The sequence below is a fragment of the Sphingomonas sp. BAUL-RG-20F-R05-02 genome (assembly GCF_022662305.1).
Lineage (GTDB): Bacteria > Pseudomonadota > Alphaproteobacteria > Sphingomonadales > Sphingomonadaceae > Sphingomonas.
In genome coordinates this window covers 115344-229066 of the sequence record NZ_JAKNQH010000002.1, presented here as the reverse complement: position 1 = coordinate 229066, position 113723 = coordinate 115344, and the positions used below count along the sequence as shown (strand labels likewise).

General features: G+C 67.0%; 108 protein-coding genes, 1 tRNA gene and 1 other RNA gene (2 of these 110 cut by a window edge). 75 read left to right on the top strand and 35 right to left on the bottom strand.

The window, feature by feature from the left end; translation table 11 throughout:
* Nucleotides 1–365 carry the 5' end (the start) of a carbohydrate porin gene (locus tag L8F97_RS06025; RefSeq protein ID WP_242147545.1) on the bottom strand. The gene continues 1189 nt to the left of window position 1, outside the view, so the window shows 365 of its 1554 coding nt (coding positions 1–365); its start codon is at nucleotides 363–365; its stop codon lies off the left edge, out of view.
* A 183-nt stretch (nucleotides 366–548) separates the two neighbouring features.
* Here L8F97_RS06025 and uvrA point away from each other — a divergent pair, with 183 nt between their 5' ends.
* From uvrA to L8F97_RS06010, 3 genes are all read left to right on the top strand, one after another.
* The gene (gene uvrA, locus L8F97_RS06020) at nucleotides 549–3494 is read left to right on the top strand and encodes an excinuclease ABC subunit UvrA (protein WP_242147544.1); all 2946 of its coding nucleotides are present in this window, start codon (nucleotides 549–551) and stop codon (nucleotides 3492–3494) included.
* Between the two features lie 430 nt (nucleotides 3495–3924).
* Nucleotides 3925–4974 carry a hypothetical protein gene (locus L8F97_RS06015; protein ID WP_242147542.1) on the top strand — a complete coding sequence of 350 codons (1050 nt, stop codon included), beginning with the start codon at nucleotides 3925–3927 and terminating at the stop codon, nucleotides 4972–4974.
* Nucleotides 4975–5090: 116 nt separating this feature from the next.
* Nucleotides 5091–5309 (top strand): hypothetical protein, encoded by a 219-nt coding sequence (locus L8F97_RS06010; protein ID WP_242147540.1) that lies wholly within the window; start codon nucleotides 5091–5093, stop codon nucleotides 5307–5309.
* 224 nt (nucleotides 5310–5533) lie between these two features.
* Here the strand turns inward: L8F97_RS06010 and L8F97_RS06005 are convergent, their stop codons facing one another.
* Nucleotides 5534–5974, bottom strand: coding sequence for a UrcA family protein (locus L8F97_RS06005; RefSeq protein WP_242147538.1), 441 nt, complete (start codon nucleotides 5972–5974; stop codon nucleotides 5534–5536).
* A gap of 170 nt (nucleotides 5975–6144) precedes the next feature.
* On the opposite strand from L8F97_RS06005, the gene L8F97_RS06000 reads away from it, so the two are divergent.
* The 4 genes from L8F97_RS06000 to L8F97_RS05985 all read left to right on the top strand — a co-directional run bounded on the left by L8F97_RS06000 (nucleotide 6145) and on the right by L8F97_RS05985 (nucleotide 9040).
* Nucleotides 6145–6513, top strand: coding sequence for a hypothetical protein (locus tag L8F97_RS06000; RefSeq protein ID WP_242147536.1), 369 nt, complete (start codon nucleotides 6145–6147; stop codon nucleotides 6511–6513).
* A gap of 58 nt (nucleotides 6514–6571) precedes the next feature.
* Nucleotides 6572–7144, top strand: a complete 573-nt coding sequence (gene hslV / locus L8F97_RS05995) for an ATP-dependent protease subunit HslV (RefSeq protein ID WP_242147535.1) — start codon at nucleotides 6572–6574, stop codon at nucleotides 7142–7144.
* Between the two features lie 14 nt (nucleotides 7145–7158).
* Nucleotides 7159–8454, top strand: a complete 1296-nt coding sequence (gene hslU, locus L8F97_RS05990; protein WP_242147533.1) for an ATP-dependent protease ATPase subunit HslU — start codon at nucleotides 7159–7161, stop codon at nucleotides 8452–8454.
* 91 nt (nucleotides 8455–8545) lie between these two features.
* Nucleotides 8546–9040: a TlpA family protein disulfide reductase gene (locus tag L8F97_RS05985; RefSeq protein WP_242147531.1), complete on the top strand. Its 495-nt coding sequence runs from the start codon at nucleotides 8546–8548 to the stop codon at nucleotides 9038–9040.
* A 1-nt stretch (nucleotide 9041) separates the two neighbouring features.
* On the opposite strand, the gene L8F97_RS05980 is transcribed toward L8F97_RS05985, so the two are convergent.
* The 5 genes from L8F97_RS05980 to L8F97_RS05960 are packed head-to-tail and all read right to left on the bottom strand — an operon-like array spanning nucleotide 9042 to nucleotide 12173.
* Nucleotides 9042–9446, bottom strand: a complete 405-nt coding sequence (locus L8F97_RS05980; RefSeq protein ID WP_242147530.1) for a hypothetical protein — start codon at nucleotides 9444–9446, stop codon at nucleotides 9042–9044.
* A gap of 39 nt (nucleotides 9447–9485) precedes the next feature.
* Nucleotides 9486–10220, bottom strand: a complete 735-nt coding sequence (gene gloB / locus L8F97_RS05975; protein ID WP_242147528.1) for a hydroxyacylglutathione hydrolase — start codon at nucleotides 10218–10220, stop codon at nucleotides 9486–9488.
* 4 nt (nucleotides 10221–10224) lie between these two features.
* Nucleotides 10225–10641 carry a VOC family protein gene (locus L8F97_RS05970; protein WP_242147526.1) on the bottom strand — a complete coding sequence of 139 codons (417 nt, stop codon included), beginning with the start codon at nucleotides 10639–10641 and terminating at the stop codon, nucleotides 10225–10227.
* A gap of 60 nt (nucleotides 10642–10701) precedes the next feature.
* A complete protein-coding gene (locus tag L8F97_RS05965) occupies nucleotides 10702–11457 on the bottom strand; it encodes a hypothetical protein (protein WP_242147524.1) in 756 nt (251 codons plus the stop codon).
* Complete coding sequence (locus tag L8F97_RS05960; RefSeq protein WP_242147522.1) at nucleotides 11454–12173, bottom strand: alpha/beta fold hydrolase; 720 nt, start codon at nucleotides 12171–12173, stop codon at nucleotides 11454–11456. The genes L8F97_RS05965 and L8F97_RS05960 overlap by 4 nt, the downstream gene beginning before the upstream one ends.
* A 107-nt stretch (nucleotides 12174–12280) precedes the next feature.
* On the opposite strand from L8F97_RS05960, the gene L8F97_RS05955 reads away from it, so the two are divergent.
* From L8F97_RS05955 to L8F97_RS05920, 8 genes are all read left to right on the top strand, one after another.
* The gene (locus tag L8F97_RS05955; protein ID WP_242147521.1) at nucleotides 12281–13549 is read left to right on the top strand and encodes a S1 family peptidase; all 1269 of its coding nucleotides are present in this window, start codon (nucleotides 12281–12283) and stop codon (nucleotides 13547–13549) included.
* A gap of 190 nt (nucleotides 13550–13739) precedes the next feature.
* Entirely contained in the window at nucleotides 13740–14621 is an 882-nt protein-coding gene (rfbA, locus tag L8F97_RS05950; RefSeq protein ID WP_242147518.1) for a glucose-1-phosphate thymidylyltransferase RfbA, read from the top strand.
* Nucleotides 14618–15163, top strand: coding sequence for a dTDP-4-dehydrorhamnose 3,5-epimerase (rfbC, locus tag L8F97_RS05945; protein WP_242147516.1), 546 nt, complete (start codon nucleotides 14618–14620; stop codon nucleotides 15161–15163). The genes rfbA and rfbC overlap by 4 nt, the downstream gene beginning before the upstream one ends.
* On the top strand, nucleotides 15160–16017 hold the full coding sequence (gene rfbD, locus L8F97_RS05940; protein ID WP_242147514.1) for a dTDP-4-dehydrorhamnose reductase: 858 nt from the start codon (nucleotides 15160–15162) through the stop codon (nucleotides 16015–16017). The genes rfbC and rfbD overlap by 4 nt, the downstream gene beginning before the upstream one ends.
* Nucleotides 16010–18139, top strand: coding sequence for an acyltransferase family protein (locus L8F97_RS05935; RefSeq protein ID WP_242147512.1), 2130 nt, complete (start codon nucleotides 16010–16012; stop codon nucleotides 18137–18139). Before rfbD ends, L8F97_RS05935 begins: the two co-directional genes overlap by 8 nt.
* A 52-nt stretch (nucleotides 18140–18191) precedes the next feature.
* The gene (gene rfbB, locus L8F97_RS05930) at nucleotides 18192–19256 is read left to right on the top strand and encodes a dTDP-glucose 4,6-dehydratase (protein WP_242147510.1); all 1065 of its coding nucleotides are present in this window, start codon (nucleotides 18192–18194) and stop codon (nucleotides 19254–19256) included.
* 14 nt (nucleotides 19257–19270) lie between these two features.
* The gene (locus L8F97_RS05925; RefSeq protein ID WP_242147508.1) at nucleotides 19271–20431 is read left to right on the top strand and encodes a glycosyltransferase family 4 protein; all 1161 of its coding nucleotides are present in this window, start codon (nucleotides 19271–19273) and stop codon (nucleotides 20429–20431) included.
* 1 nt (nucleotide 20432) lies between these two features.
* Nucleotides 20433–21650 carry a glycosyltransferase gene (locus tag L8F97_RS05920; protein WP_242147507.1) on the top strand — a complete coding sequence of 406 codons (1218 nt, stop codon included), beginning with the start codon at nucleotides 20433–20435 and terminating at the stop codon, nucleotides 21648–21650.
* 27 nt (nucleotides 21651–21677) lie between these two features.
* Here the strand turns inward: L8F97_RS05920 and L8F97_RS05915 are convergent, their stop codons facing one another.
* Nucleotides 21678–21929 carry a glycosyltransferase gene (locus L8F97_RS05915; RefSeq protein ID WP_277924812.1) on the bottom strand — a complete coding sequence of 84 codons (252 nt, stop codon included), beginning with the start codon at nucleotides 21927–21929 and terminating at the stop codon, nucleotides 21678–21680.
* A gap of 21 nt (nucleotides 21930–21950) precedes the next feature.
* Complete coding sequence (locus L8F97_RS05910) at nucleotides 21951–22778, bottom strand: DUF1972 domain-containing protein (protein WP_242147505.1); 828 nt, start codon at nucleotides 22776–22778, stop codon at nucleotides 21951–21953.
* A 513-nt stretch (nucleotides 22779–23291) separates the two neighbouring features.
* On the opposite strand from L8F97_RS05910, the gene L8F97_RS05905 reads away from it, so the two are divergent.
* From L8F97_RS05905 to L8F97_RS05895, 3 genes are read left to right on the top strand one after another with little or no spacing between them, the layout of a single operon-like run.
* Nucleotides 23292–23846, top strand: a complete 555-nt coding sequence (locus L8F97_RS05905) for a polysaccharide biosynthesis/export family protein (protein ID WP_242148251.1) — start codon at nucleotides 23292–23294, stop codon at nucleotides 23844–23846.
* A gap of 35 nt (nucleotides 23847–23881) precedes the next feature.
* Entirely contained in the window at nucleotides 23882–25219 is a 1338-nt protein-coding gene (locus tag L8F97_RS05900; RefSeq protein WP_242147503.1) for an outer membrane beta-barrel protein, read from the top strand.
* A 46-nt stretch (nucleotides 25220–25265) separates the two neighbouring features.
* Complete coding sequence (locus L8F97_RS05895; protein ID WP_242147501.1) at nucleotides 25266–27398, top strand: GumC family protein; 2133 nt, start codon at nucleotides 25266–25268, stop codon at nucleotides 27396–27398.
* A 72-nt stretch (nucleotides 27399–27470) separates the two neighbouring features.
* Here the strand turns inward: L8F97_RS05895 and L8F97_RS05890 are convergent, their stop codons facing one another.
* On the bottom strand, nucleotides 27471–28127 hold the full coding sequence (locus L8F97_RS05890) for a hypothetical protein (RefSeq protein ID WP_242147499.1): 657 nt from the start codon (nucleotides 28125–28127) through the stop codon (nucleotides 27471–27473).
* A 139-nt stretch (nucleotides 28128–28266) separates the two neighbouring features.
* Here L8F97_RS05890 and L8F97_RS05885 point away from each other — a divergent pair, with 139 nt between their 5' ends.
* The 29 genes from L8F97_RS05885 to L8F97_RS05745 all read left to right on the top strand — a co-directional run bounded on the left by L8F97_RS05885 (nucleotide 28267) and on the right by L8F97_RS05745 (nucleotide 56108).
* Nucleotides 28267–28902: a response regulator transcription factor gene (locus L8F97_RS05885; RefSeq protein WP_242147498.1), complete on the top strand. Its 636-nt coding sequence runs from the start codon at nucleotides 28267–28269 to the stop codon at nucleotides 28900–28902.
* Nucleotides 28899–30638, top strand: a complete 1740-nt coding sequence (locus L8F97_RS05880) for a CHASE3 domain-containing protein (protein WP_242147496.1) — start codon at nucleotides 28899–28901, stop codon at nucleotides 30636–30638. The genes L8F97_RS05885 and L8F97_RS05880 overlap by 4 nt, the downstream gene beginning before the upstream one ends.
* The gene (locus L8F97_RS05875; protein ID WP_242147493.1) at nucleotides 30635–31015 is read left to right on the top strand and encodes a response regulator; all 381 of its coding nucleotides are present in this window, start codon (nucleotides 30635–30637) and stop codon (nucleotides 31013–31015) included. Before L8F97_RS05880 ends, L8F97_RS05875 begins: the two co-directional genes overlap by 4 nt.
* 498 nt (nucleotides 31016–31513) lie before the next feature.
* The gene (locus L8F97_RS05870) at nucleotides 31514–32236 is read left to right on the top strand and encodes a hypothetical protein (RefSeq protein ID WP_242147492.1); all 723 of its coding nucleotides are present in this window, start codon (nucleotides 31514–31516) and stop codon (nucleotides 32234–32236) included.
* A gap of 11 nt (nucleotides 32237–32247) precedes the next feature.
* Nucleotides 32248–32736: a hypothetical protein gene (locus L8F97_RS05865; protein WP_242147490.1), complete on the top strand. Its 489-nt coding sequence runs from the start codon at nucleotides 32248–32250 to the stop codon at nucleotides 32734–32736.
* A 56-nt stretch (nucleotides 32737–32792) separates the two neighbouring features.
* Nucleotides 32793–33884 (top strand): hypothetical protein, encoded by a 1092-nt coding sequence (locus L8F97_RS05860; protein ID WP_242147489.1) that lies wholly within the window; start codon nucleotides 32793–32795, stop codon nucleotides 33882–33884.
* Between the two features lie 80 nt (nucleotides 33885–33964).
* Entirely contained in the window at nucleotides 33965–38962 is a 4998-nt protein-coding gene (locus L8F97_RS05855) for a hypothetical protein (RefSeq protein WP_242147487.1), read from the top strand.
* Nucleotides 38959–39486 (top strand): hypothetical protein, encoded by a 528-nt coding sequence (locus L8F97_RS05850; protein WP_242147485.1) that lies wholly within the window; start codon nucleotides 38959–38961, stop codon nucleotides 39484–39486. Before L8F97_RS05855 ends, L8F97_RS05850 begins: the two co-directional genes overlap by 4 nt.
* A 10-nt stretch (nucleotides 39487–39496) precedes the next feature.
* The gene (locus tag L8F97_RS05845) at nucleotides 39497–40330 is read left to right on the top strand and encodes a PilZ domain-containing protein (protein ID WP_242147483.1); all 834 of its coding nucleotides are present in this window, start codon (nucleotides 39497–39499) and stop codon (nucleotides 40328–40330) included.
* 92 nt (nucleotides 40331–40422) lie between these two features.
* The gene (locus L8F97_RS05840; protein WP_242147481.1) at nucleotides 40423–40857 is read left to right on the top strand and encodes a hypothetical protein; all 435 of its coding nucleotides are present in this window, start codon (nucleotides 40423–40425) and stop codon (nucleotides 40855–40857) included.
* A complete protein-coding gene (locus L8F97_RS05835) occupies nucleotides 40854–42176 on the top strand; it encodes a DNA-packaging protein (protein ID WP_242147479.1) in 1323 nt (440 codons plus the stop codon). Before L8F97_RS05840 ends, L8F97_RS05835 begins: the two co-directional genes overlap by 4 nt.
* A gap of 46 nt (nucleotides 42177–42222) precedes the next feature.
* On the top strand, nucleotides 42223–42891 hold the full coding sequence (locus L8F97_RS05830) for a spermidine synthase (protein ID WP_242147477.1): 669 nt from the start codon (nucleotides 42223–42225) through the stop codon (nucleotides 42889–42891).
* Nucleotides 42892–43069: 178 nt separating this feature from the next.
* Complete coding sequence (locus L8F97_RS05825) at nucleotides 43070–44197, top strand: phage portal protein (RefSeq protein WP_242147474.1); 1128 nt, start codon at nucleotides 43070–43072, stop codon at nucleotides 44195–44197.
* On the top strand, nucleotides 44194–44502 hold the full coding sequence (locus tag L8F97_RS05820) for a DUF6127 family protein (RefSeq protein WP_242147473.1): 309 nt from the start codon (nucleotides 44194–44196) through the stop codon (nucleotides 44500–44502). Before L8F97_RS05825 ends, L8F97_RS05820 begins: the two co-directional genes overlap by 4 nt.
* Nucleotides 44499–44864, top strand: coding sequence for an HK97 family phage prohead protease (locus L8F97_RS05815; RefSeq protein ID WP_242147471.1), 366 nt, complete (start codon nucleotides 44499–44501; stop codon nucleotides 44862–44864). Before L8F97_RS05820 ends, L8F97_RS05815 begins: the two co-directional genes overlap by 4 nt.
* 71 nt (nucleotides 44865–44935) lie before the next feature.
* A complete protein-coding gene (locus tag L8F97_RS05810; RefSeq protein ID WP_242147469.1) occupies nucleotides 44936–45985 on the top strand; it encodes a phage major capsid protein in 1050 nt (349 codons plus the stop codon).
* A 58-nt stretch (nucleotides 45986–46043) separates the two neighbouring features.
* The gene (locus tag L8F97_RS05805) at nucleotides 46044–46586 is read left to right on the top strand and encodes a hypothetical protein (protein ID WP_242147467.1); all 543 of its coding nucleotides are present in this window, start codon (nucleotides 46044–46046) and stop codon (nucleotides 46584–46586) included.
* Entirely contained in the window at nucleotides 46580–46777 is a 198-nt protein-coding gene (locus L8F97_RS05800; RefSeq protein ID WP_242147465.1) for a hypothetical protein, read from the top strand. Before L8F97_RS05805 ends, L8F97_RS05800 begins: the two co-directional genes overlap by 7 nt.
* Nucleotides 46774–47160: a DUF3168 domain-containing protein gene (locus L8F97_RS05795; protein ID WP_242147463.1), complete on the top strand. Its 387-nt coding sequence runs from the start codon at nucleotides 46774–46776 to the stop codon at nucleotides 47158–47160. The genes L8F97_RS05800 and L8F97_RS05795 overlap by 4 nt, the downstream gene beginning before the upstream one ends.
* A gap of 34 nt (nucleotides 47161–47194) precedes the next feature.
* Nucleotides 47195–47602: a phage major tail protein, TP901-1 family gene (locus L8F97_RS05790; RefSeq protein WP_242147461.1), complete on the top strand. Its 408-nt coding sequence runs from the start codon at nucleotides 47195–47197 to the stop codon at nucleotides 47600–47602.
* A complete protein-coding gene (locus tag L8F97_RS05785) occupies nucleotides 47599–47910 on the top strand; it encodes a GTA-gp10 family protein (protein WP_242147459.1) in 312 nt (103 codons plus the stop codon). The genes L8F97_RS05790 and L8F97_RS05785 overlap by 4 nt, the downstream gene beginning before the upstream one ends.
* Nucleotides 47907–48104: a phage tail assembly chaperone gene (locus L8F97_RS05780; protein WP_242147457.1), complete on the top strand. Its 198-nt coding sequence runs from the start codon at nucleotides 47907–47909 to the stop codon at nucleotides 48102–48104. Before L8F97_RS05785 ends, L8F97_RS05780 begins: the two co-directional genes overlap by 4 nt.
* On the top strand, nucleotides 48097–48681 hold the full coding sequence (locus tag L8F97_RS05775) for a tail tape measure protein (protein WP_242147455.1): 585 nt from the start codon (nucleotides 48097–48099) through the stop codon (nucleotides 48679–48681). The genes L8F97_RS05780 and L8F97_RS05775 overlap by 8 nt, the downstream gene beginning before the upstream one ends.
* 4 nt (nucleotides 48682–48685) lie before the next feature.
* Nucleotides 48686–50971: a DUF2460 domain-containing protein gene (locus L8F97_RS05770; protein ID WP_242147453.1), complete on the top strand. Its 2286-nt coding sequence runs from the start codon at nucleotides 48686–48688 to the stop codon at nucleotides 50969–50971.
* Nucleotides 50968–51777 carry a DUF2163 domain-containing protein gene (locus L8F97_RS05765; protein WP_242147451.1) on the top strand — a complete coding sequence of 270 codons (810 nt, stop codon included), beginning with the start codon at nucleotides 50968–50970 and terminating at the stop codon, nucleotides 51775–51777. The genes L8F97_RS05770 and L8F97_RS05765 overlap by 4 nt, the downstream gene beginning before the upstream one ends.
* On the top strand, nucleotides 51774–52169 hold the full coding sequence (locus tag L8F97_RS05760) for a peptidoglycan endopeptidase (RefSeq protein ID WP_242147449.1): 396 nt from the start codon (nucleotides 51774–51776) through the stop codon (nucleotides 52167–52169). The genes L8F97_RS05765 and L8F97_RS05760 overlap by 4 nt, the downstream gene beginning before the upstream one ends.
* Before the next feature lies 1 nt (nucleotide 52170).
* Nucleotides 52171–54348, top strand: a complete 2178-nt coding sequence (locus L8F97_RS05755; RefSeq protein WP_242147447.1) for a phage tail protein — start codon at nucleotides 52171–52173, stop codon at nucleotides 54346–54348.
* Nucleotides 54345–54848, top strand: coding sequence for a DUF2793 domain-containing protein (locus tag L8F97_RS05750; protein ID WP_242147446.1), 504 nt, complete (start codon nucleotides 54345–54347; stop codon nucleotides 54846–54848). Before L8F97_RS05755 ends, L8F97_RS05750 begins: the two co-directional genes overlap by 4 nt.
* 135 nt (nucleotides 54849–54983) lie before the next feature.
* Complete coding sequence (locus L8F97_RS05745; protein ID WP_242147444.1) at nucleotides 54984–56108, top strand: OmpA family protein; 1125 nt, start codon at nucleotides 54984–54986, stop codon at nucleotides 56106–56108.
* Between the two features lie 181 nt (nucleotides 56109–56289).
* Here L8F97_RS05745 and L8F97_RS05740 read toward each other — a convergent pair whose 3' ends face one another.
* The gene (locus L8F97_RS05740) at nucleotides 56290–57021 is read right to left on the bottom strand and encodes a YgfZ/GcvT domain-containing protein (RefSeq protein WP_242147442.1); all 732 of its coding nucleotides are present in this window, start codon (nucleotides 57019–57021) and stop codon (nucleotides 56290–56292) included.
* Nucleotides 57022–57065: 44 nt separating this feature from the next.
* Here L8F97_RS05740 and L8F97_RS05735 point away from each other — a divergent pair, with 44 nt between their 5' ends.
* Nucleotides 57066–58391 carry a dihydroorotase gene (locus L8F97_RS05735; RefSeq protein ID WP_242147440.1) on the top strand — a complete coding sequence of 442 codons (1326 nt, stop codon included), beginning with the start codon at nucleotides 57066–57068 and terminating at the stop codon, nucleotides 58389–58391.
* A gap of 30 nt (nucleotides 58392–58421) precedes the next feature.
* On the opposite strand, the gene L8F97_RS05730 is transcribed toward L8F97_RS05735, so the two are convergent.
* The 3 genes from L8F97_RS05730 to L8F97_RS05720 form a co-directional block, all read right to left on the bottom strand.
* Entirely contained in the window at nucleotides 58422–59525 is a 1104-nt protein-coding gene (locus L8F97_RS05730; protein WP_242147438.1) for an ATP phosphoribosyltransferase regulatory subunit, read from the bottom strand.
* Between the two features lie 149 nt (nucleotides 59526–59674).
* Entirely contained in the window at nucleotides 59675–61252 is a 1578-nt protein-coding gene (gene serA / locus L8F97_RS05725) for a phosphoglycerate dehydrogenase (protein WP_242147437.1), read from the bottom strand.
* A gap of 96 nt (nucleotides 61253–61348) precedes the next feature.
* On the bottom strand, nucleotides 61349–62491 hold the full coding sequence (locus tag L8F97_RS05720) for a phosphoserine transaminase (RefSeq protein ID WP_242147435.1): 1143 nt from the start codon (nucleotides 62489–62491) through the stop codon (nucleotides 61349–61351).
* Between the two features lie 144 nt (nucleotides 62492–62635).
* Here L8F97_RS05720 and L8F97_RS05715 point away from each other — a divergent pair, with 144 nt between their 5' ends.
* Together L8F97_RS05715 and L8F97_RS05710 are read left to right on the top strand one after the other, a co-directional pair.
* Nucleotides 62636–63295 (top strand): extensin family protein, encoded by a 660-nt coding sequence (locus L8F97_RS05715; RefSeq protein WP_242147433.1) that lies wholly within the window; start codon nucleotides 62636–62638, stop codon nucleotides 63293–63295.
* A gap of 45 nt (nucleotides 63296–63340) precedes the next feature.
* Nucleotides 63341–64225 carry an LOG family protein gene (locus tag L8F97_RS05710; RefSeq protein WP_242147431.1) on the top strand — a complete coding sequence of 295 codons (885 nt, stop codon included), beginning with the start codon at nucleotides 63341–63343 and terminating at the stop codon, nucleotides 64223–64225.
* A 52-nt stretch (nucleotides 64226–64277) separates the two neighbouring features.
* On the opposite strand, the gene L8F97_RS05705 is transcribed toward L8F97_RS05710, so the two are convergent.
* The gene (locus L8F97_RS05705) at nucleotides 64278–64946 is read right to left on the bottom strand and encodes a c-type cytochrome (protein WP_242147430.1); all 669 of its coding nucleotides are present in this window, start codon (nucleotides 64944–64946) and stop codon (nucleotides 64278–64280) included.
* 107 nt (nucleotides 64947–65053) lie between these two features.
* Here L8F97_RS05705 and L8F97_RS05700 point away from each other — a divergent pair, with 107 nt between their 5' ends.
* A complete protein-coding gene (locus L8F97_RS05700) occupies nucleotides 65054–65944 on the top strand; it encodes a prephenate dehydratase (protein ID WP_242147428.1) in 891 nt (296 codons plus the stop codon).
* A gap of 17 nt (nucleotides 65945–65961) precedes the next feature.
* Here L8F97_RS05700 and nudC read toward each other — a convergent pair whose 3' ends face one another.
* Genes nudC through L8F97_RS05685 form a run of 3 tightly spaced genes read right to left on the bottom strand, consistent with a single transcriptional unit; the run spans nucleotide 65962 to nucleotide 69181 of the window.
* Nucleotides 65962–66831 (bottom strand): NAD(+) diphosphatase, encoded by an 870-nt coding sequence (gene nudC, locus L8F97_RS05695; protein WP_242147426.1) that lies wholly within the window; start codon nucleotides 66829–66831, stop codon nucleotides 65962–65964.
* Entirely contained in the window at nucleotides 66828–68147 is a 1320-nt protein-coding gene (locus tag L8F97_RS05690; protein WP_242147424.1) for a serine hydrolase domain-containing protein, read from the bottom strand. The genes nudC and L8F97_RS05690 overlap by 4 nt, the downstream gene beginning before the upstream one ends.
* Nucleotides 68144–69181: an A/G-specific adenine glycosylase gene (locus tag L8F97_RS05685; protein WP_242147422.1), complete on the bottom strand. Its 1038-nt coding sequence runs from the start codon at nucleotides 69179–69181 to the stop codon at nucleotides 68144–68146. Before L8F97_RS05685 ends, L8F97_RS05690 begins: the two co-directional genes overlap by 4 nt.
* A gap of 14 nt (nucleotides 69182–69195) precedes the next feature.
* On the opposite strand from L8F97_RS05685, the gene L8F97_RS05680 reads away from it, so the two are divergent.
* From L8F97_RS05680 to L8F97_RS05660, 5 genes are read left to right on the top strand one after another with little or no spacing between them, the layout of a single operon-like run.
* Nucleotides 69196–69738, top strand: coding sequence for a DUF721 domain-containing protein (locus L8F97_RS05680; protein ID WP_242148249.1), 543 nt, complete (start codon nucleotides 69196–69198; stop codon nucleotides 69736–69738).
* On the top strand, nucleotides 69735–70412 hold the full coding sequence (locus tag L8F97_RS05675; protein WP_242147420.1) for a thioredoxin domain-containing protein: 678 nt from the start codon (nucleotides 69735–69737) through the stop codon (nucleotides 70410–70412). Before L8F97_RS05680 ends, L8F97_RS05675 begins: the two co-directional genes overlap by 4 nt.
* A 30-nt stretch (nucleotides 70413–70442) precedes the next feature.
* The gene (locus tag L8F97_RS05670) at nucleotides 70443–71192 is read left to right on the top strand and encodes a DsbA family protein (RefSeq protein WP_242147418.1); all 750 of its coding nucleotides are present in this window, start codon (nucleotides 70443–70445) and stop codon (nucleotides 71190–71192) included.
* A 23-nt stretch (nucleotides 71193–71215) separates the two neighbouring features.
* Nucleotides 71216–74629 carry a chromosome segregation SMC family protein gene (locus tag L8F97_RS05665; protein WP_242147416.1) on the top strand — a complete coding sequence of 1138 codons (3414 nt, stop codon included), beginning with the start codon at nucleotides 71216–71218 and terminating at the stop codon, nucleotides 74627–74629.
* 60 nt (nucleotides 74630–74689) lie between these two features.
* Nucleotides 74690–75175, top strand: a complete 486-nt coding sequence (locus L8F97_RS05660; protein ID WP_242147414.1) for a hemerythrin domain-containing protein — start codon at nucleotides 74690–74692, stop codon at nucleotides 75173–75175.
* Between the two features lie 272 nt (nucleotides 75176–75447).
* On the opposite strand, the gene ssrA is transcribed toward L8F97_RS05660, so the two are convergent.
* Nucleotides 75448–75797: a transfer-messenger RNA gene (gene ssrA / locus L8F97_RS05655) on the bottom strand.
* 42 nt (nucleotides 75798–75839) lie between these two features.
* Between ssrA and L8F97_RS05650 the strand changes: the two genes are divergently transcribed.
* A complete protein-coding gene (locus tag L8F97_RS05650) occupies nucleotides 75840–76274 on the top strand; it encodes an RrF2 family transcriptional regulator (RefSeq protein ID WP_242147412.1) in 435 nt (144 codons plus the stop codon).
* A gap of 7 nt (nucleotides 76275–76281) precedes the next feature.
* Here L8F97_RS05650 and mscL read toward each other — a convergent pair whose 3' ends face one another.
* On the bottom strand, nucleotides 76282–76722 hold the full coding sequence (gene mscL, locus L8F97_RS05645) for a large conductance mechanosensitive channel protein MscL (RefSeq protein ID WP_242147410.1): 441 nt from the start codon (nucleotides 76720–76722) through the stop codon (nucleotides 76282–76284).
* A gap of 85 nt (nucleotides 76723–76807) precedes the next feature.
* Here mscL and L8F97_RS05640 point away from each other — a divergent pair, with 85 nt between their 5' ends.
* The 4 genes from L8F97_RS05640 to L8F97_RS05625 are packed head-to-tail and all read left to right on the top strand — an operon-like array spanning nucleotide 76808 to nucleotide 79462.
* Nucleotides 76808–77392: a LemA family protein gene (locus tag L8F97_RS05640; protein ID WP_242147408.1), complete on the top strand. Its 585-nt coding sequence runs from the start codon at nucleotides 76808–76810 to the stop codon at nucleotides 77390–77392.
* A gap of 14 nt (nucleotides 77393–77406) precedes the next feature.
* A complete protein-coding gene (locus L8F97_RS05635) occupies nucleotides 77407–78285 on the top strand; it encodes a TPM domain-containing protein (protein WP_242147407.1) in 879 nt (292 codons plus the stop codon).
* Nucleotides 78285–78950, top strand: coding sequence for a TPM domain-containing protein (locus L8F97_RS05630; protein WP_242147405.1), 666 nt, complete (start codon nucleotides 78285–78287; stop codon nucleotides 78948–78950). Before L8F97_RS05635 ends, L8F97_RS05630 begins: the two co-directional genes overlap by 1 nt.
* Nucleotides 78947–79462, top strand: coding sequence for an NUDIX hydrolase (locus L8F97_RS05625; RefSeq protein ID WP_242147403.1), 516 nt, complete (start codon nucleotides 78947–78949; stop codon nucleotides 79460–79462). Before L8F97_RS05630 ends, L8F97_RS05625 begins: the two co-directional genes overlap by 4 nt.
* Before the next feature lie 118 nt (nucleotides 79463–79580).
* On the opposite strand, the gene L8F97_RS05620 is transcribed toward L8F97_RS05625, so the two are convergent.
* The 3 genes from L8F97_RS05620 to hrpB form a co-directional block, all read right to left on the bottom strand.
* A complete protein-coding gene (locus tag L8F97_RS05620) occupies nucleotides 79581–80849 on the bottom strand; it encodes a M1 family aminopeptidase (RefSeq protein WP_242147401.1) in 1269 nt (422 codons plus the stop codon).
* Nucleotides 80850–81316: 467 nt separating this feature from the next.
* Entirely contained in the window at nucleotides 81317–81598 is a 282-nt protein-coding gene (locus tag L8F97_RS05615) for an ETC complex I subunit (protein ID WP_242147399.1), read from the bottom strand.
* Between the two features lie 32 nt (nucleotides 81599–81630).
* A complete protein-coding gene (gene hrpB / locus L8F97_RS05610; RefSeq protein ID WP_409929009.1) occupies nucleotides 81631–84111 on the bottom strand; it encodes an ATP-dependent helicase HrpB in 2481 nt (826 codons plus the stop codon).
* A 130-nt stretch (nucleotides 84112–84241) separates the two neighbouring features.
* Between hrpB and L8F97_RS05605 the strand changes: the two genes are divergently transcribed.
* Nucleotides 84242–85183, top strand: a complete 942-nt coding sequence (locus L8F97_RS05605; RefSeq protein WP_242147395.1) for a cation diffusion facilitator family transporter — start codon at nucleotides 84242–84244, stop codon at nucleotides 85181–85183.
* Here L8F97_RS05605 and L8F97_RS05600 read toward each other — a convergent pair.
* Nucleotides 85180–85965 carry an alpha/beta fold hydrolase gene (locus tag L8F97_RS05600; protein WP_242147393.1) on the bottom strand — a complete coding sequence of 262 codons (786 nt, stop codon included), beginning with the start codon at nucleotides 85963–85965 and terminating at the stop codon, nucleotides 85180–85182. The two genes, L8F97_RS05605 and L8F97_RS05600, sit on opposite strands and share 4 nt — an antisense overlap.
* A 91-nt stretch (nucleotides 85966–86056) precedes the next feature.
* Between L8F97_RS05600 and L8F97_RS05595 the strand changes: the two genes are divergently transcribed.
* Entirely contained in the window at nucleotides 86057–86953 is an 897-nt protein-coding gene (locus L8F97_RS05595) for a LysR family transcriptional regulator (protein ID WP_242147391.1), read from the top strand.
* Between the two features lie 120 nt (nucleotides 86954–87073).
* Nucleotides 87074–88435 (top strand): cation:proton antiporter, encoded by a 1362-nt coding sequence (locus L8F97_RS05590; RefSeq protein ID WP_242147389.1) that lies wholly within the window; start codon nucleotides 87074–87076, stop codon nucleotides 88433–88435.
* Between the two features lie 28 nt (nucleotides 88436–88463).
* Here the strand turns inward: L8F97_RS05590 and L8F97_RS05585 are convergent.
* A tRNA-Gln gene (locus L8F97_RS05585) sits at nucleotides 88464–88538 on the bottom strand.
* A gap of 69 nt (nucleotides 88539–88607) precedes the next feature.
* A complete protein-coding gene (locus L8F97_RS05580; RefSeq protein WP_242147387.1) occupies nucleotides 88608–89732 on the bottom strand; it encodes a branched-chain amino acid aminotransferase in 1125 nt (374 codons plus the stop codon).
* 71 nt (nucleotides 89733–89803) lie between these two features.
* Between L8F97_RS05580 and L8F97_RS05575 the strand changes: the two genes are divergently transcribed.
* Entirely contained in the window at nucleotides 89804–90292 is a 489-nt protein-coding gene (locus tag L8F97_RS05575) for a MarR family transcriptional regulator (RefSeq protein WP_242147386.1), read from the top strand.
* A 10-nt stretch (nucleotides 90293–90302) separates the two neighbouring features.
* Here L8F97_RS05575 and L8F97_RS05570 read toward each other — a convergent pair whose 3' ends face one another.
* Together L8F97_RS05570 and putA are read right to left on the bottom strand one after the other, a co-directional pair.
* The gene (locus tag L8F97_RS05570) at nucleotides 90303–91853 is read right to left on the bottom strand and encodes an MFS transporter (RefSeq protein WP_242147384.1); all 1551 of its coding nucleotides are present in this window, start codon (nucleotides 91851–91853) and stop codon (nucleotides 90303–90305) included.
* Between the two features lie 179 nt (nucleotides 91854–92032).
* Nucleotides 92033–95629 (bottom strand): trifunctional transcriptional regulator/proline dehydrogenase/L-glutamate gamma-semialdehyde dehydrogenase, encoded by a 3597-nt coding sequence (gene putA, locus L8F97_RS05565; protein WP_242147382.1) that lies wholly within the window; start codon nucleotides 95627–95629, stop codon nucleotides 92033–92035.
* Nucleotides 95630–95727: 98 nt separating this feature from the next.
* Between putA and L8F97_RS05560 the strand changes: the two genes are divergently transcribed.
* Together L8F97_RS05560 and L8F97_RS05555 are read left to right on the top strand one after the other, a co-directional pair.
* The gene (locus L8F97_RS05560) at nucleotides 95728–96198 is read left to right on the top strand and encodes an Lrp/AsnC family transcriptional regulator (RefSeq protein WP_242147380.1); all 471 of its coding nucleotides are present in this window, start codon (nucleotides 95728–95730) and stop codon (nucleotides 96196–96198) included.
* Nucleotides 96199–96264: 66 nt separating this feature from the next.
* The gene (locus tag L8F97_RS05555; protein WP_242147378.1) at nucleotides 96265–96783 is read left to right on the top strand and encodes a phosphoribosyltransferase; all 519 of its coding nucleotides are present in this window, start codon (nucleotides 96265–96267) and stop codon (nucleotides 96781–96783) included.
* 7 nt (nucleotides 96784–96790) lie between these two features.
* Here L8F97_RS05555 and L8F97_RS05550 read toward each other — a convergent pair whose 3' ends face one another.
* A complete protein-coding gene (locus tag L8F97_RS05550; RefSeq protein WP_242147376.1) occupies nucleotides 96791–97774 on the bottom strand; it encodes an alpha/beta hydrolase in 984 nt (327 codons plus the stop codon).
* Nucleotides 97775–97943: 169 nt separating this feature from the next.
* Here L8F97_RS05550 and L8F97_RS05545 point away from each other — a divergent pair, with 169 nt between their 5' ends.
* Nucleotides 97944–98606 carry a DUF6250 domain-containing protein gene (locus tag L8F97_RS05545; protein ID WP_242147375.1) on the top strand — a complete coding sequence of 221 codons (663 nt, stop codon included), beginning with the start codon at nucleotides 97944–97946 and terminating at the stop codon, nucleotides 98604–98606.
* A 22-nt stretch (nucleotides 98607–98628) separates the two neighbouring features.
* Here L8F97_RS05545 and L8F97_RS05540 read toward each other — a convergent pair whose 3' ends face one another.
* Complete coding sequence (locus L8F97_RS05540; RefSeq protein ID WP_242147373.1) at nucleotides 98629–98934, bottom strand: hypothetical protein; 306 nt, start codon at nucleotides 98932–98934, stop codon at nucleotides 98629–98631.
* A 38-nt stretch (nucleotides 98935–98972) separates the two neighbouring features.
* The gene (gene kdsA / locus L8F97_RS05535; RefSeq protein ID WP_242147372.1) at nucleotides 98973–99830 is read right to left on the bottom strand and encodes a 3-deoxy-8-phosphooctulonate synthase; all 858 of its coding nucleotides are present in this window, start codon (nucleotides 99828–99830) and stop codon (nucleotides 98973–98975) included.
* A 154-nt stretch (nucleotides 99831–99984) separates the two neighbouring features.
* Between kdsA and L8F97_RS05530 the strand changes: the two genes are divergently transcribed.
* The 5 genes from L8F97_RS05530 to L8F97_RS05510 all read left to right on the top strand — a co-directional run bounded on the left by L8F97_RS05530 (nucleotide 99985) and on the right by L8F97_RS05510 (nucleotide 105325).
* The gene (locus L8F97_RS05530; protein ID WP_409929008.1) at nucleotides 99985–100980 is read left to right on the top strand and encodes an SIS domain-containing protein; all 996 of its coding nucleotides are present in this window, start codon (nucleotides 99985–99987) and stop codon (nucleotides 100978–100980) included.
* A complete protein-coding gene (locus L8F97_RS05525) occupies nucleotides 100973–101842 on the top strand; it encodes a 3-deoxy-manno-octulosonate cytidylyltransferase (protein ID WP_409929007.1) in 870 nt (289 codons plus the stop codon). Before L8F97_RS05530 ends, L8F97_RS05525 begins: the two co-directional genes overlap by 8 nt.
* Nucleotides 101842–102450, top strand: a complete 609-nt coding sequence (locus tag L8F97_RS05520; RefSeq protein ID WP_242147368.1) for a histidine phosphatase family protein — start codon at nucleotides 101842–101844, stop codon at nucleotides 102448–102450. Before L8F97_RS05525 ends, L8F97_RS05520 begins: the two co-directional genes overlap by 1 nt.
* Nucleotides 102451–102533: 83 nt before the next feature.
* Entirely contained in the window at nucleotides 102534–104135 is a 1602-nt protein-coding gene (locus tag L8F97_RS05515) for a beta-3-deoxy-D-manno-oct-2-ulosonic acid transferase (RefSeq protein WP_242147366.1), read from the top strand.
* Nucleotides 104132–105325 carry a glycosyltransferase family 4 protein gene (locus L8F97_RS05510; protein WP_242147364.1) on the top strand — a complete coding sequence of 398 codons (1194 nt, stop codon included), beginning with the start codon at nucleotides 104132–104134 and terminating at the stop codon, nucleotides 105323–105325. The genes L8F97_RS05515 and L8F97_RS05510 overlap by 4 nt, the downstream gene beginning before the upstream one ends.
* On the opposite strand, the gene L8F97_RS05505 is transcribed toward L8F97_RS05510, so the two are convergent.
* Nucleotides 105322–105933: a sterol desaturase family protein gene (locus L8F97_RS05505; RefSeq protein ID WP_242147362.1), complete on the bottom strand. Its 612-nt coding sequence runs from the start codon at nucleotides 105931–105933 to the stop codon at nucleotides 105322–105324. The genes L8F97_RS05510 and L8F97_RS05505 overlap by 4 nt on opposite strands.
* Nucleotides 105934–106108: 175 nt before the next feature.
* Here L8F97_RS05505 and L8F97_RS05500 point away from each other — a divergent pair, with 175 nt between their 5' ends.
* A complete protein-coding gene (locus L8F97_RS05500; RefSeq protein WP_242147360.1) occupies nucleotides 106109–106870 on the top strand; it encodes an SDR family NAD(P)-dependent oxidoreductase in 762 nt (253 codons plus the stop codon).
* Here the strand turns inward: L8F97_RS05500 and L8F97_RS05495 are convergent.
* The gene (locus tag L8F97_RS05495; RefSeq protein WP_242147358.1) at nucleotides 106851–108305 is read right to left on the bottom strand and encodes an LTA synthase family protein; all 1455 of its coding nucleotides are present in this window, start codon (nucleotides 108303–108305) and stop codon (nucleotides 106851–106853) included. The genes L8F97_RS05500 and L8F97_RS05495 overlap by 20 nt on opposite strands.
* Before the next feature lie 196 nt (nucleotides 108306–108501).
* Between L8F97_RS05495 and L8F97_RS05490 the strand changes: the two genes are divergently transcribed.
* Entirely contained in the window at nucleotides 108502–109818 is a 1317-nt protein-coding gene (locus tag L8F97_RS05490; protein WP_242147356.1) for a capsule biosynthesis protein, read from the top strand.
* Nucleotides 109819–110143: 325 nt separating this feature from the next.
* Here L8F97_RS05490 and L8F97_RS05485 read toward each other — a convergent pair whose 3' ends face one another.
* Together L8F97_RS05485 and L8F97_RS05480 are read right to left on the bottom strand one after the other, a co-directional pair.
* Nucleotides 110144–113086 carry a TonB-dependent receptor domain-containing protein gene (locus L8F97_RS05485; RefSeq protein ID WP_242147355.1) on the bottom strand — a complete coding sequence of 981 codons (2943 nt, stop codon included), beginning with the start codon at nucleotides 113084–113086 and terminating at the stop codon, nucleotides 110144–110146.
* A gap of 80 nt (nucleotides 113087–113166) precedes the next feature.
* Nucleotides 113167–113723: the 3' portion of a peptide MFS transporter gene (locus L8F97_RS05480; RefSeq protein ID WP_242147353.1), read on the bottom strand. It continues 817 nt past the right edge of the window; only the last 557 of its 1374 coding nucleotides appear in the window; its start codon lies off the right edge, out of view; it ends in the stop codon at nucleotides 113167–113169.

The following is a 113723-nucleotide window of genomic DNA, read 5'->3' as shown; positions in this document are numbered from 1 at the left end:
GGCGGCGCCTGATAGCGCGTATCGCCGATCGGTGCGTTGGGTGACGTGTCATACGGGTGGAGCGCGTGGGTGTAGCGACGCCGCGCGGCCGGTGTGTTGGCGGGTGGCGCGGCGTTGGCGGGCGCCTGCGTGTCGGTTGCGGATGCCGCCTCCGGCGCGGGTGCCGGTGCGCCGATATCGACGGGGGCCGACAGCGCGGCCGGCTTTGCGGTCGGCGGCTTCTGCGTATCGGTCGGCGGCTTCTGCGTGTCGGTCGGGGGCGGGGCGGCGTCGGTGGGCCGCGTCTGCGCGTGGGCGCTTGCGCCGGTGAGCAACCAGGCCGCACCCAGTACGGGGGCGATACGGCGGACCGTCGTCACGATCATGGTCGAAGTACATCCTTGGGCGCGATCGCTGCGATCGGCAGCGCGCGGGTTGCGGGGGCTGTGCGGTTGTCGCCATAATCGCTTTGTGGCGAAGGTGAAACGAATATGCACCCTCGCAGCGCGGGGTAACCGTTCCTATCTCCGCTCTGGAAACCCCTTCAGAACAAAGCTAGAACCATCGGTATGGCCCTTACCACCATTTCCGTACGCGGCGCGCGTGAGCACAACCTCAAGAACGTCTCGGTCGATATTCCGCGCGATACGCTGACGGTCATTACCGGCCTGTCCGGCTCCGGCAAATCGAGCCTCGCGTTCGACACGATCTATGCCGAGGGGCAGCGCCGCTACGTCGAATCCTTGAGCGCCTATGCGCGCCAGTTCCTCGAAATGATGCAGAAGCCCGATGTCGATCACATCGAGGGCCTGTCGCCTGCGATCAGCATCGAGCAGAAGACCACCTCGCGCAACCCGCGCTCGACGGTGGCGACCGTCACCGAGATCTACGATTACATGCGCCTGCTGTGGGCGCGCGTCGGTATCCCGTACTCGCCCGCCACCGGCCTGCCGATCGCCGCGCAGACGGTGTCGCAGATGGTCGACCGCGTCATGGCGCTGCCCGAAGGCACGCGGCTGTACCTGCTCGCGCCGGTCATCCGGGGCCGCAAGGGCGAATACAAGAAGGAGATGATGGAGTGGCAGAAGGCCGGCTTCACCCGCGTCCGCATCGACGGCGAACTGCATGAGATCGAGGAAGCCCCGGCGCTCGATAAGAAGCTCAAGCATGACATCGAGGTGGTGGTCGACCGCCTCGTCGTGAACGCCGACAGCGCCACCCGCCTCGCCGAAAGTTTCGAGACCGCGCTGAAGCTTGCCGAGGGGCTGGCCTATGTCGATCTCGTCGATGCGACCGTCGCCGGCCTTGCCGGGAACGCGCCGATGCCGGTCAGCGAAGGCCAGGCCGAGGGGGAGACGATCGCCAAGGGCAAGACCACCAAGAAGATGAAGGGCACCGGCATCCCGGACAACCGCATCGTCTTTTCGGAAAAGTTCGCGTGTCCCGTAAGCGGCTTCACCATCGCCGAGATCGAGCCGCGCCTGTTCTCGTTCAACGCCCCGCAGGGCGCGTGCCCGGCCTGCGACGGCCTTGGCGAGAAACTGCTGTTCGACGAAGACCTCGTCGTCCCCAACCACGCGCTGTCGATCAAGAAGGGCGCGGTCGTGCCGTGGGCCAAGTCCAACCCGCCGTCGCCCTATTACATGCAGGTGCTCGGCAGCCTCGCACGCGAATACGATTTCAACCTCGACACGGCGTGGCAGGAACTGCCGCCCGAGGTGCAGCGCGTCATCCTCCACGGCACCGAAGGCAAGCCCGTCACGCTCACCTTTATCGACGGGCGCAAGAGCTACGACGTGAAGAAGCCGTTCGAGGGCGTGATCGGCAACCTCAACCGCCGCATGCTCTCCACCGAAAGCGCGTGGATGCGCGAGGAACTGTCCAAATATCAATCCTCCGCCCCCTGCGAAGTGTGCGGCGGAGCGCGCCTCAAGCCCGAGGCGCTCGCGGTCAAGATCGGCATGCGCGACATCTCGTCGATCACGCACCTCTCGGTGGTCGATGCGCTCGCGTGGTTCACGCAGATCCCCGACGAATTGACCGGCCAGCAGAAGGAAATCGCCGAACGCATCCTCAAGGAAATCCTCGAGCGGCTTGGCTTCCTCAACAACGTCGGGCTGGATTACCTCAACCTCGATCGCACCTCCGGCACGCTGTCGGGCGGCGAGAGCCAGCGCATCCGCCTCGCCTCGCAGATCGGCTCCGGCCTGTCGGGCGTGCTCTACGTGCTCGACGAACCCTCGATCGGCCTGCACCAGCGCGACAACGACATGCTGCTCGCCACGCTCCGCCGTCTGCGCGATCTCGGCAACACCGTGCTGGTGGTCGAACATGACGAGGATGCGATCCGCACCGCCGATTACGTGATCGACATGGGGCCGGGCGCGGGCGTCCACGGCGGCGCGGTGATCGCGCAAGGCACCTTCGAGGAAGTGCTCGCCACCGAGGGCAGCATCACCGCCGATTACCTCTCCGGCCGCCGCAAGGTGCCGGTCCCGGCCAAGCGCCGCAAGGGCAACGGCAAGAAGCTCACCGTCCACAACGCCACCGCCAACAATCTGCGCGGCGTGACGGCGAGCATCCCCTTGGGCACCTTCACCTGCATCACCGGCGTATCCGGCTCGGGCAAGTCGAGCTTCACCATCGACACGCTCTACGCCGCCGCCGCGCGCTCGCTCAACGGCGCGCGCATCGTGCAGGGCAAGCACGACAAGATCAGCGGCCTGCAATATCTCGACAAGGTGATCGACATCGATCAGTCGCCGATCGGCCGCACCCCGCGCTCGAACCCGGCCACCTACACCGGCGCCTTCACCCAGATCCGCGACTGGTTCGCCGGGCTGCCCGAGGCGCAGGCGCGCGGCTACAAGGCCGGGCGGTTCTCGTTCAACGTCAAGGGCGGCCGCTGCGAGGCGTGCCAGGGCGACGGCCTGCTCAAGATCGAGATGCACTTCCTCCCCGACGTCTACGTGACGTGCGACGTCTGCCACGGCCAGCGCTACAACCGCGAGACGCTGGAGGTGAAGTTCAAGGGGCTGAGCATCGCCGACGTGCTCGACATGACGGTCGAGGATGCGGTCGAGTTCTTCAAGGCGGTGCCGCCGATCCGCGACAAGATGGCGATGCTGGCCGAAGTGGGTCTCGGCTACGTCAAGGTCGGCCAGCAGGCGACGACGCTATCGGGCGGCGAAGCGCAGCGCGTGAAACTCGCCAAGGAACTGTCGCGCCGCGCCACCGGCCAGACGCTCTACATCCTCGACGAGCCGACCACCGGCCTGCATTTCGAGGACGTCCGCAAACTGCTCGAAGTGCTCCACGCGCTGGTCGAGCAGGGCAACACCGTGGTGGTGATAGAACACAATCTCGACGTCATCAAGACCGCCGACTGGGTGATCGACCTCGGCCCGGAAGGCGGCGTGAAGGGCGGCGAGATCGTGGCGGAAGGCGTGCCGGAGAAGGTGGCGAAGGTCGCGGCGAGCTTTACCGGGCGGTATTTGGCGCCGTTGTTGGGGTGATCGCAGCGATCTTTCTTGCGTAGTAGGATCTACTCAGTAAGACACATGCGCTAACTTTTCGGATCAGTTCGTGTTTGCAGAACAATTGCCAGACCAATGCCCGCCCTTGGAGGCGAATGAATTCGCTTGGAGTGGTGTCTATAGATTGACGAACGACCGGCCTACTACGGAGCAAAGTTTTGCATCGCATGCAGCTTTGGGAAAGGTTATGCCTCGGAGTTTAACCAACATATGCTCTTGGTCTTCATGTTCGCTGACGACCGACCCGGCTACGTTGAGGAAGCTTAAAAAGCTTCGTTACAGGTACGCTGTGCAATTAGAGATTCCCGCAGGTGCAGGGAAGAGTCTTAAAAAAAGGCATTCACGTCGATTTTTGGCGGTACGCAAATTTCAACATTCTCGACGCAGTTGTCGCAGTGGATTTAGTTTGATGGCGACGAGAGTCATTGCATCGCTAGAGCAAGTTCTGCTTTGGTACGATGGCCCGCAGATTTTGTTGCTGCGTGTCCCTAATACATTATTTGTAATTGCCGTGGCGGCTACTGACAAGCTGGGTAATGATCTATTCTTAGGGGCCTTGGTAACTCCTAGGCAGCTAGTTCAATATCAAGCTGAAAATTTTGATCTTCGTTTTCTAATGCTGCGCGCGCATCGTTCAGCGTGGTATCAGTTTGAGTTGTCTGATGATGAAGAAGAGATAAAGCTTACTCGTATCAAGCGCGACGCGGAGTTAATCCGTGATTTTATTCCAGAGGCTGGTCTATTTTCTCGGGCGCATGAACCAATAAAAACAGTATCACTCGCAGCGCCTAGTGCTGTTGAGAAATTTGACATTGATGGAAGTTGGAACTTAGGAGAGTTTTCTAGCTTTTATGGACAAGTTGAAGATGTATACTATATTTTTAACACAGTAGACAGATATTACAATAATAACACGTCTATTGATGAAAAACTTAAGCTTCAGGAAGCGTTTTTAAGACCGTGGAGGGGCGGAGGAAGCTACCTTGGCTTTTACGGGCAGATTGCAAACGATAACGACCAGGAAAGTCAGTTGCGGGTAAGTGGTATTCAATATCACTCGCCGGGGTATGTTGAGGTTCGGGCAAGGCAAAAGCCTTTTGACGACCTAATCAATCTAATTGCACGTTTCTCGAATGATCCGATGCCCGCCAGAAAGGCTTATCGAAATCTCTATTCCTTCATGGCAAAAGCTAAGCTTCTGAAAGCATCACCTGATTCCTTCCTTAGTCAGGACTATCAAGACGCGATTCGTAGCCTTGCCGAGGATCTCTCCGGATCATTGGGGGCGGTGGATTTCATCCATATAGAGCACATGGCGAGGGAAAATGTTTTGGTAACGGCAAAGGTCTTCTTATCGCTTCATCGGCGCGTGGAACGATTAAATGGTTTTTTTGCTCAAGGTCGTGTGAAGCATGATCGGGTTGAAAATAATGTCCAGGCAACAATGATCGATGGATAAGCGTAGGTACTAGAATCGTTAGTGCCGATCGCTTGTCTAAGTTTGCGTTATCATCTGTCCTACAAACCCCTATCCCACGTACCCCTTTCGTCCTCCCACAAACGAAAGGCACGTCCATGTCCGCCACCCGTCACCCGCAGTCGGTCCCGCTGTCGCGGCCCGGTCAGATCGATGGCGTCCACACCGGCGCGGATCGCGATGCGCGGGCGCATTGGCAGGCGCTGGTCGATGCGCGGTTGATCGGTAACGTCCAGCCGCTCTCGCCCGAAACCCTCGACACCATCGCCGCATGGGAAGAGGTGCTGGGCGTCCGCAAGCGCGGCGGCATCTGGTGAGCGGGTCGGTGCGGACGGCTGGCGTGGGCGCGGTCACGCCCGCGTGCGGCGGCAAAGCTCATGGCCGTATACGCGCGATGTTGGTGAAGATTGGCCGGCGCGCGTCGGGGCGGGCGGGGCGTTTCGGCGGCGCGCGACGCGGGAGTAAACCCCGCGTCGTCGGACGGCGCTTTGGCGCCGCCGGCCGCACGCGGCTCTAATTCGTAAGGAGCTTCGCTCCTTCCTCACCGCCGCGTGGTGTACTCATCCTCCACCGACCATTGCCGCTCCGGCAGCCAGACATGCGCGGTGTCGGCATAATAGCGCGGGCGTTCATTATACCGGCTCTCGACAATGCGGACCTGGCGCATCGCATCGCGCTTCGCGGTCTCGGTACAGGACGGCACGTAGCTCGACCCATAACCACGATCCCCCAGCGAATCGCACAGTTCCTCCGCCGTCACGCTCACCCGGCGGCGCAGCTCGCGGCGGTCTTCGGGATATTCGAGGTGCAGGTCGCGGTAGCTCACCCGCTGCGACACCGAGTCGACATATTCGGGGATCGGCTGATGCCCATAGACGACGATATCGTCGCGCCCGAAGTTCTGCGCCGACGCCGGCATCGCGCCGAACACGGCAACACCCGCGGCGATCGCGGCAATGGACAGGTGGGACAAGCGTTTCATCGAAAGCTCCTCGGCTACGCTGCCCGCGCGTGTGCCGGCAGGCATCTGATCCTGCGTTAACCATTACCACACCGGCACGTTCCGGCAAACCGCCGCTCACGGAGCGGGGAACGGACCGGCCGCTCTACCCGTTGGAAGGCTAACGTCTTCACCACAAAGGACATGACGCAATGGCCGCCAAGTCGAAAAGTCCGAAACCCGCCGCGCGCAAGACCAACGCTCCCAAGCCGGAGCGGACCCGCTCCAGCGCCACGATCGGCCTCGCGGCCGGTGCGGTCGCGGTGCTTGGCGGTCTCGCTGCCGCCTTCCGCTTCGGCACGTTCGACCGGCTCATCGCCAAGGCATCGCGCACCGCCAACGAACACGCCGCACCCGATCTCGCGCCGACCAAGCCGCACAACGACGGCAGTGCCCGTGCGCCCGAGGCGTTCCGGCCCGATCCCACCGCCCCCGTCTCTGCGGCGGAGCGCGATGCCTTCCGCCCGGCCACCGTTCCCGTCGGCGGCACGCCCGACAAGCATACCGACGCGGTCCACTAAACCGCTTCGTCGCGGCGGCGGATTGCGGAGGCGGGAAACCGCTCCCATATCCGCCGCCATGAGCGAACAATCCCATCGAGTGGTGTGGCACGGCACCACGATCCTGTCCGTGCGCAAGAATGGTCGTGTCGTCGTCGCCGGAGACGGTCAGGTGACGCAGGGCCAGACCGTGATGAAGCCCAACGCCCGCAAGGTCCGCCGGCTCGGCGATGGCTCGGTGATCGGCGGGTTCGCCGGCGCGACCGCCGATGCCTTCACCCTGTTCGAGCGGCTGGAACGCAAGCTGGAACAGCATCACGGCCAGTTGCTGCGCGCAGCCGTCGAACTCGCCAAGGACTGGCGGACCGACAAATACCTCCGCAATCTCGAAGCGATGATGATCGTTGCCGACAAGGACGTGACGCTGATCCTCACCGGCAACGGCGACGTGCTGGAGCCGGAGGCTGGCATCGCCGCGATCGGATCGGGTGGCAATTACGCGCTCGCCGCCGCGCGCGCGCTGGCCGAATATGAAGCCGATGCCGAAACGATCTGCCGCAAGGCGATGAAAATCGCCGCCGAGGTGTGCGTCTATACCAACGAACGCCTGACCGTCGAAGCGATCGACAACGCCGCCGACGCCGCCGCCTGATCCGAAAGACCCCCATGAACGACGCCCTGACTCCCAAAGCTATCGTCCGTGCGCTCGACGCGCACATCATCGGCCAGACCGACGCCAAGAAGGCGGTGGCGGTCGCGCTGCGCAACCGCTGGCGGCGCCAGCGGCTCGGCGCCGATCTGCGCGACGAGGTTTCCCCGAAGAACATCCTGATGATCGGGCCGACCGGTTGCGGTAAGACCGAGATCAGCCGCCGCCTCGCCAAGCTGGCCGATGCGCCCTTCATCAAGGTTGAGGCGACCAAGTTCACCGAGGTCGGCTATGTCGGCCGCGACGTCGAACAGATCGCGCGCGATCTCGTCGAGGAGGCGATCCGGCTTGAAAAGGAACGCCGCCGCGTCGCGGTGAAGGACAAGGCGGAGGAGGCGGCGATGGCGCGTCTTCTCGATGCGCTCACCGGCAAGGGTGCGAGCGAAGCGACGCGCGAGGCGTTCCGCCAGCGTTTCCGTGACGGTCATCTCGACACCACCGAGATCGAGATCGAACTCGAACAGGCGCCGCAGATGCCGTTCGAAGTGCCCGGCGGCGCGCCGCAGATGATCAACCTGTCCGAGATGATGGGCAAGGCGTTCGGCGGCCAGCAACTGAAACGGCGCAAGCTGACCGTGCCTGCCGCATGGGAAAAGCTGGTCGAGGAGGAGGCGGACAAGCGGCTCGATCAGGACGAATTGAACCGCGTCGCGCTGACGGATGCGGAGGAGAACGGCATCGTCTTCCTCGACGAGATCGACAAGATTGCGGTATCCGACGTGCGCGGCGGCTCGATCAGCCGTGAAGGCGTGCAGCGCGACCTGCTCCCGCTGATCGAGGGCACCACCGTCGCCACCAAATACGGGCCGATGAAGACCGACCACGTGTTGTTCATCGCGAGCGGCGCGTTCCACGTAGCCAAGCCGAGTGACCTGCTGCCCGAGCTTCAGGGCCGCCTGCCGATCCGCGTCGAGCTGAAGGCGCTGACCGAGGACGATTTCGTCGCGATCCTGTCCGACACCAAGGCATCGCTTACCCAGCAGTACGTCGCGCTGATCGGCACCGAAGGCGTCGGGGTCGAGTTCGCCGAAGACGGCATCCGCGCGGTCGCGCGCATCGCTGCGGAAGTGAACGGCGAGATCGAGAATATCGGTGCGCGCCGCTTGCAGACGGTGATGGAGAAGCTGCTGGAGGAAGTCAGCTTCGAGGCAGAGGATCGTCAGGGCGAGACGGTGCTGGTCGACGCCGCCTATGTCGAGAAGCAGCTCGCGAGCATCGCGCGCAACACCGACCTCAGCCGCTTCGTCCTGTAGCCTTGACGCCAGTTCCCGCGCCGCCGATTGTGGCGACGGGGGAAATGTGGCGATGGCAGTTCGGACGTTTTGGGGTGCGGCGCTGGCCGGATTGGCGCTCGTCGCGACACCTGCGGCGGCGCGGAAGATCGTGGTGGGTCAGCCCGCGCCCGATTTCCGGTTGCGCCTGCCCGGTGGCCAGCGGGTGTCGCTTGCCGACCTGAGAGGGCAGGTCGTCATCCTCAATCTATGGGCAACGTGGTGCGGGCCATGTAAGCGCGAAATGCCGGAACTCGACCGGATCCAGGCCAACGGCGCTCAATATGGCCTGCGGGTTTTCGGCGTCCTGGCGATGGACCCGACGCCGCTGTCGGCACTGCGCCCTTTGATCAAAGTGCTGCACTATCCGCTCGTCGATCACATCGGTAGCGACTACGTCGCGGTCGGCAACGCGATCCCGACCAACTACATCATCGATCGGGCCGGGATCGTGCGATACGCGCAGGCCAACGCGCTGACCGCGCGCGATTACGCCGAGATCATCGCGCCCTTGTTGAGCGAAAAGGCGCCGGTCACCACGCTCGCGGTGCCGGCGGCGACGCGCTGACTCACTTCGGTGCGCGGTATGGCACGAACGATCGGATCGTGCACACGCCACTCGGTATATGGCTGAGCAGATCGATCGTACGGATCGGATCGCCCGCGCACAATTGCGAGCCGAATTGCTGCGAAACGATCGCGTCGCCCCGGTCGAGGCCGTAGCAACCGCCGTTGGTGTCGGCGCGGTAAATCAGCCTGCGGGATTGCTTGTACAGGATCGTGTTGCCGATCCGCTCGGTACCGGCCGCGTCGCGCGCGTCCAGACACTGCTGTGGCTTGCCCGGTACCAGTCCGGCGAGCGCCTTGTCGAGCTTGGCGCGATCCGCGGCCTTGCGCGCCGCGACGCCATGATCGGACGATAAGGCGGCAGTGCCGGCGCAGAGCAGAACGACGGGCAGGATGAAGCGGTACACGCGCGGTTCCTCCGGTTGCGAGACTTGGCTACAACGCCGCTACCCCCGGAAACTATCCTTCTCCGCGCGTCGTCTGGCGAACTGCTGCACATCCGCGGCCCGCAGGAACGGGTTGGTCGCGCGTTCCAGCGCGATGGTGGTCGGCACCGTCGCTTCGCCGGCGGCCCGCAGCGCATCGACGTCGCGCATTCGCGCCACAATGTCGCTGTTGTCCGGCTCCGCGACCAGCGCGTAGCGGCCGTTCGACTGGGTATATTCGTGTGCGCAGAACACCTGCGTCTCATCCGGCAGCGTAGCGAGATGCTGCATGTTGGCGAACATCTGTTCCGGCGTGCCTTCGAACAACCGGCCGCACCCCATTGCGAACAGCGTGTCGCCGGCGAGCAGCACCGCATCGCCGGCAAGGTGGAACAGGATGTGCCCGGCGGTATGCCCCGGCGCGGCGATCACCTGCGCGACATGGCTGCCGATCCGCACCGTATCGCCCTCTGCAAGCTTCACGTCGAGGGTCGGGATCTTGGCCGCCTCCGCCGCCGGGCCGCTGAAGATCGCATCGGTCGCCGCCTTTACCTCGGCATTGCCGCCGGTATGATCGGCGTGCCAGTGCGTGTTCCACACCTGCCCGATCGTCCAGCCGCGCCGTGTGGCCTCGGCGAGCGCGGGTGCCGCCTCGCCGGGATCGACCACCACCGTCTCGTCCGAAACGGGGTCGTGGATCAGCCAGATGTAATTGTCGGTGAGCGCCGCCACGCGGACGATCTCGAGGTCGGTCATGTGCTTACCAGACGCCGGTGTTCGGCATCGACGCCCACGGCTCGGCGGGTTCGAGATGGCCGTTCTGGAGCAGCTCGATCGAGATGTCGTCGGGCGTACGCACGAACGCCATATGGCCGTCGCGGGGTGGGCGGTTGATCGTCACGCCAGCGTCCATCAACCGCTGGCATGTGTCGTAGATATCGTCGACCTGAAAGGCGAGGTGGCCGAAATTGCGCCCGCCGCTATAGCTTTCCGGGTCCCAATTGTGCGTCAACTCGACCTCGGCGACGCCCTGCTGCCCGGGTGCTGCCAGGAAGATCAGCGTGAAGCGGCCTTTTTCGCTGTCGATCCGCCGCACTTCCTCAAGCCCGAGCAGGTTGAAGAACTTCACCGTCGCTGCCGGATCGGTAACGCGGATCATGGTGTGGAGATATTTCACCGCAAGGGCTCCTGTTGTGACGCCCCCGCAAATAGGTGCGCGGACCACGCCGCGCCACCCTCAGGGTGTATTGGGCGTGTCGAATTGCGCCAGCGCGGCGATGGCGCTCTTGTTGGCGGCGCTGCCTGGCTGGAGTGCGGCGGCGCGGCCCCAAGCGGCCTTGGCGCCCGCCTCGTCGCCATCCTTGGCGGCGATGTTGCCGGCTTCCAACTGCACCGAGGCATCGTCCGACGCGCGCGCGAGCGCCTCGGCGATGTCCTTTTTCGCGCGCGCCAGATCGCCGGTGCGGCGTGCCAGCGTCGCGGAGAGCAGCCAAGCAAGCGGATCGCGGTCCGCCTCGACGACGGCATGGTCGAGATCGGCGCGCGCCGCCGCCATGTCGCCGGTCGCCACATAGGCGCGCGCGCGGTCAAGATAGGCCTCGCCGCTTTGCAGCCCGACCAGCGTGTGCGGGCTGAGCGCGGCGTCGAGGTCCGCGCGTGCCTTGCTCGCGTCCTTGGCAGCGAGCCAGGCGTTGCCGGCCTGCGCCCAGAAATACGCCGCGCGGTCGTCGCGCGCGACATCGGCGCCACGCGCGGCGATCTCGAACTCGGCCGCACCCGCCGACCAGCGATCGCGTGTGGTGTAGGAAAGACCGAGGCACTGATGCGCGAGAAAGGTGCCGCCGCCCAGCATCCAGCTGGTCGCTTCCTTCTCCGCCGCGGGCGGGTCCTTGGCGGCGAGCTCCAAGCAATGTTCGTAGCGTTGCCGCACCGGAGAGATGTCGGCGGTCAGCGCTGTCGGGGCTTGTGTGGCGAGAACCATTGCGAGCATCATGCGGCGGGCATCACTTGTTGGATCAGGCCGATCAGACGGGCGATGTCGCCATCGCGCGAAAGCCGGTGGTCGCCGTCCTTGACGAAGGTAAGCTGCACATCGGGTGAACGGATCAGCTCGACCAGCCGCACGCTGCGGTTCCACGGCACGTCGCGGTCCTGCAAGCCGTGGATCAGCCGCACCGGTACGTCGATGGCGATCGGCCCGAACATCAGCCGGTTGGCCTCGCCCGATTGCCAGAACGCGCGCGAGTAGACGGTCGGGGTCGGTGCATAGGGCGATGGCCGCTCAAGCCGACCACCGGACAGAAGTGCCAGCTTCTCCTCGATGGTGAAGCCCCAATCGGTGAAATCGGGCGCGGGCGCGATGCCGACCAGCGCCGCGACCTTTTCGGGGTGGTCGCGCGCGATCAGCAGCATCAGCCAGCCCCCCATCGACGATCCGACCAGCACCGCCGGCGCACCCACCACCTGATCAAGCAGTTCGAGCGTGTCGTCGCGCCAGTTCGCCAGCGTCTGCTCCTCGAACACGCCCTCGCTCGCGCCGCAGCCGCCATAGTCGAAGCGCAGGAAGGCGCGGCCGCTCGCCTTCGCCCAGGCTTCGATCGCGAGCGCCTTGGCGCCGGTCATGTCCGAGGCGTAGCCGGGCAGGAACACGATTGCCGGACCGGTGCCGGGCGTGAAATGATAAGCGGGCGCGGGGCGGGGATCAGGCATGGTGACGCTCTACGCGCAGGAGGCGATACGGGCAACGTGGCGCTCAGCGGTGTGAAACGCGCGGGGAGGCTGTGCGGATCGTTGGGCTCTGCTAAGGCGGCGGAACCGTGCGCCGCCTCACCCTCGCTTTGCTGTTGTTCGCCTTGCTTGGCTGGGCCTGCGTCGCCCGTGCGCAAATTCTGTCGTCGGCGATGAGCCAGCCGCTACCCGAGCCAGGACCGCAGAGTGAAAGCCAGTCGCTGCTTCAGGACGGCGCCGAATATGCGCGGCAATATGATGTGCCGATCGAGGAAGCGATCCGGCGCTTGCGCGCGCAAGCCGCGAGCGTAACTGCCACCGATGCGCTGGCGGAGCGCTTTCGCGCGCGTCTTGCCGGTATCGCGATCGAGCATCGGCCGCAGTACCGCATCATTGTCGCGCTGACCGGTACGGCGGCGGTTCCGCCCGAAGTGATCGACGCTGCTGGTATGCGCGTGCCCGTGCTGTTCCGTACTGGCGCCAAGGCGACGCGCGAGCAGGTGTTGTGGGCGATGACCAACCATCAGGCCGCGATCCGCGCTGCGCTCCCTTCTCCGCCCAGCATGGGGCTCGACCCGCGCACCGGCGAACTCGTGATCGCGATTGGCAGCGCGACGCCAGCGGAACAGTCGGCGATCCGCGCGCGCATGAGCGCGATCGCCGGCGTGCCGGTCCGCATCCGCCAGATCGAAAGCCGCGAGATCAACCTGTCGCCCGAAGGCGGCGCGCGCGTGGAGGGGATCAATCCCGAGGACGGCCGCCGCTATTACTGCACGACCGGGTTTACCGTGACCGACGGGACGCGCTTCGGCGTCACGACCGCGGCCCATTGTCCGGATGTTTTGAGCTACCGTGAGCCGCACGGCGGCACGGTGCCGCTCGATTACCTCGGCCAATGGGGCTGGGGCTATCAGGATGTGCAGATCAACCTCAGCGCGACACCGCTCGATCCGCTGTTCTTCGTGGATGCCGCGCGCACCATCGAGCGGCCGGTTGCGGCCCAGCGCGCGCGTGCGTCGACACGGGCGGGCGACTTCGTGTGCCACCGCGGCGAACGCACCGGGTATAGCTGCGCGCTGGTCGAGCTGACGGATTTCGCGCCGGGCGGTGAGTTGTGCGGCGGAGCGTGTCTGCCCAACTGGGTCACGGTGGCGGGGCCGACCTGCAAGGGCGGCGACAGCGGTGCACCGGTGTTCAGCGGCACGACCGCGTTCGGCATTCTGAAAGGCGGCAGCTACCGCCATGACGGAAGTTGCGCCTTCTACTTCTATATGTCGGTCGATTATCTGCCAACCGGGTGGCGCCTGATGAGTACCGCTGCGCCGGTAATTACCAGTCCCACTTTGGTGGCGGGATGATCCTGAAACGGTCTTTCCGGCGGTGTGAACGCCGGTATAAGGCGTGTCGGCGATGCTGGTATGCTGATCCGGGCACTGTGTAACCGCCTAGCGATAGCCGTTGATCATCAAAGTTCTAGCGGTTTGGAATGCTGCATTACAGCCTGTAGCCGGTCAGGTACGTAGAACACAGCAACAACAGGGGTCGACTTTGCGCAAGGGTGTGATTCTCGCGGGCGGCTCGGGCACGCGACTGTATCCGCTGAGCAAGGGCGTGTCGAAGCAGCTCATGCCTATCTACGACAAGCCGATGATCTATTACCCACTGTCGACGCTGATGATGGCGGGGATCCGCGAGGTGCTCATCATCACCACCCCGCACGATCAGGCGGCGTTCAAGGCACTGCTCGGCGACGGTAGCGAGCTCGGCATGGTGCTCGAGTATGCGGTACAGCGCGAGCCGGCGGGTCTTGCGCAGGCGTATCATATCGGCGCCGACTTCGTTGGTGACACGCCCTCGGCGCTCGTGCTCGGCGACAACATCTTCTACGGCCATGGCCTGCCCGCCCTGCTGCGCCGCGCCTCCGACCGTGATGCAGGCGCGACAGTGTTCGGCTACTACGTCAAGGATGCGACCGCTTACGGCGTCGTGTCGTTCGATGCCCAAGGCCGCGCCAAGACGATTGAGGAGAAGCCCGAGCAGCCGAAGTCCAACTACGCGGTGACCGGGCTGTACTTCTACGACCGTGATGCGGTTGCGCTGGCGCGGGATCTCAAGCCAAGCCCGCGCGGAGAGTTCGAGATCACCGATCTCAATCGGCTCTATCTGGAAGCCGGCAAGCTTTCGGTCGAGATCATGGGACGTGGTTATGCCTGGCTCGACACCGGCACGCACGGCTCGCTGCTCGATGCAGCACTCTACGTGCGGATCACCGAGGAGCGGCAGGGCCTCAAGATCGCCTGCCCCGAGGAGATCGCCTGGCGACAGGGCTTTATCGACGACGCCCAGCTCGAACGCATCGCCGGGCCTTTGCGCAAGAGCGGCTACGGCCAGTATCTGCTCGATCTGCTCGACGGCAAGGTGATTGCATGAAGTTCATCGAGACTGCCATTCCCGGGCCGATCATCGTCGAGCCGGCGGTGTTCGGTGACGAGCGCGGCTTCTTCCTCGAAAGCTGGAACGCCGCCAAGTTCCGCGATGGCGGGCTCGACTTCGCGCTTGTGCAGGACAATCACAGCCGTTCGGCCAAGGGCGTGCTGCGCGGGCTACACTTCCAGAACCCCAATCCACAGGGCAAGCTGGTGCGGGTGACCGCAGGTGCAGTGTGGGACGTCGCGGTCGACGTGCGCCGCTCGTCGCCCAACTTCGGCAAGTGGGTTGGCGTCGAGCTGTCGGCCGCCAACAAGCGGATGTTCTGGGTGCCGCCCGGCTTCGCGCATGGCTTCCTCACGCTCGAGGATGATACCGACTTCCTCTACAAGTGCACCGCGCTCTATGAGCCGGCGAGCGAACATTCGCTGCTGTGGAACGACCCCGCGCTCGGCATCGACTGGCCGCTGGACGGGATCGAGCTCAACTTGTCCGCGAGGGACATCGCCGGCACGCCGCTTGCCGAGATCGAGGGTTTTGCATGAAGGCGCTGATCGTCGGCGCGGGTGGCCAGCTCGGCCGTTGTCTCGCCGTCACCGCGCCCGAAGGTGTCGGGCTTGTGGCCCTTGAGCGCACCACGCTCGACATCACCGATGCGGCCAGCGTCTACGCGGTGGTTGCGACGGAAACGCCCGATCTGATCCTCAACGCCGCTGGCTATACCGCTGTGGACAAAGCCGAAAGCGACGAAGCTTCGGCTTATGCCGCCAACGCGACGGCGGTCGGCCTCCTCGCCGATGCCGCCGAGAAGCATGGTGCCAAGCTGGTGCATGTCTCGACCGACTTTGTGTTCGACGGCCAGGCCGGCACGCCCTACGCGCCCACTGCCGCGACCAACCCCTTAAGCGCCTATGGTCGCACCAAGCTCGCCGGGGAGCGGCTGGCCGGTTCCGGCGCGCTGATCGTGCGCACCGCCTGGGTGTATGCGCCAACCGGCGGCAATTTCGTGCGCACGATGCTCCGCCTGATGCGCGAACGCCCCGAAGTGCGCGTCGTCGCCGACCAGATCGGCACGCCCACCTATGCGCCCGGCCTCGCCGCAGCGCTGTGGGCGATGGCGGGGCAGGGCGTCACCGGCATCCACCATTACACCGATGCGGGCGTGGCGAGCTGGTACGACTTCGCCGTTGCCATTCAGGAGGAAGCGCTTGCCGCTGGCCTCTTGTCCACGCAAGCGCCGGTGATCCCGATCGCGACCAGCGACTTTGCGGGCCCCGCGACGCGGCCAGGCTATTCGGTGCTGGACAAAACCTCAACCTTCGCCGTGCTCGGCCACCCGACACCGCACTGGCGCGCCAACCTGCGCACCATGATCGCCGAAATCGTAACGCATGGCTGACCGCGTGGCGGCGTCTGCCGGTCTCAATGTCGCGTCCAGCGCACGATCGCGGTTTATCGGCGGAATCAGCGGCTTGCGCGCGATTGCGGTGTTGTCGGTGGTGGTATTCCACATCAACCCGCACTGGCTGCCCGGTGGCTTTGTCGGCGTGGACGTGTTCTTCGTGATCTCCGGGTTCGTGGTCGCGCACTCGGTTTCGGACGTTCGGATCAGTTCCTTCCGCGCGTATTTCTGCTGGTTCTACCGTCGCCGCTTCCTGCGCATCCTGCCGGCCATCTACCTTTATGTGCTGGTGGTGGTGGCCGTTGGGATTCTGGTGTTGCCGACGTCGGATGTGACCCGATATGTCGAAGCGACCGGTATCGCCGCATTGTTAGGTGCCAGCAACGTCGTATTGCTCTGGAAAGCCGGAAGTTATTTTGCGACGTCCAGTGAGAACAATACCTTCACGCATACATGGTCGCTGGCGGTGGAGGAGCAATATTACGTCCTGTTCCCCATCTTCTCCTATTGGTTGATTGTCAGGAAGCCGAGCAGCGCGCGCGTGAGGACGTTGTCCGTCGCGGCGGTGGTCGTCGCCTGCCTGCTGTCGCTCGCCTCGGCATGGTACTTCACGCACCGCTGGCCGGCCTTTGCCTTCTACATGCTGCCGACGCGCTTGTGGGAACTGGGGATCGGCTTTCTGCTGCGCTATCGGGGCTTGCGACTGGTACGCGGCGTGGCCGTGCCCGGTCGCAGCCACGTCGTAGCAGCCGGTTCGGTGGCGGTGTTGGGCGCGTTGCTGGCGAGCCTCGTTCTTACATCTGCAGACGCTTTTCCGTGGCCGGGCGCGCTGGTGCCGTGTTTCGCGACCGTCGTGGTGATCGCGATCGTCTGGCTTGCCCCGGGCGGTTGGCTTGACCGACTGCTCCAATTACGCGGGTTACGCTTTTTTGGAGATCTCAGTTACTCGCTCTACCTGTGGCATTGGGGCGTGGTGGTGCTGATGCGGTGGACGGTTGGCCTCGATAGGCTGCCGCTGCAATTGATCGCCGTTGTGTTGATGCTGGCGCTCGCACTGATGAGCTATCACTTCGTCGAGCGGCCGCTGCGGCATGACCTCCGTCTGCTCGCGCTGGGAACGCCGTTATTTTTCGGGATCTACGCTTTGGTCGGGGTCGCGATCGCCGGTGCTTGTCTTGCGTTGCTGCATGAAAAACCGCGTCTTGGCCTTGCCGCGTCGAACAATGTCGAGATCTGGGATCCTGCTCGGGTTGCTGTCGCCGAGCCGGCCGGAACCTGTCCGATCGCGCGGAGCAGCGCCGATTTCGGCACCGGCCTGAAAATCAGCTATCGTCCGACCTGCGCGTCGGTAGCGCCGCACCGCATCTTCGTCGTCGGCGATTCCCATGCGGGCGCCTATCAGTTGATGATGAACCACGTCGCGGCGCGACGCGCGACCCCGATCGTGCTGTACTGGTCGGGCGGTTGCCGCATGCTCGATATCGACGATGCGATGCTTCCTGCCGGCTGCGAAGGCTTCCGCGACGCTGCGCTGGCCGAAGTGCGTGCGGCAGCGAAGCCGGGCGATCTGCTGTTCCTGCCCGGCCTGTATACGCCGCTCTACCGCAAGATTTGGGACGATGCGGTTCCCGCCGACACGGGTCTGGGCAAGGCGGAGTTGCCGCTCGACCCGGCAAAGATCGCACGGTCGCAGGCACTGCTGGGCGGTTTCCTGAAGCAAGGGCTGTCGATCATCCTAGAGGCGCCCAAGCCTAATATGCCGACCGCGGTGTTCCGCTGCGCCGATTGGTTCAACCGCAACAACGATTACTGCCGCCCCGGCTGGCGCGTACCGCGCGCGGAGATCGAACAACGCCGCAGCCGTCCGCTCGCCGCGCTGGTGTCGATCCAGCAGCATCTGCCTGCGATTTACTTGTGGGACCCGTTGCCGATGCTGTGTGACGCTCATTTCTGCAATGGCTACAAAGACGGCAAGCCGATCTACTACGATACGCATCATCTTACCGCATTCGGGGATGACCTGCTGCTGCCGGACTTTCTTGCAATACTGGACAGGACCATGCCGAACGCCAGCGCGCGCACTGCCAGACCAATTGTGAGGCGCGGCGTATCGCCATGACGAACAGCGCTTCAACGACACATCCGATCGCCCTGGTAGGATCGCAAACGCTATGACCACCATTCTCGTGACCGGCGGCGCCGGCTTCATCGGCGCAAACTTCGTGCATCACTGGCGCAAGGTGAACCCGGACGATGGCATCGTCGTGCTTGATGCGCTGACCTATGCGGGCAACCGCGCCAATCTCGACGGGCTCGATCAGGTCGATCTCGTCGAGGGGGATATCTGCAATACCAATCTGGTCGGCAGGTTGCTTCGTGAGCGCGGGGTCGACACGCTCGTCCATTTCGCCGCCGAGAGCCATGTCGACCGTTCGATCACAGGGCCGGATGCGTTCGTCACCACCAACGTGGTCGGCACGCACAGCCTGCTGAAGGCGGCGAAGACGGCGTGGCTGGACTCCGGCACCGGCCGTCCGCACCGCTTCCACCATGTCTCGACCGACGAAGTGTACGGCTCGCTCGACCCCGACGATGCCGCCTTCAGCGAGACGACGGCCTACGCACCGAACTCACCCTATTCAGCGTCCAAGGCCGGGTCCGACCATCTCGTGCGGGCCTATCACCACACCTACGGCCTTGAGACGACCACCAGCAACTGCTCGAACAACTACGGCCCGTTCCAGTTTCCCGAAAAGCTGATCCCGCTGTTCACGCTGAATGCTCTGTCCGGCCGTAACCTGCCGATCTACGGCGACGGCATGAACGTGCGCGACTGGCTGCACGTCGAGGACCATTGCTACGCGATCGAGCTGATCCTGAAGAAAGGCCGCGTCGGCGAGGTCTACAACGTCGGCGGCGGGCAGGAACTGCCCAACGTTGCGGTGATCGAGGAGATCTGCCGCGGTGTCGACGCCGCCTTCGCCGCCGATCCGGACCTTGCCAAGCGGTTTCCCAATGCACCGGCGGCAAACGGCGGGTCGAGCCTTGAGCTAAAGACCTATATCACCGATCGTAAAGGGCACGACCGCCGCTACGCGATCGACGAGACCAAGATCCGGGGCGGACTCGGCTACGAGCCCAAGCGTGATTTCCCGCTAGGGTTCGCCGAGACGCTGGCCTGGTACCTCGCCCGCGAGGATTGGTGGCAGCCGCTGCTGCGCCGCGCCGCGCTGTGAACCGAATGGGGGACGTGGTCGCGACAGAAGCGCCGTCGATCCTGTGCGTTCACCCTAATCGCGAACTTTACGGTTCCGATCGCACGTTCCTGCAATCGGTGCGGGCGCTGCGGGAACGGTGGCCTGCGGCACGGATCACGGTGGTGCTGCCCGGACCCGGCCCGCTGTCTGAACCCATGTCGGAGATCGTGAAGGATATCCGGTATCAGGACATTTTCGTGCTACGCCGCAGTGAGTTCGGCCCGCAGTTCCTGCTTCGCTTGCCCGCGCTGATCGCGGCGGTACGCCGTGCGCGGCGTGCGATAGCCGCACATGACCTCACCTATATCAACACGGTAGTGGTGCTCGATCATCTGCTGGCGAGCCGGTTGCAGAGCAGGCGTGTTCTCATCCATGTCCACGAACTGCCGACCGGCGTGGCGCGGATCGCGTTTTCCGCGCTGCTGTGGCTGTCGCGCAGTGTGCTGGTGTATATTTCCGACGCGACCCGTCGCGGCTTTCGCTGGCTCGACGCGAAGCCCGCCGTTATCGTCTGGAACGGTACGCGCGCCGTGCCGGTCCTGTCTCGCGGGGTCAGCGCCGGGCCGTTGCAGTTGCTGCTGATCGGGCGTTTCAACGCCTGGAAAGGTCAGCCGCTGCTGCTCGACGCGCTTGCGCTGCTCGAACCGGAGGAGCGCGCGCGGCTGGCGGTGCGGCTGGTCGGCAGCGCCTACGAGGGGCAGGACCACTTCGCCGACGCGATTAGCGATCGTATCGAGCGGCTGAATCTGCAGGATTGCGTCACGGTGATGCCGTTCACGCCCGATCCTGCCGAACACTATCGATGGGCCGACGTGGTCGCGGTGCCCTCGACCGAGCCCGAGCCATTCGGCCTCGTCGCGATCGAGGCGATGGCAGCAGGTTGTGCGGTGGTGGCTGCGGGGCATGGCGGGCTTGCCGAGATCGTTGTCGATAGGGTGACCGGGACGCACGTCACCCCCGGTAGCCCCGCAGCGCTGGCGGCCGCGATACAGCGCTATCTTGCCGATCCTGCGCTGGCGGTGACGGAGGGCCGGGCAGGGCAGGCGCGTTTCGCCGAGTGTTTCGATGAACGCCTCTACATGCGCCGCATCGCCGATGTGGCCGCGACGATGCTGGCCGGTCAGGCGCCCGCGCCGATCGCGCAGGGGAACTGACATGGTCGCCGACAAGCGCCTGATCGTCCTGACCAACGATTTGCCGTATCCGCCCAATCACGGCCACAAGGTGGATCAGTATCATCGCTGGCGCGCATTTGCCGCACAGGACTGGCGGTTGCGGCTGATCTGCTGGCGGTCGCCCAACGATCCACCGGTTTCACCCGAGGACGAACGCGTGTTGCGCGACACATTCGAGGCGATCGACGTGTTGCCAATCCCGCACAGCCCGCGCGCGCTGGCGGCACGGATCGCTCGGCTCGGCCGCTACCCCAGCCATGTCGCCTCGCGCATTCCGGATGCGGCGACGCGGAAGCGGCTGACCGGCGAGGCGATGGCGTTCGCACCGGCGGCGGTGGTGATCGACAACATCTATGGCTGCGTGCTCGGCGAGGCGCTCGCGCGGGCGTGCGGGGTGCCGGCGATCCTGCGCGGCCATAACATCGAACATCGCTATCTCGCCCAGCAGGCGGCGGCGACCACCAGCCTGCGCTCGAAGCTGGCGTGGACCATCGCGCGATTTGGCCTGGAGCGGTATGAAGACGCGCTCGTGCGTCGCGTCGCCTGGACATTCGATATCTCCGCCGACGACGTGGCGTTCTGGCGCGGACGCGGGATCGAGCGGATTTCGTGGGTGCCGACCGTCTTCCCCGATGCCGGGGCGGTGACGATCCTGCCACCGGCGGAAAAACGCTGGGACATCGCCTATATCGGCAACCTGCGCCTGCCTAACAACCTGCGCGGCATCGGCTGGTTCATCGATGCGGTGTTGCCGCATCTCCGGGCGGCGCGGCCGGGTCTCAGCATCGTGTTCGCGGGTGCCAACCCGAGCGCGGCGGCGTTGGCGATATTCGCGCGCGCGCCGAATATCGAATTGATACCGAACGCGCCGAGCGCCGACGGGATTCTGGCGAACGGCCGCGTGCTGATCAATCCGATCCTGTCGGGTAGCGGCGTCAACGTGAAGTCGATCGACATGCTGCGCTATGACGCACCGATCGTCACGACGACCATCGGTGCGCAGGGGTTCGGCCCGGAGGTCGACGGGCAGTTCCAGGTACACGACGATGCAGCCGGCTTTGCCAACGCGATCGTCTCGGCGCTGGCCGATCCGCATGCGCCGGCAGGACGTGCCGAGGTGCGCCGGCTGTTCGGCGATGTTGGCGTCGCCAACCAGATCGCGCTGATCGCGCGGATCGCGGGTGTCCCGGTCGACTAGCGGTTGTCCGGACCGGCAGGAAGGGCGTCAGTCCGACCATTTCTCGATCAAGGCTTCGTATTTCGACAGCACCATGTCCCAGGTGAACTCTTCCCGCCAGCGCGCAACGGCGGCGGTGCGCAGTTCGGCGCGCAACGGCTCGGACGCGATGATCTGGTCCATGAGGTCGGAAATCTGATCCTCCGATGCGAAGTAGAGCCCTGCGTCCGCGGCGACCCATCGATTGAAGCGGTTATCATGCGCGATGATGGCGTTGCCCGCGCCGAGCGCCTCGACCAGCGACGGGTTGGTGCCGCCGACCTAATGGCCGTGAAGATACGCCGCGCTGTGCGCCCGTAGCGCGTCGACCGTGAGCCGTTCATAGATCGCACCGGGCATGATCACTTCCGGGCCCGCCGCCTCAAGCACCGTCGCGTGATAGGGGTTGGCGCGGTCGTATTTGCCGAGCAGCACCAGTTTGACACCACGCTTCTTGCGAGAGAATGCGCGAACGATCTCCAGAACGGAATTCTCCGGCTCGGGCCGGGCGATCAGCGTGAAGAAGCGGTTGGGCTCGATCCCGAAGCGCGCGAGCGGTGCGGTCGGCCGGTCGACCAACCGATCGCCACCATAGGGGATCACCACCGTCTTGGCGCGCGGCGCGCGGGTGGCAAGGTGATCGGCGATCGACGGATGATCGGCGATCAGGGCGTTGCCCGACAGTGCGGCCAACCGCTCGTTGACCCACAGGAACACGCGCGGCCCGACGGTGTATTTGGCGCGCTTCCACTCCAGCCCGTCCATGTTGATGAGGTTAACGCGCCGCCGCGCACGCAGATAGCCGCTTAGGAAACCGGTGTTGTATCCGAGCGTCAGGATCGTGCCGGGAATCTTCAGCGAGTCCGCCGCAGAGGCGATGTCGAACTGGATGGTCCCGAGCGGCCCTTTGGCCCTCACCGGCATGTGGATGCGGCGAATGCCCTCCCACTCGTCCTCTTCGCGCTTGCCGCTGGCGGAACCCTGGCAATAGATGGTTACGGTCCAGCCGCGATCACGCAGCCAAAGCGCGAGGCGTTCCGCAAACGTCTCGAACCCGCCGTGCGCGGCGGGGATGCCGCGGATGCCGAGGATGATGAGCGATCGCGTCATGCCGGAACGCTGCCGCACACCCGTGAGAGGTGCGCGCGAGACACCGTGGTGCACAACTGGCCGGCAGCGTTATCCCGTATGCGGCACCCGTCCGATCCAGGCACAAAGACGATCTTCAAGGCGACTCTTCTTCAGAACGGGACACCGGTAAAACCGACCGCGACAAGCTCGACTGGTACCGAAAGTATGGTTGCGTGTTGCGCAGCCTACTTACCGGACCGAAGCCTATGGTGGTGAGATTGTGTGCCGTCAAACCTGTGCGCGGAGCATCATCGCGTTACATCGAATTGCGATGCTGCCGAACATGCTGGTTGATCTTCGGTTCACGACACACAGGCGCGCGTTGCGATCGGCAGGTTTCGCGTACGCCGGTTGCGCGACCCGCGACGCTGCGCCGCAACAAGATGGCGCGGTATATTGCCTGCCGTACTTGGCTGTGCCAATTGTTGCACAGCACAATTCGCGCCGCAGAGCGCTGTGACGGGAGCTTTAGTGGGAATCCGATCAGCGATAGTGTTGTGCGTCCTCGTCCTGGTGGCAGGGTGCGGCGGGCACGGCGGCAACGTCATCTCGACGGGCGAATGCTACGTCTCCGATCGATCGGGCGTCACCGATTACCGGCTTGGTATCGGTGACAAGGTTCGTATGTCTGTGTTCCGTGAGCCCGACATGTCGGGAGAGTTCTTGGTCGGCCCCAACGGCACGATGGCGCTGCCGCTGATCGGGGAGACCCCCGCGCTTGGGCGGCGGGTCGAGGACGTGGCCAGCGATGCCGCCGCCCGGTACGGCGCCGGCTACCTTCGCAACCCACAGGTCAATATGGAAGTGGTCGGCTTTCGGCCGTTCTTCATCCTGGGTGAAGTCACCACGCCGGGACAATATCCTTACTCGATCGGCTTGACGGCGTTCAACGCGATCGCAACCGCGCAAGGGTTCACGCCCCGTGCTGACCGCTACACGGTTCATATCCGGCGTGAGGGTGCGGCCGTGGAGGAAACCTACCAAGCGATGCTGAACCTGCGGATCTATCCGGGCGATACGGTGCGTATCGGGGAACGCTTCTTCTGATCGGTTGCAGGCCCTCAACGGAGGGTTGCGGCCGCTTGATTCGGTCGGGCATCGTTACGGGCGTTGACTCACTTGGCAGGGCGCTGGCTACGCGGCTGCTGATCTGTGCGGCGTTGCCGGTGTTGGTGGTCGGCTCCGCGCAGGCTCAGGTCGGCGAATCCTTATTGCTTCCGCCGGTGATCCCACCGGGCTTCGACCGTGGCCGCAACCAGAGCGTGCTCGAACTGCCGCGCAAGGCGTATGATCCGGTCGGGATTCGGATCAATTCGTTCGATCTGTTGCCGTCGATCAAATCCGGGGCAGGTGCCACTTCGAATACCTATTACACCGTTGACCCCGTCGCCTCGACATTCCTGACCACGACCCCAGCCGCGGAACTGATTTCGCGCTGGAACCGTCATCAGTTGATGCTGTCGGGAACGGGCACGTTTCGACAATATATCGGCCAGCCGCGCCGTAACGAGACGACCTGGCAGACCGACGCGCGGGGCCGCGTCGACCTCGGCCGCTTTACCACCGTCACGCTCGAGGAGATTTCGGCGCAGCTTACCGAAAACCAGTTCTCGGGCGAAACGGTGCCGACCGTGGCCGCGCTGTCGCGGTATCGCCGCGACTTCGTCAGCCTGCGCGCGGTCAATCAGGTCGGGCGGATGCGGCTGACCTTCGCGACCGACTATGCACTGTTCCGCTTCAAACCGCTGCCGTTGCTAGCCGGCGGAGTCCGCAGCCAGGAAAACCGCGACCGCAACGTCACGCGCGCGACCGGTCAGTTCGAATATGCCCGCTCGCCCGATCTGGCGTTCTTCGTGCAGGCATCCTACGCGGATCAGGCGTTCAAGACGCAGTTGAGCGCGACGCTGCCGAACCTCGGTTCAACCGCATATCGCGTGCTGAGTGGGTTCAATTTCGACGATCCCGGGTTCGCACGCGGCTCCGTCGGCGTCGGCTATACGCACCAGACCTTCACCGCGCCGAACTACAAACCGGTCGGCGGTGTTTCGGTCGAAGCGAGGGTTGAGGTCTTCCCATCCCGGTTGACGACCGTGCTGCTCGGCGCGCGCCGGACGCTAGAGGTCACCAGCCTCTATACCGGTGGTGCTTACTGGAATAACCGGCTCACGCTGCGGGTGGATCGCGAGATCTGGCACAGCGTCCTGGTCGACGTGATCGCGGAACGTTTCAAGCAAAGCTACATCCAGTCAGGCCTGACGGCGAAGTCCTATCAGCTAGGGCTCGGCGCGCAGTATCTCTCGTCACGCCGGGTCGTGGTCGATGCTTCGCTGAAGTACGGCAACCGCAGCGCCGATTCGACGATCCTCGGAAATCCCTTCGACGAAATCCGTAGTGAGATTGGTTTGACCTTCCGGATTTAATCCCGTCTCCGGAACAGAACGCTTGTAGCAAGGTAACAGGACGCTCATGGAAGTCAGACAGGAAGCCGGGCAGTCCGAGGCGCAACTCGCGGATATTGTCGAGATGGTTCGCGACACCGTCATGCGTCGGTGGCCGGTGCTGCTTATCGTTTTCCTGGCCGTGTCGGCATTGGGTATCGCCGCGGTGCAGTTTCTGCCCGTGTCCTACTCGTCCGTCGTCAAAGTGCGCATTGACCCGACGCTGAACCCGCTCGCCACCAAATCGGCGGACGGCAAAGCCGAGCTTACGTCCGAGGCGATCGAAACCGAGGTCGCGACGATCCAGTCGCTGTCGCTCGCGCGCGGGATCATGCAGCAATTTCACCTGGAGAACGATCCCGATTACGCAAAGGTGCTGACGGATAGCGGCACCGGTCCGTCGACCCCGCAAAACCGTGAGACGCTGCTTGCTAACGCGGTTCTGAAGAAGCTTTCGGTTCAGCGTGAAAAACTGACCTACATCCTCGACGTTGCCTTTACGTCGCCCGATCCGATCAAATCCGCGCGCATCGCCAATGCCTTTGCCAAAGCGTACATTGCGGCGAAGATCGGCAACAAGGCGGGTGCGGCCGAACGCCAGTCGCAATGGTTCGAGCGTCGCCTGAAGGAGCTCGCCGACGATGCCCGCGCGGCCGATGCGCAGGTTGCCGATTATCGCGCCAAGGCCGGCATCGTCGAGAGCGACGGCGGCAACTCGAACGGCAGCACGATCACCGATCAACAGATCGCGCCGCTCGCCGGATCGCTCGCCACCGCGCAGGCCGATGCCGCCGCCGCCCAGTCGGACCTCAACGCGGCACGCGGCCAGACCGCACGCGGTGCGCGCGATTCGGTCAGCGGCGTGCTAAGCTCGTCAGTAGTGCAGGATCTGCGCCGCCAGCGCGCGGAGCTGGTGCGCAACCTAGCCGAGATCGGCGTGCGGTACGGCGACCGGCACCCGGAAACGATCCGCGTGCGCGACCAGCTTGCCGGTATCGATACGCTGATCCAGAACGAAGAAAGTCGCGTGATGTCGTCACTGGCGGCAAATGCCGCCTCCACGCAGGCGCGCGTTACGAGCTTGAAACACGCGATGACCGATCTGGAGTCCAAGCGGGCGAACGACACGCGTAGCGCCGTGATCGCCGATGGCCTGGAGCGGGAGGCGACCGCGAAGCGTGCACTGTACGATCGCATGTCGCTGATGGCGCTCGACAGCATGCAAGAGGCACGCGTCTCCATGGCGCCGGCCGAAGTGGTCGAGGTCGCGCAGCCGCCAGCCAAGCCGACCAGCCCGAACAAGCTCTTGTTCTATCCCGTCGCGCTGGTGCTCGGCCTGATCGCGGGCGGCGTGGTGATCGCGGTGCAGGAACTCATGGCGGGCGGCTTGCGTTCGGCCGAGGACGCCGAACGCACGCTCGGCCTGACGATGCTCGCCGCGATCCCCAAGGTCGCGAAGGGTGTCAATCCGGCCGATCTGCTCATCACCGAACCGACCTCGTTCTTCTCGGAATCACTGCGCATCGTGCGCGCGGGGGTGCTGGGGCAGCGTGGCCAGGTGACGCCGAAGGTGATCGCGCTCACCTCTGCCTTGCCGGGCGAGGGCAAGAGCACGACGGCGCTGGCGTTCGCGCGCACGCTTGCCATCGCCAACGCCAAGACTCTGCTGATCGAATGCGACATCCGCCGCGCCGTCATGCAGCGCATGGTCAAGGGCGCGCCGCCGCGCACTGGTCTGGTCGAGGTGCTGCACGGCGATGCGAGCGTGGACGAGGCGATTGTGCCGGGCGACGTGCCGGGGCTCGACCACATGCTGGTCGTCTCGCGCTATTTCAGCTCGGAGGATATCTTCGGCGGTGGCGCGATGGACCGGCTGCTCAACGAACTGCGCGGACGCTACGATCACATCGTGCTCGATTTGCCACCGTTGATGGGTCTTGCCGACGGCCGTTTCCTGGCGGCGCTGGCGGATGCGACGATTCTGGTGGTGAAGTGGGACGATACGTCGGCGGCGGCGGCCTCCTCCGCGATCAACTGGCTGCGGACCGACGGCGCCAACCCGATCGGCATGGTGTATGCGATGGTCGGGGCGGGTGCGGAAGGTGTCGGCGGCTTGTACTACTACTCGCGCAAATACGCCGGATATTACCGGAACGCGTGATCGGGTGGTCTGAGCGCGGTTGGCGCAGACCCTGACCCGGGCCTCATCGGAGCCGCCCGATCGACGGCGATGTTAAAGAAGCGGTCCCGCTCCATACCGGGCGAGGTCATCGTGTTCGATCTGGTCCAGGACAATTCGGCTCGCCGCTACGGCAGCACCACGCGCGGAAATGTCCTGCTCAGCGGCACGCCATGCCAGGCTGAGGTCCGTATAGCCGAGCGCGCCGGCGATACCCGCGAGCCGGTGCGCTTGATCGTTAGAGACCATCTCTTCTGCCAGCGCCGTGCAGAGCGTGTCGGCAAACCGTGCGATCATGGCCGCAGCGTCGCGCGCGCCGAGCAGACGGACCAGCCGATAGAACGGGGAGAACGGCGCAACGCGCAATGCGTGATCGCTCAAGGCCCCTGTAAAGACCTCGATCGCAGCCATCAGCATGGCCGAATCCCCAGGCGGCAACAGGGCACTTGATCCGGGCCAGCGTGCGTCGCCATGCTGGAGTACGGGCACGCCGGCGGCGGGCAGTGCGGTGCCCCGCAGTCGGGCGAGTACGTCGGCAGCGCCCACCGCGCGCGAGTCGAGAAGCACCAGCGCGACATCCGGCGTGAGCGCACCGATCGCCCGATCAGGATCGGCGGTGATGGTGGTGCGCCAACCATTCGGCGTCAGCAAGCTCGCCCATGTGCGGCACAGATCGATGTCGTCGCTGAATAGAATGGCGGCGCTGGTCACATCGGCGGCTTCTCTGGGGCGTTGTGCGGCGATATCGGAGGAATATCGGCTTGTCCTCACAACGTCGCTTGATCGTTTTGGCAATTTGGACAAGAATTGCCCAGTAAACAAGGTCATATAATAAAGCGAAAGGGCGGTTATGGTCGCGGCGCGGCGGCTTCTGGTGGCGGACGATCATCCGCTCATCAGCAACGGCATACAACTCGCCGTGCATTCACGCATTCCGGACATTGCGATCGACACGACCACGACGATCGCCGGTGCGCGCGCGCTGATCGCGGCACATGGCGGTTATGATCTGGTCCTGCTCGATTTTCGCCTACCCGACGCGCGTGGTTTTTCCGGGTTCTTCGAGTTGCAGCAGGATCTCGGAAACCGGCCGATCGCGATCATTTCGGCAAGTGACGACACCGCGCTGGTCGCTGCCGCGCGTGCGGTCGGTGCGTCGGGGTTTCTGTCCAAGGCGGACTCGCTCGACGCGCTGGTTGGTGCGGTTGGCGCGCTGCTTGCCGGTGAAAGGGTGTTTCCGCCGGTTGACAGCGGCGCGCTAGACTCTCTTCAGAGGCGGCTTGCCACGCTTTCGGTGTCGCAACGACGCGTGCTGGTGGCGCTGGTCGAGGGGCGGCTCAACAAGCAGATCGCGGGCGATCTCAACGTCACAGAGGCGACCGTGAAGGCGCACCTCACCGCGATCTTCCGCAAGATCGGTGTGCAGAACCGCGTGCAGGCGATCCTAACGATGCAGCCGTTGCTCAATCCGCAACATTCCCTGTGAACGACATCCCGGTTCTCACGCCAGATTGGGAACCGAAGCTGTGGCGGACATTCGGTGTCGCCGCCGCACTGTCACTGGGACTGTTCCTGCTCGCCGCCGTGTTTGGGGTGGAATACGACCATTCCACCCAGACCTCGGCAAACGTAAATCGCACGTATCGGGAACGGGTCGAGATCGACACGTTGCTCGCCGCCCTGCGGGACGCCGAGACCGCTCAGCGCGGCTATGTCATCACCGGCGATGCGGCGTTTCTCGTCCCCTACCGCACCGCACGGGCAGGCTTCGAGCGGCAGGCGACCTCGCTTGGCGAGACGTTTCGCCATCTACCGGGCCAACAACGCAGGCTGGCACGGCTGCGCGAGCTTGCCACGGCCAAGTTCGCCGAAATGGAGAAGATGAGCGCGCTACGGGCAGCGCAGGGGCTCGATGCAGCCGCGGCAGGCGTTCGCGAAGGCGAGGGCGCGCGGCTTATGTCTGCGATCGGTAACATACACGCCGCGATGGTCGACGAACAGAATCGCTTGCTGCGCGGTGGCCTCGCTCGCCAGCGCACGCGCGTGGCCGCGACGCGCCGGATGATCTGGGAACTGGTGCTGACGATGGCGGTCAGCGCGTTCGTGCTCGGCTATCTGTTCTGGCGCGCTCGCAGCCACGCCCACAGTCTTGCGCTGAAGGCGGTGCGTTTCGGCATCCATCAGAACGCGATCTTCAACGCCGCGCAGGATGCCATCGTCCTGCTCAATCCGCATGGATGCATTGAAACGGTGAACCCTGCCGCAGAACGCTTGTTCGGCTATGCAGCGCCCGACCTGCTGCGGCGCGATATCGCTGTGCTGGTCGACCTCGCACCGGGGAAGGGACTGTTTCTTGATCGGCTCGGCTATCGTGCCGAAGGGCTGGCCGATCCGTTCCGAACGCAGTTGCACGCGCGGCGGCAGAACGGTGCGCTGCTTCCGGTGGAGGCGTCGCTCGGTGCGATGGGGTTGCCTGATGGCACGCATGTCGTCGTCGCCTTCCGCGATGTCAGTGAGCGTGAGCGGGCAGAGGAACTCCGAGCCCGCTTCCTCTCGACCGTGAGCCACGAACTGCGCACGCCGCTGACTTCGGTGATCGGTGCGCTCGGGCTTTTGCGCGGCGGCATCGTGGCCGGCGTGCCGGCGGAAGCGCAGCGGCTGGTGGCGATCGCCGAAGCCAATGCGACCCGGCTGATCCGGCTGGTCAACGATCTGCTCGATATCGAGACGCTGGAGGCGGGCGCGATGCGTTTCGACTTCCAGTCATTCGATCTGCGGGGCGCGATGGCGGACGCCATAGAGACGATGCGCGGTCTGGCCGAAGGGCGCGGCGTTGCGCTGCGACTTGAGACCGGTGAGAGGCCCGCGATCGTGGACGGCGACAGCGACCGCTTGGTGCAGGTCGCGAGCAACCTGTTGTCGAACGCCGTCCGCTTTTCGCCAGAGAACGGCGCGGTGGTGCTATCATTGGAGGTGACGCTCGCGCGCGCAATCGTATCGGTGCAGGACGCGGGGCCGGGAATCGATCCGGAGCTCGGCCGGAGACTGTTCACCCGCTTCGGGCAAGGTGCCCGCCCGACGGGGGCATCGGCGGGATCTGGGTTGGGGTTGACCATCGCGCGCGAGATCGTGCGGGCGCATGGCGGTCGTATTTGGCATGCTCCGTCCGAGCAGGGGGCACGTTTCTGCTTCGAACTGCCGCTGTGGAGCGGTGACGCATGAACATTCTGTATGTCGACGACGAAACGGACATCCGCACGATTGTGGCGTTGGCATTCCGGCTCGACCCTGGTCTTGACGTCAAGATGGCAGAATCCGGCCCGGATGCCCTGCGCATCGTTGATGCGGGCGGCTGGAAGCCGGATATCGCCATGATCGACATGATGATGCCGGGCATGTCGGGGGCGGACCTGCTCAGCGCCTTGCGCATGCGCGCTGGGCTGGAGGCGCTGCCTGTGATCTTCGTCACCGCGAGCGCACGCCGCGACGACATACGGGCGTATCTCGACCGTGGCGCGAACGGCGTCATCACGAAGCCATTCGATCCGATGTCGCTGGCACGGACGGTGCGGCGTCGCTTCGCCGAGATCTCCGCCTAGGCATCGAGGTGCCGAATCGACAGGTGGAGGAGCGCATCTAAATACCGTGCCGCGATGACGCTGTGACGTCATGACCTACGTGCGGCTCGTTCTGGCTTTACGACCCTGGTCGAAAGTTCCTGCGACGTTGGTCGAATTCGTCTTAGACCTTGGTCGCAAATGCGCCTGATACGTAGTGCGCTTGTAAGTGCTGCTTAACCGAGGTGCGTGTTCTTGCCCTTGTGCACATCGAAGTGCGCAAGGGTTGTTGCAATGTCTCCGCTTTCGATACAGCAAGACAAAATCCGGTGTGTTCGCCGTATTGCGGTGTCATGTGTGTTGCTCGCCGCAATTACACCCGAGGTATTTTATTACTCTGCGTCCGCGCAGGTCGCTGCCGGCACTATAATTCCCAATGTGGCAACTGCGATATACGAAACAAGCGGCGATAAGAACTCAACGTCATCAAACCTAGCCTCCGTGCAGATCGCGGAGAAGCTTGATGTTGCAGTTGCTGTCGTGACGCCACGTACCGTTATAACCGGCGATGCTGCCGTCACTGGCGTGCCGTTCGTCGTCACCAACGCAGGAAACGGCAGCGAAGCGTTCGCGCTTTCCGCGACGACCAACCAAGCAGCGGCTACCGTGACAGGCTACGCGATCGATCGCGATGGCAACGGCGCTTACGACGCCGCTGTCGACACGCTGCTGAGCGGTGCCGTGCTGCCGGCGATCGGCGCGGGTGTGCAGCAGCGCGTCTTGGTGCTGGTCGCCGCCGCCGGCGTCGCCGGTGACGACGTTACCGTCACGACGAGCGTGCGCGCGACCACGGGGACTGGTGCGCCAGGGACGACCTTTGCGGGTCAGGGGGATGGTGGCGGCGACGCGGTGGTTGGCACGACCGGAGCGGCGGCCAGCGCGGAGGCGCTACTGGTACGCGCGGTCGCCACGCCGACGCTCGTCAAGGCGCAGAGCGTCGCCGCGCCCGATGGCAGCGCACGCGCGATCCGCGGCGCGACCATCACCTACACGCTCACCGCGCATTTCTTTGGCGCCACGCCGGCGGCGGTGATCGCCGATCCCGTTCCCGCCGGCACCCGCTACCGCGCCGGCTCGCTCCGGCTCGACGGCGGTGCGCTTGGCGACACCGGCTCTTTCGACGGCAGCACCGTCCGCGTCGCGCTCGGCGACATCGCGGCGGCGGGTGACCGCGTCATCACCTTTCAAACGACGATCCAGTGAGGAGTGCACCCGTGAACCGCAACGCCAAGACCATCCGACTGTTCGCCGCCGCCGCGCTTGTGGCGGCGCTCGCCACACCGGCTTTAGCGGCTGGTCCGCTTCAGGTCGCCTCCAAGGTGCTGACCGAGAAGAAGACCGCCGCCGCCGACGGCACCACCCGCGTCGCGCTGGTGCAGGCCACGAAGGTCGTGCCGGGCGACAAGGTCGTGTTCGTGCTCGATTATCGCAACACCGGCACGCAGCCGCTCGGCAACGTGGTGCTCGACAATCCGGTGCCGCAGCAGCTCGTCTATCGCAGCGCGGCGCAAGGGTCACCCACGCCCGAGGTTTCGGTCGACGGCCACACCTATGGAGAGCTCAGCGCGCTGCGCGTGCGGACCGCCGCCGGCGGCGTGCGCCCCGCGAGCCCCGATGATGTCACCCACGTCCGGTGGCGCCTGACGAGCCCGATCACGGCCGGCTCGCATGGCCAGTTGGCGTTCCAGGCCGTGCTGAAATGATCCCCGACCCCGACCTGTCCTCCACCAAACCGTATGATCGCAGGGAGTTACATTACATGTTCGCTAACAAGGTCAGGCTGATGCTGTTATCCGGCACGGCCATCATTGCCACCGCTGGAACGGCTGAGGCCGCGCAGACCCAGGCGGGCACCACCATCACCAATACCGCGCAGGTAACGTACACCGTCAACGGTTCGGCGCAGACCACCAACTCGACGACCGCGACCTTCGTGGTCGATCGCAAGGTCAATTTCACCGTCATCACCGATCAGACCACCAATACTAAGGTCAACGCCGGTCAGGTCGGCGCGGTGACCAGCTTCAAGCTGACCAACACCACCAACGGCGCGCAGGATTTCCTGCTCGACTCCGCACAGGCGGTACCAGTCGGGTTCTTCCCGAACACACCGGACTTCACGCTGAACAACATCAAGATCTTCGTCGATGCGAACGGCAACGGCGTGTATGATCCCGGTACCGATGTCGCCACCTATGTCGACGAACTCGCCCCCGATGCCTCGGTCGAGATCTTCATCGTCGGCGACGTGCCGTCGACGGGCAGCTCTAACCTGGCACAGGTCGCGCTGCACGCGACGGTCGCCAATGGCGGCGGCGTTGGCACCAAGGGCACGGCCTTGGTCCAGACCGACCTGAACCTCGCCAATGCCGACAACACCGTCGACATCGTGTTCGCCGACGGCGATAGCGACGGCGATTATGCGGGCGATATTGCGCGCAATGGTCAGGGTATCGCCTATGCCGCCTTTGAAGCCGGCGCGCGCAACGTCGCGCTGACCGTCACCAAGACCGCGCGGGTGATCTCCGACAACGTGAACCTGATCAACCCGAAGGCGCTGCCCGGCGCCGTCGTGGAATATTGCCTGACCGTCAACAACGCGACCGCCGGCGTTCCAGCCAGTAACGTTGTGCTGACCGACGTCGTACCGGCCAACACGACGTTCGTGCCCAACACGCTGACGATCGGCGCGCCCGGCGTGGCCGGCACATCGTGCACGCTGGCATCGCTCGGCACCACCACCGGCTATACCGGTGCGTACGACACCTCGACCAAGACGGTGACCGCGACGATCCCCAGCGTCGCCGGCAGTGCCTCGGTCGCCGCGTCGTTCCGCGTGACGATCAACTAAGCGCTACCCGACCCCAATCGCACTACAGGAGAACCGCGCTTCCGGCGCGCGCAACCACGCGCGCCGGAACGTGACACCCCATGTCCATATTCCGCCACGCCTTGAAGACCAGCGCGGTTGCGCTTTGTCTCGGCACTGTCGCCGCACCCGTGTGCGCGCAGACGGTGGATCATGTCGATAATACCGCCACGCTGACCTTTACGGGCGCGCGCGGACCCACTACGATTTCATCGAACACCGTCAGCCTCGTGGTCGACCGCACTAAGGTCCCGACCCGGCTGAGCTTCCGCCTTCTCCCCATCGGTTATCAGCTCACCGGTATGACATGCGAGACCGTGCCCGCGGTCCGCTTCACACCGGCGCCGATCGACGCCGCGACGCTCGCGGCAGCTCCGCCCACCAAGACGCTGGATGTGCACGAAGCGCAGATCATCGTTCTGGAGGATGCCGGGGCGAACCATGACCCGAACACGCGCGATACGGTTTCGATCACCGTTACGTCGGGTGGCCACAGCAACCCGCTCCCGCTGCTGGAAACCGGGCCGAACACGGGTGTCTTCGCCGGAGGCGTGCCCGCGATCTCCGACCACAGCCCTGCGATCGCAGCATGCAACCCGCAGACGGATCGCGGCGTGAACCTTTCGCTGTCCTTCGCCGAGGACGATGACAGCTACGGATCGACCGCCTCGATCCTGGTCGATCCCGCCGGCTATGTGTTCGATTCCACCTCCGGTGCGCTGGTCGACGGCGCGATCGTCACGTTGCTCGACGACAACGACCAGCCTGCCAAGGTCTATGGCGATGACGGGATCAGCGCCTATCCCTCCACCGTCACCAGCGGCGCGTCGGCAAACGATGCGAGCGGCCGCGTCTATACCTTCAGCCAGGGCAATTACCGCTTCCCGCTGGTCGCGCCGGGTACCTACCACATCAAGGTGACGCCGCCGGGGCATTACACCGCGCCTTCCGTGAAGTCGGCGACGGAGCTGGCAGCGCTGCGCGATCCCACCGGCAAGCCGTTCATCCTGAACGCGGCCTCGACCGAAGGGCGCTTCACCATCGCCGACGCCAACCCTTTCTACACCGACATCCCGCTCGACCGGCCGAAGGACGCGATGTTGCTGCTGACCAAGACCGCGTCAGTGCGCGAGGCGGCGCCGGGCGATTTCGTCCAGTACCGGCTGACGCTGGCCAACCGCGACACGATTCCGGTCACCGATATCCACCTCACCGACCTGTTGCCGTCGCCCTTGCGCTATGAGCGCGGCTCGGCACGCGGGATCGCGGAGCCGACCGTCTCGACCGATGGCAAGAATCTGGCCTTCATCGTCCCGCGCCTCGCGCCGGCGCAGTCGATCGATGTAACCTATGTGGTTTCCGTAAAGCCGGGTGCGGCGACCGGCGAGGCGCTGAATCGTGTGCTCGGTTCGGGCAGCAACGGCGCGACCTCAAACGAGGCGGCGGCGTCGGTGCGGGTGCGCCCGCTGCTGTTCACCGACGGCTTCACCATTATCGGCCGCGTGACCGAGGGCGCGTGCGGTGACCCGGTTTCCAAGCGCAAGGGGCTGCCCGGAATCCGCCTGCTGATGGAGGATGGCACCTATGTGTCGACCGATCGCGACGGGCTGTACCATTTCGAGGGCGTCCGCGTCGGCCGCCATGTCGTCCAGCTCGACACGCAGAGCATTCCCGCGACCTATGAAGCCGTGGCGTGCGACGTCGATACCCGCCAGGCGGGCAGCGCGATCTCGCGCTTTGTCGAGGCGGATGGCGGGTTGCTCAAGCGTGTCGATTTCCAGCTCCGCCCGACCGGCAGGAAGGCCGCCGCCGTGCAGCCGCTGCCGATCACGGTGGCGAGCGATGGCGATGCTGCGGGTAACCGCGACTGGCTGAGCGGCCAGACGCCAGGTGTCGAAATGCTGTTCCCGGCCGAGGGCCACAACCCGCGCGCGCCGACGCTGCGCGTCGTCATCAAGCATCTCCCCGGCCAGCGTGTCGCGCTGCGCATCAACGGTGCGCCGGTCGATACGCTCGCGTTCGACACCACCGACGTCGATGCCGCACACGGCGTGGCGGTGTCGCGCTGGACCGGTATTCCGCTCAACGAAGGCGATAACAACCTCGAGGCGCGGGTGCTCGACGACAAGAGCAACCTCGTCACCACGCTCACCCGCACCGTGCATTCCGGCAGCATCCCGGTGCGTGCGACGTTTGTGGCCGACAAGAGCCGCCTCGTCGCCGATGGCCTGACCCGCCCGCTGATCGCAGTGCGCGTGACGGACCGCGACGGCCGCCCGGTGCGCGACGGGACGATCGTGCCGTTCCATGTCGACCAGCCCTATACCGCGGCGGTCGAGGCCGAGCTGGAGCAAGCCCGCCAGACCGCGGGCAAGGGCCGCAGCGCCACCACCGCGCGCGTGACCGGCGACGACGGCCTCGCCTTCATCGCGCTCGAACCCACCACGCAGGCGGGTGCGGTTCACGCCACCGTCAGCCTTACCGAGGAGAAGGTGACGCGCGACAGCGACATCCGTGCGTGGCTGGCGGGCTCGGCGAAGCAGTGGACCGTGGTCGGTTTCGGTGCGGGGACGCTCGGCTACGACACGCTGAAGTCGCGCTCCAGCGCACTGCCGCGTGGCGACCGCAAGCGTGTCGTCACCGATGGGCAGATGGCGTTCTATGCCAAGGGGCGCGTCAAGGGATCGTGGCTGCTGACGCTCGCTTATGACAGCGATCGCAAATACGATCGCGATCGCGGACTGCTCGGCCAGATCGATCCCGACAAATATTACACCGTTTATGGCGACGGTTCGCGCCAGGGCTATGACGCGCCGACCGCGAAGAAGCTCTACGTGCGGCTCGAGCGTAAGGAACTCTACGCGCTGTTCGGCGACTATGAGACTGGCATGACCGACACGCAGCTGATGCGCTACAGCCGCACGCTGAATGGCGCCAAGGTCGGCTACGAGGGCCACCACCTGCTCGTCACCGCGTTCGCCGCCAAGACCGACCAGCGTTATGCGCGCGACGAGATCCAGGGCAATGGCCTGTCCGGCCCGTACCGTCTGTCCGGCCGCGATATCGTGCCGAACAGCGACCAGGTGCGGATCGAGGTGCGCGACCGCTTCCGGTCTGAGCTGATCGTCTCCACCACGCAGCTGACGCGGCATATCGATTACGACATCGACACCTCGCTCGGCACGCTGCGCTTCCGCTCGCCCGTGCTGACGCGGGATGCCAACCTCAACCCGACCTTCATCGTGGTCGACTACGAGACCTATGGCAGCGGCGACAAGGTCGTCGGCGGTGGCCGCGTTGCGACGCGCCTTGCCAAGGGCAAGGTCGAGGTCGGCGTGAGCGGCCTGCACGACGAGACGGCGGGCAACGCCTCGCTGTTGGGAATGGACGTAAAGGCCAAGCCGACCCGCACCACCGAGATCCGCGCGGAAGCATCGACCGGCGGCAAGACCGGCCTCACCGACGGCAAGGCGTTCCTGGCGGAAGTGGAGCATCACTCCTCGGGCAAGGACGGGCTGTTCTACGTGCGCCAGCAGGATTACGGTTTCGGCGTCGGCCAGCAGAACGTGGTCGAGGCGGGCACGCGCAAATTCGGGTTTGACGGCCGTGTCGTCGTCACGCCCAAGATCACGGTGACCGGCAGCGCCTGGCATCAGCAGCAGCTCGACACGGCGGGCACCCGCACCGCCGCCGAGGTTCGCGCGGAATATCGCCGTGCGACGGGCACGATCTTCGTCGGCGGGCAACTGGCGATGGATCGCGGCATCGACGGCAAGGATCGCGACTCGCGGCTCCTCACGCTCGGCGGCACGCAGGCGCTGATGGGCGGCAAGCTCGGCATCACCGGCCAGACGCAGTTCGCGCCGGGCGGCGACAAGGCGAGCGTGGACTTTCCCGTGCGCCACCAGATCACCGCATCGTACCGCATCACGCCCGGCATCCGCCTGATCGGCGGCTACGAGATCGCGAACGGCAAGGATTACAGCGCGAACACCGCGCAGGTCGGCTTTGACGTGAAGCCGTGGACGGGCGCGAAGCTGATGAGCACGATCAACCAGCAGGCGATCGGCGAGAACGGCCAGCGCACCTTTGCGCAATATGGCATGAACCAGTCGCTGCCGATCGGTCAGCACTGGACGCTGGACGCCTCGCTCGACGCCAGCACCACGGTGCGCGGCAAGATCCCCACGGGTGCGGTCATCAACGCGTTCCAGCCGGTCGCCTCGGGCGGAAGCCTGTCGCAGCAGGGGCAGGACGCCAACGGCAACTACGTCGCGGTGACGTTCGGTGCGGGCTACCGCGCGGCGAAATGGTCCTGGAACGGGCGCGGCGAATATCGGGGTGGCAGCAACGACACGCGCTGGGGCTTCACCAGCAACCTGCTGCGCACTTTGGGCGAAGGCAAGACGCTCGCTTCCGGCGTCAAGTACAACCGCGTGACCGACAAGACCGGCAAAGTCGCGACCTTCCTCGATGCCGATCTCGCGCTCGCTTACCGACCGCTCGATAGCCGCTGGTCGGTGCTGGAACGGCTCGAACTGCGCAACGAAAAGGCGGATGCCGGCGTAAGCGCGGGCAACGTGCTCGGCGTGTCGAGTTATGGTGCGGCGGGACAGACCACGTTGCGGCTCGTCAACAATCTCGCGCTCAACTACCGCAGCGGCGCGGAAGGCGTCGGTCACGGTTTCGAGGCGACGGTCTATTACGGCGCGAAGTGGGTGCGCGGCAGCTTCGGCGCGGACGACTACACCGGCTATATCGACGTGACCGGCTTCGATCTGCGCAAGGATGTCGGCCGCAAGTTCGATATCGGCGTGCAAGGTTCGGTCCAGCACGCCTGGGGACGCGGCAGCTTCGCCTTCTCGGGCGGGCCATCCGCGGGGGCGTCACCGGCGCCGAACCTGTGGATCAGCGCGGGCTACAACGTGGCGGGCTACCGCGACCGGGATTTCGAACAGGACCGCTATACGCGCAAAGGTCCGTATGTCACGATGCGGCTGAAGTTCGACCAACTCGGCCTCGGGTCGATCGGGCGGCGGTTCATGGGAGCGGGGCGATGAACAGGATCGTGACAGCCCTGATCGCGTTCCTGTCGGTACTGGCGCCGGGCAGCGCCTTTGCCGACCAGATCACGATCACCCGGGCGACGACGGTGATCTCCGACACCATGAACAACGCGAACCCGCGCCTGTTCACGGATTCGGTGATGGACTACAAGCTGACCTTCAACAACCCGCTGGGCAATGCGCTCACGCCGGTCCGGAACATGGTCATCGTCGAGAACATCCCGACGAACTGCGACCTTCAGGTCACCGATCTCGCCGGCACCGGCAAGGGGCCGGTCGAGTTCCTCGACGGCAGTCTGCTCGGCACCGGGCTGGCCAGCAGCGGGCTGAGCTATACCTACAATCCGGCGGTGGTCGACAGTATCGAGTTTTCCACCGACGGCAGCACCTGGACGTCCAATGCCGGCGCCACATCCGGGAATTACAATCCGAGCATCCGTGCGATCCGAATCACGTTGGCGGGCACCTTCGCGACTTCGACCGCATTCCAGCTTCGGTACCGGGTGAAGATCAGATAGGGAGAGAGCCATGACCAAGACCAGGCCACCGCGCGCGATCGGCCTGTCCGGATGTGACGAGATCATCGCGCGCAGGGCGGCGGACCTGTTGGAGGATACGGCGGCAAGCGGGACACTTGCCATCGAATCCGCCATCGCCCTCGCAATTCGGGAGCGCCGGCTCGACGATGCGGTGACGCTGCAACGCGCGGCATTTCGCGCGCGGATGCTGGGCGGGATCAACCGTGCGCGCAGCGGCTTCGACGAGGAGCAGCGCGTGCTGCTCGACATGCCGGCGGAGCGGCGCGCGCGGCGACGATCGGTGACGTTGCTGACGATCGGCAAGATCGCGATCGGCCGGGTCGAGCATCCGTGCATGGTGCGCGACCTGTCGGAGGCGGGGGCGGGTATCGCCTGCGAGGTGGCGCTAGAGGTCGGGCAGGCGGTGACGCTGGCGATGCGTGGCCTGCCGCCGACGCCGGCACGCGTGCGCTGGTACGACGGCAAGTTCGGTGGCGTGCAGTTCGACTCCGTGCAGGACGCGCAGGTGATCCTGAGCGTATCGCTCCGGCGCGACGCCGACGTGCCGCGCGCGCCGCGGGTGGCGATCGAAACGCCGGTGGTGCTCACCGCAAGCGACCGGTGCTTCGCGATGGTGGCGGCGGATATCTCGCCCGGCGGCATGAAGCTGCGCGGCGGCTGCGACGTCGCGGTCGGCACGACCGTGGAACTGCGGGTCGGTGCGATGCGCGAGGTGCTGTCGGGCACGATCTGCTGGCGGCAGCCGGACCTGATCGGCATCCGTTTCATGCAAATGCTCACCGCCGCGCAGATGGCGCACCTCGTAGCTACGGGAAGCGTATAACCAAATAGGATAAAAACCTCTGTCCTACAGCATCCCGCCACGTCTAGGAGACTTGGCATGACGGGGCGTCGCCTCCAGCGGGGGAATGCGGGATGGGTGAAGGTGTTGATGATCCGCGACGTCGTGGGCGCGCGATGGTCGGGTGGACGAAGCGGATGCGCGGCGTGTTTCTCGACGCGCTGGCGCTGGGCGGCAACGTGCGGCAGGCCGCGGAAGCGGCGGGTGGGACGCACGATAGCGCTTACGCGCTGCGGCGGCGCGATCCGGCGTTCGCGGAGGGTTGGGACGCGGCGGTGGCGACCGTCTACGCCCGGCTGGAGGCGGAGCTGCTGGCGCGTGCGATCGGCAACGGGCCGGTCGACTTCGACGCGGCGCTGGCGCTGAAGGTGCTGGCGCGCCACGAAGCGCAGGCACCGCGTGGGCGGATGCGGGCGGGCACGGAGCGGACCGCCTCGCTCGACACGGTCGAGCGGTCGCTGACGCGCAAGCTGGCGGCTTTGGCCAAGCGCATGCCGGTGGCATCGTGAACGGAGAAGGGCTGGTGCTGCTGGTGCGGCAGCTTGCCGCCTTGCCGACGAAGGACCGGGTGCGGGTAATCCGCAGCCTGCCGCCAGAGGAGAAGCGCGCGCTCAACGCGGCCTGGATCGCCTGGGCGCATACCGGGCAGTACCGCCCCGATGGCGACTGGCGGGTGTGGCTCATCAAGGCCGGTCGCGGCTTCGGCAAGACTCGCGCGGGCGCGGAGTGGGTGAGCGAGATCGCGCGGCAACGCCCGGGGGCACGAATCGCTTTGGTCGGCGCGACGATCGAGGATGTGTCGCGCGTCATGGTGGAGGGCGACAGCGGCATCCTGTCGGTGGCGCGGCCCGACGAGAGTGTCGGCTGGCAGCGCAGCACGGGCGAGATCGTTTTCGCCTCCGGCGCATCGGCCTACACCTATTCGGCGGAGGTGGCGGAGAAGTTGCGCGGGCCACAGCATCATATCGCGTGGTGCGACGAGGTCGCCAAGTGGCGGCATGGCGAGGCGGTGTGGACCAATCTGATGCTGGGGCTTCGGCTGGGCGAGCGGCAACAGGTGCTGGTGACGACGACGCCGCGGCCGGTGCCGCTGCTCAGGCGGATCATGGCGATGGACGGTCTGGCGACGACCGGCGGCGCCACGCGCGACAATCCGCATCTGGCGGCGGCGTTCGTCGCGGCGATCGAGCAGGAATATGGCGGCACGCGCACCGGGCGGCAGGAGATCGACGGCGAGCTGATCGACGATCTGCCGGGCGCACTGTGGACGCGCACAGGGATCGAGGCGTGCCGGGTGCGACACGCGCCCGCGCTGGTGCGCGTGGTGGTCGGTGTCGATCCGCCCGCCGGCACGGCGAGCGGCGACGGGGATGCGTGCGGCATCGTCGCGGCCGGGCTGGGCGAGGATGGCCATGGCTATGTGATCGAGGATGCCAGCGTGGTCGGCGAAAGCCCGGAGGGTTGGGCGCGTGCAGTCGTGGCATGCGCTGGCCGCCACGCGGCGGACCGGGTGGTGGCGGAGGTCAACCAGGGCGGGCAGATGGTGCGTTCGGTGCTGGAACGGGCCGAGCCGTCGCTTCCGATCGTCACCGTCAATGCGACGCGCGGCAAGGCGGCGCGCGCGGAGCCGGTGTCGATCGAATATGCGCGGAGGCGCGTGCATCATGTCGGTGCGTTCCCGCAGTTGGAGGACGAGATGTGCGGGCTGATCGCGGGTGGCCGCTATCAGGGACCGGGACGATCGCCCGACCGCGCGGATGCGATGGTATGGGCGCTGGCGGAACTGCTGCCCGGCGCGGTCGGCCGCGCCGGCGTGCGGACCCTGTAGTCCGGCGCTGTAGTTGTTATCGCGGCGCGAGCCGTTAGGAGGACGTATGGTTCCAAGGGTTTTGATCGATACGGCACAGGTGCCGGGCGGCGGCGAGATGCGGCTGGTGCAGCGTGGGCCGGATTTCTTCATCATGCTCGGCACCGAGGAATTGATGAGCAGCCGGATGAGCGGTTCGGAAGAAGCGCTCGCGACGATGGCGTGCGAGCGGGTGTCGGCGCAGGCGCCGCATTTCCTGATCGGCGGTTACGGCATGGGCTTCACCTTGCGCGCGGCGCTGGCGCAATTGGGTGCCAAGGCGCAGGTTTCGGTGGCGGAACTCGTGCCGCAGGTGGTGGAATGGGCACGCGGTCCGATGGCGGCATTCACCGGCGACAGTCTTGCCGATCCGCGCGTGGCGATCATCGAGGACGATGTCGGCGCGGTGATCGCCGACGGGCGGGGGACGTATGACGCGATCCTGCTCGATGTCGACAACGGCCCGGACGGGCTGACCCGGCGCGGCAACGACCGGCTGTATTCACCGCGCGGGCTTGAGGCGGCGCGGGCTGCGCTCAGGCCGGGCGGGGTGCTGGCGATCTGGTCGGCGGCGCCCGACGTGAAGTTCGCGCGACGGCTGCGCGAGACGGATATGGCGGTGGACGAGGTGACGATCCGCGCGCGCGCCAGCGGCAAGGGCGCGCGCCACGTGATCTGGTTCGCGAAGAAGGTTTAGCGCGGCGCTCGCTATTTAGCCCGTCCCCGGCGAAGGCCGGGGTCCAGTTACGGTAGTGTTCGTAACGGGGCGCGACGCCAGTTTATCGACGTTCCGTAACTGGACCCCGGCCTTCGCCGGGGAAGGAAGACTTGCGTGCGCGGCGTTTGCCGGCGCGGCCCAATTCTAAGGACAATCCATGAAACTCTTCGGCTGGAAATCAGCCGGGCGCGACGTGCGTCCGGTGCTGGCGCGGCATGGCCTGTGGACGGGCGGTGGCGCAGGCGGCGAATGGAGCGACGATTACGTCGCACAGGTGCGCAGCGGCTACCTCAACAACGCGATCGCGCAACGCTCGGTGCGGCTGGTCGCGCAGGGGCTGGCGAGCGCGCCGGTCGAGGCATCCTCGCCCGAACTGCTCGCGCTGGTGGCGGCGCGATCGGGCGGGCAGGCGCTGACCGAGACGGTGGCGGCGCATCTGCTGCTGCACGGCAACGCTTATGTGCAGATCATGGTCGATCCCGCCGGGGAGGTGGCGGAACTGTTCGCGCTGCGCCCGGAGCGGGTGAGCGTCGAGGCGGATGCGGGCGGCTGGCCGGTGGCGTATCGCTACCGGGTGGGCGAGCGGGTGACGCGGCTGATCGCGGACGGTCCGCGCCCGGAGGTGTTGCACCTTAAGAGCTTCCATCCGCTTGACGATCACAATGGTCTGGGGTGCCTCGGCGCGGCGGCGGGCGCGGTCGCGCTGCACAATGCGGCGGCGCGCTGGAACAAGGCGCTGCTCGACAATGCGGCGCGGCCATCGGGCGCGCTGGTGCATGATCCGGGCGATGGGTCGGTGCTGTCGCGCGACCAGTTCGACCGGTTGCGTGCCGAGATGGAGGCGGGTTTCGCCGGCGCCGCCAATGCCGGGCGGCCGATGCTGCTGGAAGGCGGCCTGAAATGGCAGGCGATGAGCATGACCCCGGCCGACATGGATTTCGTCGGGCTGAAGGCGGCGGCGCGCGAGATCGCGTGCAGCTTCGGGGTGCCGCCGATGCTGCTCGGCCTGCCCGGCGACGCCACCTACGCCAATTACAAGGAGGCGAGCCGGGCGCTGTGGCGGCTGGCGATCCTGCCGCTGGCGGACACGATCTTCGCCGGGCTTTTGCAGGGGCTGGCGGGCTGGTTCGACGCGCCGTGGCTGCGCGTCAACGTCGACAAGGTGACCGCGCTTGCCGAGGATCGCGAGCGGTTGTGGGCGCAGGTGAGCGCGGCGGAATTCCTCAGCGATGACGAGAAACGCGCGATGCTCGGGCTCGCGCCGGAAGCAGGAGGTACGGCATGACCAAGGGTGCGGTGCTGGCGCAACTGATGGCGCAGGGGCAGGTGGAGGGCGGCGATCTGGTGACGCTGCGCGCGATCGCCGAGGAAGCCGGCGAACTTGGCGCGAGCCGGGCGCTGGCACGGCTTGGCCTCGACGATGCGGGTGCGGCCAAGGACATGGCGGAGCTGCGCGAGCTGCTCGGCGCATGGCGTGATGCCAAGCGATCGGCATGGAAGGCGGTGCTCGGCTGGGCAGCGCGGATCGGCGGGGCGCTGCTGCTGGCGGCACTCGCCACGCGCTACGGCTTTTCGGACTGGATCAAGTGACGCGCTTCGCCGGCTATGCGGCGGTATTCGACCGCGCGGATCGCGGCGGCGACGTGGTGCGCGGTGGCGCGTTTGGCGACGTCGGTCCGGTGCCGCTGCTGTGGCAGCACCGTGGGCAACCGGTCGGCGTGATCGAGCAGGCGGGCGAGGATGCGCGGGGCTTACGCGTGATCGGGCGGATCGACGATGCCGATCTGGCGCGGCTGGTGCGCTCCGGCGCGGTGTCCGGCCTTTCGTTCGGCTACCGCGTGCAGGCGGCGACACGCGGGCAATATCGTGAACTGACCGCGCTCGATCTGATCGAGGTCAGTCTGGTGGCGCAGCCGATGCAGCCGCTCGCGCGGGTCCACGCGGTCGCCTGACAACGACACGGTTTCAACAGGTCAAGCCCGGCGGCGGTGTCGCCGGGACGGGTTTCGCATGGGAGAATGACATGATCGAAGTGAAGGCAGATGCGCTCGAAACGACGTTCGCGGGCGTCGAACTGGGCGGCGCGGTGGCGCGGCCGTTGTTGAGCGGGGCGCGTGCGCAGAACGGCGCGTTCGGCGGGTTCCTGCGATCGGGTGCGAACGTGGAGATGAAGTCGTTCACCGGCGTGAGCGGGGACAGCGGCGGCTATGCGATTCCCAGGGAGATCGACGCGGTGATCGGCGCGACGCTCGCCTCCGTCTCGCCGATCCGCAGCATCGCCAATGTCGTGCAGGTCGGCTCGGCGGGATATCGCAAGCTGGTGACGGCGGGCGGCACGCCGTCGGGCTGGGCGAGCGAGGTGGATGCGCGGCCCGACACGGGTACGCCAACCTATTTCGAGATCGCGCCGCCGATGGGCGATCTCTACGCCAACCCGAGCGCGAGCCAGGCGATGCTCGACGATGCGTTGTTCGACGTGGAGGGCTGGCTCGCCACCGAGATCGCGCGCGAGTTCGCACGCGCCGAGGGGGCGGCGTTCGTAAGCGGGTCCGGCGTGGGGCGGCCCAAGGGGTTCCTCGCCGCGCCGGTGTCAAGCGCGAACGATGGCGCTCGCGCGTTCGGTACGCTGCAATATCTGGCGAGCGGCGCGGCGGGCGATTTCGCGGCCAGCCCGCAGGACCGGCTGATCGACCTCGTGCAGGCCCTGCGCGGACCGTACCGGCAGAACGGCACGTGGGTGATGAACTCCGCCACGCTGGCGCGCATCCGCAAGTTCAAGACCAGCGACGGTGCGTTCATCTGGACGCCGGGCTTAAGCGCGGGCCAGCCGGCGACGCTGCTCGGCTATCCGGTGATCGAGGCGGAGGACATGCCCGACATCGGCGCGAACGCGCTGGCGATCGCGTTCGGCGATTTCCGTTCGGGCTATCTCATCGCCGAGCGTGGCGAGACCGGCATCTTGCGCGATCCCTATTCGAACAAGCCGTTCGTCAATTTCTACGCGAGCAAGCGGATCGGCGGCTGCGTGAGCAATTCGGAGGCGATCAAGCTGATGAAGTTCGCCGCGAACTGATCGTTCGGGGCGGCCTTCGGGTCGCCCCACCCCTGACGGGTTAGGTGGGGAATTGGGCATGAACGACGTGACGCTTGAGGCCGGGGATCGCGCCGCCGCGCTGGCCGAGGTGAAGGCAATGCTGCGGCTGGTGAGTGTGGAGGAGGATGCCCTGATCGCCGCGCTGGCCGAAACCGCGCTGGGGCTGGCCGAGCAGTTCATCGGCCAGGCGCTGATCGCGCGGGAGATGCGCGACGTGCTGCCGGTGAGCGCCGCGTGGCAGCGGCTGGCCTATGCGCCGGTGCGATCGATCGGCGCGGTGGCGGCGGTTGATGGCGCTGCCTTGGCGAGCGAGGCGTATGCGATCGACATCGATGCCGCCGGCGATGGCTGGGTGCGGGTGATCGACGCGGGCGGTGCGGGCCGCGTCGCGGTGACGTTCGTGGCGGGGCTGGCGGACGGGTGGGGCGCGATCCCTGCGCCGATCCGGCAGGGCGCGGTGCTGCTGGCGGCGCATCTGTTTACCGAGCGGGATGCCGCCTCGGCGGTGCCGGCGGCGGTGACGGCGCTGTGGCGGCCGTTCCGGCGGATGGCGCTGGGGCTGAGGGTACGCGCGTGTTGAGCGGGGTGGCGGCGCGCGGGCGCGACATTGCCGAGGCGGCGCAGCGCCGTGCGATCGCGCAAGGGACGGTGCGGTTGCAGGCGGCGTTTCCGGAGCTTGCGGTGACGGCGCAGGCCGACGCGATCGTTCTGACCGGGAGGATTGACCCGGAGGATGCGAGGCTGCGCTGGATCGTGAGTGTGCTGACATGAGCGCGGAAGGAGTGGTGCAGGCGGCGCTGCTCGCCGCGTTGCGCGGGGTGGCGGGCCTCAACGGCGTGTTCGAGGGGCCGCCGGTCAAGGCGACGCCACCTTATGCCGAGATCGGCGAGACGCTGAGCGGCGACTGGAGCGTGAAGGACCGCGACGGGCGCGAGCTGCGGCTGGTGGTGGCGGTGCGCGACGTGGGTGAGCTGTCCGCGCGGGCGCAGGCGCTCGGCGACGCGGTGGGTGCGGCGATCGCAGCCGTGCCGCGCGATCTGGGCGGGTGGCGGGTGGCGAGCCTGGTCTTCGTGCGATCGCGGCTGCTGCGGCCGGCACCGGGGCAGTGGAGCGTGGTGGTGGAGTACCGGGTGCGGGTGCTGGCGGCGGATTAGCGCAACGGATTTTCAGAACAACGAGGAGCAAGACATGGGCGCGGAAAGTGGCAGGGCGTTTCTGTTGAAGGTCGGTGATGGCGGTGCGCCGCCCGCCTTCACCACGGTGGCGGGGCTGCGCACGACGCAGTTGTCGATCAACGGCGAGATGGTGGCGATCACCTCCAAGGATTCAGGGGGATGGCGTGAATTGCTGTCGGGGGCGGGGGTGCGATCGGTCAGCGTATCGGGGGCGGGCGTGTTCACCGGCTCGGGCGCGGAGGTGCGGCTGAAGGGAAATGCGCTCACCGGCGTGATCGATGATTACCGGCTGAGCTTCGAAAGCGGCGAGACGCTGACCGGGCGGTTCCTCGTCACGCGGCTCGACTACGCCGGCGATTACAATGGCGAGCGCAGCTACACGATCGCGCTGGAAAGCTCCGGGCCGGTGGTGCCGGCATGAGCGGCGCCAATGCGGTGCGCGGCGAGGCGGCGCTTCGCATCGCGGGCGAGACGGTGGTGCTGCGGCCGAGCTTCGCCGCACTGGTCGCGGCGGAGGCGGAACTCGGGCCGTTGTTCGCGCTGGTCGAGCGCGCGGCGGCGGGGCAGCTTTCGCTGGCCGAGCTGGTCGGGCTGTTCTGGCATTGCCGCTATGCCGCCCCGCCCGCGCTCAGCCGCGAGACGTTCGGCGAGAGCATCGTGGCGAGTGGACTGGCGGCGGCGACGCCGGTGCTACGGGTGCTGCTGGCGCAGATCCTCGGCGGGCGATGAGCGACCACTTCGCGCCGGCGGCGGGCCGGCTGGCGGGGCTGGCGGGGGTGGCGTTCGGCTGGTCGCCCGACCGCTTCTGGGACGCCACGCCCGCCGAACTCGCCGCACTGGTCGCGGTGCTGGCGGGCGAGGATGTCGCGCCGCCCGATGCCGCCACGATCAGGACATTGCAGGAGGCTTTTCCGGATGGATGAGGAAATTGACCGGCTGGTGGTGAGCGTGCGCGCCGACACCAGCGGCTTCGCGCGCGACGTGGATACGATGCGCGTCAGTCTCGACGGACCCTTGTCGAGCGGAGCGGACCGGGCGGGGCGATCGATCGAGAGCGCGCTGGTCAAGGCGGCGAAGAGTGGATCGCTGGGCTTCGAGGATCTGCGCAAGGTGGCGCTGTCGGTACTGGGTGACATTGCCGGCGCGGCGGTGCGCGGCGGGATCGGCGCGGTGGTGGGCGGCACGAGCAGCAGCGGCGGGATGACGGGTGCTGGGCTGCTGTCTGCCCTGGGCAGCCTGTTCGGCGGATCGCCGGGGCGGGCGACCGGGGGGCCGGTATCGCCGATGCGGCCGTACATGGTCGGCGAGCGCGGGCCGGAACTGTTCGTGCCGACCACCAGCGGCAGCGTGGTGCCGACGGCGAGCGGCGCCGGTGGCAGCGGGCGTGACGTGCGGGTGGCGATCACCGTCAACGCGGCGAAGGGTGAAAGCGGCGCGGCGCTGACCGCATCGAGCCGACAGGTAGCGCGCGCGGTGAAGGCCGCGCTGGCGACGGAGTAGAATGATGGCATATTGGCTCGCGTCCGAACGAACGGTGCAGAGCGAGGGCGTGATCTCGCGCTTCGATCCGCGTTTCTGGACGGTGAATTTCCCGCGCCCGATGATGGCGGCGGTGACGACCACGGCGGCGGATGCGCTGCGGGTGGATGCGGTGTTCTACCGCGCGTACGATCTTGCCGGCTTGATTTGGGAGGCGGAGGACCGGTTCGATCATCCGCTGCTGACGTACGAGACGGCGCGCGATTTTCGCGGGTGCCGGCTGGCGTTCCGGTGGCGATCGGGCGGGATCAGGCCGCTCGATGCGGTCAACGGCCCGGTGCTGACCATCGAGGGGCGCGACGCGGATGGCGCCGCGCGGGCGTGGTACGTGCGCCTGTGGAACTATGCGACCGGCACGCCGGAGGATGCACAGGTCGCGATCGACTTCGCGAGCATCGACGGTGGCTTCCTGCTGCCGGGCGAGGCGGTGCCGGTGTGGGCGGGCGATATTGACCGAATGTTCGTATCGCTGGTCCCGCCGGATTACGACGGCAGCGGCACGGTGTTGCCTGCCCCGGCGGAAGCATGGGTCGAGCTGACCGAACTTACCTGCGACGGGCCGGGTGCGGTGCTGGCGATCGGCGACGTGGTGGTGCCCGCGCATGATTTCCAGATCGCCGGGGGCTATGACGACAGCTACAACCTCACCCCGGCGCGGCTGCTGCGCAACGCGGTGCAGCTCGGCTATCGCGGCGCCATCGTCCATTATCTCGGCATGAGCCATTACTTCCGGCTCGGCGACGGGCTGATCGTGACGCTTGCCGGCGGTGCGCTCAACGTGGCGGCGCGGGCGTGGCAGCGCGATTATGCGGCGCGCGCGCAGGCACTCGGCTACGATCTGATCTGGTCGCTCAGCTACGAGCTGTTCGACACGCATTGTCCGGAGGACTGGAAGCAGCGCGCGTGGGAGGGATCCCCCGCGCTGACCGGGTGGGTGCCGCCCTCCACGCTGCTGTCGCCTGCAAATGCATCGGCGATGGCGTATCTGCGTGCGGTGGCGGTCGAGGTGATCGAAATCGCGCTGGCGGCGGGGCTGGCACCGAAGTTCCAGGTCGGTGAGCCGTGGTGGTGGGTGATGGCGGATGGCCGACCCTGCCTGTACGATGCGGCGGCGCGCGGGGCGTTCGGCACCAGCGTCGAGATCGCCGATGTGCGCGGCGGCCAATCCGTGGCGGCGACGGCGCTGCTGGATGCGGCGGGCGCGCTGCTCAGCGCATCGACGGCGACGCTGGTGGCGGCGGTGCGCAGCGTTGCGCCCGGCTGCGAGACGCATCTGCTCGCCTATCTGCCGAGCGTGCTGGCGACGGATGCGCCCGAGGTGCGGCGTGCCAATCTGCCGCTTGGCTGGGCAGCTCCCGCGTTCGATGTGCTGCAACTCGAGGATTACGATTACGTCACCGCCGGCAACACCGCGCTCAGCGCGCGCGCCATCGCGGCTGCGCAGGCGCGGCTCGGCTATCCGACCGACCACACCGATTACCTGTCCGGCTTCGTCCTGAAGCCAGAGGATGCATCCGACTGGGCGGCGATCGACGCGGCGGCGGATGTGGCGCGCGCGCGCGGGGTGAAACGCGCGGTGATCTGGGCGCTGCCGCAGGTGATCCGCGACGGATACGTCCATTTCGATGAGGAGACAGGCGACGTGCAGGCATTCGATGATGTGCTGTTCCCCCTCGCGCTTGGCCGCGAGGCGGAGGTTACGCCGGAATATTCCACCGCGATCGTGACGAGCGCGGGCGGCAGCGAGGCGCGCAACGCCGACTGGGCGGCAGCGCGGACGCGGTACGATGTCGGACCGGGCGTCCGGTCCGAGGCTGACATCGCGGAACTGCTCGCCTTCTTCCGCGCGCGACTAGGGCCGGCGCGCGGCTTCCGGTTTCGCGATCCGTTCGATGCGTCGTCCGGCGGCGCGGTGCCCGGTGCGCTCGACCAGCAACTCGGCATCGGCGATGGTCTCGGCACCCGCTTCGCGCTGGTGAAACATTACGGCGAGGCGGTGCGGCGGATCACCCGGCCGGTCGGCGGCAGCGTGACGGTGGCGGTGGACGGGGTAACGACGGTGGCGTTCTCGCTTGGCGATGGCGGCATGGTCGAACTCGACACTGCGCCGGCGGGGGGCGCGGTGGTGACGGCGGGGTTCCTGTTCGACGTGGCTGTCCGCTTTGCCGAGGACAGCCTTAGCGTGACGCGCGCGACGTTCCTGGCGGGATCGGCGGCATCGGTGCCGCTGATCGAGGTGCGCGAGGCATGAGCTTCCTCGACGGACCCCTCTCGACGATCGCGCTATGCTGGCGGATCGAGCGGCGTGACGGAATTGCGATCGGGCTGACCGCGCACGACCGCGACCTGACGATCGACGGCCTGATCCACCGCGCCGCGCCGGGGATGACGCCCTCCGCGATCAAGCGCAGCGACGGGCTGGATGCCGATACGATGGATGTTGCGGGTGCGCTGACCAGCAATGCGATCAGCGCGGCCGATCTCACCGCCGGCCGGTGGGACGGGGCGGCGGTGCGGCTGTTCGCGGTGGATTGGACTGGCGGCGCAGGTCGCGTCGATCTCGGCGATGGGACGATCGGAGCGGTCGAGACGAAGAACGGCGCGTTCACCGCCGAACTGCGCGGGTGGAGCGCGGCGCTTGACCGTCCGGTGGCGGAGGAGACGTCGGCGGAGTGTCGCGCCGAACTTGGCGATACGCGCTGTCGCGTGGCGATGGCGGGACGGCGGCGGTTTGCGCGAGTCGTTTCGGTGGCCGCGCGCGAGGTTACGATCGATCAGGCCGAACGGGTCGAGAATGCGTGTGGCGGTGGGCTGCTGCGGTGGTTTGGTGGTGCGAACACCGGGCTGGAAAGCGCGATCGCATTGTCGGATGGCGCAGTGGTGACGCTGCGGAGCGAGCCGGTATACGCGCCCGCGCCGGGCGATCTGATCGAGCTGATCGAGGGCTGCGACAAGAGCCTTGCCACGTGCGCCGCACGGTTCGGCAACGCCGTGAACTTTCGCGGCGAGCCGTATCTGCCCGGCATCGACCTATTGACGCGGTATCCCGGCGCATGACCGGCCGCGAGGGCGCAGTGGCGGCGGCCCGCGGTGCGATCGGCGCGCGCTTCCGGTTGCATGGGCGCGACCCGGTGTTTGGGCTCGATTGCGTCGGACTCGCCGCGATCGCCGCGCGCGGTGGCGGGTTCGCGGGGGCGATCCCTGCCGATTACGCGATCCGGGGTGCCGACCCGAGCCGCGCGATCGACTCGGCGGGTTTATCGCGCGCGGTGCCTGCCGCGCCGGGCGACCTGCTGCTGTTCGCGGCAGGTCCGGCGCAATTTCATCTCGCCGTGATGGTGCCGGGCGGGATCGTCCATGCCGACGCGATGCTGCGCCGTGTCGTCGAACGGCCCGGGCCGCCGCCCTGGCCGCTGGTCGGCGCGTGGTGTTTCGAAGGGGAGGACTGACATGGCGACATTGGTGCTGACGACGATCGGCAGCGTGGTGGGCGGGCCCATCGGCGGCGCGCTCGGTGCGATCCTGGGGCAAGCGGTCGATCGCGACGTGCTGTTCAGACCGAAAGGTCGCGAGGGTCCACGCCTGACCGAACTCGCGGTGCAGACATCTTCCTACGGGACGTCGATCCAGAAGGTATTCGGCACGATGCGGGTGGCAGGCAGCGTGATCTGGTCGACCGACCTGATCGAGAGCCGCGACTCCACCGGCGGCGGCAAGGGCCAGCCGAGCGCGACCAGCTACAGCTATGCCGCATCGTTCGCGGTGGCGTTGTCGGGGCGGCCGATCCTGGGGGTGAGGCGGATCTGGGCGGACGGCAATCTGCTGCGCGGTGCGGCCGAAGACTGGAAGGTGACGACCGGTTTCCGCCTGCACCTCGGCAGCGAGGATCAGGCGGTCGATCCGCTGATCGCATCGGCGGAAGGTCAAAGCCTTTCGCCGGCGTATCGCGGCATCGCTTATGCGGTGTTCGAGAACCTGCAACTGGCGGATTATGGCAATCGCATTCCATCATTGACGTTCGAGGTTATCGCCGATGCAGCGCCGGTCTCGGCGGGGGCAATCGTGGCGGAGCTTTCCGACGGCCTGGTTGACGGCGCCGGCGTGACGCTGCCCGTGCCGGGCTTCGCTGCCTATGGCAATGCGCGCGCGGTGATCGAAACGATCGGCTCCGCGAGTGGCGGCTGGTACGCGCCGGCCGGTGGTGGGCTGACGATGCGCGCCGGTAATGCGGCAGACTGCACGATCATCGACAGCGGCGTGGCCGCCGGCACGACCGGCGGCGCGCGCGGGACAGGCGCTACCGCCGCCATCGAGACGGTGCTGCGCACCATGACGCTGGCGCATTATGATCCGGCGCGGGATTACCAAAGTGGGCTCCAGCGCGTGCGGCGGCCGGGAGCCGGTTACGCCGAGGATCGCATCGACATGCCTGCTGCGCTCGACGCGGTGGCGGCGAAGACGATGGCGCAGGCGGCGCTCGATCGTGCCGAAGCGGGGCGGGTACGGCGCACGGTTTCGCTCGGCTGGGACTCGATCGGGATCGGCCCGGGTGCGCGCGTCGCGATCGAAGGCGCACCGGGGGTATGGCGCGTGACCGGCTGGTCGTTCGAGCGGATGGTGCTGTCGCTGGAGTGCGTGCGTCTCGCCGCGGCGGCACAGCCGGTGCGGGCCAGCGCCGGTCGCGTGCTGTCGACTCCTGATGCGCTCAGCGGCACGACGATCGTCCACGCCTTCGAAATCCCGCCGCTCGACGATACGCCGCTGAGTGCACCGCGACTGACGATCGTGGCCGCGGGCAGCGCACCAGGCTGGCGGCGTGCGGCGTTGCTTTATAGTATGGATGGAGGGACCAGTTGGGCGAACGCCGGTGCGACGGCCGCACCCGCCACACTCGGTGAACTGGCGAGTACTCCCGGCGAAGCGCCTGCCGCTTTGCTCGACCGACGTTCGGTGTTCGAGGTCGTTCTGGCGCATGACGGAATGAGCCTTGCAAGCGCGACGGCGGGTGCGATCGACGCCGGTGCCAACCTTGCGCTGTGCGGCGACGAGCTGCTCCAGTTCGCCAACGCCGAGCAGATCGGCCCGGCGCGCTGGCGATTATCGGCCTTGTTGCGGGGGCGACGCGGGACCGAATCGGCGATCGGCACGCAGCGGCCGGAGGATCGTTTCGTGTTGCTGGAACCCGGCACGTCGTTGTCGCTGGATCTGCCGTTGACGACGCTTTGCGGAACGGTGCGGGTGCTGGCGGCAGGCGTCGGCGATGTCGCCGGTCCGGCGGCGGCCGCTTGCGTGATCGATGGCGCATCCGTGTTGCCGCCATCGCCGGTCGCGTTGCGCTGGCACGAAGTCGGCGGTGGTGATGTCGCGATATCCTGGACCCGGCGCAGTCGCGGGGGTTGGCGCTGGATCGACGGCGTCGATGCGCCGCTGGTCGAGGAACGGGAGCGCTACCGCGTCACGCTGACATGGCGCGACGGCACGCGCACGGCCGAGGTCGATTCGCCCCGCGTCACGCTCGCCGCGATCGAGCGCGGCGGCGGCACCACCGTCAGCGTGCGACAGATCGGTTCCTTTGGCGAATCCACCGGCGCCAGCCTGTTCATCCCGTCTTTGGAGGTACAATCATGAGCGACGATCTCTCCCCACGACTCGCACTTCCGTTGCTGGACGCCGGCCAGGCGCAGAAGGAAATCACGCATAACGAGGCACTTACGCTGCTCGATCTGCTGACCCAGACGGTCGTGGTTGCGGCCGGCGTGAACGTTCCTCCGGAAGCGCCAGTGGCCGGCCAGTGCTGGATCGTCGGAACCAAGCCGGGCGGCGCGTGGAGCGGCTCCGCACAGGCTCTTGCCGGATGGAGCGAAAGCGGCTGGCGGTTCTGCTTGCCCGTCCCCGGCATGTGCGCCTGGAGCCTTGCCGATGGTGCGCAACTCCGCTTTGACGGCACCGGCTGGAGCGTCGGCATCCTGCGAGCGGCAGGCGTGGAAATCGGCGGGGTACAGGTAGTCGGCGAGCGCCAGCCGGCCATCGCGGAACCAACCGGTGGCGCGGTGATCGATGCCGAGGCGCGCAGCGTGCTTGCCAGTGTCGTTGCTGCACTGCACAATCATGGACTGATCGGCACGTGAACGCATTTTCCAAGAGGGTATCGGTCGATGTTGCGGATATGCAACAGTAGCCGGTTTTTGTGCGCTTGCGTGGAAACGAACGCAGGACTAGGGAGTTTGGGCTGTCCGAGTGACACCTAAGGAAAGGGGATTTCTATGCGGAAGCTAGCCGTTATCGTAGCGCTTGCCTCCACTGCTCTTGCAACGCCTGCTCTTGCCCGCGACAAGTCGTGGTACGTCGGCGTTGAAGGCGGTGGTATGATCGTCGAAGACATGAAGTTCGATATTGCGAACACGCCTTCGGCAGGAACGTACAACACCAAGACCGGTTATGACGTCGATGGCGTGATCGGTTACGACCTGGGCATGTTCCGGGTTGAAAGCGAAGTCGGTTACAAGTTCGCCAAGGGCGACACTTATCGCTCGTCGGTCAACACGCCGTTCGTGAACACCGGCTCGTTCGCGACGCCTGGCCAGTATGACAGCCCGCACAGCCACACGTCGGCTCTGAGCTTCATGGTCAACGGCCTGCTCGACTTCGGCGATGACGATGCCATTCAGGGCTTCGTCGGCGGCGGTGTCGGTGTTGCGCGCGTGACGCTTGCTGGTCCGCGTGCCGGCAACGCAGCGAGCTTCCTGGACGACAGCGACACGGTCTTCGCATGGCAGGGCCTCGCGGGCGTTCGCGCTCCGCTGTCGAACCATGTCGATCTCTCGCTCAAGTATCGCTTCTTCAACGCCGACAACGTCAAGTTGGTTGGTATCGAGGGTGCGCAGTACGAAACGCGCTATCGTTCGCACAGCCTGCTCGGTGGCCTGACCTACAACTTCGGCGAGCCGGCAGCACCCCCGCCGCCGCCGCCCCCGCCCCCGCCGCCGCCGCCGCCCCCGGAAGCTCCGGTTGCACAGCCGCCGGCACCGGTTTGCTCGCCTGGTCCGTTCATCGTGTTCTTCGAGTGGGACAAGTCGGACATCACGCCGGAAGCGTCGTCGATCCTCGACAACGCGATCGCTCAGTACGCTTCGTGCGGCAACGCACAGGTCATGCTGGCCGGCTTCGCCGATCGCTCGGGTACGCCGAAGTACAACGTCGGTCTGTCGCAGCGTCGCGCGGACGCGGTGAAGGCTTACCTGTCGTCGCATTCGATCCCGGAAGCAGCCATGACCACGCAGGCATTCGGCGAAGATCCTTCGCACCTGCGCGTTCAGACCGCCGACGGCGTTCGCGAAGTCCAGAACCGTCGCGTGGAAATCACGTACGGTCCGGGTTCGGGTCAGTAAGACTGACTGGAACGCGAGTTCAAAGAGAGGGGTCGGGAAACCGGCCCCTTTTTTTGTGCGTGGTGCCGGTCGGGAATGAAGCAGCGGCGGCGACGTCACGATGGCCAGCAGCATGGGCGCGTGGACCAACCCCGACGTTAGCCGCCACGCAAAGGCTGATGAAGTATCGCGGCTGTCAGGTTCATGCAGGCTCGGCAAGCGCTGCGTAGAGCCACCCGGGACAAAGGGCGTCGCCCAGCGACTCGACCCGGCGCAGTTCGACCATCAGGCCGATCTCTGCGTAACGCGTGCGGGTTCGATCCCCCGCCTCGCCGAGCGGCGCGACCACCAGACGACGATTGACCTTCGACCGGTGATGCATGCGCGCGGTGTTTTCCTGCCCGATATAGCACCCCTTGGTGAAGCTCACGCCATTCAGTTCACGGGCATTGCATTCCAGCCATAAAGTCTGATCGCTGCCGAGTTCCGCAATGCCTTCGGTTACGCCGCGCGTGAGCCGGTGCGCACGCCAAGCAGCGTCTGCCGGTGCGCCGCCCGCTTCGCCCAGCCAGCGACATCCGAGATCCGGCAGGCGTGGGTCGGCGCCGCCGCCGTCCAGCGGCGACCAATGCACCGCACCCTGCGCCGGCTCAATGGTGATCGCCCGCCGCACCCGATACATCGACAGCCGTCGCGTCAGCGCCTCCGCAGCTGATGCCTCGCAGTCGATCAGCACCGCGTCGCCATCTGCCCACAGCAGGAAGTCGAACAGCGCCTTGCCCTGTGGCGTCAGCAGTCCGCCCCACCGTGGTCCGGACGCGTCGAGACCGGTCACATCCTGCGTGACGAGGCCTTGCAAAAAACCGCGTGGATCGTCTCCGGCGATGCGGATCAATGCGCGGTCGCTGAGCAGCGTTGGGGTGGTTTCAGTCATCCGCAACAGGTAGGGGGGAGGCGAGACAAGCGAAAGAGGCAGCGATGGCACGCTACGACATGATCCTGACTGGCGGCACGGTGCATTTGCCGAGCGGCCCGGTACAAACCAGCGTCGGCGTGATCGGCGGCCGGATCGCCGCGATCGGCGCGAGCGGCGATGCGGGTGAGACGATCGACTGCACCGGCCTGGACATCCTGCCTGGCGTGATCGACACGCAGGTGCATTTCCGCGAGCCAGGATTGGTCCACAAGGAAGACCTCGAAAGCGGTAGCCGTTCCGCCGTGCTGGGCGGGGTGACCTCTGTGTTCGAAATGCCAAACACCAAGCCCAACACCGACAGCGCCGACGCGATCACCGACAAGCTAACCCGCGCCCACCACCGCATGTGGTGCGACCACGCCTTCTATGTCGGCGCGACCAACCATAACGCGCGGGACCTCGCCGAGTTGGAGCGAATGCCGGGCACGGCGGGCGTCAAGATCTTCATGGGTGCGTCGACCGGCGATCTGCTCGTGTCGGAGGATTCCTCGCTCGCCGATGTACTTGCCTCCGGCCACCGCCGCGTCGCGATCCATGCCGAGGACGAGGCGCGGATGAACGCGCGTGCGGGTGAACGCATCCCTGGCGATGCGGCCTCGCACCCGGTGTGGCGCGACGACGAAAGCGCGCTGCTGGCGACGCAGCGCATCCTCAAGCTGGCGCGTGAAGCGCGACGCCGCATCCATGTGCTGCACGTCACCACCCCCGCCGAACTCGAACTGCTATCGCGGCACAAGGACATCGCCAGTTGCGAGGTCACGCCACAGCATCTGACGCTGGCGGGGGAGGAGGCCTATCCGCGCCTCGGCACCTATGCGCAGATGAACCCGCCGATCCGCTCCGGCGCGCACCGCGATGGGCTATGGCACTGGTTGCAACAGGGCGTGCCGGACGTGATCGGTTCCGATCATGCGCCGCACACGGCGGAAGAGAAGGCCAAGCCCTATCCTGATTCGCCGAGCGGCATGCCGGGCGTGCAGACGCTGCTGCCGTTGCTGCTCAACCATGTCGCCGAGGGGCGCACCACGCTCCAGCGCGTGATCGACCTGACCAGCGCGGGCGCCCAGCGCATCTTCGGGATTGTCGGCAAGGGGCGGATCGCGGTCGGCTACGACGCCGATTTCACCGTGGTCGACCTCAAGAAGCGCTGGACGATCACCGAGGATTGGCTGGCGTCGCGCTGTGGCTGGTCGCCATTCACCGGCATGGAGCTGACCGGCAAGCCGATCGGCACGATCGTGCGCGGCAACCGCGTGATGTGGAATGGCGCGCTCGCCAACGCGGCGGTGGGTGAGCCGATCCGCTTCGAGGCGGTCGAGTTCGGCTGAACGACGCCGCCCCGCGTCACAACCGCCGCGTTATAAGGCGCGGGGTTCGCCTTCCGCCAGGACATGCGTGCAAAGCTGCGCCTCGGGCGTGTCGCCTGCTTCCAGCGCGGCGACCGTCACCCAGCCATCCGCGCGCATCCCCGCCGCCACTGCCGGATCGGTGCCGATCGGCACGAACAGCCGGCGTCGGTCGATCTCGCCTAGCCCCGCCGCGACGATCGCATCGGCGTAGAGCGAGAAGCCGACCGCGACTTCCTCCGCGCCATTTTCGTGCACGATCGAATAGCTGCCACCCCGGCCGATCTCGCCACGCACGCCGCGCGCGAAGATCGAGAAGCCCAGCCAGCTCTGATACTCGAAGCCGTGCCGCTCGGTCGGATCGAGCGTCAGCCCGACGCGGCCCTTCAGCGCTTCCGCGATCGCCCACAGCCCGTCGAGTCGCGAGCGCAGCGCGCCACCGACATCGAATTGACACAGCCGGTCATGCGCCGCTGCGAACGGCCCCGCCGCTTCGATCAGCGGCAGGTACGCCCGCGAGATTTCGGCCACACCACCAGCATCCTTGGCGTCGAGCCGGTCGCACAGGGCCGCGATCTGCGCGTCGTCGATCGGCAGCGGCCCCTTGGCGAGCGTGCTGACCAGATCGGGCAGGGTGAAGTCAATCGAGACGTCGCGCACGCCCGCCGCCTCCAGCGCCTCGACCGCGACGCTGACGATCTCGGTTGCGGCGGCGATCGTATCTAGGCCGATCAATTCGCAGCCCATTTGGAGCATCTCGCGCTCGGGGCTGAGTTGCGAGGCGCGCAGCCGCAGCACCGGGCCGGCGTAGGACAACCGCACTGGGCGCGGATGGTGGCCCATGCGAGTGGCCGCGATGCGGCCGATCTGCGCGGTGATGTCGGGCCGCACTGCCAGCGTGCGCTGCGACACCGGATCGACGAACCGCACGGCATCCTGCGCGGTGGCGGATTTGAGGCGACCGGCGAGCCCTTCCTCGAACTCCGCCAGCGCAGGATCGGCGCGTTCATAGCCATGCTGAAATGCAGCGCCGAGCACGGCCTGTCCGAGCCGCGCGGTCGCATCGGCGACGGGGGGCAGGCGATCGCGGAAGCCCTGGGGGAGAAGCGAAGTCATCACGGAAGCCTTGTTGTCGCCGTTTGGCAAAGATCGCGCGTTCCGTCGCCTGCGCGCGCGGTGTCGTCAACCTCGCGCCGTCATTTTCCGCGAGGCGCACGAAAAGGCCGTGCACGCTCGCGCGGCACGGCCGTTCCGCTACCCGGTGTTCAGAACGCCAGCGCCATCGCGGTCTTCACGCCGGCGAGGTCACGCACCTGCGCGATCAGTTCGGGCGTGACCGGCTCGTCGACCGACAGCAGCAGCACCGCCTCGCCACCGGCGGTGCGGCGGCCCAGGTGGAACGTGCCGATGTTGACGCCCGCTTGCCCGAGCAGCGAGCCGATCCGGCCGATGAAGCCGGGCGCATCCTCGTTCACGACGTACAGCATTGGCCCGGCGAGATCGGCCTCGACCTTGATGCCGAACAGTTCGACCACACGCGGCGCGGCATCGCCGAACAGCGTACCGGCCACCGAACGCTCGCCCGCATCAGTCTTCACCGACACGCGCAGCAGCGTGTGGTAATCGCCCTCACGCTCGGTCTTGACCTCACGCACCTCGATGCCGCGCTCCTTGGCGAGCAGCGGCGCGTTGACCATGTTGACCGTGTCGGTCTGCGTGCGCAGGAAACCATGGAGCACGGCAGAGACGATCGGCTTGGCGTTCAGCTCGGTCGCGGCGCCCTCGGTGTGGATCGAGATGCGCGGCACCGCGCCACGGGTGAGCTGGCCGACCAGGCTGCCGAGCTTTTCCGCCAGCGCCATGTACGGCTTCAACCGCGGCGCCTCCTCCGCCGACAGCGACGGCACGTTGAGCGCGTTGGTGATCCCGCCGGAGACGAGGTAATCCGCCATCTGCTCGGCGACCTGGATCGCGACGTTGACCTGCGCCTCGCTGGTCGACGCGCCGAGGTGCGGGGTCGAGATGAAGTTGGGCGTGCCGAACAGCGGCGACTCCTTGGCCGGCTCGCTCACGAATACGTCGAGCGCCGCGCCGCCGATATGCCCCGAGTCGAGCCCTTCCTTGAGCGCCGCCTCGTCGATCAGCCCACCGCGCGCGCAGTTGACGATGCGCACGCCCTTCTTGGTCTTGGCGAGCGCTTCGGCCGAGAGGATGTTGCGCGTCTGGTCGGTGAGCGGGGTGTGCAGCGTAATGAAGTCGGCACGGGCGAGCAGATCGTCGAGCTCGACCTTCTCGACGCCGAGCTCGATCGCCCGCTCAGGGCTAAGGAACGGATCAAACGCCACCACCTTCATGCGGAGACCAAGCGCACGGTCCGCGACGATCGAGCCGATGTTGCCCGCGCCGATCAAGCCGAGCGTCTTGCCGGTCACCTCGACGCCCATGAAGCGGTTCTTCTCCCACTTGCCGGCCTGCGTCGACTTGTCCGCTTCCGGCAGATCGCGGGCGAGCGCGAACATCAAAGCGATGGCGTGTTCGGCGGTGGTGATCGAGTTGCCGAATGGGGTGTTCATCACGACAACGCCGGCGGCGGAAGCGGCGGGGATATCGACGTTGTCGACACCGATGCCGGCGCGGCCGACCACCTTGAGGTTGGTGGCGGCGCTGAGGATATCCTTGGTCACCTTGGTCGAGCTGCGGATGGCGAGGCCGTCATACTGGCCGATGATCGCCTTCAGTTCGTCGGGCGTCTTGCCGGTGATCTCGTCCACTTCGACGCCGCGCTCGCGGAAGATCTGCGCGGCCTTGGGGTCCATTTTGTCGCTGATAAGAACTTTTGGCATGGGAAATCCTTTGTCGTCCCCGCGCACGGGGAGAGCGTGCCTCACGGCACTTGATGCGGAGGGCGACCCCGGCGACTCGCCGGGGTGCGGTATCAGTTACGCGGCGGCCGGCGCCCTTGCGGTGGCATAGGCCCAGTCGAGCCACGGCCCGAGTGCCTCGATATCGGCGGTGTCGACGGTCGCGCCGCACCAGATGCGCAGGCCGGCGGGCGCATCGCGGTAGCCTGCCACGTCATAAGCGGCGCCCTGCTTGTCGAGCAGTCCGGCGAACGTCTTGATAAACGCTTCGTCCGCGCCCTCGACCGTCAGGCACACGCTGGTTTTCGAGCGCGACGCTTCGTCCGAGGCGAGATGGCCGAGCCAGTCGCGCTCGCTGACGATCTTGTCGAGCGCGGCGGCGTTGGCGTCGCTGCGCGCGATCAGCCCGGCGGCGCCACCGACCGACTTGCCCCATTCGAGTGCGAAGATCGCGTCCTCCACCGCCAGCATCGACGGGGTGTTGATCGTCTCGCCCTTGAACACGCCTTCCGCCAGCTTGCCCTTCGCCATCAGGCGGAACACCTTGGGCAGCGGCCATGCCGGCGTGTAGCTTTCCAGTCGTTCGACCGCGCGGGGCCCGAGGATCAGCACGCCGTGCGCGCCTTCGCCGCCCAGCACCTTCTGCCACGAGAAGGTCGCGACATCGATCTTGTCCCACGGCAGCGGGTAGGCGAACACCGCGCTGGTGGCGTCGGCGAACGACAGCCCCTCGCGGGTCTCAGAGATCCAGTCGCCGTTCGGGACGCGCACGCCGGAGGTGGTGCCGTTCCAGGTGAACAGCACGTCGGTCGACCAATCGACGGTGGTGAGGTCAGGCAGCTGGCCGTAGTCGGCGCGAATCACGGTGGGATCGAGCTTCAACTGCTTGACCGCATCCGTCACCCAGCCTTCGCCGAAGCTTTCCCAGGCGAGCGTGGTGACGCCGCGCGCGCCCAGCATCGTCCACATCGCCATCTCGAAAGCGCCGGTGTCGGAACCGGGAACGATGCCGATGCGGTGGGTGTCGGGCAGTTCCAGCAACTCGCGCATCAGATCGATGCAATAGGCGAGGCGGGTCTTGCCGATCTTCGAGCGATGCGAGCGGCCGAGCGATTCGGTGGCGAGTCGGTCGGCGGACCAGCCCGGAGGCTTGGCGCAGGGGCCGGAGCTGAAGAAAGGACGCGCAGGCTTCGTCGCCGGAAGCGCGGGTAGATCAGTCATATAGTCTCTCCTTACAGAGAGCACGCGCGGCGTTGGGACCGCGTGGCCCGTCGACGGCCTTAGCGGCGAACGACCGGCTGTCAACCACGCCGGTTCGGCGCATTTCGCGCGCGCTGGACGGCAAGCCCCGCTAAACGCGCGGGAATGCTACGCCGGATTTTCTTTTTCACGACGCTCGTCGCAACGCTCGGGCTCGCGGGCTGCGGCGGAAAGCCACCCCCGCCACGCCCGCGCGGGTCGAAAGCGATCACGCTGAACATCCCCACCAGTCGCGAGACGCAGGCCTGCTTTACCGATCTGTCGCGCGAGGACGTGCGCTTCAGCCCGCTGCCGGATCGCGATTATGGCGGCGGCTGCCAGATCATTGGTGCGGTGCAGCTGATTGACATCGGCCTGCCGGTTACCAACCTCAAGGCGATGCGCTGCGGCCTTGCCCGCGCGTTCACCGGCTGGGCGCGCCATGCGGCGGTGCCGGCGGCGCACCAGATGCTCGGCAGCGATCTGGTCCGCATCGAAACCTATGGCACCTATGTCTGCCGCAATACGATCGGCACCGCGCATGCGCGGCTGTCCGGTCATGCCATTGCCAACGCCGTCGACGTGGCGGCGTTCGTGTTGCAGGACGGGCGGCGGATCAGCGTGCTGGACGGGTGGAACTCGCCCGACGCGCAGATCCGCGGTTTCCTGCGCACCGTGCGCGGTTCGGCCTGCAAGCGCTTCGGAACGGTGCTGAGCCCGGACTACAACAGTGCGCATCGCAACCACTTCCACCTGGAGGACGATCACAAGACTTTTTGCCGGTGAGGGGGAGGGTTCAAACCCGCGCCGCTTTCGCCTACAGAAGCTTGAATGAGTGATACCAACGTACCGTCGCGCGTCTTCCCGCGCGCTCGCCAGGATGCCGAAAAAGCCAAGACCGGCATCAGCACCCCGCAAACCGAAACGCCGGCCTACCGCCTCGCCTTTCAGGACATGGATTTCCTGCTGCGCGAGGATTTGCGGCCGGTGCGGTTCCAGCTCGAACTGCTCAAGCCCGAGCTGATCCTCGAGGAGGCGAACATCGCCTCGACCTTCGTTATGTACGGATCGGCGCGCATTCCCGAACCGGCGAAGGCACGGGCGATGCTCGATCTCGCGCAGGGCGACGAGGCAAAGGCGATCGCCGAGCGGCTGGTCGCCAAGTCGCATTACTATGATGTCGCGCGCGAGCTAGCCGGCCTCGCCAGCGCGTTCCCCAACGATGCGGATGGCAAGCGCCACTTCGTGGTGTGTTCGGGCGGCGGCCCCTCGATCATGGAGGCGGCGAACCGCGGCGCGGCGGAGGCGGGCCACGAGTCGATCGGCCTCAACATCGTGCTGCCGCACGAGCAGGCACCGAACCCTTACGTCACGCCGGCGCTGTCGATGCAGTTCCACTATTTCGCACTGCGCAAGATGCACTTCCTGCTGCATGCCCGTGCGCTGGCGGCGTTCCCCGGTGGGTTCGGCACGTTCGACGAGCTGTTCGAACTGCTGACGCTGATCCAGACCGGCAAGATCGCGCCGATCCCGGTGCTGCTCTACGGTCGCGACTTCTGGAACCGCGTGGTCAATTTCGAGGCGCTGGTCGAGGAAGGCGTGGTGTCGCGCAAGGATCTCGGCATCTTCACCTTCGTCGAGACCGCGCAAGAGGGCTGGGACGTCGTGCGCGACTTCTACCGCGATGCCGACCCTGCGGTGTTCCCGGCGGAATAACGGCGCGCACTTCGCCGAAACGGAGAAGGGCGGGTGGAAATCTGTTGCCCGCTTACTTCTCCACCGGCGCCTGTACGTTGGCCGGCGTCGCCACATTGGAAAGGCCTTCGACGCTCGGCTTGGCCTTGTCGCCCGGTGTCGCGGGGGCGGACCCCGGCGGCGCCTTCGCTTCCGTGGCGGTCGGCGCACCCGCCTTGGGTGCGGGCAGCGGCAGGTTCGATCCCTGCTGGTTGAGGTACAGGATCACGTCGGCGCGGTCCTTGCCCGCCGAAAGCCCGGCGAAGGTCATCTTGGTGCCGGGCACGAACTTGCGCGGGCTGGCCAGCCAGGAATTGAGCGACTCGAAGTCCCAGTTCCCGCCCTTGCCCTTCAGCGCGTCGGAGAAGGCGAAGCCCGCCTTGCCCTGGCCCTTCGCCTCGCCGACGGTCGCATACAGGTTCGGGCCGATGCCATTGGCGCCGCCCTGGTTGATGGTGTGGCAGGCGGCGCATTTCTTGAACACTTCCGCGCCGTGCGCCGCATCGGCCTTGGCGAGCAGGTCGGCGATCGGCACCTCCGCCTCGCCACCGCCCGCCGCATCGGCGGATACGCCCTCGACCGGATAGCCCGCCTTCTCCGGCTTTTCGGCGGTGAACAGCGTGCTGCCCGCGATGGTGAGCGCCAGCGCCGCAGTGCACGCGCCGAGCGTCCACCCCGCGATCGTGTTGGTACGGCTGTCCATCGTGCGTGGGCCCCTCTCCGATGTTTGGATCATCCTTAGATTCGCGCGCGCGCCACCGCAAGCCGTGCTTGTGCGCACGCGATGCCGCCGCTACGGCCTCGCCGATCATGGAAAACTTCGCAGCGCCCGCGCGACCGATCGTCGCGCGCATGATCGAACAGGCCAGTGCCGAACCCGCCCGCGCGGTCGCCTTCCAGGGCGCGCCCGGCGCCAATTCGCACATCGCCGCGCTGGAGGCGTTCCCGGATTGCCTGCCACTGCCGTGTTTCGACTTTGCCGATGCGATCGACGCGGTGCGCGACGGGCGGGCGGATTGCGCGATCATCCCGATCGAGAATTCGCTGCACGGCCGCGTCGCCGATATCCATTTCCTGCTTCCCGAATCGGGCCTCGTCATCACCGGCGAGCATTTCCTGCCGATCCGCTACGCGCTGATGGGCCTCGGCCCGGTCGGCGGCGTGCGCAACGCGATGAGCCATCCGCAGGCGCTCGGCCAATGCCGCCACTGGTTGCGCGAACACGGCATCGCGCCGGTCAGCTACCCCGACACCGCCGGGGCGGCGGCAATGGTGGTGGAACTAGGCGATCCCGCCACCGCCGCGCTGGCGCCGCCGGGGGCGGCCGGGATCTACGGCCTCGAAACGCTGGCCAGCGATATCGCTGATGCCGATCACAACACAACGCGCTTCGTGGTGCTGGCGCGCGCTGGGCACCCGCCGGTGGGGGAGGGGCCGTACATGACGACGCTGATCTTCCAGGTGAAAAACGTCCCCGCCGCGCTTTACAAGGCGATGGGCGGCTTCGCGACCAACGGCGTCAACATGACCAAGCTGGAAAGCTACCAGCAGGGCGGCACCTTCGCCGCGACCGAATTCTACTGCGATATCGAAGGCCGCCCCGGCGACGCCAACGTCGATCGCGCGTTGGAGGAACTCGGCTTCCATTCCAAGTCGGTGCGTGTGCTCGGCGCCTATCCGAGGGCGCGCGCGCGGGGATAGCGCCGAGCGGGCGGCTGTCAGTCCTGCTCCGCCCAAACCTTCAGCAGCGTATGCGCGATCGCATAGGACGGTGGCGTGATGAACCGCCCCGGCTCTCCCGCCAGCGCGGCGCGAACCTCGGCGCGCGTCGCCCAGATTGCGTCCTCAAGCTCATGCGTGTCGAGCGTGATCGCATCGTCCAGCGCGGTCCCCACGCATGCGATCATCAGCGAGGACGGGAACGGCCACGGCTGGCTGGCGATATAGCGTACATCGGTCACGCGCACGCCGGCTTCCTCGTGGATCTCGCGCGCGACCGCTTCCTCGATGCTCTCGCCCGGTTCGAGGAACCCGGCGAGCGCGGAATAGCGGCCTGGCGGGAACGCCGGTTGCCGCCCCAACAACGCGCGTCCGTCATGCTCGGCGATCATGATGACGACCGGGTCGACGCGCGGGAAATGCTCGGTCCCGCAGTTCGGGCATTTGCGGCCCCAGCCGGCGCGGAACAGCGCGGTGGCCGTGCCGCAGTTCGCGCAGAAGCGGTGCCGCGCATGCCAGTCGAGCACGCTGCGCGCCGCCGCATAGGTCGCCGCCTCACCGGACGCGAACTGGTCGAGCAGCCCCATCACCCGCGCCGAGCGGAACGACGGCGCCGCACCCGCCGCGACGAACGCGGCGAAATACGGCACGCCCGCGTCCACGCCGAGCAGCACCGGCTCGGCCCCCGCCGGCGCATCCGCCATCGCGTCCCACACCAGCCGTCCGTCGCCGTCCACATCCGGCTCGTACCCGTCGAGCCGCAGCAGCCGCGCGCGCGGGTCCGCGATCGCCGCGCGCAACCCCTCGGCATCGTGCCGCAGCGCGTCGGAGCGATCGAGCAGCCCGCCGGTAAAGCCCGTCGCGATCATCGGTAGCGCGCCAGATCGGTGAGCAGCGCGTGTGTCACGTCGCTGCGGATCGGCCATTTGTCGCTCGGCAGATAATTGACCATCACCGTACCGCGCGTGCGCCGCACCGGATCGACCCAGAACAATGTCCCCGCCGCACCGCCCCACGCGTAGGTGCCCTTGGGCGCGCGCCCGGGCGCATCGGCCAGTTGCACCGATCCACCCGCACCGAACCCGACCGTCGCCGGCCCACCCGCCGTCCCGCCGGTCGCGCCCGATACGCTGGTGTAGACGACGCCCGGCGGCAACAGGTTGGACATCATCAGCGCCGCCGTCTCCGGTTTCAGCAGCCGCACGCCATCCAGCGTGCCGCCATCCTGCAACAGATGCGTGAAGCGGTCGTAATCGCGCGCCGACGTCACCAGCCCGGCACCGCCATAGGGGAAGCTCGGCGGCTGGAGGAACACCGAACTCATCCCCCGGTCGAGCGGGATGCGGCCTTGCCCGACCCAGACATAGCCGGTCGCGAGCCGGTTCGCCGCGCGCGCCGGCACGGTGAAGAAGGTCGAGGTCATGCCGAGCGGCGTGAAGATGCGGGTCTGCAGGAAACGATCGAACGCCATCCCGCTCGCCACCTCGATCACGCGGCCCATCACGTCGAGGCCGATCGAATAGCTCCATTTGGTGCCAGGCTCGGCTATCAGCGGCAGCGTCGCCACCTTGTCGGCGAACGCTTCCAGCGTCTTCGGGCGGGTGAGCCGCATCCGCGCCTCGCTCTTCGAATCGGCGGTGAACGGGGTAATCCCGGCCTTCTCATACGCATCGAGCAGCGGCCCGCGCGTGACGATGGTGTAGCCGAGCCCGGCGGTATGCGTCAGCAGTTCGCGGATCGTGATGGCGCGCGCGGCGGGCTTGCTGGCCAGCGAATCGGGGCTGATCTGCACGCGCATATTCTTGAACGCCGGAATGAAGTCCGACACCGGCTCGTCGAGTTTGATCTTGCCCTCATCGATCAGCATCATCGCGGCGAGGGCGGTGATCGGCTTGGTCATCGAATAGACCCGCCACAGGCTGTCGGGCCCGGCGGCGGGGGCGGTCGCCTCGTCGGCGATCCGCCCGGCCGACACGAATACGGTCGGCAGGTCGCCCGCGCCGAACGCGCCGACGATGCCGGGCATCTTGTCCTCGCGGATATAGCTGTCGAATAGTGCTTGCGTTGCGGGCAACGGGCTTGGGCGGGCGGCATTGGGGGCAGGCGAGGGTACGGCCTGACCGGCGAACGCCGCTAAAGCCAGCACGGCGGCAAGCAGACTTGCGGAAACCATCTGTCGGATCATGCGCTCACTCTCCTGATTTCCGCCGCTGCCTTGGCGAACACGGTGGGTAAGCCCGCCGAGTCGAGGTCCGCCACCGGCCACCATTCGCCCGCCGCCGCATGCCCGTGCGCCTGCCCGACCGCAAGCGCGAGTTCGAGGCGGAAATGCGTGAAGACGTGGCCCACGGTCCCCGGCAGCATCTGCCAGTTGGACGGTGCCGGCGCCGCCTCCAGCACCGGCGGCACGCTCGTCCACGGACCCGTCGGCAGCGCCCGCATCCCGCCGAGCAGCCCCTTGGGCGGGCGGCGCACCAGCAACACCCGGCCGGCATCCTCCAGCCAGAAGATCGTGCCGTAACGCTGTGGCTTGGCCGCCTTGGCAGGCTTGACTGGATACGCTTCCGGCTCCCCTGCCAGATACGCCGCGCAGGAAGCATGGAGCGGGCAGGCGAGGCAGGCGGGCTTGCGCGGGGTGCAGATGCTCGACCCCAGGTCCATCATCGCCTGCGCGAAATCGCCAGGCCGGTCGGCGGGGGTGATCGTGTCGGTGGCGGCGCGGATCGCCTCCATTGCGCCGGGCAGCGGCGCGGAAATCGCGAACAGCCGTGCCACCACCCGCGCGACATTGGCGTCGACTACCGCCGCCCGTTCCCCAAACGCGATCGCGGCGACGGCGGCGGCGGTATACGCGCCGACGCCGGGCAGCGCGCGCAAGGCGGCCTCGGTCTCCGGAAACGCCCCCGCCGCCGCCACCACCCGCGCGCAGGCGATCAGATTGCGGGCGCGGGCGTAATAGCCAAGCCCCGCCCACGCCGCCATCAACTCGGCATCGTCCGCCGCCGCCAGCGCGTCCACGGTCGGCCAGCGCGCCACGAACGACTCGAAGCGCGGCCGCACCGCCGCCACCGTGGTCTGCTGGAGCATGATCTCGGACAGCCACACCCGGTATGGATCGGCGCGCGGCTGCCCCGGCGGGCTGCGCCACGGCAGCGCGCGGGCGTGTAGGTCGTACCAGTCGAGGAGAGCGGCGGCGATGGATGAAAGCTTGGCGGGCACGCCCCGGCTATGGCATGGACGGCCGCATGAGCAAACGCCGTCCTCCCACCGAACCGGCGCCCGCCGCCCGGCGTGGTGGTGCGGCGCGTGCGGTGTCCGAACTCCTCCCCGATGCGACGCGCACCGCGTTCCGCCGCTTCGGCTTCGTGCAGAGCGCGGTGGTCACCCGCTGGGGCGAGATCGTCGGCAGCCGCTATGCCGGCGTGTCCGCCCCCGAATCGATCCGTTTCCCGATGGGGGAACGCACCGGGGGCACCTTGAACCTCGTCGTGCGCGGCGCGCATGCCACGATGATGCAGCACATCGCGCCCGAGATCGTCGAGCGGGTCAACCGCTTCTTCGGCTATGCGGCGGTGGCGCGCGTCATCATCCGGCAGGGCGACGTGCCCGCGCCGCGACCGCGTGCGGCACCGCCGTCGCTCAAGCCGGTGCCGGCCGAGCTCGGCATGAGTCTCCGCACCATCGCCGATCCGGAATTGAAGGCGGTGCTGGAAGCGCTGGCGGCAGGTGTCGCCTCTACGCGCGGCGCGCCGGCGATCGGAAAGGGTGAGGAATGAAGCGTTGGTTGTTCGCGTTGCTGGTTCTGGTCGGCCTTGCCACCGCGTTGCCCGCCGTAGCCGCGCCCGATTGGAGCAAAGTCGCCACGAAAACAGCGACCGGATCGTACGTGATCGGCAATCCCAAGGCGAAAGTGAAGCTGGTCGAGTATCTCAGCTACACCTGCCCGCACTGCGCCGCGTTCAGCAAGGAATCGGCCGCCACCCTGAAGGGCCAGTTCGTCAAATCGGGCTCGGTCAGCGTGGAACTGCGCAACGCGGTCCGCGACCGCGCCGACCTCGCCGCTGCGCAACTCGCGCGCTGTGCCGGCCCGGCGGGCTTCTCCGGCGCGACCGAGGCGATCTTCGCCGCGCAGGACACCTGGTTGCCGGAAGCGATAAAATATAGCGAATTCAATGCTGCACGGATCGCCAGCTATCCGATCAACGTGCAGTTGCAGAAGGTCGCAGCTGGCGCCGGCCTCGACACGCTGATGCGTGCACGCGGCATGAGCCAGGCCGCGTTCGATGCCTGCTTCGCCGACACCACCGCGATCGACGCCATCGCCAAGATGAGTGACGCCTCGTGGCAGGCGATCCACGCCACCCCGTCCTTCCTGCTCAACGGCGCGGCCTATGACTACAAAGGCTGGCCCGATCTCGAAAAGGCGCTCCGCGCCGCCGGCGCGCATTGATCCCGACACCCCTCAGGAGCTGATCTACCCATGAACACCCGTTTCGCGGTCGCCATCCTCGCGGCAACCACCCTCGTCGCCTGCAAGCCTGCCGCCGATGCCAATACCGACACCGCATCGCCCGCCGCGCCGGCCACAGCCAAAGCGGCGCCTGCCGGCGAGAAGTGGGTCGATGTCGTCGCCAAGACCGACGACGGCGGCTACCGCATGGGCAACCCCGATGCGCCGGTGAAGCTGATCGAATATGGTTCGCGCACCTGCCCGCATTGCGGCGTGTTCGATGCCGAGGGCTTGCCCAAGCTGAAGGCCGGGCCGATCGCGGCGGGCAAGCTGTCCTACGAATTCCACGATTATCCGGTCCACAACCAGCTCGATCTCGGCCCGATCCTGCTCGGCCAGTGTGTCGAGCCGGCGCAGTTCTTCCCGATGCTCGACCAGATGTTCGCCAACCAGGAAACGCTGATCTATCGCAAGGAGCAGATCTCGCCCGCCGAGCAGGCCAAGCTCAGCAACGCTTCGCCCGCGCAGGTCATCAGCTACCTCGCCAACTTCTACGGCTATGTCGATTTCGTGAAGCAGCGCGGCGTGCCCGAGGCAAAGGCCAACGCCTGCCTCAACGATCCCAAGGCGCTGGAGGCGATCGCCAAGCAGACCGATACCGCCAACCAGAAGTACAACATCACCGGCACGCCGACCTTCATCGTCAACGGCAAGGTGGTGCCCAATGCCGCTGCCTACGAACAGCTCGAACCCGCGCTGAAGGCTGCCGGCGCACTGTAAAGCGGCCGACCGGGGGCGGGGGCGTGCAGATCAAACGGCTGCGATTGTCGGGCTTCAAAAGCTTCGTCGATCCAGCCGATCTGCGCATTGAACCCGGCCTGACCGGTGTCGTCGGCCCGAACGGCTGCGGTAAGTCGAACCTGCTCGAGGCGCTGCGCTGGACGATGGGGGAGACCTCTGCCCGGTCGATGCGTGGCGCGGGGATGGAGGACGTGATCTTCGCGGGCACCTCCACCCGCCCGCCGCGCGATTTCGCCGAAGTGTCGATGTTGACCGAGGTCGACGGCCCGGATGGCCCGCAGGAGACCGAGATCGTCCGCCGCATCGAACGCGGCGCCGGTTCCGCCTACCGGATCGACGGGCGCGACGTGCGCGCCAAGGACGTGTCGCTGCTGTTCGCCGATGCCGCCACCGGCGCGCATTCGCCGGCGCTGGTCAGCCAGGGCCGGATCAGCGCGGTGATTGCCGCCAAGCCTGCCGAACGCCGCGCGATGCTGGAGGAAGCGGCGGGGATCGCCGGTCTGCATGTCCGGCGTAGGGATGCCGAGGCGCGATTGCGCGCCACCGAAGCCAATCTCGCCCGGCTCGACGAACTGATCTCCGATCAGGATGCGCGTGTCGCGTCGCTGCGCCGTCAGGCACGGCAGGCGGAACGGTACCGCGCCATTTCCGATCAGATCCGCATCGCCGAAGCGCGGATGATCTTCGCACGCTGGCGCGACGCGCAAGCCGCATCCGATGCCGCCAAGGCCGAAGCCGCCGCCTGCGAAACGCGCGTGCGCGAAGCCGCCGAAGCGCAGCGTGCCGCCGCTGTTCATAGCGCGCAGGCGACCGATACCGTGGCGCAGGCCCGCGCCGCCGCGCAGGCGGCGCGCGATACGGCGAGCGAGGCGGGGCACATCCTCGCCGGCTTGCGCGCCGATCATGCCACCGTGCTGCGCCGGATCAAGGATCTCGACGACAGCACTACCCGCCTTGCCGCCGACCGCACACGGGAGGGCGCGCTGGCGAGCGACGCCGCCGCGGCGATCGCACGACTGGCGGAAGAGGCTAAAGCGCTCGACACACGACTTGCCGGGGCGACTGCGCGCGCACCCGAACTTGACGCTGCGGTCGCCGAGGCGGAGCGGGCAGGCCGCGATGCCGAGGTCGTGCTCGCGCAGGGGCTCGCCGCGCAGGCCAGCGAGATCGCCGACGTCCGCGTCGCCGATGCCGCGCTTGCCGCCGGCCGCGCCCGCGTCGAGCGCGCCGCGCGCGATCTCGCCCGCGTGTCTGCCGAGGCGAATGCACTCGCCGACGCCGCACCATTGCTCGCCGAACGCGCCCGCGCCGCCGAGGCACGCGCACAGGCGCTGCGTCATGCCGAGGCGGCGCGGGCCGCGCTGGCCGGCGCGGATGCCACCGAACGTGCCGCGATCGGGTCACGCGATCATGCCCAGTCGCAGCGCTCCGCCGCGCACGCCGACCTCACCGCACTCGATAGCGAGGCGGCGGCGCTCACCAAGGCGACGCGCCGGGGCGATGGACGCGACCGGCTGCTCGATCGCGTCCGGCCCGAGCCCGGCTACGAACGCGCGCTGGCGGCGGCACTCGGCGACGACTTGGAAGCCGGGCTGGACCCGACCGCCGAGCGCCATTGGGCGGGTGCGCCGATCCAGCCCGACGATCCGCTTGCGCCATCCGGCACGACGCCGCTCATCGGCCACGTCGCCGCGCCCGATGCGATCGGGCGGCGGCTCGCGCAGGTGTTCGTCGCCGAGACGGACGCGGGCGCGCAGCTTGCGGTCGGTCAGCGCATCGTTACGCTGGCGGGCGCGCTGCGCCGTTGGGACGGGTATGTCGCGCGCAGCGGCGGGGCGGCGGCGGCGGAGCGGCTCGCACGGCTCAACCGCCTGCGCGCGATCGAAGACTTGCGGCCCGATCTGGTGCGCGCGGTGGACGCCGCCGATGGCGAACTGCGCCGCATCGACGTCACCATCGCCGATGCGCGCCGCGCCGCCGCCGATGCCCGCCGGTTGCTCGATTCATCCGAAGCCGCCGCGCGCGACGCTGCACGCGCCGAGGATCGCGCCGCCACCGCCTTGGAACGGCTCGATGCGCAACGCGCCGATCTCGCCACGCGGAGCGAGCGCGTGCGCGGGGAACATGCCGAGGCGTCCGCCGAGGTCGATCGCGCCACCATCGCCCGCGCCGCGCTGCCCGACGGCAGCGAAACCCGCGCCCGCGTCGCCGCGCTCTCTGCCGACGCGGAGGCGAAACGCGCCGCCATCGCCACCATCCGCGCCGAACGCGCCGGGCTCGACCGCGCGATCGCCGATACCCGCGAGCGTCTTGCCGCCGGCACTGCCGAGGCGAAGGGCTGGCGCTCCCGCGCGGGCGAGGCGGCCAAGCGCATCGCCGAAATGGACCGGCGCGCGTCCGACTTGAGCGCGGAGGCGGTGACGCTGGCCGACCGCCCCGCCGCGCTCGCCGCCGGGATCGCCGCCGCCGAAGCCGCGCATACTCAAGCCCGTGCCACTGCGGACGAGGCCGCAATTGCCGAACGCGCCGCCGAGGTTGCCCTGCGCGACGCCGAAGCGCGCACCCACGCCGCTGCCGAGGCGCTTGCGCAAGCGCGTGAGGCGCGTGCCGGTGCGGCCGCCCGTGCCGAAAACCAGGAACTGCGCCGCATCGAGATGAACCGGCTTGCCGGCGAACGCTTCCAATGCCCCTCGGTACTGCTACCGGAACGGGTCGGCTTCGATGGCGCCACCGTTCGAACACCGGCCGAAGAATCCGCCGCTCACGAGAAACTCAGCATCGATCGTGAGCGGATCGGCCCGGTCAACCTCGTCGCCGGGCAGGAACTCGCCGAGCTCGAAGCGTCCAGCGCCGGCAACGCCGCCGAGCGCGAGGAACTCGGCCTCGCCGTCAACCGGCTGCGCGGCTCGATCGGCACGCTCAACCGCGAGGGGCGGCAGCGCCTGCTCGCTGCGTTCGAGGCGGTCGACACGCATTTCCGGCGGCTGTTCACCACCTTGTTCAACGGCGGGCAGGCGCATCTCGAACTGGTCGATTCGGACGATCCGCTCGAGGCGGGGCTGGAGATCATGGCGCAGCCGCCCGGCAAGCGGCTGCAATCGCTCACGCTGCTGTCGGGCGGCGAACAGGCGTTGACGGCGGTGGCGCTGATCTTCGGCCTGTTCCTCACCAACCCCGCGCCGATCTGCGTGCTCGACGAGGTGGATGCGCCGCTCGACGATGCCAACATCGAACGGTTCTGCGACTTGCTCGACGCGATGGCGCGTGAGACGCTGACCCGTTACCTGATCGTCACGCATAACGCCGTGACGATGAGCCGCATGCACCGGCTGTTCGGCGTGACGATGATCGAACAGGGCGTCAGCCGCCTAGTCTCGGTCGATCTTGGCGGCGCGACCGGATTGCTCGCCGCCTGAGCGGACCTTAGCACGCCGCCGAGTGTTGGTGCCGCGATACTCCACGCACAGGGGACCGTTATGGCCGAAGCGCAAATCTACCTCGATCTCAAGCGCGATCACGACAAGCAGCGCGACATGCTCAAGCAGCTCGGTGAGCTCACCGGCGCATCGGAGGAACGTCAGTCTCTGTTCGAGGCGTTCCGAGTCGAGTTGCAGGGCCATGCCGCCGCCGAGGAAGAATCGCTCTACGCGACCATGCTTGGCGATCCCGAACTGCGTGACGATGCGCGCCATTCGGTGTCGGAACACAAGGAAGTCGACGACCTGATCGGCGAAATGAGCGATCTTGAGTTTGGCTCGGACGCCTGGAGCGAAAAGTTCTTCCACATGCGCCGCCGATACGAGCACCACATTACCGAGGAAGAGGAGGAGATGTTCCCGGCCGCTGCCGAGGAACTCTCCGACGAGACCGAAGCCCACCTCGCCGAGGTGTACGAGGAGCGTAAGCCGATCGAAAGCGCGGAGGCCAAGGCCAATCCGCCGAGCAGCGACGAGCGGGAATAAGCGTCGGGGCGGAAGCGGAGCGGACGGCGGCACGTCCGCTACCATTCCGCCCGCTCCAATCGCTGCGGCGAACACCGGAGTTCAGCGTGGGGGTGCCGCAGAACCAATGCCGCGTGTCCTGACGTTAGCCCGCCTGACGGAGCGCCGGTCGTTACCGGGTATAGGCGCGTTCTCCCGGCGCACGGACAACGGTGGCGACCAGTGGTCCGCCGTCCGGAATGCATAGAAGAGGAAGTGGGGAGCTTCTGTTGCTCGGTGCCCCCCGTACCGCCGGTGTCCGCTTCTGTTGCCCGGTGCGGCCCGAACCGCGTTTATGCGTCGTAACCTAAGCCGTTAGGCTTTCAGTTACGCGGCAATCGCGAGTGCTTCGTTATCGTTAGCACTTGTGGTTTTGAGCCTTGAACGGGTTACTCAGCCCGGGCAAAAACAGCGCCTTTCAATACACGTCGATCCTGATTCGACCCCGTCATAGCCCGTCCTGAAAGAACAGGCTGTGGTGGAGTCGCCGGGTACTGCCCCCGGGTCCGCTGCATCTATTTCACGCCGCACTTTATCGCCATAGCCACCGGACGAACCGGCCTGCACGATCCATATAGGGCAGGCGAAACGTATTGCAAAGGGGCGCCTTCCGCTCGCCACATTAGGCGCCCATAGCGCTTGAACTATGTTGACGCAGCGTTCCCGATACGCGCTCCGCGCGATGATCTTCCTTGCCGAAGCTCCCGCCGATACCGCGCCCATTCCGATGAACCGCATCGCCACCGAAGCGAACGTGCCGCGCAAGTTCCTCGAACTCATTCTGGCGGATCTGCGCGAAGCCGGCTTCCTGCACAGCCATCGCGGCAAGATGGGAGGCTACCGCCTGTCGCGGCCGACCCACCTGATCTCGCTGGGTGAAATCATCCGCGTGATCGAGGGGCCGCTCGCGCTGGTGCCATGCGTCAGCCGCACCGCCTATCGTTCCTGCACCGATTGCAAGAGCGAGTCGGCGTGCGCGATCCGTCGCGCGATGCTGCGCGTGCGCGACGAAACCGCGCGCATCCTCGATGGCACCAGCCTCGCCGACGCGGCGGCGGTCGAGGTGCTCGCCGCCGCCTGAACCGCCGTCAGACCGCCGGGCGGTTCTTCAGTTCGTCGCGGATCTCGCGCAGCAGCGCGATGTCTGCCGGCTCCGGCGGCGCGACGGCTGCGGGTACCTCGGGCTTGACCGTCAGCCGGTGCACGGCGCGCACCAGCAAGAAGATGATGAACGCCAGGATCAGGAAGTTGACCGCGGCGGTGATGAACGCGCCGTAGCCGAACACCGCCACGCCGGCCTTTTTCAACGCGGCATAGTCGGACGATCCCGCCAGCGCCTCGGGCACCTTGCCGAGAACGATGAAATGGCTGGAAAAATCCAGGCCGCCGGTGATGAGGCCGATCACCGGCATGATGATATCGTCAGTCAACGACGACACGATCTTGCCGAACGCCGCGCCGATGATGACGGCGACCGCGAGATCGAGCACGTTGCCGCGCGCGATGAACGCCTTGAATTCCTGGATCACAGCAGCTTCCCCATGCGATTTTGCTTCCGCGCGACGATGCTATCCGGGTAAGACGGTGCCGCCAAGACTTGAGGGAAGTTAATCGATGAAGTTTCGTGCCGTGTTCACGATCGCCGCCGTCGCGATGCTGTCCGCCTGCGGGCTGAACTCCGTGCCGACCGCCGAGGAGAATGCCAAGGCGAAGTGGGGCGAGGTCGAGAACCAGTACCAGCGCCGCTCCGATCTCATCCCGAACCTCGTCGCCACCGTGAAGGCGGCCGGCGCGCAGGAGAAATCGATCCTGGTCGAGGTGACGCAGGCGCGCGCCGCCGCCAACACGGTCAAGGTGTCGGGCGACGACCTGAAGGATCCCGCCAAGGTTCAGCAGTTCGCGCAGGTGCAGGGTGCGCTCGGCCTGTCGCTGCAACGCTTGCAGGAGGCGTATCCAGACCTGAAATCGCAGGGCAACTACACCACGCTGATGAGCCAGCTCGAGGGTACCGAGAACCGCATCACGATCGCGCGGTCGGATTATAACACCGCCGTGCAGGCGTATAACGTCACCATCCGCACCTTCCCCGACGCGATCGGCGCCAAGATCTTCTACGGCGCCAAGCCGATGGTGCCGTTCAAGGCGACGACGCCCGCCGCCGAGACCGCGCCAAAGGTCGATTTCGGGAACGGTAACTGAGCCGGATGCGGCCGATGCCGCTGCTTCGGTGGATGTTCCTGCTGCTCGCCGCGCTGCTGGTGGCCGCGCCGGCGACGGCACAGACGTTTCCCCCCCTTACCGGGCGTGTGGTGGATGACGCGCATCTGCTCGACGCGGCGCAGATCGCGCAACTCACCGCGCGTTCGGCCGAGATCGAGAAGGCGTCGTCGCGACAGTTCGTCGTCGCCACCCTGCCCGATCTGCAAGGCTTTCCGATCGAGGAATATGGCTACAAGCTCGGCCGCGCGTGGAAGATCGGGCAGGCGGGCGCGAATAACGGCATCATCCTGATCGTCGCGCCCAAGGAGCGGAAGGTCCGCATCGAGGTCGGTCGCGGGCTCGAGCCGATCATGACCGACGCGCTGTCGAGTGTGATCATCAACCAGACGATCCTGCCCAAGTTCAAGGCCGGGGACATGGCGGGCGGCATCGTTGCCGGCGCGGATGCCATCGCCGAGCAGATGAAACTGCCGCTGGAGGCAGCCGAACAACGGTCCGCCAAAATTCTCGCCACGCAGCAGCAGCAGCAGCAGCAGCAGCAGGCGCGTCGGCCGGACGCCAACGCCGGCTTCGCGGCGGTGCCGGTCATCCTGATCGTGCTGGTCGTCGCCTTCGTCGGTCTGTCGTTCTTCCGGCGTGGCGCCGGCGGGCAGCGTTACACGGGCGGGGGCGGCGGCGTAGGCGGAAGCGGCATCGGCAGCACGGTGGCGAACGTCGCCTTGTGGTCGGTGCTTGATGGCCTGTCGAACCGTGATCGGGGTGGATCGTGGGGTGGCGGATCGTCCGGCTGGGGCGGCGGCGGCAGTGATGGCGGCGGCTTTTCGGGCGGTGGTGGCGATTTCGGGGGCGGTGGCGCCTCGGGAGACTGGTGATGGCGCGCTTTGCCCTTACCCCAGCCGATCGTGACCGGATCACCGCCGCGGTCGCCGAGGCCGAGCGCGGCACTGATGGTGAGATCGTCACGATCGTCGCCCGCGAATCGGACCGGTATAACGACGTGCCGCTTCAGTTCGCGGTGCTGGCGATGCTGCTCGTCACCGCACTGGCCGCGTTCCGCTGGCACTGGTTGCTGATCGGTGCCGATGCCTGGGCTGAACCCGATTTCGGCCGGGCGTTGCTGGTGCTGCTGGTCGTGCAGACGGTCGTGTTCCTGATCGTGCGCTACTTCGTCGGCTGGGCGCCGGTGCGCGCCGCGCTCACCCCGCGCGCCACGCGGCGGCGGCGGGTGCGGCGGCGCGCGCTGCTCTGCTTCAAGATTGGCGCGGAGAACCGCACGCAGGCGGGCGTCGGTATCCTGCTCTACCTCTCGACGCAGGAACGCATGGCGGAGATCGTGGCAGATGCGGCGATCCACCGCGCGGTCCCGCCCGAACGCTGGGGCGACGCGATGGCCGCGCTCGTCGCGCATGTCCGCGACGGCCGCGCTGGCGACGGCATGGTCGCCGCCGTAGGGGCGATCGGCGCGATCCTGTTGGAGACCTTCCCCAAGACGGAGGATGACGTGAACGAACTCCCCGACCGGGTGATCGAACTGTGAGCGATCCTGTCGAGACCGTATGGCAGGGCAAGTTCATCACCGTGCGCAAGCAGGGCACGTGGGAATATGTCGGCCGCGCACGCGACATCCACGCGGCGGTGATCCTTGCGGTCGAGGATGGCCACGTCCTGCTGGTTGAGCAATATCGCGTGCCGCTCGGCCGCTCCTGTATCGAGATGCCGGCGGGCCTCGTCGGCGACGAGACCGAAGGGGAGAGCATCGCTCACTCGGCCGCGCGCGAACTGGAAGAGGAAACCGGCTATCGCCCCGCGCATATCGAGGTGATCGGCGCGTTCTGCTCCTCGCCGGGGATGGTGTCGGAAAGCTTCACGCTGGTGCGGGCGACCGGTCTCAGCAAAGTCAGCGACGGCGGCGGCGTGCCGGGCGAGAACATCACCGTCCACCGTGTGGCGCTAACCGCGCTGCCGAAGTTCATCGCCGCCAAACGCGCCGAGGGGCTGGCGGTGGATGTGAAGTTGTTGCTGCTGCTGGGTGCTTCGATTTTGGGGTGAACGGCTTGCCGGTGGTTGCCGGGAACCGGCAGAACTTGCTTCGAGAATGGTGGCAAGCGGTTCGTCTGCTTCCAACTCGTGGCGCATCCGAATGGCGACGGCATTCTCCCAGGCTCGTCTAACCTTCAACCGAACGCCAAGCCCGCACTGCCCAACGCTTCGGCGCTGGTGGTAACGGCTTGGCGCAGGACAGTTCGGCAACTCGCCGGTCGCCGTTGTCAAAAGACACGCGTCGATCGGATGCACACAGAGCGGCAACTGCAGCGAACGCGCCTGCGGCATCGGCAAAGAGCTTATGTCCCGCGATGGAGTCGATCACAGGATCGCAGTTCAGGGGTCCGCATCGATTACCGGTCTCCAGCTTCACACTTCCCTCCTGCGTGAAGAAGCCGATCCGATCATGGCATGCCAAGGTCAGCAAATGCTGCAGGATGGCGATGCGCAACGCACCGTCATCTTGGACCGGCAGCACCTGAGCGCCCATCCTGTTCAGTGCCTCAACAAGGTCAGGCCAGCGACCTGCGTTTGGCCTAAGAAGAGCTGCCGCGGCGTCGGTGTCGGCCATGTCTGCCGGCGCCGAGATCGCTTCCGCCCAAGGGATCGGCGCGTGCGTGTCGCGGGCACGGCGAAGCAAATTGGACCAGCCGGTGAATGCGTCTTCGTGCCCGTGGCTGTCATGCCGAACTTGCAGGTCGCGCACCCATTGGAACACCGTGCCGCAGTCATATACTGCCTGCCCGCTTGTTGGCGGCGCGGAAAGCAGCCCTGCCGGAGCAAGAGCGTCGCTGCACCCGTTCAGATGCCGTGCCAACTCCGCGCCGACCAATGCATCATCATCGCTGGCGAGCAGACTGGCGTATTCTGCCATACCTTCTTGAAGCCACGCACCCTTTTCGGCAGCGGGCATGATAATTTTGCCCTGCCACCAGTCGTGAAATAGCTCGTGGGCAACGAACCGCGCGACGCGGTCCTGTGACACATGCCGGCTGATGATATCGGGGGAAAACCGCAGGGAAAGCGTGCCTGGCGTGGAATCGCCGCGCCATCCCGACTGCAATGTCGGATCAAGAGCAATGATAACGAATGGCGGCTTAGATGCCGCTCTTCCCAGCCGACGCGTGTAGACGGTACGAGCACCCTCGAACGCTTCGACAATCTGGTATCGAAGTGCGCTTGGGATGGCGGGAGCCGCAACGATGCCGGCGCGAAGGTAAGCACGCGGCCAGACATAGAGGTAGCCCACCAGCGATGGTGATGGCGCAGCGATCCAGGCATGAGGCACGCGGACTTTGAGTGGGGCGTCGCCGGATAGTGTTTCAAGGTAGGGACCGTAGAGCTGCCAACCCTCTCCGACACGTAGTGCCTGCGGGTAAACACGATCGGTCATCTTCGTGTCCGGCGATATGAGTGTCACCGCACGGCGGAAACTCTTCCCATCGGGGCGGCGGATCGAGTCACCAGCGAGCGTAAAGGCAGGCCTGAACGTCCAGCCGCTCCTCTCGGTGCTATCGGTAGTCCTCGCTAGTTCGATCGTGTGCACCTCGCGATGCGGATCATATCGTACGCTCAATTTGCGGGCGTTCGCTGTCAGCGTTATGGTCGAGCGACCCGACGTGTCAGCGAGAGCACCGGTAGCTAGCAGCATGACTGCGATGCCGACCGCCCGACCAAATCTCGACACTGAATGTCTCCCCTCTCGCATCGTGCCAAGCTATGGCAACGTTCGCAATCAGGAAGCGTCCGCCGTCCTCACGACTGACGACAATTGAGCGTACGAAGTCTCCCGCCCGCGCGTAAACGTCCGCAAGGGCTGCCATCGCGGCAGGGCCGGACGACGCCGCAACGCAGGCCAGCTTACCGGAAATTATCCGCGTACGCCTGCAACTTCAGCTTCCGTTCGGGTGCAGCCACGACGAAGTACTCCAGCCCTTCGCGCTCCGCATAGGCGACTGCGGCTTCGCGCGTCGGAAACGCCATACGAACCTGGTTCTGGGTGTCGCCCGAGCCAGCCCAGCCCATCAGCGGATCGGCGTAGCGTGCCTCTGCCTGCTCGAAATCGAGCATCCAGCCGTTGGTGCGGGCGCGGCCCGACTGCATCGCATTCTTCGGGTGTTGGTAGATACGGGCGGTAGCCATCGGTGTTCGGTTTCCCTCTTGATCGAACCCTCTTAACGCGTGGAACGCGCCCTTGCATCCGCGTTTTTCGTGCGCGTCGTCGGCACGGCGGCGGCGGGGTCGTCCGGCCAAGGGTGGCGCGGGTAGCGACCGCGCATCTCGCGCGCGACATCGGCCCAGCTTCCGCTCCAGAAACCGGGCAGGTCACGCGTGGTCTGGATCGGCCGGCCGGCAGGCGAGGTGAGGCTCAGCACCAGCGGCACACGCCCGCCCGCCACGCTCGGGTGTGCGGCCAGCCCGAACAGCGCCTGCGGGCGCAGGTCGACGCGCGGGCCGCCTTCGGCCGCATAGTCGATCGGGTGGCTGGTTCCGGCAGGTGACTGGAAGTGGGTCGGCGCCTCGGCATCAAGCAGCCGCAGCGTGTCCCAGCCGATCACCCCGCGCAGGCCTTCCGCCAGCGCGCCCGGGTCGATCGCATCGAGCCGCCGCTTGCCGGTCAGCAGCGGCGTCAGCCATTCGTCGGCGCGCGCTAGCAACGCCGCCGCGTCGATCGCTTCGACCGGGCGACCTTGGCCGCGCAAAAACGCGATCCGCGCCAACAGACCTTGCGCCGCCTCGCTCCACGGCAACAGCGCGAGGCCAGCTGCACGCACGCCATCGAGCAACGCTTGGGTAATCGCATCACGGTCGGGATCGGCATCCGGGCCGCTCGACAGCCGGATGGCGCCGAGCCGCCGTTCCCGCGTGGCGCGCACGCCCCCGGTCGCCGGATCGAACGCGACGGTGCGGTGCGTAACGATAGCGTCTCCGAACAGGGCTTCGACCGTGGTCTGGGTGATCGGCGCGGCCGACAGGATGCGCGCGCCCGCCGCCATGCCTTGCGTTTCCGCCACCGCCAGCCACTCCGCGCGGGCGAGCGAGGACGTCGGATCGAGCCGGAAGCCGCGCCCGCCGACCGATGCCCATGCTTCGCCACTGGCGTCGCGCCGACGCGCGATCCGATCCGGAAAGGCGAGCGCGATCGCGGTGGCAAGGCCGTCCTCGCGCGCCGCGCCCGCGTGGCGGACCAGACTTGCCCAGCGCTTCGCCAGCCGCCGCCCGCCCTCCGCGCGCGCACCCCGCTCGCCGCGCCAGCGCCGCAGCCGCATCTCGAGATCGGCGTCGCTGCCGCCAAGCCCACGCTCGCCGAGCAGCACCGCCACCTCCGCCGCCACCGCGCCCAGCCCGATGTCTCCGGCACGCACCAGCATGTGTCCGAGGCGCGGCGGCAGCGGCAGCTTCGCAATGGCTGCGCCATGCGCGGTCGGGCGTCCGCCGTCGTCGATCGCGTCCAGCGTGCGCAACCGCGCGCGCGCCTCATTGACAGCGGCCTCGGGTGGCGGATCGAGCCACGCCAGCCCGCGCGGGTCGCTTACCCCCCAAAGCGCGCAGTCGAGCGTCAGCGCCGACAGATCCGCCTCCAGGATTTCGGGCGGATTGAAGCGCGGCAGCCCGGCGGTGGCGGCTTCCTCCCACAACCGGTAGGCTGTGCCCGGCCGCTGGCGCGCGGCGCGGCCGGCGCGCTGCGTCACCGCTGCCTGGCTCGCGCGTTCGGTGACGAGCCGGGTCATCCCCGCCGCGCGGTCGTAGCGCGGACGTCGGGCGAGGCCGCAATCGACCACCACCGAGACGCCGTCGAGCGTCAGGCTGGTCTCCGCGATCGAGGTCGCCAGCACGATCTTGCGCCGCCCGTGCGGGTCGGCCGCGATCGCGGCGCGCTGCGCGCCGGGGTCTAGGTTGCCGTGCAGCCGGTGCAGCGCGATGCCGTCGCCCAATCCCGCCAGCCGCTCGGCAGTACGCTCGATCTCACCGACGCCGGGCAGGAAGGCGAGCACACCGCCATCCTCCTCGCGCAGCGCGGTGCGGATCGCGGCCGCCACCGCATCCTCGATCCGCGCCTCACCTGCGCGACCGAGGTGATGCAGCGTCAGCGGAAACATCCGCCCCGCGCTCTCGATCACCGGCGCGGCACCCATCAACGCCGAGAACCGCCCGCCGTCCAGCGTCGCCGACACCGCCACGAGCCGCAGGTCCGGTCGCAACCCGCCTTGCGCGTCCAATGCCAGCGCCAATCCGAAATCGCTGTCGAGGCTGCGTTCGTGCACCTCGTCGAACAGCACCGCCGACACGCCGGTCAGTTCCGGATCGCTCTGGATGCGGTTGACGAAAATGCCCTCGGTCAGGACCGTGACGCGGGTCGCGGACGAGCGTTTGCTGTCCATTCGCGTCGCATAGCCGTAGGTTTGCCCGACGGTCTGCCCCGCCAGAACCGCCATCCGCTCCGCCGCCGCGCGCGCCGCCAGCCGGCGCGGCGACAACAGCAGGATCTCGCCGGTGCACCAATCCTCACCCAGCAACGCCGGCGCCACTGCCGTCGTCTTGCCCGCCCCTGGTGGTGCCACCAGCACCGCGTTCGCTCCTGCGCGCAGGGCGGCTAGCAGGTCAGGCAGAACGGCGAGGACGGGCAAAGTGGGTTCGGTCACGATCCTTGCCATAGGCGCTGGCCTGTGCGCGCGAAAGTCGTGTCCGCCTGTCGGCATGACGGCGATTTTACCTGTGTTGTCCTAGTATCACCTGCGGCGGCGGTGCTAACCGTCGTCGAAGCAAGCAACGCGCGGAGTTCCCTTGGCCGGCCATCACCATCACGCGCACGATCATGGCGGCCACGACCATGCGCACGGCCACAGCCATGGCCACGGGCATTCACACGCGCCCGCAGCGTTCGACCGTGCGTTCCTGATCGGCATTTCGCTCAACATCGCGTTCGTCGTGGTGGAGGCAGGGTTCGGCTTCGTCGCGGATTCGGTGGCGCTGCTCGCGGACGCCGGGCACAACCTTTCCGACGTGCTCGGCCTCGCGGTCGCATGGGGCGGCGCGACGCTGGCGCGGCGTGCGCCGTCGAAGCGCTTCACCTACGGCTACAAGGGATCGACCATCCTCGCGGCGCTGTTCAACGCGATCTTCCTGCTGGTCGCGCTTGGCGCGATCGTGCTGGAGGCGGCGCAGCGGCTCGCCACGCCCGCGCCGGTGGCGGGCGCGACGGTATCGGCGGTCGCGGCGGTCGGCCTTGTCATCAATCTCTCGACCGCGCTGCTGTTCGCGCGCGGGCGCAAGGACGACATCAACATCCGCGGCGCATTCCTCCACATGGCGAGCGACGCGGCGGTGTCGGCTGGCGTGGTGATCGTCGGCGGCGTGATCCTGCTCACTGGCCTCACCTGGCTCGATCCGGCGGTGAGCATCGTCATCGCGCTGCTGATCGTTTGGCAGACCTGGGGTTTGCTGCGCGAGTCGGTGGAAATGTCGCTGGCGGCGGTGCCGCGCGCGATCGATTATGACGCGGTTGGGGCGGCGCTACAGGCACTTCCGGGTGTGGCGCGCATCCATGATCTCCACATCTGGCCGATGAGTACGACCGAGACGGTGCTGACCGCGCATCTGCTGATGCCAGCCGGTCAGCCGGGTGACGCTTTCCTGCTCGAAACGCAGGAGATGCTGCGCACGCGCTTCGGCATCGGCCATGCCACCGTGCAGGTCGAAACCACCGACTGCGAAGCCGGCTGCTAGGCGGCGCGGTCGCGCGCCAGCCACCATTTCAGAAGCGCGGTGGTCTGCTCGGGCAGTTCCAACGCGGGCAGGTGGCCACAGTTTTCGAACACATGCAGGTGCGCGCCGGGGATCAGTGCCGCAATTTCCTCAGCATCGCGGGGCGGCGTGATGCGGTCACCATCGCCAACCGCGACCAGCACCTGCACGCGAACGCCGGGCAGGATGTGGCGCAGATCGGCACGGTCGAGGATCGCATGTTGCTGGCGCAGGAACGCCGCCCCGCCGACCCGTAGCGCCATTGCCCTCAGCGCTTCCGCGACCGGCCCGTCCGTCTTGTCCGCGCCGACCAGCCGCTCCAGCAACTGCCGGGTGATTCCGACGAAGCGCCCGCGTTCAAGCGAGGCCATCCCCACCCGGCGCTGTTCCGCGCGCTCCGCCGAATCCGCGCGCGCACTGGTGTCGAGCAGCGCGACGGAGGTCACCCGCTCCGGCGCCTGCCGCAGGATTTCGAGCGCGACATAGCCGCCCATCGACAGCGCGACGAGCGCGAAGCGCGGTGGCGCCGCCGCCAGCACGCGCCGCGCCATCGCCGGGATGCTGTCGTCGAGGGTAAGGTCCGCCACCATCGGCGCGACCAGCGGCGCGAGCGCGTCGATCTGCGGCCGCCACAACGCCGCGTCGCAAAGCAGGCCCGGCAGGAACACCGTCGGCAGCAACGGCTGTGGGACCGGCGCAAGCGTGGCGACATCCTGATCGTCAACGGCTGGGACGAAACCAAAAGCGTCAAAATCGGTGAACATGAGCGAGTCTCCGTTGCACATCATGTGGCGCATCGCCGGTCATTGGTCTAATATCTGGCATGCATCATCGTGATAGCTTTTGGAGATAGCTATGGAGCTGCGGCACGTCCGCTACTTCCTCGCGGTGGCGGAGGAGGGAAACTTTACCCGCGCCGCGCGACGGCTTGGGATCGGCCAGCCACCGCTCAGCCAGCAGATCCGCGATCTCGAGACGGAGATCGGCGCCCGCCTGTTCCACCGCGTGCCGCACGGCGCGGAGCTGACGGAAGCGGGGGCGGCATTTCAGGCGCGGGTGCGCGATCTGCCGCACCTGGCGGAGGCCGCGATCCACGCAGCGCAGCGCGCCGGGCGTGGTGAAACCGGCGCGTTGCGGGTCGGTTTCACCGGATCAGCGGCGTTCAACCCGATCGTGCCGAGTGTGATCCGCGCCTACCGCCGCCGCTTCCCCGACGTTGAACTGAGCTTGCGAGAGGGCAATTCGCTCGATCTCGTCGCAGCATTGCGCGACGACATGCTCGACGCGGCGTTCCTCCGCCCCGATGCGGTCGATCTCGCCGGGCTCGCCATCCACGACCTTGATGACGAGCAACTGGTCGCCGCCGTGCCGGTCGCGCACGCGGCCGCCCGGGATCCCGCGCTCCCGCTCGCAACGCTTGCGGGGGAGGCGTTCGTGCTGACCCCGCGCGATCTCGGCCCGACGCTGTTCGATGCCGCTATCGGCGCCTGCCGTGACGCCGGGTTCGAGCCGATGCTTGGCCAGTCCGCGCCGCAGATCGCCTCGGTGCTGGCGTTCGTCGCGGCCGAACTCGGCGTGTCGCTGGTGCCCGACAGCATGCGGAGCGCGCTGATTCAGGGTGTCGTCTACCTCGACCTCAGCGACGTGCGCCGCAGCGTGCGCATGGCGATCGCGCATCGGCGCGGCGACCTGTCCACCGCGCTGCGTCACTTTGCCGGCGCGGCGCGGGCGCATGCCGTGCAGAGGGCCTGACCACACCCGCATCCGTGCGGCGCGCATGTTGCCCAGCCACGGTCGCGCGTGATAGCGCGGGCACGCAGTCGCAGCGTCGCCGTACGAGCGGTCGCCGACGCCGGGGGTGTGGGGCTGACGATGCAACGGGTTTCTGACAGTCTTATCCACACCGTCGGCGGCATTCTGTCCGCACACGGCGCGCCTGCTCCGGCGGCGTCCGCCAGCTATGCGCCGGCTGATTTCTCCGTACACTTCTTCCTGCAACTCGCGGTGATCCTCCTCACCTGCAAGGTGGTGGGCTGGTTCGCGCAACGCTTCCTTGGCCAACCGCAGGTGGTGGGGGAGATGATCGCCGGCGTCGTGCTCGGCCCCTCGCTGTTCGGTCTGCTCCTGCCCGATGTCGCCGGCGCGGTGTTCCCTAAGGAAACGCGGAACGTGCTCTATGCGGGTGCGCAGGTGGGGGTGGGGCTATACATGTTCCTGGTCGGCACCACGCTGCGTGTTGATCACATCCGGTCCAAGGTTCGCAGTGCCGCGAGCGTCTCCATGGCGGGGATCGCCGCGCCATTCGTAGTGGCGGTGCTGCTCACGCCGTTTCTGCTGAATGTACCGGGCCTGTTCGCCGCCGCGATATCACGAACCGATGCGACCTTGTTCCTCGGCGCCTGCATCGCGCTGACCGCATTTCCGATGCTGGCGCGGATCATCAACGAACGTGGACTTGCCGATACCGCGCTCGGCACGCTGACGCTTACGGCGGGCGCGTTCGACGATGTCGCATCGTGGTGCGTGCTGGCGCTGGTGCTGGCGACGTTCGGCGGCGGGCCGGGCGTGGTGGTGCTGGCGATCGGTGGTGGCGTCGCATGGGCGGTGGCGGTGTTGCTGCTCGGCCCGAAACTGCTGCGGCCGCTCGCGCGTGTCGTCGAGCGCGACGGCGCGATGAGCAATGCCACACTGGCCAGCGTGCTGGCGCTGTTCTGCCTGTCCGCGTTCCTGATGGACGCGTGCGGCATCCATGCGATCTTCGGCGGCTTCGTGCTGGGCGTAGCCATTCCGCGCGGCGCGTTTGCCGAGGAAATCCGCCGCAAGCTCGAACCAGTCACGGTGGTGCTGCTGCTGCCGATGTTCTTCGCCTATTCCGGACTGAACACCCGCCTCGACATGGTTGGTTCGCCGACGCTGCTGCTGATCGCGTTGGGTGTGCTGGCCGCGTCGATCCTCGCCAAGGGTGGCGCCTGTTACCTCGCGGCGAGATTGGCCGGGGAGGACAACCGCACTGCGCTCGGCATCGGCGCGTTGATGAACTCGCGCGGGCTGATGGAGCTTATCATCGTCAACATCGGCTTGCAGAAGGGTATTATCGGCCCGACCTTGTTCGCGATGCTGGTGCTAATGGCGATCGTCACCACGATGATGGCGGGGCCACTGTTCGAACTGGTCTATGGTCGCCATGCGCGCGCGAGTGGGCAACGCGTGTGCGCACCGAACAGTGCCGCCTGAACGCATCGGCTACGGCGATCGGAGTGACTGGCTGGGGCGGCAGGATTCGAACCTGCGGTACGCGGCATCAAAAGCCGCTGCCTTACCACTTGGCTACGCCCCAACAGCGAAGGCAGGCCTTTAGGCGCAGCCTTCGCCGGTGGAAAGACCCTTTTGTGAAGGATCGTCTCGATCAGGCGACCTGCTCGACCCAGCCGTGCTGGTCCGCCACCTTGCCACGCTGCAATCCGGTGAGTGCATCGCGGATGCGCATCGTGGTCTGGCCGGGGCCGCCGCTGCCGATGGTGAAGTCGCCGCCCGCCATCTTCATCATGCCAATCGGTGCGACGACGGCGGCGGTGCCGCAGGCGAACGCCTCGCGCAGGCGGCCGCTCTCCGCATCGGCGCGGCAATCCTCGATCGCATAGGGCTCCTCGCGCACGGTCAGCCCCATGTCGCGCGCCATCGTGATAATCGAATCGCGGGTGATGCCGGGCAGGATCGTGCCCGTCAGCGGCGGCGTAGCGAGGCTGCCGTCGTCGAACACGAAGAAGATGTTCATGCCACCCAGTTCCTCGATCCAGCGGCGTTCGACCGCATCGAGGAACAGCACCTGGTCGCAGCCCTTGCGGATCGCTTCGGCCTGCGCGACGAGGCTGGAGGCATAGTTGCCGCCGCACTTGGCCGCACCCGTGCCGCCGGGCGCGGCGCGCGTGTAATCCTGCGACACCCACAAGGATACCGCGCCAGCGCCGGCCTTGAAATAGGCGCCGACCGACGAGGCGATCACCGCGTAGAGATATTCGGAGGACGGCTTGACGCCGAGGAACACCTCGCTCGCGATCATGAAGGGCCGCAGGTACAGCGCGCCGCCCTCGGCCTCCGGGATCCAGTCCTGCTCTACCTTTACCAGTTCGCGCACCGAGGCGAGAAAGAGATCCTCGGGCAGCGGCTCCATCGCCATGCGGATCGCGGAATCGTGGAAGCGGCGGGCGTTCGCCTCGGGCCGGAACAACGCGGTGCTGCCGTCGGCGAGGCGGTAGGCCTTCATGCCCTCGAAGATTTCCTGCGCGTAGTGCAGCACGGCCGATGCGCCATCCATCTGGAATGCGGCGCGCGGCACGATCTTGGCATCATGCCAGCCCTTGTCTTCCGTGAAGCGGATCAGTGCCATGTGATCGGTGAACACGCGCCCGAAGCCGGGGTTCTCCAGCAGGCGCGCGCGCTCGTTCGCCTCGACCGGGCTGGCGTGACGTTCGAATGAAAATGACGGGGCGCTGGCGCCGCGATCCGTAGCGAGTTCGATCTGATCGGGCATGGCAACCTTCGTACATCTTGATACAAATTTTGGGTTGAACCCTGATAGGGTTAGGGTCAAATCCGGTCAACATGGCAGGGCAGAACACCGCCGCGTCGCCGCTATTCCTGCGCGAACCCGAGCTTAGGCGCGGGCTCGAACTTTTGTACTTCGGGAACAGCCATCTGACGCGCAGCATCGATCAGGGACTCGCGGACCAGGGTTTGGGCCGGGCGCACCACCGTGCGCTCTATTTCATCGCGCGCCAGCCCGATCTCACGGTTAGCCAGCTGCTCGGGCTGCTGGCGATCACCAAACAGTCGCTGGGCCGTGTCCTCAACGAACTGATTGAACGCGGGCTGGTGGAGATGCGGCCGGGCGACCGCGATCGGCGGCAGCGATTGTTGCGGTTGAGCGATACCGGGCGCGGTCTGGAAAACCAGCTGTTCGACGCGCTGCGCGAGCGGCTGTCCGCTGCCTATGCCAGCGCGGGGCAGTCGGCGGTGAGCGGCTTCTGGGCGGTACTCGAAGGGCTGATCCCTCCGGAGGAACGCGTGCGGATCGGCCAGCTCGGCGATTGAGCGCTGCGGTTCAGGCGGAGACCTTTTCCGCAGTCGCCGGCTCGCGGTGGCCGCTGATCTCCGCACCGGCATCGCGCGCGAAGCGGACGTTCCACAGCGTGGCGCTTAGCGAGATCGCCGTCACCACCCAGAAGGCGACCGAGAAATCGCCCAGCGCCGGCGTGATGTGGCCGTTCGCCAGCATCGCCAGATGGAGCGCGATCGCGGCGATGCAGATGCCGAGCGACAGCATCAGCTGCTGGAAGGTCGAGTAGAACGACGTGGCGCTGCTCATGTGGCGCTTGTCGACCCCGTCATAGGCGATGGTGTTGTAGGCGGTGAACTGGAACGACATGAAGAAGCCCGAAATCGCCAGCATCCCGAACATCGCCCATACCGGCCAGCTCGGCCGGAACAGTCCGCAGATCGCATAGCCGCCGGTCGCCAGCACGCCGTTCCAGATCAGCGCGCGGCGAAACCCCAGCCGGCGTAGAACGCGCTGCGCCAAACCCTTCATCGCCAGCGACCCGATCGCGGTCGCCACCGTGATCGTACCGCTGCGCGCGGCGGTGAAGCCGAAGCCTACCTGCATCATCAACGGCAGCAGGAACGGTTGTGCGCCCTGCGTGATGCGGGTTATTGAGCCGGCGATGACCGACAGCCGGAACGTGGGGTCGCGCATCAGCGACAGATCCAGGATCGCACCTTCGCGCCCGCGTGCGTGGCGGATGTAGAAGAACCCTGCCACCGCGCCGATCGCGACCAGCACCGCCGCCGACGTGCCTTCGCCGGGGCGGCTGACCATCTCGAACCCGAACAGCAGGCAGCCGAGCGACAGGCCGCTCAACACGAAGCCGCGCACGTCGAACACGGGCGGCACGTCTTCCTTGATGTTGGCGATGAAGCGACCGACCAGCCACACGCCGAGCACACCCATCGGCAGGTTGATGTAGAAGATCCAGCGCCAGTCGAGATAGGTGACGATGAACCCGCCCAGTGGCGGGCCGATGATCGGCCCGATCAGCGCGGGCACGAGCAACCACGACATCGCGTTGACCATGTCCTGCTTGGCGACCGAGCGCAGCAGCACGAGCCGCCCGACCGGGATCATCATCGCGCCGCCGATGCCCTGCAGGAACCGCGACACCACGATCATCTCGAGCGTGCGCGATTGCCCGCAGGCGAGGCTGCCGAGCATGAACAGCACGATCGCGGTGCGGAACACGGTGCGAGAGCCATAGCGATCCGCCAGCACGCCCGACGCCGGGATGAAGATCGCAAGCGCGAGCAGGTAGGAGGTGAGCGCGATGCTCATTTCCGGCGCGCGGACGCCGAAATCGCGCGCCATCGTCGGCAGCGCGGTGGCGAGCACGGTCGCGTCGACGAACTCCATGAACAGCGCGCTGGCGATGATGAGCGCGACGATCCGGTAATTGGGCCCGGATGTCGCCGGGCCGATATCCTGCGTGGTGGTCAGCGATCCCGCCGCCGGGATGATGCCGTCGCGTACCTCCGCGTTGACCGAGGCGACACCGCGCCGCCGTGGCCGCGAACTCGGGCCGGAGGGGTGGAGAAGGGACATGACGATTACCCGTGGACGAAGTTGACCGCTCTCCCGCGAGAAGGCCGTCCATCTGTCACGCGGGCGTGCCGGGGTGAGCGGGGTATATGGGCGCGGGCGATGGGAATGGAAACCGCAAGGGCGCGGAAAGGTTGCGCGCCGGCCGACGCGCTCGCGCGTTCGCCGGCGTCACGACCGTCTCAGCCGATCGCCATCAGGCTGGCGTTGCCGCCAGCGGCCGTCGTGTTGATCGATGTCGAAACCTCCTCGACCAGCCAGATCGGATCGTAGGCGAGCGGACGAGACGGATCGGCCCGGTATACCGGCACGATCGCGCCCGGCATGGCCGCCACTGCCGCGAGCGTTGCGGAGGCGTCATCCTCGACCAGCGCGACCGAGAACGGCGGCACGCTGCCTTCCGAAAAAACCGCCGCGACGCTGGCGGGCAGGCCGATAGGGAGCGGCATGCCCGCTACGGTGGCGGTATTGCCGGTCGCCAGCACCACCGCCATCTGCTCGATCAATCCGGCTTGTGTGGCGGGCTTGAGCAGCACGCGGCCGCGCGGGTGAAGCTCGTAGAGGTTCCGTTCGCCGACGGGCCCGGGCAGCACGCGCTCGAGCCAAACGGACGAGGCCGCACCGTAAAGCCGCGTCCGCGCGGCGGCGTCCGGGTCGGCGTTGCCGAGCCAGTCGGCGAAGTCGCGCAACGCCTTGGGGAAGCGACCGGTATGTTCGACAACGTCGGGCGCGATCTGCGTCAGTCGGCCGAGGTACAGCGGCCCGCCCGCCTTCGGACCCGTGCCTGACAGCCCACGCCCGCCGAACGGCTGCACGCCGACGATTGCGCCGATCACGTTGCGATTCACGTACAGGTTGCCCGCCTGCACCCGCGCCGTCACCTTGGCCACCGTCGCATCAAGCCGGGTGTGCAGCCCGAACGTCAAGCCGTAGCCGGTGGCGTTGATCGCGTCGACCAGCGCGGCCAAGCCGTCGCGGCGGTAGCGCAGCACGTGCAGGACAGGGCCGAACACCTCGCGTTCGACATCGTCGATCGACGCAATCTCGATGATCGCCGGCGCGACAAAGGTGCCGTGTGCCGCGTCCTTAGGAAGCGGAGCTTGCGTGACCCGGTGGCCACGCGCGCGCATCGCTTCGATATGGGTGGTTATGCCCGCCTGTGCCTCGGCGGAGATGACCGGGCCGATATCGATCGCAAGCCGGTCGGTACGGCCGAGGCTCAGTTCGGCGAGCGCACCCTTCAGCATCGTTAGCGTGCGGTCCGCCACCTCCTCCTGCAAGCACAGGATGCGCAATGCCGAGCAGCGTTGCCCGGCACTGTCGAACGCAGATGCAATCACGTCCGCCACCACCTGTTCGGCGAGCGCGGAAGAATCGACGATCATCGCATTCTGCCCGCCGGTTTCGGCGATCAGGGGAATCGGGTTGCCGGTGGGCGACAGGCGGGTGGAAAGCTGGCGCTGGATCAATCGTGCCACGTCCGTCGAGCCGGTGAACACCACGCCTGCCGTTTGCGGCGCGGCGACCAGCGCCGCACCGATCGCGCCGTCGCCGGGGAGCAGTTGCAGCGCGTCCGCCGGTACGCCCGCGGCATGCAGCAGCCGCACCGCTTCGGCGGCGATCAGCGGGGTTTCCTCGGCGGGCTTGGCGAGCACCGGATTGCCGGCAGCGAGCGCGGCGACGACCTGTCCGGTGAAGATCGCCAGCGGGAAGTTCCACGGGCTGACGCACACCACCGGGCCGAGTGGCGCCTGTTTGAGCGTGAAGGTGCTGCGCGCCTGCTGTGCGTAATAGCGCAGGAAGTCGATGGCCTCGCGCACCTCGGCAATGGCGTTGGGGATCGACTTGCCCGCCTCGCGCACGATTAGCCCGAGCAGGACGGGCATGCGTGCCTGCATCGCCTCGGCGGCGGCTTCGAGGATCGCGGCGCGTTCGGCGACGGGCGTTGCAGCCCAGGTCGAAGCGGCCGCGCGGGCGGCGGCGGCTTGCGCGTGCGCCACCGACGGCTCGAACACGGTGCCGACCACATCGCGGTGATCTGCGGGGTTGAGCACCGGGCGCGCTTCACCCTCGCCTGACGGCGGCGTGGCGATCCAGCCGGTCGCCGCACTCTCCCGAAGTGCCGCATCGAGTGCCGCCAGTGCATGTTCGTCGGCAAGGTCGATACCGGCCGAATTGTCCCGATCCGGGTAAAGTCGGGCCGGCAGTGCGATCTGATCGTGATGCGCGCCGGGGTGCGGCATCGCGCGGACGATCTCGACCGGATCGGCGATCATCGTCTCGACCGGCACCGAGGAATCGTTGATGCGGTTGACGAACGATGAATTCGCGCCGTTCTCGAGCAGGCGGCGGACCAGATAGGCGAGCAGCGTCTCGTGCGTGCCGACCGGCGCGTAGATGCGGCACGGCCGGTTGAGCCGGTTGCCGCCGACCACTTGTTCGTAAAGCGGCTCGCCCATGCCGTGCAGGCACTGGAACTCGTAATCGCCGAGGAGGAAATCCGGGCCGGCAAGGTGGTAGATGGTGGCGAGCGTCTGCGCGTTGTGCGTGGCGAACTGCGGGAATACGACGTCGCGCGCCGCCAGCAGCTTCCGCGCGCAGGCGACATAGGCGATGTCGGTGTGGAGCTTGCGGGTGTAGACCGGGAAGTCAGCGAGGCCGTCGACCTGGGCACGCTTGATCTCGGCATCCCAATACGCGCCCTTGACGAGGCGGACCATGATGCGGCGATCGGCGCGGCGGGCAAGATCGACGATCCAGTCGATCACGAACGGGCAGCGCTTGCCATAACCCTGCACGACGAAGCCGAGCCCGTTCCAGCCGCTCAGGTCGGGGTCGAGCGCCAGGCTTTCGAGTAGATCAAGCGACAGTTCGAGCCGGTCGGCCTCCTCCGCGTCGATGTTGAAGCCGATGTCATAGCGCTTCGCCAGCAGCGCCAGCGCCTTCACGCGCGGCAGCAGTTCGGCCATGACCCGCGCGGCCTGGGCGCGGACGTAGCGCGGGTGCAGCGCGGACAGTTTGATCGAGATGCCCGGCCCGCCATAGATGCCGCGCCCCGCCGAGGCCGTGCCGATCGCATGGATGGCGCGCTCGTAATCGGCGAGGTAGCGGGTGGCGTCGGCGGCGGTGGTCGCCGCCTCACCGAGCATGTCGTAGCTGTAGCCGAACCCCTTCCCCTCAGCCGTGCGCGCACGACGCAATGCTTCGTCGATCGTCTCGCCGGTGACGAACTGCTCACCCATCATCCGCATCGCGAGATCGACGCCGCGCCGGATCACCGGTTCGCCTGCGCGCGCTACCAACCGGGTCAGCGCCGCGCCAAGCCCGCTTTCATCCACGCTGCTGACCAGCTTGCCGGTGACGACCAGACCCCAGGTCGCCGCGTTGACGAACAAGGATTTGCCGCCGCCGACATGCGCGCCCCAGTCGCCATCGGCGATCTTGTCGCGGATCAGCGCGTCGCGGGTGGCATCGTCTGGGATGCGCAGCAACGCCTCGGCGAGGCACATCAGCGCGACGCCTTCCTGCGAGGACAGCGCATATTCCTGCACCAGCCCCTCGACGCCGCCGCCGCGCTTCTGCGCGCGCAGCGTGGTGACGAGGTCGCGCGCGGTGGCGGCGACGTGCGCGCGCATCGCATCATCCAGCGTCGCCGCCTCAATCAGCGGGGCAAGCGCCTCGACCTCGTCGCGGCGATAGGCGGCGGTGATCGCGTCGCGCAAAGCAGTGGCGGGGCGGATCGGAGGCGCGAACGCGGTGAAGGGGGCGGGGCTGGTCATGGTTGGAACGTAGCGATAAGCGCCGCAGCTTTTCGGCTTTTAACGACGCTATGGTGTTCCGGATCGACTTGTTTCGTTGCCCGCGCTAGGCAAATATCATGGAAAAGGCGGCAAAAGCAGGCGATCTGGACGAGTTCGACAATCGCCTCGTCGCCGCGTTGGTGAAGGACGGGCGGCTGACCGTGACCGATCTGGCGGAAGCAGTAGGCCTGTCCAAGACGCCGACGCAGATGCGGTTGCGCCGCCTGATCGCCAGCGGCGTGATCCGCGGGTTTCGCGCGATCGTCGATCCGGCGAAACTCGGGCTCGATCATGTCGCGTTCGCCGAGGTGAAGCTGTCCGACACGCGCGAGGCGGCACTGCGCGCCTTCAACGACGCTGTCCGCCGCATCCCGGAGGTGGAGGAATGCCACATGATCGCCAGCAGCTTCGATTATCTGCTCAAGGTCCGCACCGCCGATATCCGCCGCTACCGCATCGTGCTGGGCGAAAAGATCTCCAGCCTGCCGCATGTCGAGAGTACCTCCACCTTCGTCGCGATGGAAACCGTGAAGGAGCGCGGTGGCTAGATTGCCGTACGCGCGGGTTCGCGATAGCGGGGGGCGCTTGCCAACCTGTCGGATGTGCCAACGATCATGAGCCCTGACCTTTATTACATTCCCTACGACACGTTCCTCGCCGACGTGCGCGCGGTGGCGGCGAGCGTGGCGCAGGGCGACTGGCAGCCGGAATTCGTGATCGGCATCGGGCGTGGCGGGCTGGTGCCGGCGGTGTTCATCTCGCACCAGCTCAACCTGCCGATGCTCTCGATCGATCATTCCTCCAAGGTGGCGGACTTTGCCGACGAACTGCTCGGCAAGGTCGCCCGCAAAAGCGCGGGCGGCGAGCGGCTGCTGTTCGTCGACGACATCAACGATACCGGCGGCACGATCGATCATATTCGCAAGGCACTGACCGACGCCGGCTGCGATAGCGGCAATTTGCGCTTCGCCGTCGTGATGGACAATGTGCGGTCGAAAGCGCGGGTCGATTACCGCGCGCAGACGATCGACCGCAACAGCGACAAACGCTGGTTCGTGTTCCCGTGGGAAGCGGTCGGCACCGCTGCGACGATCACGCAGGAGGCGTTGTCGGTGCCCGAGCGGCTGGCCTGAACACCGTTCAGCCCGGCCAGCCGTGGTCGCGCGTGAAGCCGAGGAACGCACCCACCCAGTCGACCGGCGTCCCGTCCTTGTGCGCGCTCGGCGGGCCGTGGCCGCCATGTTCGTACACGGTGAGCGCGGCCGGCACCTTGGCGGCGTGGAGCGCCTCGTACATCAGCAGGCTGTTGCGCATCGGCACGACCGGATCGTCGCCGTTGCAGGCGACATAGCTCGGCGGCATGTCGGCGGGCAGATCGAGTTGCGCGGCGTAGCGGCGTTGCCATTCGGCATCGGCGGCGTGGGACCCCAGCAACTCGCGGCGCGACTGCGCATGCACGCCATCGTCGAGCATGGTGATGACCGGAAAGAACAGCCCCGCCACCATCGGCCGTGCCGACAGCCGGTCGGTGGCGTCGGTCTGGGTGTAGACCGCCTGCGCCGACCGAGACGCCAGCCGCGCGGCGAGATGCCCGCCCGCCGAATATCCGGTGACGGCGACATGCGCGGGATCGATCGTCCAGCGCGTGCCAGCGCCGGCGCGGATCACCCGCATCGCCCGTTGCGCATCCTGAAGCGGCGCGTCGGGGCCTGCCGCCCAGCCATCGTGCGGCAGGCGGTACAGCAGCTCGAAGGCGGTGATGCCGCGCGCGGCAAAATCGCGCGCGATGCCGCTGCCCTGCCGGCCGACCGCGACGCGGGCATACCCGCCGCCGGGACAGATCAGCACCGCCGCACCGTTGGGGCGGGCGGGCTTCACCACCGTCAGCATGGGTGTGGCGACATGCGGCCAGGCGATATCCTCCGGGTCCGGACGGCTGGCGGAGCGCTGCACGAACTGATCCGCGACGGTGAGACCGTCGCCGCCGGGCGGCGCCTTCGGCCAGAGCGGGAAACGCTCGACCTCGAACGCCGTGTCGGGTGCGCGCAGCGACCCCTGTGCGTGCAGCGGCAGCGGCAACATCCCGGCGAGTGCGCCGGCCAGCACAGTGCGGCGGCTCGTCATGCCTCAAGGTCCATCGAACGCATCCTCCGCTATGTGTCGCCATGCTGGCCCGTCTTCTGCCAGAACGGTGCAAGATGTTTACGCCCTATCCCAAGCAACAACAACCATATCGTGGAATATCGTTTCACATTGCGTTATGCGCGCCGCCCCCCGACGACAGGAGCAGCGCATGAGGTCATACTACGCGGCATGGGCGCTCTTCGCGGTCGCGATCCCCGCCGCCGCTTCTGCGAAGCTGACACACTGGTCGATCGAGGCCGAGTCGCCGCAGGCCCGTGTCTCCGAGCGACACGGCACCATCGACATCGATACGCCCAAGGGGCTGACGCTGTGGTGGCGCACGCCGTTGCACGCGCCGGTCACCATCGCGTTCGATGCGATGATGGTGGATCATGGCGGCACCAACGATACGGTGAGCGATCTCAACGCGTTCTGGATGGCCCGCGAGGTCGGTGGCGGGTCGGTGCTGGCGCATCCGCGCAGCGGCGCGTTTGCGGCCTATGACACGCTTCAGACCTATTATGTCGGCATCGGCGGCAACCGCAATACGACCACGCGCTTCCGCCGGTATATCGGTCGGCCCGGTGACCGGCCGCTACGGGCCGAGGACGACCGCCACGCAGCCGCCGACATGCTGAAACCGAACGTCTGGACGCACATCCGGCTGATCGCCGATGGCCATACCGTGGCGGTCGAGCGCGACGGGGTGCGGCTGTTCACGCTGCGGGACGAGCAACCCTATACAAGCGGGCACTTCGGCCTGCGCACGACCTTGAGCCATGTGCGGGTGCGCCATGTGCGAATCCGCGAGGGGGTGGACGCAGGCCGATGATCGCGTGCCGGTCGGCCGGGCGCTACCGCCGCGTGACCACCGCCGCCAGCGCCACCGACGCCGCGATCGCCACGGCGGTTTCGGACAGCGAGTGCGCGTTCCAGTCCCATATTTCCAGCCCGGCATAGCCCGGCATATTGGCGCGGTGGCCGCCGCCGAACTGCTCGATCCACTGGTATTCGCGCTGCGTGATCTCGCGCATGATGCACGCTGCGGCACCGGCGAAACAGCCGAGCCACAGCGACGCCCGGGTCGAAGCACCAAGCCGCCGGCCCAGCGCCCAGCACGCCAGCTGGATGCCAATGGAAACAGGAACATGTGCGAACATAACGACTTAACGCGCAGGTGCCGGGCCGGGTTGCGCGATCAGGCGACCAGATCCTGCTCCTCGAGCGGGGCGCTTTTCACCACCGTGTCGATCGCCAGCAGCCGCTCCAGCAGCGGCTCGAGCCGGTCGAGCGGCCAGCTATTGGGGCCGTCCGACATCGCTTTCGTCGGATCGGGGTGCGTCTCCATGAACAGGCCCGACACGCCCGCCGCCACCGCCGCGCGCGCCAGCACCGGCACATGCTCGCGCGTCCCGCCCGAGGTGGTGCCTTGCCCGCCCGGCAACTGCACCGAATGGGTGGCGTCGAACACGACCGGACAGCCGGTCGCGCGCATGATGGCAAGGCTGCGCATGTCGGAAACGAGGTTGTTGTAGCCGAAGCTTGCACCGCGTTCGCACACCATGAACGCGTCCGACGGCACGCCGGCCGCTTCGGCCGCCGCGCGCGCCTTGGCGACGACGTGGGTCATGTCGGCGGGGGCGAGGAACTGCGCCTTCTTGATGTTGACCGGCTTTCCGCACGCCGCCACCGCCGCGATGAAATCGGTCTGGCGGGCGAGGAAGGCGGGGGTCTGCAACACGTCGACCACCTGCGCGACGGCACGCACCTGCGCCTCGTCATGCACGTCGGTCAGTACCGGCAGACCGGTTTCGGCCCGGACTTTCTCGAGGATGCGAAGGCCTTCGTCGATGCCCGGACCGCGAAACGACGTGCCGGAACTGCGGTTCGCCTTGTCGAACGAGCTTTTGTAGATCAGCAGCACGCCGAGCCGCTCGCCGATCGCGCGGAGCCGCTCCGCCGTTGCCAGCGTGAACGACTCGCTTTCGATGACGCACGGGCCGGCGATGAAGAAGATGCGCCGATCTGGACCAATCTCCTTGCCACACAGAAGCATAATCGTCCTTTGTTCCTTGCCCTGCATACGCTCGTCTCTCTAGGAGAACAGGCGGTCGCTTGCCGCTTCCCTGCGCCGCTGAAGTGCTGGAAGTCAATGCGATGGCGCTTTAGGGGGACGGTATCCGTCCGATGCGCGAGTGTTGAGTATGACTATGCAGGCGACGGCTCCAGGTGGGTACGACGAATCAGGGCTATTATCAGCCCTGCGCACGACGCGAATCGAGATGGATGCGCTGCGCGCGCTGTCGGATGCGCTCCGTATGGCGCCGTTGCGCGACAGTTTCGTCGCCTCCGTCAGCAAGATCAGTTCGCACAGCGGCCGCTTGATCGTCAGCGGCATGGGCAAGAGCGGTCTGGTCGCGCGCAAGATCGCCGCGACGATGACGTCGACTGGTACGCCCGCCATGTTCCTCCACCCCGGTGACGCGAGTCACGGTGATCTTGGCATGATCGGCCATGGCGACACCGTGCTGGCGCTGAGCTGGTCGGGCGAAACCACCGAACTGGGCGATATCATCGCGTATTGTCGCCGCTTCGGCGTGACGCTGATCGTCGCCACCGCGTGCCCCGACAGCACCGCCGGGCGTGCGGCGGACATCTGCCTTGCGCTGCCGCAGGTGCGCGAGGCGTGCCCGAACGAACTCGCACCGACCTCGTCGACCACGGTCCAGGTCGTGCTGGGCGATGCGCTGGCGATTGCGCTGATCGAGCGGCGCGGCTTTACCCGGTCGGACTTCCTCACCTTCCACCCCGGTGGCCGGCTCGGCGCGCAGCTTGCCACGGTCGGCCAGTTGATGGCGCGTGGTGACGACGTGCCGGTGGTGCGGATCGGCGCGAGCCTGGTCGACGCGACGATCGAGATGAGCCGCAAGCGTTACGGCTGTACCGCGGTGGTGGATGAAGACGACCGGCTGGTGGGCGCGTTCACCGATGGCGATCTTCGCCGCAGCTTCACCAGCCAGCATCTCGGCGACGACATTCGCCACCACATGACCGCGACGCCGATCTCGATCGTGCCGGAGACGCTGAGTTCGGATGCACTGCGCATCCTCAACGAACGTGCGGTGTCGGTGCTGTTCGTCTGCGAGAACGAGCGGCTGGTCGGCGCGATCCACCTCCACGATATCCTGCGGGCAGGCGTTGCCTGACGCGATACTGCCGGCCGGCGTGCGTTCCGATCTGCCCCCGGACCTGCCCCCGGATCTTATCGTCATACCGGCGCGCTACGGCTCGACCCGGCTGCCGGGCAAACCGCTGATAGAGATTGCCGGCCGCAGCCTGTTATCGCGGGTCGTCGCGATCGCACGCGAAGGTGCCGCCCGCGTCGGCAACGCCGATGTGGTCGTCGCGACCGACGATCCCCGCATCGCCGATCACGCGCGGGATCTCGGCTGCGAGGTGGTGATGACCGACACCGTGATCAGCTCCGGCTCCGGCCGGGCGTGGGCGGTCGCGCGCGGCCGGTCGGTGCCGCCGCCGATCGTCGTCAACCTGCAAGGTGATGCGCCGTTCGCGGCGCCGTCGATGATCGCCGCGTTGATCCACGCGCTGCGTGCCGCCGACTGCGCGGTCGCGACGCCGGTGGTGCGGCTCGACTGGGCCGCACTCGATGCGCTGCGCCGGCACAAGCTGGCGTCGCCGTTCAGCGGCACCACCTGCGTGCGGGGTGCGGACGATCGCGCCTTGTGGTTCTCGAAGACCGTCATACCCGCGATCCGTGGCGAGGCGGCGTTGCGCGCGTCGGGCGATCTGTCGCCGGTGTACCGCCACATCGGGCTGTACGCGTATCGCTATGCCGCGCTGCGCCGCTTCGAGGAGACCACGCCGACGCCGTACGAGGTGCTGGAGGGGCTGGAGCAGCTCCGTTTCCTCGAATCGGGCGCGGACATCCTGACCGTGGAGGTCGCGCCGCCGCGCCACGCGATGTCGGGCATCGACATGCCCGAGGATGTCGCAATGGCGGAGGCGCTGATCGCCGAGCATGGCGAACCGCATCTGGCGTGGACGTGATGCCGGCTGACCTGATCGTCACGATCGTCCGCCACGGCAATACCTTTGACGCGGGCGAGCCGCCGCGCCGGATCGGGGCGCGCACCGACCTTCCGCTGGTCGCGAGCGGTGTGGCGCAGGCGCGGGCGCTTGGCGCGGCGTTTGCGGGCGAGACGTTCGACCGGGTGCTCGCCGCGCCACTTCAGCGCACGCGTGCGACCGCCGAGGCGATGCTGGCCGATCGCACGGGTGCGCCCGATCTGTCCACGGCGGACTGGCTGACCGAGATCGACCACGGCCCCGACGAAGGACAGCGTGAGGAAGATGTGCTCGCCCGCATCGGCCATGCTGCGCTCGATGCCTGGGACTCGGCGGCGCGTGCGCCGGATGGCTGGATCGTCGATGCCGAACGCCGCCTCTCCGGCTGGCGTGCACTATGGGCGCAGGGAGCAGGCCGGGTGCTGATCGTCACCAGCAACGGCGCGGCGCGCTTTGCTGTGTTGTCCGATGCCGGATTGCAGCGGCAAGCGGCGGCGTTGCCCTCGCTGAAGCTGCGCACGGGCGCCTACGGCACGATCGTGCGCGAGGCGGGTGTTCTCCGCCTGCTCGGCTGGGACCAGCGGCCTTGAGGGCGTCACGCCGCGCTTGCAACGCAGCGGCACTTCCCCGACAGCGCGCGTGATGATCCGCGCAGCCGCCCTCTAGCACGCCGATGGACACACCGTTGCTCCGTGCACCGCCGTTTCCCGGCGTTGACGCCACCGTGTCGCGCGCCGGTGATGCGCCACCGGCTGAACTGGTGACGCCAAGCGCGATCGACCGGTTGCTCGACGCAATCTGCACCGCGCGCGTCGGCGGGTGCTTCTGGGCGGCGCCCGCCACGCTCGGCAGCGCCACCACGATCGTGCACGGGAGCTTGGCGGAGGCTGGCTCGCTGCTCGACGGGATCGATTCCGCGACGGTGCTGGCGGTGCCGCGTGACAACGCGACCGATCCGTGGTCGCTGTTTCGTGCCGGGCTTACGCTGATCGCACACGGGGACGATCCGTGGGTGGCGCTGGCGATTATCGCGGGATGTGAGGTCCGGCTGCTGTCCGTCGGGCGCTTCGGGGTGCCGGGTGCGGACCCGGCGGCGCAGCGCGGCTGCGTCGCGGCCGATCTGCTGACCACGCAGTACCGCGACCCGTACTCCGGCGCGGCGGCGGGCATCGATGAGACGATCGCACGGCTGGCGCAGTGGCGGCGGCTGTTCGAGGCGAACCGCGGGATCGTCGCCGGCTGCGGATTTAGCTGGTGGAAACGGCGCGAGATCGCGCGGTTCCTGTGGACGCCGACGCAGCGGCTGCGCTTCTTCCGTTCCGAAGCCAGCGCGCTTGGCTATGCGCGTCGGCAGGGCGGGGCGGTGGCGGTGTGGCCATCCCGCGTATCGGCGGCGATGGTGGAGCAGGCGGCGGCGCAGGGCGTGCCGCTGGTGCGCGTCGAGGACGGGTTCGTGCGATCGGTCGGACTGGGCAGCAATCTGGTGCCGCCTTCATCGGTAACGGTTGACCGGCGCGGCATCCATTACGATCCGGCGCGGGAGAGCGACCTCGAACACCTGCTCGCGCACGACGACTTCTCGCCCGAACTGCTCGCCCGCGCGGCGCATCTGCGCGACACGATCGTGCGGGCGGGGATCAGCAAATACGCCAGTGGCGGCGCGCATGTCTTTCCGGAGCGGGCACCGGGCAAGCGGTTGGTGCTGGTGCCGGGGCAGGTCGAGGATGATATGTCGGTGCGGCTCGGCGGCGCGGGGCTGACCAGCAATCTCGATCTGGTGCGTCGCGCTCGCGCGCTGGAGCCGGATGCCGAAATCTGGTTCCGGCCGCACCCCGACGTCGATGCAGGCCACCGCGTCGGCGCGGTGCGCGATGCCGATGCGCTGCTTCATGCCGACCGGGTGGTGCGCGGCGGCGGCATGGCGGCGTTGCTCGATATCGTCGATGGTGTCCACGTGCTCACCTCATTGAGCGGGTTCGAGGCGCTGTTGCGCGGGCGGGACGTGACCTGCCACGGCGTGCCGTTCTACGCCGGCTGGGGGCTGACGCGCGATCTTGCTGCCGTGCCGGATCGGCGCGGCCGGGCGCTGACGCTGGACGCGCTGGTCGCAGGGGTTTTGATTGCCTATCCGCGCTACCTCGATCCGGTTACTGGGTTGCCGTGCGCGCCCGAAATCCTGATCCGCCGGATGCAGGACGGCGCCGCGCACAACCGGCTCGGCTGGGTAACGCGGCTGAAGCAGGTGCAGGGACGACTGATGAAGCGGCGGACATGAGCGGAGCGGTGATCCTCGACATATCGCGACTGGTTTCGCGTATCCGGCACCATACGCCCTCGGGGGTGGACCGGGTCGAGATGGCGTACGCGCGGGGATTGCAGGAACGGTACGGCGACCGGCTGCGCTACGCCATCGTGCATCCGTTCGGACGCTACGGGCGGTTGCCGGCAGGCAAGGCAGTGCGATTCCTCGATCTGCTCGAAGCACGCTGGGCGGAGGAAGATGGCGACGTCAGCCCGCGTTCGTTGCCGCAGGTGCTGCCGGCATTGCTCGGCCTCCTGCCCGAGGCGCCACGGCCGGTACCGGGCAGCGTCTATGTGCAGGCCTCGCCGCATCACCTTACCAAGGCCGATCTGGTGCGCCGTATCCTCGCGCGGGAGCAGGCGCGGTTTCTGTGCTTCGTCCACGATCTGATCCCGATCGATTATCCCGAATATGCCCGGCCCAACGGCGCCGACCTCCATCGCCGGCGGATCGAGACGATGGCGGCGTGCGCGGACGGGGTGATCGCCAATTCCGCCGCGACCGCCGAATCGATGCGACCGTGGCTGGAGCGCACCGGGCGCAAGGTCGACCTCCACGTCGCGCTGCTGGGCACGCAGGCGCTGCCGGCCGGTCCCGCACCGGGCGCGGTGCCGGTTGATCCGTATTTCCTCTGCGTCGGCACGATCGAGCCGCGCAAGAACCACCTGCTGCTGCTCAACCTGTGGCGCGCGATGGCCGAGTCGTTGCCGGCGGTTGCGGTGCCGAAGCTCATCATCGTCGGGCGGCGCGGGTGGGAGAACGAGCAGGTCGTCGACATGCTGGAACGCTGCCCCGCGCTGGTCGGCCATGTCGAGGAGCGCAACGGCTGTTCGGACCGGGCGCTGACCGATCTGCTGCGCGGTGCGCGCGCGCTGCTGCTGCCGTCGTTCGCGGAAGGGTATGGCATGCCGGTGGCGGAGGCGTTGTCGGTCGGCACGCCGGTGTTGTGCAGCGGTCTGCCGGCGCTGCGCGAGGCGGGCGGCGACGCGCCCGACTTCCTCGATCCGCTCGACGGGCCGGGCTGGCGCGCGGCGGTCCTCGATCACCACGGTGGCGGCCCGATGCGGGCGGCGCAGCTACGCCGCGTGGCGCAGTGGCGTTCGCCGACCTGGGAGGATCACATCACGGTCGTGTGCGACGCGATCGAGGCGTTGCGCGGTTAGCGGCGCTTGGCGGGGACTTCGGTGCCGAACACCCAATCCCAGAAGATCGCGGTGATCGCATAATTGCCCTCCTCGCGCGCGTGATGGTGGCGCAGGTGGTGGCGACGCAACTGGCGCAGGATCGGGCCGCGCATCGGCAACTGGTGGCAGGCGTAATGCACGCAGTCATAGCTGACATAGCCGATGCCGAAGCCGAGGAAGACCACCGACCCGGCCGGTCCGAACATCGCGTACAGCAGCGCCCATACGCCGAGCGAGATCGTCACGCTCACCACCGGCGGCATCAGGTTGCGCATCCGGTCGTTCGGCACTGTGTGGTGATTGCCATGCGTCAGGAAGATCAGCGCCCGGCCGAACCGCGACTCGAGCTTCATGTGGAACAGGAACCGGTGCATCGCATATTCGAACAGCGACCAGATCAGCAGGCCGGTGAACACCAGCCCGACCCACGCGAACACGTTGGTCACGCCCCAGCTCGCCCACAGCGCGACCGCGAGGAACACCGTCCAAGTCAACGCAAAGGCGATCGGCGAGATCAGCGTGAACTGTTCCAGCAGATCGTTTCGAAACAGTCTGACACGTTTCGGGTCGGCCCCGGACTTCATCATCGACAGTTTCGCTTTTTCCCGGATCGACGCACATACATTAGCACGGTATGGCCACCGCCCGCCACCGCCTGTCAAGCTGCAATGCAGCAAAACGCGCTGCAAGCCCGAAAGGTGACGATGGGATGTATGTAAGCCACAGTGCGATGACCGTTACGCGTCAAGGGGTTGCTGCTTCGTGAACCGCATCCTCATCACCGGGGCTTCGGGCGGGCTTGGGACGGCGCTGGCGCGGGAATATGCGGCGCCGGGACGGACGTTGCTGCTGTGGGGGCGGGATCGTGACCGGTTGGAATCCGTTGCCGCCACCAGCCGGGCGGCGGGCGCGGTGGTGGCGATCCGTTCGCTCGACCTGACCGACGTCGCCGCCGCGATTGCCGCGATCGAGGCGGATGATGCCGCCGGCACGATCGACTTGGCGATATTCGCCGCCGGGCTCGGCGACATTCGCGCGCCGGGCGCGCATGTGGAAGATGCCGGACAGGTCGCGCGGCTCGGCATCGTCAATTTCGTCGCGCCGGCGGCGCTGGCGTCCGCGATCGCGGCGCGGATGGCGAGACGTGGGCGGGGGCAGGTGGTGCTGGTCGGTTCGGCGGCGGCATTCCACGCGTTGCCGTTCGCAAGCGGCTATGCCGGCTCGAAAGCCGGGCTGGCGCGGTTCGCGGATGCGCTGCGGATCGGCGCGCGCGGGCATGGCGTGTCGGTCACGCTCGTCTCGCCCGGGTTTATCGACACCGCCGCCGCCCATGCCACGCCGGGTCCGAAACCGTTCAGCCTATCGCCTGCGCAAGCGGCGGCGCGCATCGCGGCGGCGGCGGCGCAGGGGCGCGCGCATGTCGTGATGCGGTGGCCGTTCGCAGGCTTGCGCTGGTTCGACCGGCTGCTGCCGCGCAGTCTGCGGGACCGTCTGTTGCGAGCGCTTACGCCGCCGGGGCACTGACGCACGCCAGCACGGCGTGGTGCAGGTCGGCCGGCGTCACATCGACGCGCTCACCCGTCCCGATCGGCGTACCGCCCGGCCCGAAGCGGAGCATGACATACGGCGTGTGGCGATCCGCGCCGGGCATGCTCACGCCGGGAATGCTCGGGCGATGATCGCCGAAGAACACCAGCAGCGCCGGCCGACCGTCCGCGGCAAGTCGCGCGGTGAGATCGGACAGCATCGCGTCGCTGCTGCGGACATGCTTCAGATACGAGTCGAGTTCGCCGGCTGCGCCGTCTTCGCCGTGCCAGGGGCCGTGATTCTCCATCGTCACCGCATAGACGAAGCTCAGGTCTGCGGTGCCCGCGACGAGATCGCCGAGCATCGTGCCGAGGGTGCGGTCGTCGACATAGCGGCCGCCCTGCGGCGGGGTTGACGCAAACGCCTCCAGCCCGATAATCTGGTCGAACCCACTCGCTGGCATCAGCCGGTCGCGGCCGTAGAAGCGCATGTCGTGTGGGTGCACGAACGTGCAGCGATAGCCTGCGCCGCCGAGTCGCGCGGACAATGCATGCGAGGTTTCCCCGTGTGCGCTGAGGAACGGATCGTAGCGGCGAAACCCCAAAGCCGCCTCGCTGCGGCCGAACAACACGCCGTACTCGGTGCGCATCGTGTACGCGCCGAACCCGCTGACGGCGAGGTCGCCGTGGCGCCAGGCCGCCGCGCGCGCCGCGGCGAGGCCGGGCAGCGCATGGCGGGCATCGCCGGTGATGGCGACCGAATCGGCGAACGATTCGCACTGGATGATGACGATCACCTCGGGCGGGGCGTAATGTGACCGGTTTACCTGAATCGGAGCGGCGGCGGGCGGATCGGCGGTTTCGCGCCAGCGCAGCCAGTATGTCAGCAACGTCGTGATCAAACCGTAGTCGCGTAGATCCGGTTCGAGGGCAGGGGCTCGCATTGCTTCGACGAGCCACCGGCTCCGTAGACAAAACAACAACCCGATCCCCGCACCCCCCGCCAGGACACCGCCGGTAAGATGCGCGGGCGCGCTCCACGATACTTGCGAAATCAGCACCAGCGCGGCGGCCAGAGCCGCTACGCCGGCCAGCCAGCGTTGCCGCAACGATACGGCGGTGAAGTAGAAGCGCGGGTGCCGCACCACCGCCGCGAGCAGCGCCAGATCGGAAAACACCAGCGGCTCACCCAGCATCCGGTGCTTGGCATTGGAGGCGACGGCCAGCACCGCGACCATTCCGGTGGCGAGAACTGCCGCCACCACGCTGTTGCCGGCGATAGCAAGGAACAGGCCGAACACCCCCGTCACCATCAGCACGTGCACGGCGACGCCGGACATACGCCGCAATCGCCCGCGGCGCGGGTGTACCCTCGCATCGAGCAGTAGCGTGACCACAAGCGACGCCAGCAGGAAAAACACGATCGTTGTCACAAGTATCGCGTTGCCCGCCTCGATTACGCCATGTGTCGCGCCCACTGTAGCGTTGCGACGGCGCGCTCTATAACCGGCTGTCGCGACAGTGTCACCGCTTGCACCGGCCGCGCTTGCCAGTGTCGGTGCGATGTTTATTGCGGCGCGGCACGAGACGGGTGCATTGGTACCGCTGACGACGAAAGAGGAATGCCGGATGTCCAAGCTGTTCGCCGACGGAGTGGCCGTAGCGCCACATGTCGCCGCGCCTGGGCTTCCGGAGGCGTTGCCGAGCCGCAACGTGCTGCTGCTGCAGGGCCTGATGGGCCCGCTGTTCCGCCGTGTCGGCGAGGCGCTGCGCCGCGATGGCTACGGCGTTTACAAGGTCAACTTCAATGGCGGCGACCGGCTGTTCTGGCGGTTGCCGGGCGGCATCGATTATCAGGGGACGCCAGAGGAATGGCCGGCGGCGCTTACGCGGATCATCGCCGAGCGCCAGATCACCGACGTTGTGCTGTTCGGCGATTGCCGCCCGCTGCACATGGCGGCGATCGCGGTGTGCCGCGAAGCGCGCGTGCCGGTGCATGTCTTCGAGGAGGGCTATATCCGCCCCGACTGGGTGACGCTGGAGCTGGGTGGCGTGAACGGCCATTCGACGCTGCCGCGCGATCCCGCCTGGTACCGTGCCGAGGCCGCCGCGCTGCCGCCCGCGCCCGAGCATCATCCGGTACCCTCGTCGTTTCGCCGCCGCGCGCTGGAGGGACTCGCCTACAACGCCGCCGACGTGCTGACCCGCTGGCATTATCCGCATTGGGAGACGCATCGGCCGTGGCATCCGCTCGTCGAGGGGATGGGTTGGCTGCGCCGGTTGCTGCGGCGGCAGGCAGCGGCGGTTCGGTCGCAGGCGGTACTGGCAGCGCTGGAGGCAAGCGCCGAGCCGTACATGCTGTTCCCGCTCCAGCTCGATTCGGACGCGCAGATCCGGCTGCACTCGTCCTTCGCCGGTATCGCGGACGCGCTCCGCATGGTGATCGCCTCGTTCGCGAGCCATGCGCCGGCGGGGATGCGGCTGGTGGTGAAGGAGCATCCGCTCGACAACGGCGTGCGGGACTGGCGGAAGGAAACCGCCGCGCTTGCCCGGATGCACGGCGTCGGCAATCGCGTGGACTATCTCGAGACGGGCGATATCGTGCCGGTCGCGCGCCGGTCGGAAGGCGTGGTGACGATCAACAGCACCAGCGGCACGCTGGCGCTCGCGCTCGACGTGCCGGTGATCGCGCTCGGGCAGGCGGTGTACGACATCGCGGACGTCACCTACCAGGGGCGGCTCGACGATTTCTGGCGCAAACCCGGCAAGCCCGACGCCGAAACCTTCGCCGCCTTCCGCCGCGTGCTGATCGATCGTTGTCTCGTTGCGGGTGGGTTCTTTTCGAAAGAGGCGCTCGACAAGGTGGTGGAAGGGGTGGTCACGCGGCTGGAAGCGGCCAGCCCGCTGCAGGGCGGCGTGCCGGCGGTAAAGTCCTCGACCGGCTGAACGAACATGCTCGCGGGGGAGTGAATCCCTAGGCTTGGTACCGCGCTGCCGAAGCCGGGGGGGGCAGTTCGAAGTGCCTGCGCCGAGTTTATTGCGGATGAAGACCGCGAATGGCCGGCACACTAAGCCGGTGCAGGGCCGGCGTGGCGCGGTGACAGGATGACCGGTCGCGGTGCTCAGCCCCGCCGCCTGCGCCGCTGCCGATATGGTAAAATGGCGAGCCCGATCGCCAGCAGAAGCGAGCGTGCGAACGGTCTGGCCACGACGGGTCTGTCTTGGACACGGTGTCAGCCGGTCGAGGGCTTGCGACCGGCCGTAAGGGGCATCAGAACTCTACGGTCGCGCCGACGAAGATCGAGCGGCCGAGCGGATCGTAGACGCCCGGATAGGTGTTGCCGTTGCCGAAGCTTGCCAGCACGCCCTGCGCGATCGCGGGCGGATCCTTGTCGAGCAAATTGTTGACGCCGGCGCGCAGCGTCAGCCGCTTCTCGACCGTGATCGTCGCGGCGAGATCGAAGTAATTATACGCGTCGATCTTGCGGTTGACGATGCTGGGCGATCCGGCATCGGCGAGATACGCATTGTCCGACGTGGTGGAGAGCCGCACGCCGCCGAAATACCGCCATGCCAGCGACAGCGCGGGGTGGCTCGCGCCGCCGAAATCCCAGGTGGTGCGCAACTGGTGGCGCCACTTGGGCGCAGGCTCGCCGCAGGTATAGCCGTACAGGCCGTTGCAATTGTACGTGCCGAGGCCGGGCAGCGGTTCAGTGGTGAGATCGAGCTGATAGGTGCCGACCAGGTCGAGGCTGATCCGCCCGAAGCGACCCACCCCGAACGCATAGCTCGACGTGATGTCGAGGCCGGACGTCTTGAGGTAGCCGGTGTTGAGCGTGGTGCCGACGACATAGCCGTCGTTGCCGAACAACACGCCGCTTTTGGGATCGCGGTGGAACAGGTTGCAATAGAACGGATCGCCGGTCGCGGTGCACTGGCTGATCGACAGCGACGGGTCGATGGTGCTGATGTAATCGTTGATCTTGATGTGGAAGTAATCGACCGACAGCGTGAAGTTGCGCACTTCATGCGGGGTCAGCACGAGGCCGATCGTGTAGGTGTCGGCCTTCTCGGGCTTCACGTCGCGGTTGCCGCCATATTGCTGCACACAGGTGCCGGCCGGGCACTGCGGAATAGTGCCGTATTGCGCGGCGCTGACCCCGGTACGCTCGCACGTCGCCAGCGACAGCACCGGGTTCGCGCCCGCGCACGGATCGGTGGCGGTGACGTTGCCGAGTGCCACCGCGCCGAACAATTCATCTATGTTGGGCGCGCGAATCGCGCGGTTATAGCTGGCGCGCAAGCGCAGGTCGGATACCGGCGACCACGAGATTTCGCCCTTGTACGTCCACACGTTGTAATCGGACGAGAAGCCGGTCGAACCCTGTTCGTTGTGGTAGGACGAATAGCGCGTCGCGCCGTTGATGGTGAGCGCCTTGAACAGCGGCAGGTTGGACAGGATCGGGATCTCGATCTCGCCATAGCCTTCATTCACGCTGATGATGCCGTCCGAATTGAAGGTGCCGTTCTGCTGCGCGATCGCGTCAGCCGTAAATTTTTTCGACTCTCGGCGATGTTCGCCCCCCACCGCAAAGGCGATGCCTTTGTCCGCCCACGGGCTCTGGATGCCGTAGCTGTCGAGATTGCCGCTGATCGTGCCGGAAATCACCGTCTGCCGGTTGCGGCTGGCGGTGCGCGAGTCGGAGAAGATGTAGCCGAGGTTGTTCGGGTCGATCGCATTGTAGGCGAACACGTCGATCGGCAGGCAGCTCGGATCGCTGCCGTCGATCACCGACTGGCAGGTCGGCTTGCCGGCGACGTTGACGACGTTGAGCGCGCGCTGCGCCTTCACGTTGTCGACGTTGTTCATATAGTGTTCGTCGTAGTTCACCTGCGATTGCAGGAAGTTCACGTCATAGGTCAGCCTTTGCGCAAAGGTGCCGCGCACGCCGCCCGAATAGCGGAAGTCCTCATGCCGCAGGTCGTCGCGGCGCGGTGTGGACAGGCGCAGGCCGATGAAGGTGTCCTGCGTCTGCGCGGTGCCGGCGGCGGCGCCACACAAGGTCGTCGCCTGGGACGCCGACAGGTAAGGATTGTTGCAGGGGATCGTGAACGTCGTACCCTGGAACAGCGCGGACGGCGCCGCCTGCGAGTTGGTATGGTCGTTCATGTACATGAAGCTGCCATAGACCTCGACCAGGTCGCTCAGCTTGAACTTGGCGAAGCTGCCCGCGGTGTAGCGGTCGTCCGAGCGCTGGAAATAGTTGGTCGGCGCGTAATTGTAGAGGAAGCCCGAGTTGTACGGCGTCCAGGTGTGCGCGCCGTCCTTGGTGTTGTTGAGCGTCTTGCCCTTGTTCGGCCCGCTCAGCAGCGTGAACAGACCCCACGGATTGTTGCTGGACCCGCCGCAGGTCAGCCCCGATCCGGCGTCGTCGATCGGATCGAGCGCGCAGGCCGACACGTCGCGCGAATCCTGCGTCACCGGATCGGTATGGCGATAACCGCCATAGACGGTGATGTTGCCACGCCCGTCCGCGAAATTGTGCCCAAACGCGCCGTTGACGTCGATCTTGCCGCCATCGACGGTGCCGCCGCGCGCATTGGGATAGCCCTTGGCGGTGGACAGTGCCTGTAGGCCGGTGTTGCCGTTCTCATGCTGGTAGATGCCGCTCTGCGCATCCAGCCGCAGCCCGTTGAGGTCGTCGCGCAGCACGAAGTTGACCACGCCCGACATTGCGTCTGACCCGTATACTGCGGAGGCGCCGCCGGTGACGACATCGATGCTCTTGACCAGCGCGGACGGCACGAAGTTGGTGTCGACCGCCTGTTGCGGCAGCATGCGCTGTCCGTTGATGAGCACCAGCACCCGGTTCGACCCCAGGTGGCGCAGGTTGACGTTGGAGGTGCCGTCCGACCCGTTCGAGACGTTCTCGTTGGCGTCGGCGGTGAATTGCGGCAGGCGGTTCAACACGCTTTCGACACTGGTCGCGCCCTGCAGGCGGATCTCCGCGTCGCTCACCGTGGTCAGCGGACTGTTGCTCTCAAGGTCGGCACGCTTGATGCGCGTGCCGGTGACGACGACGTCGGCGGCATCGCCGGTGCTCGGTTGCGGTGGTGCGGCGGCGATCTGGGCATGTGCCGGTGGCGACAGCAGCGCGATCGCCAAAGCGCCCAGTCCTGCTGAGCGATGTCCCCAAGCGCGAGTGCGCACCATGCCATGTCCCCTTGAGTTCGTTCGTATGACGAACAGCACCACGAAGACGACACCCTGTCAAATAAAATATACGATATCCATTATGCGCTGTCCTTGAGGTGGCGCGGATTGGGTATGTCGGTGGGCAGCGCCTGCTCGGGGACGAGCAAATGCGACAGTTTACGCGTGACCAGCACCGCGATGCCTGCGCCGAAGCCCGCGATCGCGGCATGCAGCAGCCAGAACCGGGCTGGACCGAGCGGCGCGTAGAAACGGCCGAGCCAGCCAGCGGTGAGGTTGGCGACGAACAGGCCGGCATAGGCCACGCCCATCAGTGTCGCGGCCAGTCGCGGCGGCGCGGCGCGTGCTACTGCCGCGAGTAGCACCGGCATCACGAACAGATAGGCGGAGGACGACAGCAGGAAATAGCCGAACCCCCACATCACACCGAGCGCATGCGGCTGCGGGAACGCCGCGGAAAACCCGGCGAGCAACAGATCTGCCGCCGCCAGCATCGCGCAGCCGATCGCGATCTTGCCGGCGACGCGCGGCTCGCGCCCGTTCGCCGCCTGGCGTTGCCACAACGCGAGCACCAGCGGTGTCGCCAGCACCGTCACCAGCCCGTCGCTCGCCAGATACCAGGCGATCGGCATCTCGA

Bases quoted from the DNA above. Each gene is read 5' to 3' on its own strand.
- uvrA (WP_242147544.1), top strand. From the start codon at position 549: ATGGCCCTTACCACCATTTCCGTACGCGGCGCGCGTGAGCACAACCTC.
- L8F97_RS06015 (WP_242147542.1), top strand. From the start codon at position 3,925: ATGGCGACGAGAGTCATTGCATCGCTAGAGCAAGTTCTGCTTTGGTAC.
- L8F97_RS06010 (WP_242147540.1), top strand. From the start codon at position 5,091: ATGTCCGCCACCCGTCACCCGCAGTCGGTCCCGCTGTCGCGGCCCGGT.
- L8F97_RS06005 (WP_242147538.1), bottom strand. From the start codon at position 5,974: ATGAAACGCTTGTCCCACCTGTCCATTGCCGCGATCGCCGCGGGTGTT.
- L8F97_RS06000 (WP_242147536.1), top strand. From the start codon at position 6,145: ATGGCCGCCAAGTCGAAAAGTCCGAAACCCGCCGCGCGCAAGACCAAC.
- hslV (WP_242147535.1), top strand. From the start codon at position 6,572: ATGAGCGAACAATCCCATCGAGTGGTGTGGCACGGCACCACGATCCTG.
- hslU (WP_242147533.1), top strand. From the start codon at position 7,159: ATGAACGACGCCCTGACTCCCAAAGCTATCGTCCGTGCGCTCGACGCG.
- gloB (WP_242147528.1), bottom strand. From the start codon at position 10,220: ATGACCGACCTCGAGATCGTCCGCGTGGCGGCGCTCACCGACAATTAC.
- L8F97_RS05965 (WP_242147524.1), bottom strand. From the start codon at position 11,457: ATGATGCTCGCAATGGTTCTCGCCACACAAGCCCCGACAGCGCTGACC.
- L8F97_RS05960 (WP_242147522.1), bottom strand. From the start codon at position 12,173: ATGCCTGATCCCCGCCCCGCGCCCGCTTATCATTTCACGCCCGGCACC.
- rfbC (WP_242147516.1), top strand. From the start codon at position 14,618: ATGAAGTTCATCGAGACTGCCATTCCCGGGCCGATCATCGTCGAGCCG.
- rfbD (WP_242147514.1), top strand. From the start codon at position 15,160: ATGAAGGCGCTGATCGTCGGCGCGGGTGGCCAGCTCGGCCGTTGTCTC.
- L8F97_RS05935 (WP_242147512.1), top strand. From the start codon at position 16,010: ATGGCTGACCGCGTGGCGGCGTCTGCCGGTCTCAATGTCGCGTCCAGC.
- rfbB (WP_242147510.1), top strand. From the start codon at position 18,192: ATGACCACCATTCTCGTGACCGGCGGCGCCGGCTTCATCGGCGCAAAC.
- L8F97_RS05920 (WP_242147507.1), top strand. From the start codon at position 20,433: ATGGTCGCCGACAAGCGCCTGATCGTCCTGACCAACGATTTGCCGTAT.
- L8F97_RS05910 (WP_242147505.1), bottom strand. From the start codon at position 22,778: ATGACGCGATCGCTCATCATCCTCGGCATCCGCGGCATCCCCGCCGCG.
- L8F97_RS05895 (WP_242147501.1), top strand. From the start codon at position 25,266: ATGGAAGTCAGACAGGAAGCCGGGCAGTCCGAGGCGCAACTCGCGGAT.
- L8F97_RS05885 (WP_242147498.1), top strand. From the start codon at position 28,267: ATGGTCGCGGCGCGGCGGCTTCTGGTGGCGGACGATCATCCGCTCATC.
- L8F97_RS05875 (WP_242147493.1), top strand. From the start codon at position 30,635: ATGAACATTCTGTATGTCGACGACGAAACGGACATCCGCACGATTGTG.
- L8F97_RS05860 (WP_242147489.1), top strand. From the start codon at position 32,793: ATGTTCGCTAACAAGGTCAGGCTGATGCTGTTATCCGGCACGGCCATC.
- L8F97_RS05855 (WP_242147487.1), top strand. From the start codon at position 33,965: ATGTCCATATTCCGCCACGCCTTGAAGACCAGCGCGGTTGCGCTTTGT.
- L8F97_RS05850 (WP_242147485.1), top strand. From the start codon at position 38,959: ATGAACAGGATCGTGACAGCCCTGATCGCGTTCCTGTCGGTACTGGCG.
- L8F97_RS05845 (WP_242147483.1), top strand. From the start codon at position 39,497: ATGACCAAGACCAGGCCACCGCGCGCGATCGGCCTGTCCGGATGTGAC.
- L8F97_RS05840 (WP_242147481.1), top strand. From the start codon at position 40,423: ATGGGTGAAGGTGTTGATGATCCGCGACGTCGTGGGCGCGCGATGGTC.
- L8F97_RS05830 (WP_242147477.1), top strand. From the start codon at position 42,223: ATGGTTCCAAGGGTTTTGATCGATACGGCACAGGTGCCGGGCGGCGGC.
- L8F97_RS05825 (WP_242147474.1), top strand. From the start codon at position 43,070: ATGAAACTCTTCGGCTGGAAATCAGCCGGGCGCGACGTGCGTCCGGTG.
- L8F97_RS05820 (WP_242147473.1), top strand. From the start codon at position 44,194: ATGACCAAGGGTGCGGTGCTGGCGCAACTGATGGCGCAGGGGCAGGTG.
- L8F97_RS05810 (WP_242147469.1), top strand. From the start codon at position 44,936: ATGATCGAAGTGAAGGCAGATGCGCTCGAAACGACGTTCGCGGGCGTC.
- L8F97_RS05805 (WP_242147467.1), top strand. From the start codon at position 46,044: ATGAACGACGTGACGCTTGAGGCCGGGGATCGCGCCGCCGCGCTGGCC.
- L8F97_RS05795 (WP_242147463.1), top strand. From the start codon at position 46,774: ATGAGCGCGGAAGGAGTGGTGCAGGCGGCGCTGCTCGCCGCGTTGCGC.
- L8F97_RS05790 (WP_242147461.1), top strand. From the start codon at position 47,195: ATGGGCGCGGAAAGTGGCAGGGCGTTTCTGTTGAAGGTCGGTGATGGC.
- L8F97_RS05785 (WP_242147459.1), top strand. From the start codon at position 47,599: ATGAGCGGCGCCAATGCGGTGCGCGGCGAGGCGGCGCTTCGCATCGCG.
- L8F97_RS05780 (WP_242147457.1), top strand. From the start codon at position 47,907: ATGAGCGACCACTTCGCGCCGGCGGCGGGCCGGCTGGCGGGGCTGGCG.
- L8F97_RS05775 (WP_242147455.1), top strand. From the start codon at position 48,097: ATGGATGAGGAAATTGACCGGCTGGTGGTGAGCGTGCGCGCCGACACC.
- L8F97_RS05770 (WP_242147453.1), top strand. From the start codon at position 48,686: ATGGCATATTGGCTCGCGTCCGAACGAACGGTGCAGAGCGAGGGCGTG.
- L8F97_RS05765 (WP_242147451.1), top strand. From the start codon at position 50,968: ATGAGCTTCCTCGACGGACCCCTCTCGACGATCGCGCTATGCTGGCGG.
- L8F97_RS05760 (WP_242147449.1), top strand. From the start codon at position 51,774: ATGACCGGCCGCGAGGGCGCAGTGGCGGCGGCCCGCGGTGCGATCGGC.
- L8F97_RS05755 (WP_242147447.1), top strand. From the start codon at position 52,171: ATGGCGACATTGGTGCTGACGACGATCGGCAGCGTGGTGGGCGGGCCC.
- L8F97_RS05750 (WP_242147446.1), top strand. From the start codon at position 54,345: ATGAGCGACGATCTCTCCCCACGACTCGCACTTCCGTTGCTGGACGCC.
- L8F97_RS05745 (WP_242147444.1), top strand. From the start codon at position 54,984: ATGCGGAAGCTAGCCGTTATCGTAGCGCTTGCCTCCACTGCTCTTGCA.
- L8F97_RS05740 (WP_242147442.1), bottom strand. From the start codon at position 57,021: ATGACTGAAACCACCCCAACGCTGCTCAGCGACCGCGCATTGATCCGC.
- L8F97_RS05735 (WP_242147440.1), top strand. From the start codon at position 57,066: ATGGCACGCTACGACATGATCCTGACTGGCGGCACGGTGCATTTGCCG.
- L8F97_RS05730 (WP_242147438.1), bottom strand. From the start codon at position 59,525: ATGACTTCGCTTCTCCCCCAGGGCTTCCGCGATCGCCTGCCCCCCGTC.
- serA (WP_242147437.1), bottom strand. From the start codon at position 61,252: ATGCCAAAAGTTCTTATCAGCGACAAAATGGACCCCAAGGCCGCGCAG.
- L8F97_RS05720 (WP_242147435.1), bottom strand. From the start codon at position 62,491: ATGACTGATCTACCCGCGCTTCCGGCGACGAAGCCTGCGCGTCCTTTC.
- L8F97_RS05715 (WP_242147433.1), top strand. From the start codon at position 62,636: ATGCTACGCCGGATTTTCTTTTTCACGACGCTCGTCGCAACGCTCGGG.
- L8F97_RS05710 (WP_242147431.1), top strand. From the start codon at position 63,341: ATGAGTGATACCAACGTACCGTCGCGCGTCTTCCCGCGCGCTCGCCAG.
- L8F97_RS05705 (WP_242147430.1), bottom strand. From the start codon at position 64,946: ATGGACAGCCGTACCAACACGATCGCGGGGTGGACGCTCGGCGCGTGC.
- L8F97_RS05700 (WP_242147428.1), top strand. From the start codon at position 65,054: ATGGAAAACTTCGCAGCGCCCGCGCGACCGATCGTCGCGCGCATGATC.
- nudC (WP_242147426.1), bottom strand. From the start codon at position 66,831: ATGATCGCGACGGGCTTTACCGGCGGGCTGCTCGATCGCTCCGACGCG.
- L8F97_RS05690 (WP_242147424.1), bottom strand. From the start codon at position 68,147: ATGATCCGACAGATGGTTTCCGCAAGTCTGCTTGCCGCCGTGCTGGCT.
- L8F97_RS05680 (WP_242148249.1), top strand. From the start codon at position 69,196: ATGGACGGCCGCATGAGCAAACGCCGTCCTCCCACCGAACCGGCGCCC.
- L8F97_RS05675 (WP_242147420.1), top strand. From the start codon at position 69,735: ATGAAGCGTTGGTTGTTCGCGTTGCTGGTTCTGGTCGGCCTTGCCACC.
- L8F97_RS05670 (WP_242147418.1), top strand. From the start codon at position 70,443: ATGAACACCCGTTTCGCGGTCGCCATCCTCGCGGCAACCACCCTCGTC.
- L8F97_RS05660 (WP_242147414.1), top strand. From the start codon at position 74,690: ATGGCCGAAGCGCAAATCTACCTCGATCTCAAGCGCGATCACGACAAG.
- L8F97_RS05650 (WP_242147412.1), top strand. From the start codon at position 75,840: ATGTTGACGCAGCGTTCCCGATACGCGCTCCGCGCGATGATCTTCCTT.
- L8F97_RS05640 (WP_242147408.1), top strand. From the start codon at position 76,808: ATGAAGTTTCGTGCCGTGTTCACGATCGCCGCCGTCGCGATGCTGTCC.
- L8F97_RS05635 (WP_242147407.1), top strand. From the start codon at position 77,407: ATGCCGCTGCTTCGGTGGATGTTCCTGCTGCTCGCCGCGCTGCTGGTG.
- L8F97_RS05630 (WP_242147405.1), top strand. From the start codon at position 78,285: ATGGCGCGCTTTGCCCTTACCCCAGCCGATCGTGACCGGATCACCGCC.
- L8F97_RS05620 (WP_242147401.1), bottom strand. From the start codon at position 80,849: ATGACCGATCGTGTTTACCCGCAGGCACTACGTGTCGGAGAGGGTTGG.
- L8F97_RS05615 (WP_242147399.1), bottom strand. From the start codon at position 81,598: ATGGCTACCGCCCGTATCTACCAACACCCGAAGAATGCGATGCAGTCG.
- hrpB (WP_409929009.1), bottom strand. From the start codon at position 84,111: ATGGCAAGGATCGTGACCGAACCCACTTTGCCCGTCCTCGCCGTTCTG.
- L8F97_RS05600 (WP_242147393.1), bottom strand. From the start codon at position 85,965: ATGTTCACCGATTTTGACGCTTTTGGTTTCGTCCCAGCCGTTGACGAT.
- L8F97_RS05595 (WP_242147391.1), top strand. From the start codon at position 86,057: ATGGAGCTGCGGCACGTCCGCTACTTCCTCGCGGTGGCGGAGGAGGGA.
- L8F97_RS05590 (WP_242147389.1), top strand. From the start codon at position 87,074: ATGCAACGGGTTTCTGACAGTCTTATCCACACCGTCGGCGGCATTCTG.
- L8F97_RS05580 (WP_242147387.1), bottom strand. From the start codon at position 89,732: ATGCCCGATCAGATCGAACTCGCTACGGATCGCGGCGCCAGCGCCCCG.
- L8F97_RS05575 (WP_242147386.1), top strand. From the start codon at position 89,804: ATGGCAGGGCAGAACACCGCCGCGTCGCCGCTATTCCTGCGCGAACCC.
- L8F97_RS05570 (WP_242147384.1), bottom strand. From the start codon at position 91,853: ATGTCCCTTCTCCACCCCTCCGGCCCGAGTTCGCGGCCACGGCGGCGC.
- putA (WP_242147382.1), bottom strand. From the start codon at position 95,629: ATGACCAGCCCCGCCCCCTTCACCGCGTTCGCGCCTCCGATCCGCCCC.
- L8F97_RS05560 (WP_242147380.1), top strand. From the start codon at position 95,728: ATGGAAAAGGCGGCAAAAGCAGGCGATCTGGACGAGTTCGACAATCGC.
- L8F97_RS05555 (WP_242147378.1), top strand. From the start codon at position 96,265: ATGAGCCCTGACCTTTATTACATTCCCTACGACACGTTCCTCGCCGAC.
- L8F97_RS05550 (WP_242147376.1), bottom strand. From the start codon at position 97,774: ATGACGAGCCGCCGCACTGTGCTGGCCGGCGCACTCGCCGGGATGTTG.
- L8F97_RS05545 (WP_242147375.1), top strand. From the start codon at position 97,944: ATGAGGTCATACTACGCGGCATGGGCGCTCTTCGCGGTCGCGATCCCC.
- L8F97_RS05540 (WP_242147373.1), bottom strand. From the start codon at position 98,934: ATGTTCGCACATGTTCCTGTTTCCATTGGCATCCAGCTGGCGTGCTGG.
- kdsA (WP_242147372.1), bottom strand. From the start codon at position 99,830: ATGCTTCTGTGTGGCAAGGAGATTGGTCCAGATCGGCGCATCTTCTTC.
- L8F97_RS05530 (WP_409929008.1), top strand. From the start codon at position 99,985: ATGCAGGCGACGGCTCCAGGTGGGTACGACGAATCAGGGCTATTATCA.
- L8F97_RS05520 (WP_242147368.1), top strand. From the start codon at position 101,842: ATGCCGGCTGACCTGATCGTCACGATCGTCCGCCACGGCAATACCTTT.
- L8F97_RS05515 (WP_242147366.1), top strand. From the start codon at position 102,534: ATGGACACACCGTTGCTCCGTGCACCGCCGTTTCCCGGCGTTGACGCC.
- L8F97_RS05510 (WP_242147364.1), top strand. From the start codon at position 104,132: ATGAGCGGAGCGGTGATCCTCGACATATCGCGACTGGTTTCGCGTATC.
- L8F97_RS05505 (WP_242147362.1), bottom strand. From the start codon at position 105,933: ATGATGAAGTCCGGGGCCGACCCGAAACGTGTCAGACTGTTTCGAAAC.
- L8F97_RS05490 (WP_242147356.1), top strand. From the start codon at position 108,502: ATGTCCAAGCTGTTCGCCGACGGAGTGGCCGTAGCGCCACATGTCGCC.
- L8F97_RS05485 (WP_242147355.1), bottom strand. From the start codon at position 113,086: ATGGTGCGCACTCGCGCTTGGGGACATCGCTCAGCAGGACTGGGCGCT.